The sequence below is a fragment of the Sorangium sp. So ce295 genome (assembly GCF_051527405.1).
Classification (GTDB): Bacteria; Myxococcota_A; Polyangia; order Polyangiales; family Polyangiaceae; genus Sorangium; species Sorangium cellulosum_B.
This window is the reverse complement of sequence record NZ_CP150324.1, coordinates 10,098,535-10,213,877: the sequence shown is the minus strand read 5'-3', so window position 1 is coordinate 10,213,877 and position 115,343 is coordinate 10,098,535. Positions and strand designations below refer to the sequence as shown.

Below are 115,343 nucleotides of genomic sequence, written 5' to 3'. Positions count from 1 at the left end.
GGCGTCGGCGCCTGGGCGCACCTTCGCCTTCTTGCTCGCCCGAAGGCGAACGGACTACGGTCAGCATGTCGGACCTCGCGGAATCGGGGTTCGGCCACGCGGGACGGACGCTGCCAGGCGTCGCGTCCCGCACTTCTTCCGGCCGAACCTACGCGGCGAGATCCTCAGTCGCCACGGTCATCGGGCAAAACTGACCACTCGGGGCCAAAACTGACCATTACCTGCTCGTGAGCCCATGGCCTGGTCGCGACCTGGCCACTTGTATGAAAAGATCCATTTCTTGAGATCGGGACCTGTCTCCGGGGCCGAAAAGATCCTCCGCGATAGGTCGTGACCTATCCGCGGCCTCGCAAACGAGCGCCGGCGCTGGTCGTGGCCTTTGGTACAGGTCTTTTCTCGACGTGCACGCACCAAGGGCGCCGTATCAATCGTAGAGAGCCATTGGCGCCGTCGGTGCGCTCGTGTCGGAAGGGTGGGCAGCTCGCGTCGTCTTGGAGCTCCAGCCACCGGTCCTCTGGTCGTACTGGTTCCACCCACCAGGAGTCCGGCGCGGGATCCAGCGAGAAATTTAACGCAAAGTCGCAAAGCCGCAAAGCCGCAAAAAAGAACAAACTTCATACGTCTTTGCGTCTTTGCGTTGAAATCCTCTTTGCTCGCTTCTTTCGCGCGCCAAGGACGATTTAAAAGCAAAGCTCGAATGCTACACGTAATGCCCTCTTCATGCGGGGCTGCGCTGCCGTGCCCGGCGCGCCACGGAGCTCGCCGCGCTCACGGTGCTGCGGCGCGGCCCAGGGAGCGGCCGTCGCCGTCGGCGTCGATCCAGAGCGGCGCCGTCATCGCGAACGGGAGGATCTCGCCCGGGTCTCCCGCGAGCACCGGCTCGAGCGGCCGTCGCCCCCGGACGATCGCGACGACGAAGGTGTCCTCGGCGACGGAGATCGCGCCGTGCGCGCTCTGCCCGGGCCCGCGGTCGCCGCGCGCTGCGCCGGCGCGGGCGTCGGGCCGCGGCGTTCGTCGCCCGCCGCCGGCTCCGAGGACGATGGGGATCGCGATCTCGTCGAGGAGCGCACCCGCGGGCGTCGTGCGGGCGCCTTCCAGCGGGATCGGCGCGCCGCTCGCGACGCCTCCGACGAGCACGTGGAGCTCGCGCGCGTCGACCCACGGGGCGCGCTCGACGCGGATCGAGAGCGACAGCGCCCCGCCTCGGGACCCGCGCCGCGGCGAGGCGACGCCGCCCTGGCGGGTGTCGCCGAGGCGCATCGTCACGAACGGGCCGTTCGTGAGCACGACGTCGCGACGGCGCCGCAGGCCCGCGACGAGATCGGCCACGTCGAGCCGGCCCGGATCATCGTCGGCCACGGCGACGTAGGTGCGCGGATAACCCGCCTCCGCGCCGCGCAGCCCGTGGCTGTCGCTGGTCGCCGTCGGCGTGACCGGGTGGGACGCGCGGAGCAACGCCCAGAGCTCCTCGAGCGCGCGGTCCCGCGCGGCCGCGTCGCGCCCGGTCCAGACCTCCACGGCATCGGCGCCGGCCCCGACGATCTGCGCGAGCTGGCTCGGGCCCCGATCCGGCGCGACCTGCGGCGCCCCGGATCCGTGCAGCGGTGAGCCGCCGCCGTGCTGTCGGCTCACCTGGACGACGCGCTCGCCGGGCAGCGCGCGCACCTCGCGCAGGATCTCGCTCGCCGTCTCGTCGACCCACCGCAGCGCGCCCTCACGGGGCGCGGCCGCCTCGCTGCCGAGCGGGAACACGCCGAGGCTCCCGAGCCCGGCGCCGCTCGGGCCGCCCGTGAGCTCCACGCCCGGGAGCATGCGCAGCCGCGAATCGAGCTGCAGGGCGGCGACGTCCCGCTGGAGATCCGAGGCGAGGTTGTGCTCGCTCGCCACCGCGCACTCCACGCCTTCTGCCGCGTTCCAGACGAGCCGCGCGGCCGAGGAGACGCCCGCGTCGGCGCTCCGCGCCGTGTGCTGCCGGAGGTCGCAGGCGATGTAGCCCGACGTGTCGACCACCCGCTCCAGCGTGAGATCGAGCCGCGACGTTCCGCCGTCCGCGATGTCGACCGTCGCCTCGGCGAGCGCGTACTCGGGGCCGTGCGATGCGACGACGCGGACTCGCCCAGGGGGAAGGGCGACATCGAGCTCGCCCAGGAGCGCGAGCCGGGGCGGCGAGAGGGCCTCGCCGGTCGCGGCGTCGAAGAGGCTGACCTTCGCCGGCGCGAGCGGACCGAGGGGATCGGGGTCCGCGGCGGGCGCGGAGGCGCCGCCCTCGTGCACCCCGAGGTAGAGCCGGCCGGCGCCGGAGAGCGTGAGCCGCGCGGGGGCGATCTCGCCGGCGCGGATCCGGATCCGCGCGCTCCCCAGCGCGCGGCGGCCGCTCCCTTCGAAGCCGACGAGGTAGAGGCCGGGCGGCGCCTCGGCGGCGAGCGGCGCGCTGTCGCCGGTTCGCAACCACAGATCGAGCGCGGCGGCGGGCGGCGCGGCGCCGTCCTCGGCGATCGGCGTCAGCGTCGCCTTGCCGGCGAGGGGCGGGAGCGGCGCGCCGCGGCCGTCCACGAGCTCGAGCGCGACGCCGCCGGGCGCGCCGCCGCCGAGAAAGAAGAGCTCCGTCGCGACGGCGAGCGAGTCGCCGCGCGGCGCGATCGCGAGGATCCGCTGGTACGCGGCGCGCCCGCCGGGCGGCAGCGCGGCCTGCCGAGCGAACGTCACGTCGCTGAAGCCTTCGCCGCTCCGCGCGCGGACCGCCGCGCCGTTCACCGGGGCGAGCGCGTACGCGACGCCGGTCCCGACGCCGGCCAGGTACGGCGCCTCGTGCTCGCCGCGGAGCCCCGGCGCCACGTGCTCCGCCGCGCCCCAGTGGACGACGTCGCCGAGATCGAGCGCCTCGAGCGGGCGGTCGGCGTCGTTCCGGAGCGACGTCGTGATCATGACCGCCCGGTCACGCGGTCGGAGCGTGTAGCGGGTGGTGACGGAGAGCGCGCCGACGGCGAGATCGCGGCCGCGCACCTCGCCGCGCGCCTCGATCCAGGCGGCGCCGTCCTCGCCGCTGCCCGTCGTGATGTCGCGGTAGATCACCTGCCGCGGCGGCGCGCCGAGCCGCGTGACGATCTGCCCGAGCTCGTCGCGGCGCGCCCGCGCGTCCGCCGCGTCGATGAGGTTGCCGCCGCTCTCGGCGAGGCCAGCCCCGGGGCCGGGCTGATCGACGACCACGGCGATCTCGTCGTTCTCGAGCACGTAGTCGCCGGGCCGCCCCGCCGCGAGCGGACCGGAGAGCGCGTCCGCGGGCCCCGCGATCCGCCGGACGCGCGCCGGCTGCGCGGCGCCGCCGTCCCTGGGGCAGAGATCGCCCTGCTCCGCGCCGCCGCGGCCCCACCGGCAGAGCATGCCGAGGCGCTCGACAGCGCCGGAGGACACGACGACGCTGCCGCCCTGCACGGGCGGCGCGCAGGTCGCGGAAGCGAGCGCGAGCGCGAAGAGGCGCGCCGAACGGAGGGCGTGGCGCGCCGCGCGCTCCGCGGGGCTTCCGGGGGTGCGGGGGCACTCGGGCGAGCGGGTCATCGATCCTCTTCCGACTCCGATGCGCGGCCGCGGCGCGCCTTGGGTCAGGAGCGCTCGGTGGCGAGGACGAAGAGGGCGGCGAGCCCCAGGCCGACGCCGAGCGCCCGGCGTGCGGTGAACACCTCGCCGAAGAGCAGCGGCGCGAAGAGCGCGGCGATCGTGATGCCGCCGGCGAACACGATCGGCCCCGTCGCGGTCACCGGACCGCCGATGCGGAGCGCCATGAAGGTGAGCGTCGCGACGCCGCTGATGCACAGGCCGGCGGCGCAGGCCCAGAGCACCCCCTGGGCCGACGGAGGCGTCTCCGCGCCCGGGCGGATGAGGAAGAAGATGAGGATCCCGACGGCCGCGGTGCCCTCGAGGCACAGCGCGCCAAGGACGTCTCCTATCCGCCCTGCCGCCGCGCGCAGCATCAGGTAATGACCGGCCATGCAGAGCGCAGCGAGGAGGGCAGGGACGTACCAGGCGGACATGGCGTGCGCCGCAGCCTACTCGTCGTCGACCATCTCCGGGTAGTCGCCGGGCGCGAGGTTGTCGAACCGGGTGCACGAGGCGGTGAACCGCGTGAGCACCTTGCCCGTCGGCCCGTTGCGCTGCTTGGCGACGATGATCTCGGCGATGCCTTTGTGGTTGGTCGTCTCCGGGTTGTAGTACTCGTCGCGGTAAATGAACATGATGTTGTCGGCGTCCTGCTCGATCGCGCCCGACTCGCGGAGATCCGACAGCTGAGGGCGCTTGTCCTTGGTGGTCCGGGTCTCGACGGCGCGGTTCAGCTGGGAGAGCGCGATGACCGCCACCTTGAGCTCCTTCGCGAGCTGCTTGAGCCCGCGGGAGATCTCGCTGATCTCCTGCTCGCGGCTGCTCACGCCGTCCCGCCCCTTCATGAGCTGCAGGTAGTCGATGACGATGAGCCCGATGCGCCGGCCCGAGCTGCCGTCGCTGGGCGGCCGGTCGTACTCGGCCTGGATGCGCCGCACCTTGGCGCGCAGCTCGAGCAAGGAGATGGCCGGCGTGTCGTCGATCCAGATGGGCAGGGTGGACAGGAACGAGGCGGCCTCCGTCAGGCGGCGCCAGTCGTCGGGCTGCAGGAAGCCCTGGCGGAGCTTGCCGACGTCGACGCGGCCCTCGCTGCAGACCATACGTGTCGCGAGCTGTTCGCGGGGCATCTCGAGCGAGAAGACGGCGGCGCCGAAGCCGGGGTCGTGCCGCTCGACGCCGTGCCCCGACTGGTCGGGCCCTGGGGAGCTCACGGTGCGCGGCGACGCCACGTTCACGGCGAGGTTGAGGACGAAGGACGTCTTGCCCATGCCGGGGCGGGCGGCGATGATCGAGAGGTCGCCGTCGTGCAGGCCGGCCGTCTTGGCGTCGAGCTTCTCGTACCCGGTCGAGATGCCGGTGATCCGGTCGCCGCGCTCGGCGGCGGCGGTGATCTGCTCGAACGCGGCCTTGAGCACCTGGGCGATCGGCTGGGTCGCCGTCCCCTGGGGCGTGCGCGCGAGCTGGTAGACCGCCTGCTCGGCGCCGTCGATGAACTCCTGCACCACCCCGACGTCGCCGTACCCCTCGGCCGCGACGCGCTGGCACGTGGCGATGAGCTGCCGCACGCGCCATTTCTCGTAGACGACCCGCGCGTGCGCCGCGACGTGCGCGACCGCGGGCGTCGCGTCCGCGAGCTGGGCGAGGTACGCCGCGCCGCCCACCTGGGCAAGGCGCTCCCGGTCGCGCAGCCACGACGCGACCGAGACGATGTCGATGGGCGTGCCGGCGGCCGCGAGCTCCTGCGCGGCCTCATAGACGCGGCTGTTCGCCTCGCTGTAGAAGTGGTCCGCTTTCAGGATCTCGAGCACCCGATCGAGCGCGTCGCGGTGCAGCAGGATGGCGGAGAGCACCGCCGCTTCGGCGTCGAGGTCGTGCGGCGGCACGCGTCCGGCGACGATGGGAGGCTCGATCCTCTGAGGCCGCTGGCCCCGGCGCTCCATCATTCTCATCATCCGTGCTTCTCCTCCCCACCGATTCCCCCCATCCCGCCCCGAGCTTTTCCACAGGTGCCGAAATGGGCGACGCCCCGGAGAGGAAACGTTCCTCCGGGGCGTCGGGTGCAGGGTCGATTTCCGTCTACCAGAACATGGGCAGCCCTGAGAAGGGTTTCTGTTTGCATTGCAGTGAGCGTTCGTGCGGTCGGCATCCCAATGCAGGTTCCACGTCGAGGGGGCGCTTTTCCATCGTCGGAAGCATCGTCGGAGGCAGGCTCGGCGGCTTGCTCGGACGCTTTCGCGGAGGCCTCCTCGGCGGTCGCTGCTGAGGGTCCTCGCGGCGAGGCGCTGCCGCTGGCGGCGCGGTATGGAAATTGAGCAACCCCGGTCTCATCGGCATTTCTTTTCGCGCTTGACTCAGCTGCGATGACGCTTCGCGCCTCGGCGTGAGCCATCGCGGGGAGCCGCCATTGTGGATCACAAAACACGCCATACAAGGATTGAGCCCGCCGAGGTGGTCTGCGTCGGTGAAGCGCTGTGGGATCTCTATGCGCCCGAAGGCATTCCGCTCGAGCAAGCGAAATTGCTGCGCCGTGTGCCGGGGGGCGGGGCGGTGAACACCGCGACGGCGCTCGTCCGGCTCGGGATACGCTCGGGGCTGTGCGCCGCGCTGGGCGATGACGCGATGGGGCGCGGGCTGAGGGATGAGGTCGCGGCGGCCGGCATCGACGTGGGACGGCTCTCGCTGAGCGCGGCGCGCACAGGCCTCATGCTCGTGGCGATCGAGCGCGGCGAGGCGCGCTTCGCCGGGTACAGGCAGGGCGAGAGCGAGGCGCAGGCGCTCGCTGCAGCGCTGCCGGAACGATGGCAGACCCGGGTCGTGCACTTCACCGGGATCGCGCCGGTGCGCGGGGCGAGCGGCGCGCTCGCGCGGGCAGCCGCGAGCGCTCGCCGCGAAGGGTGCGCCGTCTCGGTCGACGTCAACGCGCGCACGCGGATGTGGCCGCGCGCCGAGCGCGCCGCGTCCGTTCCCGGCGCGGAGGCCGGCGCCGCGCCGGTTTCCGGCGCAGGCGTGCGCGGCTGCTTCCGCCTGTTCGGGCAGGCGGACCTCGTGAAGTGCAGCGCCGGCGATCTCGACGTGCTGGGGACGACGGCGCGTGCGCTCCGCGAGCTCCTCCGCCCCGAGGCGACGCTGGTCGTCACCGATGGCGCGCGGCAGACGCTCCTGCTCGGCCCCGGGGGCGAGCGCGCCGTCGCGCCGCGCCCGGTGCGTCCGCACGATCCGACGGGCGCGGGCGACGCCTTCTGCGCCGGGATGCTGGCGAGCCTCGTCTGGGAGGAGCGAGCGCAGTGGGGCGACGCGGCGCTCATGCTGCGCGCGGTGGCGCGGGGGCACGACGTCGCGCGGGCGTGGGTGAGGCGGAAGCGCGGCTGAAGGGGGCCGCGGGGGCGTGCGAGTGCGGCTGAAGGGGGCCGCGGGGGCGCGGCCCAAGGGGGCGCGCGGGTGCGGCTGGAGAGGGGAGGGGAAGCGCGGGAGCGCGGGTCGAGCCGCGCTCCCTGGCGCTGCGCTACTTGGCGGCGACCGTGACCTCGACCGACGCCGTGATGGACGGGGCGAGGCGGATCACGACGGGGTGGGCGCCGAGCGACTTGATCGCGTCGGTCTCGATGCGGCGCCGGTCGACGCTGAAGCCCTGCGCGGCGAGCGCCTCTTCGATGTCGCGCGCCGTGACCGAGCCGTACAGCTTGTCGCCCTCGCCGACCGGGCGGTTGATCGTGAGCTTGACCTGGTTGAGCTTGGACGCGAGCTGCTCCGCCTCGGAGCGCGTCTTGGCGGCGCGCGACTCGGCGACCCGCTTCTCGTGCTCGATGCGGGACACGTTCTCGGCGGTGGCGCCCACCGCGAGGCCGCGCGGGATGAGGTAGTTGCGCGCGAAGCCAGGGCGAACCTTCACGAGCTCGCCGCTCTTGCCGACGTTGTGGAGGTCCTCCGTGAGGACCACATGGATGTGGGTTGCCATGATCGACCTCCTACGCCGTGACGGTGAACGGCAAGAGCGCGATGTTGCGCGCGCGCTTGATCGAGAGGGTCACCTTGCGCTGGTGGCGCGCGCAGTTTCCGCTGATGCGGCGCGGGACGACCTTGCCGCGCTCCGAGATGAAGTACTTGAGCGCCTGCGGGTCCTTGTAGTCGATGATCAGCGCCTTGTCCGCGCAGTAGCGGCAGACGCGCTTCCGGCCCGTGCGGCGGCGCCCAGGGGCGTCGGCGTTCAGGTCGGGCGTGCGCCCGAAGTCGCGATCGTCGTAGTCAGCGCCGCCGTTGCGGCCCATGTCGTTGTTGCGGCCGTTCATAGCTCAGCTCTCCTCCTCGTCGGCGGCGCCTTCCGCCTCAGCCTCTTCGGCATCGTCGAGATCGCTCGCCGGGGCTTGCTCGGAGCTCCGGTCGATGCGGCGCTCCGGCTCGATCAGGCCGAGCTGGCGCTCGCGCGAATCGTCGCGGTCGTCCTCCAGCGGCGTGAGCTCGAGGCGCTCGAACTTCACGTCCTCGTCGGCGATCGTGACGCCCTCGACCTCGACGTCGTTGCGCACGAGCACCGTCTGGTACTTCAGCACGCCGTCGGAGAGGCGCAGGTTGCGCTCGATCTCGGAGACGACCTTCCCGCCCCCGAGGTACTTCAGGTACACGTAAACGCCGCGGCGGTGCTTGGCGATGTCGTACGCGAGGCGGCGGCGCCCCCAGGTCTCGACCTTGGTCAGCCGGCCCGACTCGCGGCCGACGACCTCGGCGAGGCGCGACCCGATCCGCTCGGCGCCGTCGGCGTCGATGTCAGGTCGCAGGATGTAGATCGTTTCGTACTCTCTGGCGCGCCCGGGCGCCGTTACCTGTCGGCTCATTCAGTCTTCCCTCTCGGCCAATGGCCCCGGGGCGGCGCCCCGGAGCGAGGAAAGGAACAGCCTGTCGAGCGACGCACCGGCGAGCTCGGCAGGCTGTCCCGTAGAGGATCAGGGCTTCTGCGTCGGGGGGAGGGGACCCTTCCCTTCCTTCGCGGCGGGGGCTGGATCCGTCGACCCATCCCCCTCGCCCTTCTGCCTCTTGCCCGGCTTGGGCCGGGTGTTTCGGACATTCATCGCGGCCTCGAAGCCGCGGGCGGCGACTTCTAGCACACTTTGGACAGCTTGCTTCAAGCAGTCGGGCAGGCTCGCGCGCTCGACGGCGTCGAACCCCGACAGGACGTAATCCGCGACCTCGCCCCGGAAACCCGCCGGCGGCCGTCCTACCCCGAGGCGGACGCGCCCGAAGTTGCCCGTCCCGCCGTGCGAGATGATCGAGCGAAGCCCGTTGTGCCCCGCGTGCCCGCCGCCGACCTTGAGGCGAACCGTGCCGAACGGCAGGTCGAGCTCGTCGTGGAGCACGATCAGCTCGGAGGGCGCGACCTTGAAGAAGGCCATCGCCGGCTGCACGCTGCGCCCCGACTCGTTCATGTAGGTCATCGGCTTGAGCAGGATCGCCTGCTGTCCGGCGATCTCTGCCCGCGCGTGGACGCCCGAGAACTTCTCGCGGAACGGATCGGCCCGGACCTCGTCGGCCAGCGCGTCGATGGCCATGAAGCCGACGTTGTGCCGGTGAGCAGCGTATTCCTTGCCGGGGTTCCCCAGGCCGACCACGAGCAGCATGACGAGCTGGTTCTGCTGAGTCCCTGGAATCGGGTCGGCGAGGCAGGTGGGGCAGGCGAGGAGCGGGGCAGGGCGGGCCGCGCGCGCCTCGCGGTGCGGAGGCGCGAGGCGGCCCGCTCCCGGACTACTTCTTGTCCTTCTTGTCGCCGCCCGCGGGGGCCGCCGCGCCCTTCGCGGGAGCGGCCGCGCCGGCGGCAGGCGCAGCGGCCGCGCCAGCGGCAGGCGCGCCGGCGGCGGGCTTCGCCTCTTCCTCGGGGCCAGCCTTCTCGGGCGCGTTGACGACGGCGATCGTCTGGTCGTCCGCGAGGAGCGTCTTCACGCCCTCCGGCAGCTTCAGCCCGCTGGCCTTGTACGAGTCGCCCAGGTCGAGCTCGGTCACGTCGATCTCGAGGAACGACGGGATCTTCTCCGGCAGGCAGCGCACGGGGATCGTGCGGAAGATCTGCTGGAGCACGCCGCCGGTGACCACGCCCTTCGGCTTGCCCACGCAGCGGAAGGGGATCTGCACGTCGACAGGCTGGTCGAGCTTCACCTGGATGAAGTCGGCGTGGACGAGCTCCCGCGAGATGGGGTGGTAGTCGTAGTCGCGCACCATGACGGTGAGCGTCTGGCCGTTCTCGATGGCCAGCTCGACCACGGAGTTCTTGCCGTGATCGGAGCCGAGCACCTGAAGGAGCGCCTTCGGCGAGATGGCGACCGACTGCGGCGCGAGCTCGCGCCCGTAGGCGATGGCGGGAATCTGTCCGGCGCGGCGCAGGCGGCTCGACGCGCTCTTGCCGCTATCCTCGCGCCTCGTGGCGTTGAGCTTGATGATGTCCATGACGACGGCTCCAGAAGTGATCCGGGGGTCCGCGGTGCGCGGTTCCACCCCGGCGTAGGGTGCGGCGCTATAGCAGAACGGAGAAGAGAAAGTCGAACCTTCGTCGCCGGAGGGCGCGTTTTGTGTCTTTTGTGGGTTCTTTGGTGTGCCCTGGCGAGGGGGCGCGGGCGACCTGCGTCACCGGTGCGTCCCGCCGCCGAACGCGCGCGGCCGGTCAGACGAAGAGCGAGCTCACCGAGTCCGAGTGATGGATGCGGCGGATCGCCTCGGCGAGCAGCCGCGCCACCGAGACGACCTTGAATTTACCGGAGGCCCTCGCCTCGTCCGAGAGCGGGATCGAGTTCGTCACAACGACCTCGGTGAGGGGCGAGTCCTTGATGCGCTCGACCGCCGGCCCGGACAGGACCGGGTGCGTGGCGCAGGCGGCGACGCTCCTGGCGCCCTGCTTCATCAGGGCGTTGGCCGCGTTCACCAGGGTGCCGGCGGTGTCGATGAGGTCGTCGAGGATGAGGCAGTGCTTGCCGGCCACCTCGCCGATGATGTTCATGACCTCGCTCTCGTTCGCCCGCTCGCGGCGCTTGTCGATGATCGCGAGCGTGCCCTGGAGGCGCTTCGAGTAGGCGCGGGCCCGCTCCACGCCGCCCGCGTCCGGGGAGACGATGACAACGTCCTTGCCGTAGTGCTCGCGGAGGTGGTGCTCCAGCAGCGCCGGCATCGCGAACAGGTGGTCGAACGGGATGTTGAAGAACCCCTGGATCTGCCCGGCGTGCAGGTCGAGCGCGACGATCCGGTTCACCCCGGCGGCGACGATGAGGTCGGCGACGAGCTTCGAGGTGATCGGCGTCCGCGGCGCGACCTTCCGGTCCTGCCTGGCATAGCCGTAGTAGGGGATGACCGCCGTGATGGAGCCGGCCGAGGCGCGGCGGAGCGCGTCGACCATGATCAGGAGCTCCATCACGCTGTCGTTGACCGGCGAGCAGGTGGGCTGCACGACGTAGGTGTCGACGCCTCGGACGTTCTCCTGGATGACGCAGAACGTCTCGCCGTCCGAGAAGCGCGACACACGCGACTTCCCCATCGGTTGCTCCAGGACCTGACAGATTTCCTGGGTAAGCGGGAAATTGGCGTTGCCGGAGAAGATACTGACTCTCTTGAACACGGCGCGCCTCCAGCCCATTTCGGGGAGCGCGGCTCTATCAGTCGGACATGGGCACGTCAAGCGACTCTGTACAGCGATCGCTTGGCTGTACGTGCGTATCGTGACGGGCGGCGCTGCTCTCGCCTGCGTCCACCCGCATTTCGTTCGGCGCTGCTTCGGGTTAGGTAGCGGCCGTGGAGTCTTTTGCTGCCGCCGCTTCCGGGCAGGGCGGGCGCGCCGCGGCCGGGCCGCGGGGCAGCCTGGTGATCATCGGCAATTTCGACGGCGTTCATCTGGGGCACCAGGCGCTGCTCGCCGACGCGGCGCTGGACGCGGAGCGGCGGGGGCTCGAGCCGGTGGCGCTCACGTTCGCCCCGCACCCCGCGAGCGTCCTCGGCCGGACCCCGCCGGCGACGCTGACGGCGCTGCCGCGCAAGATCGAGCTCATCCAGCGCGTGCAGCCGGCGATCCGGGTCGACGCGGTGACGTTCGACCGCGCGTTCGCGGCCCAGACGCCGGAGGAGTTCGTGCGGCGCGTGCTGCTCGATCGGCTCGCGGCGCGCGTCGTCCTGGTCGGCGCGAACTTCCGGTTCGGCCGCGGGCGCGCCGGCGACTTCACGACGCTCGGGCGCCTCGGCGAGGATCTCGGCTTCGAGACGCGATCACACCCGCTCGTCGGCGACGCCGAGGGGGCGTGGTCGAGCACCCGCGTCCGAGCGGCCCTCGCGCGCGGGGATCTCGAGTCGGCCGAGCGGATGCTGTCGCGCCCGCACATGCTGTCCGGCGTCGTCGCGCAGGGGGCGAGGCGGGGCAGGACGATCGGCTTCCCCACCTGCAACATCGACGAGATCGACGAGGCGCTCCCGCCGTTCGGCGTGTACGCGACGCTCGTCGATCGGGTGACCTCGTCGGGCCGCGCGATCGCGCTCGCGCGCGGCGTGGCCAACCTGGGCGTCCGCCCGACGGTCGAGGCGTCGAGGCAGGCGCGCCCGAACCTCGAGGTGCACCTCTTCGACGTCGACGAGGATCTCTACGGCGCGGCGCTGCGCGTGCACCTGATCGCCCGGCTGCGCGAGGAGCGGCGGTTCTCCGGGCTGCCGGAGCTCAAGGCGCAGATCGCGCGAGACGCCGAGGCGGCGCGCGCGCGGCTCGCGTCGATCAGCGCGGATCCGGCGGCGGAGGGGGCGTTTCGCTGAGCGGTCCGGCGAAGGTGAGCGAGCGTCGGATGTGGTAGCGTCGGCGGCGATGGAGCGCCGGGAGCTCGACGGGCTGACGCGGGAGGAGCTGATAGCGCGCGCCGAGGGGCTCGGGGTGCCCCGGCCGCGCCTGCTCACGAAGGCCGAGCTCATCGACGAGATCGTGGCGCGCACCGCGCAGAGCGAGCCGGAGCGGGCCCGCCTCCGCGGCTTCCTCGGGCGGGCGCGCGATCTGCTCTCGCGCGTGGTCGAGCGTGGCCTCCACATGCCGGAGACCGCGCGCGCGCTGCGCGGCGAGGCGCCGCCGGAGCAGTGGCCGCCGCCCCCGCCTCCGCCGCCGCCGCGGTCCACCACGACGCTCGCCGAGATCTATGCGTCCCAGGGGCACACGGACCGCGCCATCGCGATGCTCGACGAGATCCTCGCGCGAGCGCCGGAGGACGAGGACGCGCGGCGGCTCCGGGAGAGGCTGATCGAGAGCGCGCCACGCGGGCAGGGGGCAGGCGTGGAAGCGCGGGATGCGGACGCGGAGGATGCGGACGCGGAGGATGCGGACGCGGAGGATGCGGACGCGGAGGATGCGGACGCAGCCGCCGAGGATGCTGGCGCGGGCGCGGAGGATGCGGACGCGGCCGCCGCGGAGGATGCGGACGCGGCCGCCGCGGAGGCTTCCCCTGCTCCGTTCAAGCGAGACGATGGCGCGACCGAGCCACGTGGGGCCGCCATCGCGAGCGAGCACCAGGGGGAGCCCGGGCCCATTGCCGGAGCGCCTGGTGACCTTCCGGTGCAGCCTCCCCGAGATCCTTCACCAGCAGGTGCCGGAGCGACGGCGTCGCCCGTCGCCGCTGGGGTGGTGCTGGGTCTTGCGGCGGCCTTGCGCGACGAGCGGGCGGAGCTCCCGGCGCGGTATGACGTCGACGAGATCGTCGGCATCGCGGTCGATCACGAGACGATCTACCTCTACTGGGAAGTGCGTCCCAGGACGCTCGCGCGAGCGCGGGCGCGTCGCCCGGAAGGGCAGCTCGCAATCCGCGTCGTCGCGGTGCTCCCGAGCTGGGAGCGGCCCGTGGTCGAGCAGCGGGATCTCGCCATCGACGCGCTCTTCGGGGACATGTTCGTGCGCGACATCCCGTCCGGCGCGAACCTCCGTATGTGCACGGGCTGGCTCGCCGGCGAGGTGTTCGAGCCTTTCGCGGTCGGCCTCGAGGTCGCTGTGCCACGCGCGTTGCCGGCTTCGCCGAGATCGTCCGCGGAGGAGCCGCCGGCTTCTGCGCCAGCGCTGACGAGCGAGACCTGGGAGGAGCCTCCAGCCTCTGCGCCAGCGCTGTCGGGCGAGATCTCGGAGGAGCCTCCAGCCTTTGCGCCGGAACTGACGAGCGAGATCCCGCCGGGCAGCCCCACTGCGGCGATGAACGTTGCGGAGCGGCACCTCGAGGGCGGCGTCAGTGATGCCGCATCCCCGGCGCTGATCGCAGCGGGGACGGCGTCACTGTCGATCCCCGATGCCAGGGGAGAGCACGGCGAGCCTGTCGTCGTGGTCGGCGCGAGCGGAGGCTCGGTGACCACGGCGCTTCCGGCGTCGAGCGCGCCGGTCGCCAGCGGTGACGCAGAGGTCGAGGCGGCTGCGGCGGCGGTCATCACGGGCAGTGACGTGGCGCCTGCTGCGCCGGCCGCGATCGGCGACGTGGCCGCCGAGGCTGTCCGAGCGGCCGCGCCTCACGGCCTCGAGGCGGTCGCGGCTGGGCGCAGCGCGACGCTCGTCGCGGAGCCGACGCTCGCGTTGCCCGACCAGGCGCCGGCGCGCTTCTCCTCGGGAACGGCGCCGACGCCGGCGGCGATCGCGCAGGCGGTCGCGGCGACCCGCGGCGGTTCGAACGAGGGGCCAGCCCGCTTCCCGTCAGGAACGGCGCCGACGCCGGAGGCGATCGCGCAGGCGGTCGCGGCGACCCGCGGCGGTTCGAGCGAGCTGCTCCGAGGCGGAGGTAGGAGCGCGGGACCTCACGCCAGCGAGGCGCTCCGGCGCGCGAGCGTGGAGCGAGGCCTCTCCCCGGGCGGCGGGCCGCGCCCTGGCGCCGATCGGGGCCGATCCCTGGGCGGTGGAGCGGAGCTCTGGCGGAGCTTCGCCACCCGGGCGCGCCCGCCTTCCCGGGGCCGCTGAGCGACCTGGTCGACCCGGCGCACGCAACTCGCGCGTCGACCCGGCGCACGCAACTCGCGACGTGCGGCGGTCGACCCACCTCGCGTGCACCCGAACCACCGATCCATCGCAAGCTCCGCTCTCTTCCTCCTCGGCGCGCTCGCCTGCGCCCTGTTCACCCGGCAGGCGCGCGCCGAGCTCCCCTTCGACGACGAGCCCACGGCGCTCGACCCGCGCGTGGACCGCCTCGACACCGCGCCGCACGAGCTCTGGGCTGCGTCCCCGGGCAGCGCTCAGCCGCTCTGGCTCGCGGTGGAGCTCGGGATCGCGCGGCTCGAAGGGGGCGAGCGCTCCCTCACCGGCATGCTGCTCGCAAGCATCCCCCTCGAGCGGCTATCCGCCCGCGCTGGCGCGCCGTCTCCACCGTCCGCCGTCGCCGAACCCGCGGCGCCTCGGCTGAAGCCTGCCCCGGCGACCCCGAGCCCGCCGCGCGCGGCGCCGGAGATCGAGCTCCCGGAGCCGCCTCCATCCGCGCAGCCAGCCGAGGCCGAGCCGCCGCTCCCGCTGCCGGTGCGGGTCACGCCGGCGATGGCCCGCGCGATCGTCGAGGCGGCGCTGCGGCGATCCCGCCTCCTCGATCCCGAGGCGCGCATCGACGCGATCGCGTCGCGCGCGCGGACGTCGTCGCTCTTCCCGGAGCTCCGGCTCCGCGTCTCTCGGCTCGTCGATGAAGCGGAGAGCCTGGCCCCCACGGAGTACGATCCGGCGCGAAGGACGGCGTCCGGCGGCACGAGCCTGTGGCTCGAGGCCCGCGCGACGTGGCGGCTCGACCGGATCGTCTTCGCCGACGAGGAGATCGCGCTGGAGCGCCTCCGCCGCGAGCGCGCCGAGCTGCAAACGAAGCTCACGGCGCGCGTCCTCGAGCTGCTCTTCGCGTGGCAGCGCGCCGTCGCGCTCGCGGCCGATCCGGGCCAGAGCCCCGAGGAGCACCGCGCCGCGACGCTCGCGGCGCTCGAAGCGGAGGCGTCCCTCGACCTGCTCACCGGCGGCTGGATGACGCGGTGGCGCGCTGCGCGCGAGTGAGCCCCGCGCGCCTCCGCCTGCGCAGGGCGCCCGCGCGCTGCAGGGTTACAGGATGGTCTGCGAGAGCGTCACCGCGCGTCTGCCGGTGCCGGCGTCTCCGTCGGGATCGGTCACCGTCACCTCGACCTCCACGACCTTCCCGAGCAGCTCCTCGATCTTCCGCTCGCCATCCAGCCGGAACCGCAGCCCGGCGAGCGTGCAGAAGCCGCCTTCGTCGGGATCCAGGGTGAAGATGACCTCGAGCGGCTCGATCGCATAGCCGAGCTCGGGCACGATGCCGTTCACCACGGTGAGCGAGCCAGAGCGGCGCAGGTTCTTGAGCCGGATGGCGACGAAGATGTGGTAGCCGCCTTGAGGTCCAGCCTCCACCTGGACCTCGTCGAGGTCATCGAGCGGGAAGTAGTCGGCCTGCCCCTCCCCGACGATGACGACCGGCTCGCCCCCGGCGGCCGGCTTGCAGACGTCCGGCTCCGCGCCCGCGTTCCACGAGGTGCTGTAGGGCTCGAGCTGCCGGGGATCCACGTCGGGGGCGCTGCAGCCGCCGGCCACGCAGGTCTGCGGCGCCGGGCAAGTGGCCGCCTCGGGCGCGACGACGCACTCCCGCTCGAGGCGCACCCGGAGCAGCAGCGTGCGGCCGCCGATCACCCGGGTCGACGCGGTGCGGGTGAGCAGCGGCCTCTCGGCGTCCTCCGCTCCGAACGCCTCCAGGGAGATCTCCACGGCCGTGCCATCCTCGAGATCGCTGAAGAAGAACTCCCGGGGGAAGAACAGCTGCCCGTTCTTCTGCGCCAGCGCGTCCTCGTGGACCACGTCTCCGCCGGCCCGCAGGACGACGCGCAGCAGGTCGACGTCGGCGCCTGCGCGGAGCTCGCTCGTCACCCCGAACACCACGGTGCCGGTGGCGGGACCCGCAGCGCCGCAGCCTGCGACGAGCAGGGCGCAGAGCGCGAGGGCGGCGAGCAGGAAGGAGCGCATGTTCGTGGCGGCCTGGCCGCGATGGGCGCGGCGCCCGTCGCTCCCTCCTCGCGGCGTTCGGTCCTCCTGAGCCATGCCGACGGCGTGTGCGGCGCGCTGCTGCCAGGCGCAGCGCGCTACTGGATGCCTTCGAGCGCGGCCAGGAACACGTCCGGGCCGACGAAGTCGTTGAAGCGCTTCCGCTCGGCCCCGGTGGAGTCGTACAGCACCACCGTGGGCAGGCCGACGACCTTGTACTTGCCCTTCACCGCGTCGATCTGCGGATCCTCGTCGTCCGTCGCGTCGACCTTCACGGCGACGAAGTGCGCCGCCTTGGCCATGACGCGGGGATCCGAGAAGGTCTCCTTCGCGAGCTGCTTGCAGGCGCCGCACCACTCCGCGGTGAAGTCCACGAGCAGCGGGCGCCCTTCCGCCTTCGCCTTGGAGACGGCCACCGGCTCTTCGTGCAGCCACGTGAGCTGCGGCGACACAACCTCGCCGGCCACGGCCGACGGGACGGGCGAGGCGAGCTTCGGCAGATCCAGGCTCGCGACGAGCAGGAAGCTGCTGGCCACCGTGAGCGCGATCCCGACCCCCTTGCGGGCCTTCACGCCGGCGCCGCCGTCGTCCCAGGAGAGGTGCACCGCGCCGAGCGCGAGGCCGACCGCGACGAGGCCCGCCATGACGGCCATGAACTGCGGCGTGGGCTGCGCGAGGGACGACAGCGCCGGGAAGGTGGTCTTCAGGAAATAGAGCGCGACGACCATCATCACGATCCCGAAGAACGACTTCACCCCCAGCATCCACTTGCCGCCCTTCGGCAGCGCGAACGCGAACGCGCCGACGAGCCAGAACGGCAGGCCGAGCCCGAGGGAGAAGGTGGCGCCGACCAGCGCGCCGAGGCCGACGTTCTGCGTCTTCCCGATCCAGAGGATGATGCCCGTGAGGACGGGCCCGGTGCACGGCGCGGCGACGAGGCCGCTCACGAGACCGAGCAGGAAGGCGCCGCCGTAGCCGATGCCCCCGACCTGCGAGAGCCGCTGCATCAGGGTGTCCGGCAGCGTCATCTCGAACGCGCCGAACATGGACAGCGAGAGCGCGATGAACACCGCCGCGATGCCGACGATGACCCACCTGTTCGAGAGCACGCCGCCGAACAGGCTGCCCGTGAGCGCCGCGGCCACGAGCATCGTCGTGAAGAGCACGACGATCCCGAGCACGAAGCTCGTCGAGAGCAGCATCGCCTCGCGCCGGGACTTCGCCTCCCGCGCCCCGAAGATGCTCACCGTGATGGCGATCATCGGGTACACGCAGGGGGTCAGGCACGTGAGCAGCCCGCCCCCGAGGGCGGCGAGCGCGGCGAAGAGCGGGCCGGCCTCCAGACCGCGGGTGAAGAGATCGCGCTCATCGCCAGCCAGCGCGATCGCCGGGGACGCGAGCGCGGAGAGCGCGGCCAGCGCCGGGAGCGCGCGTCCGAGCGCGCCGCGCGCGCCGCGTCGGACACCCGCCGGCGCGGCGCCGGCGCTTGCCTTGAAACGAGTCGAAGCGGTCATCACGAAGGTTCTATAGCAAAGCGATCGGGGTCGTGCGGCGGGCCGCCGTCCGTTCAGGCCGGCATCAGCGTTCCGCGAGGGACGCGAGCGTCCGGCGCGCCGCCTCGATCTCCGCGCCGAGCGCGATCGCGACCGCGGCCCTCCCCGAGGTGCTCCGCTGGACGAAGGCTTCCAGGTATTTCTTGGCCTCGTCCCAGCGCTGGTCGAAGTAGGCCATCTGCCCGAGCACGAACCGGCCGTAACCCTGGCCAGCCGGCACCTCCGAGAGCCGATCGATCAGCGCGCCGAGCCCCTTCACCGGCTGGCCGCTCTCGCACTGCACGACGGCGAGGTGCCCCTGGTAGAGCGGCTTGTCCCGCGTGCCCCAGCGCGCCGCGCGCGTGAGCGCGCCGATCGCCTCGTCGTACCGGCGTGCCAGGTGATACACGCTGCCCAGCGTCCACCAGTGGAACGCCCTCCGGCTCGCCGGCCCCGTGCGCGCCGCCAGCCGGAGGTGCCCGACGGCCCCCTCGATGTCCCCGAGGGCCTGCTTCGCGCGCGCCGCGTCCTGGTGGGCGACGTCGCTCAGCACGTCGAGCGCCAGGATCTGCTCCGCCACCTCGGCTGCCCGCTCGAAGCGGCGTGTCTCGAAATACGCGAGGTAGAGCTGCCGCAGCAGCATGGCCTGCGTCGTCCTGTCGAGCGGCCCCCGGAGCGACAGGCCCCGCCGCGCCCAGAGGGCGCGCGACCGCGGGGTCGCCGCGCCCAGCGCGCGCCGCAGCATCTCCTCCGCGGTCAGCGCCGCCGCGGGTGCGCGCCGTCGCGGCGCCTTGCTCGGCCGTTTCTCTCGTGGAGGATTGGGGCCAGCGTCATTCCCGCTGCCCGCAACGGACTGCGCCGTCGCTTTCGTGCGTCGCCGCGTACCCCCGGGGCCCGTACGGACGGATCGAGCGCCGCCCACGCTGTCACCGTGCTCGCTCGCCTTGCGCACAGAAAGCAATCCTAACAGACCTGCACACGCGTTCCAGCAATACGCGACGATTCCATCTTGACTCGGGCCACATGGCTGGCAGGTGGCCGGTCGTGGACGACGGCTGGGTGCCGGCTGGGGTTGGCCGTGCGCCAGTACGGGCTGTCGGCTTCGGCTGGACCTTGTTGCGCCCCATCGAGCGTGGCGCCATCGTCGCGGCCATGCGTCGCCGTCCTGGCTCAACTTCCCTTCAAAGGAGGCGGTATTCCGTCTCCACGGTCTCCGGCAACCTGGGTCGGGTCCTCAACCTGGGTCGGGTCCTCAACCTCAACCTGGGTCGGGTCCTCAACCTGGGTCGGGTCCTCAACCTGGGTCGGGTCCTCAACCTGGGTCGGGTCCTCGGGCTCGCGCCATGCTTGGCCTTGCTCGCCGGCCTGCCGCTCCTGGCCGGGTGCGGGCATCCGGCCAGCCGCGACGAGTGCGAGGCCATCTTCCGGAGGAGCGCCGAGATCGAGCTCCGGGCGCAGAACGTCGTCGACCCGAAGCTCGTCGAGGAGCGCACGGCGGCGGTGCGGGACGCCCGCGGCAAGGAGCTCATCGACAGGTGCGTCGGGCGCCGCATCACCGACGCTGCGATGGTGTGCGTCCGGCAGGCAACGACCCCGGAGCAGGTCGATACGTGTCTGGAGTGACGCGCCCCGCGACCCGCACCGACGTCCTGGCAACCCTGGCGATCGTCCTGCTGGTGCTCGGTATCCTTGTGGGGCGCGCCGCGCTCCGCCGCGTTGCTCCACGCCCGTCCGCCGAGGAGTGCGCCACGCTCCTCGATCGGTACGTCGAGCTCGTCCTGCGCGCGGCCAACCCCGAGCCCGCTGCGTCCCAGGTGGCCGAGAGGACCGCGATGGCGCGCGCGGCCGCCGGGGAGCGCGGCTTCGTCCGCTGCGAGGCCGACCTCACGCAGGCGGAGGTGGCGTGCGCCCTCCAGGCGGGAACTGCGGACGACCTGGAGCGCTGTCTGCCCTGACGCGACCCGCGCGCGGTCTGCGGAGGACCAACCCCGACATGCTCCCCTACCGCGGAGACGGTGAAGGAGCGGCGGAGGAAGGCGGAAGAGCGGCGGAGGAACGTGAAGGGACGCCGGCGCGCTGCGAATCGTTCCGGGCGCGCCGCGCTGTGATAGTCTCGGCCGTGGCGAGCGCTCCCCGCTGGCGCGATCTCCTCACCTCCCCACCCTCGGATTGCCTGTCGTGAAAGCCCCGTCGCCCTTGCTCGGCTTCAACAACAACGTCCGGCACAAGGGGCGGTTGTTCCACATACAGACTGAGGACTCGGGCATTCGCCATCCTCACATCATCACGCACCTCTTCGCCGACGGCGGGCGCATCCTCAAGACCACGAAGACCTCGTACGCGGAGCACGTCGGTCAGGCCTCGCTCGCGGAGACGGTCCGCGGCCTCATGAAGGAGCAGCACAAGGCGATGTTCATCGCCCTGCGCGACGGCCACTTCGACTACCTCTTCGACGACACCGCCGCCCCGCCCGTGTCGGCAGGCGCCGTGTCCGCAGGCCCCGCCCCCGCCCCGTCGCATCCGGAGGCGAGCAAGCCCGCGCGGGCGTCGTCGCCGTCGTCGCCCGAGGTGACGGGCGCGCCGAAGCCGCCCCCGCCGTCCCGGCCCCTCACGCCGCCCGTCATGCCTGAAGCGTCGCCGCGCCCGAAGCCGGCACCCGCGCCGACGCCGGCGCCCAGGCCCGCCGCGCAGCCCGCAAGGCCAGCGGCCGCGCCCCTCGCCACGGCGCCGCGCGCCCCGGCGGCCGAGCCGGCGCCCGCTTCGGGCAGCGGGCGCCCCCGGCTCGAGCTCGATCCCGTCGCGCTCCAGGCGCTCGGCGGCGGGCGCGCGGCCAGCCCGCTCGCCGGCAGGGCCGTACGCCCGGCGTCGCCCGCCGAGATCAAGCCCGAACAACCGTCCATCGATCTCGATCTCGACGCGCTGGAGCGCGCCGCAGCCGAGGCACAGACGCCGTTCTTTCAGCAGATCCAGGACCTCCCGCCGCCGCCTGCGTCGGTGATCGGGCGGCGGGCGGAGTCCGCGGCCTCCGGCGCCGGGGTCTACAGCAATGTCCACCCCGAGCAGCCCGTCGCGCCGCCCGCGCCCCAGGTCGCGGTCGAGCATTTCTCGGGCGGCCCGGGCTCCGGCCGCTACGCGGCCTCGCGCCCGGCCAGCATCTTCGCGACGAACCGGCCGGCGGAGGGCGCCTCGATCTTCGGTGAGGACCTGATCAGCGAGAAGTCGCTCGACGAGGTGATCCTCAGCTACCTCGCGGAAGATCTCGACAGCCCCCCGGAGAAGAAATAGCCGGGCCGCCGCCTGGCGTGGCGGACGCGTGGAGCAGGTGCGTGGGGGGCAGCGTGGAGCGGGTGGGCAGGCGGATCGGCAAGCAGGTCGACCGAGCGGCGGTCACCTGATGAGACCCGATCGGACCGCAGACGACGCCGAACGACAGCGTCGCAGGGGCGCGACCGTGGCCCGCATCTGGCTGCGGCCGATGTCCTATCTCCTAGGCGTCAGCGTCGCGACCCTCGCCGTCGTCCACCTGCTCGACGTCGCGCGACACGAGAACGCGCACCTCTCGCTCTGGGAGGTGTTCGCGCGCATGTCGCCGAGCGACGCCGAGCACATCATGGGCGGCATCGGCGAGGTCATCGCCGCCATCCTCGGCATCGTCATCACGGTCGCGTCCATCATCGTGCAGCTCGCCGCGAACCGTTACACGCCGCGGATCACCGAGATGTTCTTCCGCGACCGGACGAACATGCTCGTGATGGGCTTCTTCGTCGTCAGCGCGGTGTTCTCGCTGTGGGTCAACTTCTCGATCCGCGTCGGCGGGGGCGGCTCGACCGAGGACGCCTTCGTCCCCACGTACGGCGTCCTCGTCACGATGGGGCTGCTCACCGCGAGCCTGCTCATGATGGCGCCCTACTTCGGGTACGTGTTCGACTTCGTCGAGCCTGACAACGTGGTCCGGCGGATCAAGACGAGCGGCGTCGAGCAGGCGCTGCGCCCCGCGGGCGGAGAGGACGAGGCCGAGGTCGACGAGCGGCGGGTGACGGCGCTCTCGTCGCTGGAGCAGCTCGCCGACGTGGCGCTCAACGCGATCGACCAGAAGGACAAGGGGATCGCGTCGAAGACGATCGACTCGCTCTCGGAGCTCGTCGTCGCGTACCTGCCCCACAAGGCGACGCTCGATCCGCGCTGGTTCCAGATCCGCGATCGCCTCGCGAAGGACACCGACTTCGTGAGCATGAACGCCGAGGCGCTCGGCAAGCTGTCGACCGCGCGGACCTGGCTCGAGTACAAGGCGCTCCGCCAGTTCTTGATGGTCTATCGCGAGGCGCTCACGGCGATGCCCGACCTCATCACGCGCATCGCCATCGACACGCGCTACATCGGGCAGACCGCCATCGCCGCTGGAGACCGGGCGGCCGTCGCGGTCGTCGTGAAGTTCTTCAACACCTACATGCGCAGGTCGCTCAACGCGAAGGACATCGCCGCGGCCTACAACAACCTGAACCAGTACCGCTACCTCGCGGAGGAGCTGCTCAAGGCGGGGTGGGGGGATCAGGTCCTCGAGATCGCGCGTCATTTCAAGTACTACGCGCAGACGGCGCACGCGATGGGGCTCGCGTTCCTCACCGAGACCGTCGCGTTCGATCTCTGCGTGGTCAACGAGCGCGCGTACGACCTGCACGCACCTGCCCGGGACGAGCTGCTCCAGCTCTTCCTCGAGGTGGACAAGGAAGCGGAGCTCGATCAGCAGGAGCCGTCGCTCCGCGGCGTCCGCAAGGCGCAGGTCAAGCTCGCCACGTACTACCTGCAGAAGGGTGAGGAGGCGCTCGCGCGGAAGATCTACCGCGACATGCGCGACGAGCGGCCCGACAGGCTGCGCTCCATCCGCGCCGAGCTCCTGGCCGTGACGAGCAACGAGTTCTGGGAGATCAACGACCGGGGCGCCGTGTTCGAGTACATCGAGCCCGAGCGGCGCCAGCTCATCCACCGCTTCTTCGAGTGGTTCCCGGCGACGACCATGCGGGAGCCGATCCGCGAGGAGCACACGCAGGAGTGAGCGAGGCGTGAGCGGCGCCCTCTCGGTGAGGCGGGACCCAGTCCACGCAGGCTGTATCTGCGCCGGGCATCGACGCGGTGATTCCTGCGGCGCGCGGGCGGCGGTAGGATCGGGCATGCCTTGCTTGCACCCTCTCCACCCCGAGCAGGAGGGCTAGCCTCGACGGAGTCGAGATCGAGCGCTGCACACAACGAGATGCCCGCCTCCCGCCCGCGTCGCAAGAACGCCGAGTCCGATCCGCCGCCGGAGCTGTTCGCCGGCAAGTACAGGCTCATCCGGATGCTGGGCAAGGGCGGGATGGGGGAGGTGTGGCTCGCCGAGGAGGGGCCTCCCGACCTCCGGCGCCACGTCGCGCTGAAGCGGCTGGTCCCGAGGCCGGGGCTCGGCGAGAGCGCGAGGGAGTCGTTCTTCGCCGAGGCCCTGGTGATCGCGCGGCTCGATCACCCGAACGTCGTCCGGCTCGTCGAGTTCGGGGAGTTCGAGGGCTCGGTGTACCTCGCGCTCGACTACATCGACGGCCCTGCCCTCGATCGCGTGCTCAGGAAGGTGGGCGCGTTCTCGCCGCGCGCCGTGGCCTACATCGGCCGGGAGATGGCGAGGGCGCTCGAGGCGGTGCACGGCCTGTGCGAGGACGAAGGGCAGAGCTACGCGGTCGTCCACCGCGACGTCTCGCCGTCCAACATCCTGATCGGGCGGGACGGCCGCGTCTGCCTGACCGACTTCGGCGTCGCGCGGATACCGGGCCTCGCGGACGAGCAGTCCGAGAGCAGCGTGTTCAAGGGGAAGCTCCCGTACATGCCTCCGGAGCAGGCGCGCGGGGAGCCGTTCGACGGGCGCGCGGACGTGTTCTCCCTGGGAATCACGCTCCTGGAGGCGCTGCTCGGCAGCCGGGTGCGCAAGGCCGAGACGCAGAGGCAGCTGATCATGGGCGTCGCGTCGCTGCCGATCCCTCGCGCGCGCGAGCTCCTGCCCGACCTGGGCGCGCGGCTCTCGGCTGCGCTCGACGCGGCGACCGAGTTCTCCATCGAGAAGCGGACCGCCAGCGCGGGCAAGCTGGCCGGTGATCTGGAGCAAGTGCTCCGCGACATGGGCCACGGCGCCGAGGAAGAGGCCCGGAGCGAGCTGAAAGAGCACGTCGAGACCTGCATCGCGAGGACGGGCACGCTGAGCGGCGCCGGTTACCGCGCCTCACCGTCGCTCCCTCCCGAGAGCGCGCCGAGACAGAGCTCGCCGGGCCTCGGGCGAAAGGCGCCGGCGGTCGGGACCACGTCCGCCGACCGTAGGTCGGTCCGCCCCTCATCGCCCGATGGACGGCACAGCGTTCCTGCGGCGGGCCGCAGCGACGCCCCGCTCCCTCTCGGCGCCGCGACGGGCTCGCTCTCGGTGCAGTACCTCGATTTCGACGGCCCGGACGATGTTCCGCAGCGCCCGCGCCAGCACGCGATGTCGACCACGCCGGAGGGGGAGCTCCAGCGAGGGCTGCCCGCGGCCCAGGCTGCGAACGGCGTTGCTTCCACGGCGAGCAGGCCGCCCGCCGCGGGCAGGCCATCCGGAGCGAGCACGCCGCCCGCCGCGGGCAGGCCGTCCGGAGCGAGCACGCCCCCCGTCGCGCGCAGGCCCTCCGGAGCGAGCGCGCCGCCGGCAGGCAGCGAGCCGATCGCGGTGCCGGCGGTGCACGCCGGCGGGGGGGGGGCGCCTTGTGAGGAGTCCGCGTTGACCGGGCTCAGCGCCGAGCAGCTGAGGCGCAAGCGGACGATCTTCTATGCAGGGCTGTTCGTGCTCGGGACGCTGGCGACGATCCGCCTGATCTTCGTTTCCTCCTGCTAGCGCAGCTCGCGCGGCGCCCGCGCGCCGCGAGCGCCTGCGACGACAGGGATGCCGGCGGCGAGCAGCTCCTCGCAGAGGACCCCGACGCCGAAGCTCTTGCCCCGGCGGCGTACTTTCCTGCACATCATTCGCCTGCCCCGGCCACATCCGTATCCCACGAACCTGCACCCCGCTTCACGGAGGAACCGAAACCGTCGGATAGGCGATGTGATCAACGCCGACGTCGTCCACGGTAGTCGTCTCGAAGGTCCAGAGCCCGCCGGGCGGAATGTCGGCGGCCGCGCTGCTCGTCGCCATGCCGAGCGGCCGTCCGACTCGATTCACCGGGAAGACCGTTATCCTGGCGTCGCTCAGTGCCACATCGAGTCGGTTCTCGAGCGTGCCCGTGTAGGCGCTCCCGGCGCCCCCGCCGACGGTCTTCACCTCGCTGACGGTGACGGCATCGACAGGGACCACGTCCACGGTGAAGGCCGGAAACCTGTGCTTCAGATACCCGAGCTCCTCGATCACGAGGTCACCGGGGAGATCCGCTGAGCCGGTCATCGCGATCTCGCCCGGGGCGATGCAGGGGATCATCACGCCAGAGCCGTCGTCCAGCCGATAGAGCCGGCCGCTGAGCAAGCTGCCGCCCCAGGTTGTCACGAGCTGATCGGCCTTGTCGATGAAGTAAAACATCAGGCCGGCGTCGCAGGACGGGGTCTCCCCGTCATTTCTGACCGCGGCGTAGAGCTCGGGGCCCGTCGCCCCCTGCACCAGGGTGAAGGCAACCAGCTTGAGCCCAGCCCCGTCCTCGTCCGTGTCGGTGCTGGACAAGCCCTCCGGCACGAAATGCAGGCCCTCGCCGGGGTCCCCGCCCATGCCGCCCCCGCCCGTCTCCGAGCCGCTCGATCCAGCTCCCGCCTCGCCGCCGCCAGGGCCGCTCCCGCCGTTGCCCGCCCCATCATCGAGGGGGCTCGCCGCGCACGCGAGAGGGAGAGCAAGAGCGACAGCCCCGATGACGATCAAGGACTTCGATTGCATCGTTGTGCAGAGGGCGATGGGCAGGGGAGCTGGCCTCCGGGGCTCACGCTAGCGTCACACCGTCTCACGGGCAAGCGCCAACCTTCTGACGCTTGGAGAGCGAGTGTCCAAGTTCACACGCCCACGACTCCAGGACGACGACACCAAGTCTTCATCCGCGGTAGCCCGCGCGTTCTCAGCGGCCGCCGGGCGAATCTCCTCGACAGGCGCCTCGACCCGCCCGGTCGACACCCGCACATCATGCACCCAACGCTCGGTCGAGCGGGGCCTCGCGCCCGCTCTCGCGAAGGCCTCGGAGGAAAGGAGACGCCGCGTCCTTCTCAATCAACCGGGTCGACGACGTCGCGAGCGAACCCGGCTTTACGAGCCAGAATTGACCGCCCTGAGCGCATGACCCGATTGGCGTGATGGCCCTCACGTTGGGTGATGCGGCGCGTTGCCCACGAACGACTCGAGGCTTGGAATGCCAGGGTTGCACATTTGAGAACCTACTGGATTCGTGAGGCCCGTGCGCTCGCGCAGGAAGCGCCGGCCTCTCGCGGCCGAGCGAGCTCTCGTCGAGCGCTCTATGGCCCTGACCGCGCCGCCGCGCCGCGTCGCAATGACGCGCTTGGCGGCCCCTGCAGTGGCCCGCGCGCGTCGCTGTTCCACAGCGAACTCGGCGTCCGCGCTCCAATCGGGCAGCTTCACGAGATCGAAGAGAGCATCAGGGCGCCGCTCGTACGCCGGCGTTTCACTATCACGTCTCCAGAGGAAGCGTTCGGCAAGACGCGCGTGATCTCGCGGACGGCGACCCTCGGGCCGATCCATCACTTTTGATCCGCTCCCATGATCACTCCGGCGCGGACCGGGAATAGTGAGGTCATGCGAACGTTACGGCAACTATCGTACATTGGTACGACAACATTTTTCACCTCATTGACCTTCCTCGCCGGGTGCACCGGCGAGATAGCGCCCGGCGAAGGTGGGATCACCGGCGGGGAGACCTCCGGCAGCGGTAGCGGCAGCGGCAGCACCGGTTCGGGGGGCACGGACGAACCCGACAACGGCCCCCCCGAGAAGTGCATCCCCGGCATCCCGATCACGAGCCAGATCCCTCGGCTGCTGAACCGGCAGTACGACAACACGGTGCGGGATCTCCTTGGCGTCACCAGCGTCGACAGCAAGCTGCCGTCCGAGCAGCTCGTCGACGACTTCGACGGCCCGATGACCCCCGACGCGTGGCGGCTCTATCAAGAGGTTGCCGAGAAGATCGCCAAGGCGGTGATGGCTGGGCCGAACAAGTCCAAGTTCATCAGCTGCGACCCTGCGGCGGCCGGCTGCTTGGAGCAGACGATCAAGACCTTCGGCCGCAAGGCGTTCCGTCGCCCACTGACCGATCTGGAGGTGGCGCGATTCCAGAAGCTGGGCCAGATTACACCGGCAGGGACGCCCGCCGAGGTCGCCGAGGCAACGCTGGTCGGCTTCCTCGTGTCGCCCTCGTTCCTCATGCTCCCCGAGCTGGCGACCGACGCGGATGCGTCCGGCCAGGGCATCAAGCTGTCCAGCTACGAGGTGGCGACGAAGCTCTCTTACTTGCTCTGGGGCTCCGCTCCGGATGAGGTGCTGAGCGCGGCCGCCGACAACGGCGAGCTCCAGACCAAGGAGCAGATTCTGGCCCAGGCGCAGCGAATGATCGATGTGCGCGAGAAGACCGGGCCGCTCGTGACAGCGTTCCACCGCAACTGGGCGCAGATGAACAACGGAAACGCCCACTGGTGGAAGATGGATCACGACACCGAGACGTATCCGTTGTACTCCGACGCCGCCAAGCCCAGCTGGCAGGCAGAGCTCGACGCCTTCTTCGAAGACGTCGCGTTCGAGGGCGGTTCGTTCGACGATCTCCTCCTCAGCAATGTCGCCTTCGTCAACAAGGACAACGCGGCGATCTACGGGCTCGATCCTGCGAGCTACGGCACCGAGCTGACCAAGGTGGAGCTGGACGCCAGCGTGCGGCCGGGCTTCCTGACGCGCGTCGGGTTCTTGAGCTCCTACGCGGGCTACGACGCCACGAGCCCGATCCTGCGAGGCGCGTTCATCTCGGTGTACCTGCTCGGTGTCAATCCGGGTCCGCCCATCCCCGGCGCCACCATGCAGACCGTCACCGGCGACTTCGCAACGCAACGCGCAAGGATCGAAAAGCTGACGGAGCCGGCTAGCTGCAAAGGCTGCCACTCGGTCATCAATCCTCCGGGATTCGTGATGGAAGGCTTCGACGGCATCGGAAAATTGCAGACGACCGATCCTCTTGGTGGTGCGATCGACGCGAGCGTCACGACGAACACCATCGACTTCGGCGACGGCAACGTGAAGGAGATCTCCTCTCCGCTCGCGCTCATGCAGGAGATCGCTCAGCTTCATAAGGCCAAGCAGCTCTACGCCGAGTCGTGGGTCTCCTATGCCTTCGGGCGGGATCCGAACGGGAAAGATAAGTGCGTCGTCGATCAGATCGACATGAAGCTGTCCGAGGGTGGCTACAGCATCCTCAACCTGCTGGCCGATCTCACTCAAGCGGATTCGTTCCGCGTGCGCGTCCGCGAAACGCCGTGAAAGCTGAGGAAACTTGACCATGAGCAAGCAACTGAACCGCAGAATCTTCCTTCGTGGCCTGGGCGGAGCCGCCCTGGCTGCGCCGTTCCTCAGCTCCGTGTGGGAGCGCGACGCAAAGGCCCAGTCCGCTTCGGGTGGTGGGAAAGCGCTCATCGTGATGTTCACCCACTATGGGTGCGTCACGAACAAGTGGTTCCCCACGAAGACCCAGGGTGAGCTCACGGCTGCTGACCTCCAGTCGACGAGCCTCGCGTCCCTCGCTCCCTACGCGAAGAAGCTCCTCATGCCGCGCGGCATCCGCTCGATGAACGAGTGGACCTCCAACATGAAGCGTGGACAAGGGAACGACTCCCACACGCAGATCGTGGGGTCGTTCTTCACCTGCCAGCCGGTCACCCCGAACAGCAACGACCCGTTCAGCTTCAACCAGGCGACGAAGTTCAACGCGAAGCCTGTCGGTCCTTCGCTGGATCACGTCATGGCCCAGCAGCTCAGCCCGCAGGGCACGCCGTTGCTCATCGCCACGGCTGGCCAGAACGACAACTCTCAGTCGGCGATCTCCTACTCCGCCGCCGAGACCATCTTCAGGGGCCTCAACGCGTCGCAGGCCTTCAGCAGCCTCACGGGCCTCTTCCAGGCGGGGCAGCCGATGAATCCGGACACCTACGCGGCGCTCCGCGGCAAGAGCATCCTCGACCTCGTGAAGGATGATCTGCAGACGCTCGAGCGGTTCGACATGAGCCAGGCCGACAAGCGCAAGCTCGCTGCCTGGAAGGAGCTCCTCAACCAGACAGGGACCGTGGTGGCCTCCGCGCAGTGCAGCGAGGAGCTCGGCGTGATGCTCGGCGCGACCTCCGCGAACGCCTCGAAGGCGTCGTCGGGCGGCCTGGGCGTCGACGTCCTCACGACCAAGGTCTCCGGCGATCTGGATGGAGCGGACATCAGCTCGGCCATCGCGGCGCTCGCGGCGGCCTGCAACGCGAACCCCGTCATTTTCCTGAAGTACCCGGGAAATTACAATTTCAAGGGGCTCGGCATCACGATGGAGTCGCACTCCCTCTCGCACCGCCTCGACAACGCCGGCATGACCGGCAGCTGCCTGCCCAACGCGCTCGAGTGGCTCGTCAAGGTGGACACCTATTACGCGCAGAAGTTCGCGAAGCTCGTCGGAATGCTCGACAGCATCCCTCAGGGGAACGGGCAGACGGTCCTCGACACCAGCGTCGCTATCTGGTTCAACGAGATGTCGGACGGCAACGCGCACAACCTCAACAACGCTCCGATCATCCAGGCCGGCAGCGGCGGCGGCTACTTCAAGACCGGTCAGATCATCAACGTCGACCCCGCGTCGACGCCGACGAACGGCAACAGCGAGTCGCAGTGCGCCAACGGCAGCGGCCAGGTCAACGGTATCAACCAGGGCACCGGGACCGATCCGAAGGTCGGCAACGCGCCGATCAACAAGTACTTCTGCAACATCATGAACGCCATGGGCGTGAAGGCGGGCGCGGACGGCTTCCCTGCGAAGGGTGGCTCCGCGGAGGTGACCAAGTTCGGCTATTCCGACAAGACGGAAGAGTTCATCGGCGGCAAGGGCGCAGTCGCCGGCGCCTCGATCAAGAATCCGGGCGGGTTCACGGAGCTCAAGGCCTGACCTCTCCCGGAGCCAGGTCCTGAACACCCCGACGAGCGCGGGTCCAAAGACCCCTTCCTACCGAAGGGGTCTTTGCGTTTGTGCGCCGCCGGCGATCGCGGGCATCGCGAAATTGCTTTTCTCCCTGATGTGCCTCACGTCGCGACTCCGTGCTGTCCAACGATGGCGGGCAGCGATAGGCTGGGCATCTCTTCTCATGTTCATGCTGGCGAAGCGCCTCCTCCTCCCTGCTGCCGTGCTCCTCCCGCTGGCCTGCTCGAGCGAGGCGAGCGACGGTGCCGGGGTGGGCGGGGACGCTGGTGACGACGCGATCATCGTCCCCGAAGACCTCACCATCATGGCGCTCCCCGGCGGGAACGGCGTGCTCAACGTGATCGCGCTGACTCTCCGCAAAGGACCGACCAACACCGAGCTCTACGCCGCCTTGAGGAACGACGGGGATACCCCGGCATGCAGCGCGGCCCTCTCCGTCGAGCTCTACAACAAGGCTCAGCAGTCCGTGGCATCCGGGATCAACGGGTTGTTGACCCAGCATTTCTATCGCGTCACGGATGGCTCGGACGCGATCGCTGCGTGTGTGGGTCCAGGTGACGTGACCATGACCGCGGTGACGGATCTGCCATCGGACATCGCGATCGACGATGTGGGGTACGTCGTCTACCGGTGCCCCTACTTTGCTCTCGACGTCGTTCCCATCGATGGCCTCACCGCCAGCGACGTGAAGGCCGTGACGGCCGGCGCCGGCACGGTGTACACGGGCACGCTCTCCAACGGGCTCGACGTGGCGGTGAGCGACCCCTCTGTCACGGTCTTCTCGGTCAATCGCGTCGGGCGTCCGCTCGGCGTCGCGATCGCCACCGGCACAGTCCAGATTCCGCCGGGTGGCAGCTGGGCCTTCGAGACGAACACCGTGGACATGCCCGGCGCTGATCAAGCCGCATATCCGGCAGGCGCGATGGCAAAGAAGTAAACCATCCGACGGGTCGCTCGGCTATCCCCTGACACGATGCGCCCGTGGGGCGCCGCGACCCGTCGGCGGCTACTCGCGAAGCCCGGCTACTCCTGCGCGCCGTCGGCGATCCACTGCGTGAGTGCTTCGATGTAGGCGGGGGGGATGCACTTGGCATCGTCATCGTTGACGCACTCAAGGGGCATTCGCGGAGTTTCGCCGCACGGCCCCTTCAAGATCTTGATGAGCGCGCTCTCTTCCGGATTTTCGGTATTGATGAGATCGCCGCAATGCTCGGTTACGTGGGAGCTCACCCTCATGTGAAGCTCTTTGTCGACCATCAGGTTCAGGGGGTTCATATCGTCGTTGTGGCAACCCGCCCCGAAACAAGCGTTTTGTATGACGAACTGCAACGTCTCGAACGTCGGCGCTTCCCCGCTGCCGCTGCCGGTCGAGCCGCCGTCGCCACCGGTGCTCGCGCTGGTCGAGCCAGCCCCGCCCGAGCCGCCGGACCCGACCGCGCTCGAGGTAGACACGCTGGCGCTCGTGCTTCCGGCATCCGTGCCGCCGGCGCCTCCAGCGCCGGTATCGTCAGGGTCGTCGGAGCAGCCTGAAAGCGGTGACAGGACGGCGACGAATGCTGCCGCGATGAAGCTTGAGAATCGAAATTTCATGGTTCACGACGAGGATGGTGAGAGAGAAGGTTTAGCTCTCGTTCCCGTGGATCGAAGCAAAGGGCTTCGAGCTTCGGATTGCAGAGGCGACGTGCGATCCACGTCGCCCGTAGGCAAGAGCTGCGCGAGATGAACAACGTCCTCTTGTGTGGGTAGAATGAGCAAACGCCACCCGAAAATCAAGCGCTTCGTGGAGGGCATTCTGGGGTACAGCCATGCTGTACGCGTCGATTGACACTCGTGCCTTGTGCGCTCAAGCCGGTCTCACGTGCCCAAGAGCGCCTCTCGAAACCTCCCGTCACCAGGCAGACGGACGGCCGCGTCGCGTCGTTGCTCCTCGTCGCACCATGTCAGCAGGGCTCTTCGCCGCGCCAGGCGTCGCGCCCGAGCTCGGTTGCCTGGGTTGGTCCGGCACGATCAACGTCGGGAGGGGCGAGGAGCTCGAGGCGCGATCCGAAAGTCAAGCTCCTCGAAGTGGCCATCCCGAAGTGGCCCTTCCATCGTACAGCCATGCTGGATGCGCCGGTCGACAAGAAAACCGGCTTGCGCTCAGCGCCCGGGCGCAGCCATCCTGCTCGGCGCGATCCCGCGCTCTTCCGACAAGGAACTCCCCGTGACCGCCGCTTCGCTCTTCGAATTGGCAGTGCAGTTTCATCGGGCCGGGCAGGTCGATCGCGCAGAGCTCCTCTATCGCGGCGCGCTCGAGCAAGCGCCCGGGCATGGCGACGCGCTGCTTCTTCTCAGCGTGATCACCGTCCAATCCGGTCGGCTCACGGAGGCCGCCGCGCTCCTCGAGCGAGCCGTCCGCGTCGCCCCGAACAACGCCCTCTACCTGTCGCATCTCGGCGACGTGTATCGCTGCCTCGGCCGGAGACCCCAGGCGGTCGCCGTGCTGCTCATGGCCGTCGCTCGGAAGCCCGACTTCGCCGAATCGGTGTTCAACCTCGCTCTCACGTTCGAGGAGCAAGGGGACCTGGACGCGGCGGCGGCGTGCTACGAGCGCGCCCGCGATCTCGAACCTGGGTTATTGCAGGCTGGCGAGCGCCTCGCGAGCCTGAGAGACCAGCGGGGGGCATCCGCCGCCGGGGTCGGTCCGGCGGCGACGCGCAGCCCCGAGTCGAGCTTGAGCGCCTCCGATGCCCTGGCGGCCCTCGGCGAGACACTGCGCCTCGGCGGCCGGTCGGACGACGCCGCGGCCTGGTACCGCGTGGCGCTGAAGCTCAATCCGCGGATGGCCAACGCGTACACTGCGCTCGGCGCGATTCACGCGGACGCGGGCCGTTTCGACGAAGCGATCGACGATCTGCGTCGAGCGCTCGAGATCGACCGAAATTTCCATGTCGCTCGGGATTATCTCGCCGCCGCGCTCGGCGAGTCGGGGCTCCTCGACGAGTCCCAGGCGATGTACCGCGAAGCGGTCGCCCTGTGTCCCGACGACGCCGCCGCGCACAGCGCTCTTCTCTTCAACATGCCGTTCTGGCCGAACGTCACCGAGAGCGACATCCTCGCCGAGGCGCGCGCGTGGAATGCCCGGCATGCCCGCCCCCTCGCCGCGCAGGCTCCCCCTCACACGACCGATCGCTCGTCCGACCGGCGGCTCCGCATCGGTTACGTGTCACCCGACTTCCGAACCCACGTCCAGTCTCTCTTCACGATCCCGCTGTTCCAGAACCATGACCACCGGCAGTTCGAGATCTTCTTCTACTCGAGCACGGACAAGCCGGATAGCCTGACGGATCGCATTCGCGGTCATGCCGATGTTTTTCGCGAGGTCGCGGCGCTGGACGACGCTGCCCTGGCCGAGGTCATTCGACGGGATCAGATCGATATCCTGGTCGACCTCACCATGCATATGACCGACCGCCGCGTCCTGGCCTTTGCCCGCCGGCCCGCTCCCCTTCAGGTGTGCTGGCTGGCGTACCCCGGGACGACGGGCCTCGAATCGATGGACTATCGCCTGTCCGATCCCTTCCTCGATCCCCCCGGCGCAAGCACGGACGTCTACACGGAGGAGACCCTTCGGCTCCCCGACTCCTTCTGGTGCTACGACCCGCTCACCGACGTGCCCGACGTGAGCGCTCTCCCCGCTCTTGCGGAGGGGAGGGTCAACTTCGGCTGCCTGAACCACTTCAGGAAGGTGAATGAAGGGGTGCTTCATGTCTGGACGAGGGTGCTGGCCGCGGTGCCCAGGTCGCGGCTCACGCTCATGGCGCCTCAGGGAAGGGCGCGGGACCGGGTGCGCTCGATCTTCGAGGAGGGGGGCGTCCAGCTCGATCGGATCGAGTTCGTCGATCGGTGCGGGCGGCTCGACTATCTGCGAAGGTACCGCGAGATCGACATCTGTCTCGATACGTTCCCTTCCAACGGCCACACCACGAGCCTCGACGCGCTGTGGATGGGCGTCCCGGTGGTGACCCTCGCAGGTGAAACCGTGGTCGGCCGCGCCGGCGTCTGCCAGGCGATGAACCTGGGTCTGCCGGAGCTCATCGCGACGACGCCGGGTGACTACGTTCGGGTCGCCAGCTCGCTCGCCGAGAACCTCGAGCTCCTGGGCGAGCTTCGCCGAACGCTGCGCGATCGCATGAAGCAGTCGCCGCTCATGGACGGCCCGCGCTTCGCCCGCCATCTCGAGTCGATCTACCGCGACATCTGGCGCCGTTTCTGCGCTCAAGCGTGAGGCGAGGGCCGCTCGACGAGCGCGGCTGGCCGGGCGAAAACCAAATACGTTCGCGTGCCTGCGGGCATTGTAGGGGTGATGGAGACGCGGCAAGCGCGAGCATTCGGAGGGCGTTCCGAGGGCAGCCGGCCGTTTGCCTTCACTGAGGCAGGAAAGATACGACCATGGCAAAGCGCGTGAACCGAAGAATCTTCCTCCGGGGGCTGGGCGGGGCTTGCGTCGCGGCGCCGTTCCTCGGCTCGCTCGCCGATCGCACCGTGATGGCGCAGCCGGTCACGCCGCCGAAGCGGCTGATCGTGATGTACACGCACTATGGCTGCATCACGACGCGGTGGTTCCCGAAGAAGTCGCACGGCCCGCTCACCGCCGCGGACCTCCAGTCGACGACGCTCAAGCACCTGGCGCCGTACGTCGACAAGCTCCTCATGCCCCGAGGCATCCGCGCGATGAACGAGTGGACGGTGAGGATGGAGCGGGGGCAGGGGAACGATCGCCACTTGCAGGTGAACGGGTCGTACTTCACTTGCCACCCGGTCACTCCCAACAGCAACGACCCGTTCAGCTTCGATCAAGCGACGAAGTTCAACGCCAAACCGACCGGTCCCTCGCTGGACCACGTCATCGCGCGGCAGCTCAGCCCGCAAGGCACTCCGTTTCTCTTGAATACGGCGGGTCAGAATGACGGCGCTTTCTCGGCGATCTCCTACTCCGCCGCCGAGACCTCCTTCAAGGGCCTCAACGTGTCGCAGGCCTTCAGCAGCCTCACGGGCCTCTTCGAGGCGGGGAAGCCGACGTCTCCGGACACCTACGCGGCGATGCGCGGCAAGAGCGTCCTCGACATCGTGAAGGATGATCTGCAGAGGCTCGAGCGGCTCGACATGAGCCGTGCCGACAAGCAGAAGCTCGCAGCCTGGAAGGAGCTCCTCCACGCGACAGGAAATGTAGTGGTTCCTTCGCAGTGCAACACGTCCCTCGCCATGGCGCTCGGCGCGACGCAAGAGAACGTCAACCTGGCGAACACGACCCCGAGCGTCGACGACCGGCTGACGCGGCGAATCTCGGATGGTCTGGACGGAGCGGACCTCTGTTCCAACCTCGCCGTCCTCGCGGCGGCGTGCAACGCGAACCCCGTCATCTTCCTGAAGTACCCTGGGAACTTCCTTTTCCGGGGGCTCGGCCTGGAGTACGAGAGCGCCAGTATCTCGGGTCGCCTGGACAGCGCGAACATCACGGGGACCTGCGTCCCGGGGGTGATCGACATGCTGCTCAAGATCGACGACTACTATGCGAGGAAGTTCGCCCACCTCGTCGGGCAGCTGAACGGTATCGACGAGGGCGACGGGACGCTCCTCGACAACTGCGCGGCCGTCTGGTTCCAGGACGTGTCGGACGGCTGCGCCCGCAACCTCAACAACCTGCCGATCCTCCAGGCCGGCGGCGCCGGCGGCTATTTCAAGACCGGTTGGGCCGTGAACGTCGAGGACGGCTCGCCCGATCTCACGACAGGGAACAGCGAGATCACGTGTGCCGACGGCACGTCGGACCAGGTCGACGGGGGCTCCCAGGAAACGGGGACCGATCCGTCGCTCGCCAACGCGCCGATCAACAAGTACTTCTGCAACTTGATGAACGCCCTCGGCGTCAAGGCAGGCACGGATGGTTTCCCGGCAAAGGGCGGTTCGGATCCGGTGACCCACTTCGGCAGGTACGACCGGACGGAAGACTTCATCGGTGGCGGGACCAATCCTCCCACCATCCACGATCCAGGGGAGTTCGCCGCGCTCAGGGCGAACGCCTGAGCGGTCTCGTTCCCGAGCCTGTCGCGCCCTCTGGTGATGAATGCGCCGCGTGCGCCCGGTGCTCCGCGCCCGTGACACGTTCTCGTCAAGCTATGGGCGAAGATTCCGCCGCACGGGCGGCCTTTGCAGCGCTTGCGGGCGCCGGCTCCCCGAGTCGGGGGCTCGCCGGTTGGGCCCGCGTTGGAATCATGCGCAGGGGGATCAGCTCGACGCAGGGCGGGGATAGTCACATTATGCGAACGCTGCGGCAACTAGCGTACATCGGTACGGCAACATTTTTGACGTCATCACCTTTTCTCGCTGGTTGCACTGGCGAGATTGCGCCCGGTGAACCTGGGGTCTCCTCCGGTGGTGGGGAGACCTCTGGCACCGGTACGGGGGGCGGGCCGGTGGAGCCGGACCCCGGCGACCCGGATGTCTGCACTCCCGGCATCTGGGCGACGTCCCAGGTCCCGCGGCTCTTGAACCGGGAGTACGACGCGGTGGTGAGGGATCTGCTCGGCGTGACGAACGTGCCAAACGCTCCCACGGGCAACCCGTCCTCGCTCCTCGTGTCCGACTTCGAGGGCAGCATGACGGACATCGCCTGGAACTCCTACCTCGTGGCCGCCGAGAGCATCGCGGCCGAGGTGATGGCGGGGGCGAACAAGTCCAGGTTTATCGCCTGCGATCCTGCGGCGGCCGGGTGCCTCGAGTCGACGATCCGCGATTTCGGCCGCAAGGCCTTCCGCCGCCCTGTGACGGACGAAGAGGTGCAGCGCTACATGCGGTTCAACGCGCTGGAGCCCAAGGGCACGCCCGCGGAGGTCGCCGAGGCCATCCTCTTTGCCATGCTCGCTTCGCCCTCGTTCATCACGGTCCCCGAGCTGACGGACGACACGGAGAACGGCGCCATCAAGCTCTCCAGCCACGAGGTGGCGACGAGGCTCGCGTTCCTGCTCTGGGGCTCCATTCCGGATGACGCCTTGAACACCGCCGCAGACGCGGGTCAGCTCACCACCAGGGAGCAGATCCTCGCGCAGGCGGAGCGGATGGTCCAGGACCGCACCAAGACGGCGCCGATCGTGGCGCTGTTCCATCGTGCTTATGCGGACATTCGTGAGGGTTCGCACTGGGGACAGGTCGAGCACGACACGACCAAGTTCCCCGACTACTCCCCGGACATCGTCGCTCCGATGCTGGCCGAGGTCGACGCCTTCTTCGAGGAGGTGGCGTTCGAGGGGGGGTCGTTCAAGGACATCTTCCTCAGCAACGTCGCTTACGTGAACAAGGACACCGCTCCGATCTACGGGCTCAACGCGGCCGACTATGGTGCGGAGCTGACGCGGGTGGAGCTCGACCCGAACGTGCGGCCGGGGTTCTTGACCCGCGTCGGGTTCCTGAGCTCCTACTCGTCCTTCGGCGCCACGAGCCCGATCCTCCGGGGCGCGTTCGTCGCCAACAGGCTGCTCGGGCTCACCCTGAAGCCGACGCCCGGCGCGGACCAGACGCCGCGGCCTCCGGGCCCGTTCTCCACGGAGCGTGAGGCCATCGAGGCGCTGACCTCGCCTGCGGGGTGCGTCGACTGCCACAGCAAGCTGGTCAACCCGCCGGGCTTCGTGCTCGAGAGGTTCGACTCGGTCGGCAAGGTGCAGACGAAGGATCCGCTCGGCGGCGACATCGACGCGACGGACGACGTCTACTTCAGCGAGACCAACACCAAGACGATCACGTCGCCCCTCGAGATGATGACCGAGCTCGGCGCTGGTGCGATCGCCAAGCGTCACTATGCCGAGCAGTGGGTCTCCTGGGCCCGCCGGAGGGTGCCGAACACGAACGACGCCTGCACCGTCAACGAGCTCAGCGACAAGCTGTCGAGCGACGGCTATACCATCATCAATTTGCTTACCGATCTTACCCAGGCCGATTCGTTCCGCCTGCGCACCGTCCTCGGGGATTGAGAAGGAATACGACCATGATGAAGAACCTCAATCGAAGAGTATTCCTCCGAGGCCTGGGTGGAGCCGTCGTCGCTGCACCTTTCTTGGGCTCTGTCGCCGAGCGTGACGCCGAGGCGCAGTCGGCCGGCGGTGGCGCTCCGAAGCGGCTGATCGTGCTCTTCACGCACTATGGCTGCCTGACGAACCGGTGGTTCCCGAAGAAGTCCCATGGCGAATTGACCGCCGCCGATTACCAGGCGACGACGCTCAAGCACCTCGCGCCCTTCGCAAAGAAGCTCCTGATGCCCCGTGGCATCCGGGGGATGAACGAGTGGAGCTTCGGGCGGACCCACGGCCAGAACAACGACCCCCACGGTCAGGTCATGGGGTCGTATTTCACCTGCTACCCGGTGACGCCCGAGAGCGACAAGTTCAACGCGAAGTCGACAGGGCGGTCGCTCGATCACATCGCCGCGGAGCAGGTCAACCCCAACGGCGCCGCCCCCCTCGTGATGCAGATCGGCGGGGTGCGGCAGGACGCGTTCTCCAATTTCTCGTACGACAAGCCCAAGCAGATCTTCCCCGGCATCGGGTCTCCGACGACGATCTACAACAACCTCACGGGCCTCTTCGGTCAGGGCCCCGTGTCGCAGGATACGTACAAGGTGGTCCGCGGCAAGAGCGTGATCGACGTCGTGCGGGAGGACCTGGAGACCCTCGAGCGGGTCAGGATGAGCCAGGCGGACAAGCAGCGGCTCTCCGACTGGAAGGACCTCCTCCACCAGACCACGAACACGGTCAGGGCCCAGTGCAGCGCCGCCCAGGCAGAGGCGCTCGGTTTGACGGCCCAGTCCGTGCAGGCGGCCTCGCAGGGGGGTGGCCTCGGCATCGACCTGTCGAAGTCGACGAACGTCATGATGGACCTCGCGGTGCTTTCGGCCATCTGCGACCAGAACCGCGTCATCTTCATGAAGTTCCCCGGCACCCTCACGTTCAAGTGGGACGGCATCAATCACTCGAAGGACTCCCATGGCATCTCCCACCGCGTCGGCGACGCCAACATGGGTGGTGATTGCGTTCCTGGGGTCATCGAGATGATCCAGCAGATCGACGACTGGTACGCGAAGAAGTTCGCTTACCTCGTCGGTCGGCTCGACAGCATCGATGAGGGCGAGGGGAAGCTCCTCGACAACACCGCGACCGTCTGGTTCCAGGAGGACTCCGACGGCAACAGCCACAACCTCAACAACCTGCCGATCCTCCAGGCAGGGAGCTGCGGCGGCTACTTCAAGACGGGTCAGGCCGTGAACGTCGAAGGTGGCAAGGCTGACCTGGCCGTCGGTAACAGCGAGGCTGCCTGCGGGCCGGGCCAGACGAAGCTCGAGTTCGGCGAGATCGACGGCACGGGGACTCCGCCGGACGTCGCCACGCAGCCGATCAACAAGTACTTCTGCAACCTGCTGAACGCCACCGGGGTGAAGGCCGGCGCGGACGGCTTCCCGGCGATCGGCGGCTCGGCGGAGGTGACTCACTTCGGCAAGCACGACGACACGAAGCTCTTCGCCAGCGAGACCAATCCAGTGTCCATCAAGGACGCTGGTGAGTTCAAGGCGCTTCGCGCGAACGGCTGATCGTCGCTCGCGCCGGGGCTGCCGGCTCGGGCGAAATGAAGACCAGGCCCCTCCCCTCAGGAGGGGCCTTTTGCTCGGCGCTGGGTCGCAGCGACCGCGATGACCTCGTGTCCTCAGCGCAACGACGCGGAGCTCCGGGGCGGAGCCCGCGTCGTCGTCATCGGCCGCTCACTGCTGCTGCTGCGCGCCGTCGGCGACCCACTGCTCGATCGCGTCGATGTATGCCTGGGGCAGGCACGTGTATTCCGGGCCGGGCTCGCTGACGCATCCATTGGGCATGCGGGCGATATCCCCGCAGGGGCCTTTGAGGATCTTGACGAGGGCGCTCTGCTCTGGCTCGCCGGGGGTGACGAGCGGAATGTCTCCGCACGCCTCGGAGATGTGCGTCGTCAGGGTCGCGTAGAGGGTCTCGTCGTCGAGCAGCCTCGGCTCCGCCTCGCCGTTGTGGCAGCTCGCATCGGAGCAGCCAACATTCGCGACGACCGCTCTGACCGTTTCAAAGGTCGGGTCGACCGCCGAGCCGCCACCGCCGGTTCCAGCGGACGTCGAGCTCGAGGCCGTGGCGCCTCCGGCGCCATCCCCGCCCGAGCCCTGCCCGCCAGACCCGGACGCATTTGAGGTAGTGGTCGTGCCGGCTTCCGAGCTGCCGGTGCTTCCATCATCGGAGCAGCCTGAAAGAGCTGACAGGAGGGTGAGGATCGCTGCGGCGGCGAAGTTTGAGAGTCGAAGTTTCATGGATCGTAATTAAAGTGGTTAGAGAGCAAAGTACAGCCCTCTTGCCGATTGAAACAAAGGGAAAGGCTTCGATCCGTCGGACCTTCAAGACGAGGCGTGATCAATGAATGGCTCTGGTGAACTTTTGTGAGCACGTCGCTCGCGGCGCCGGCGGCTCTCGCTCGGTGAAGCGCTGAGCGAGGCCAGGGGCGTCTTCCGGGATGGGAGGTGCTGCGGGGCGGGTAGGCGAGCCAATGCGTTTGAAGATCAAGCGGTTTGTGGCGGCTACCCTCGCAACCAGGCGTGCTGCACGCGTCGATTGACGTTCATGTCTGATGCCCTCACGCCCCATTTCAGCTGTCAAAAGTGCTTGCAAATGCCGTCGCTTTCGGCGCTCCGTCGAGCGCGGGAGTCGCGTCCGGCGGCGCAGCGCCATCGGGCACAGCCGAGCACGTCGGGGATGGCGAGGATGCGATGTGGCCCGGCGCGAGCAGGGTGGGTACCCTTCGCCCATGCGCGATCCCTTCCTCGTGCCACCCGGTCCGCTCGTCGATGTCGCCTGGCTCGCAGCGCACGCGGGCGATCCCCGCGTCCGCGTCGTCGATTGCCGCTGGTACCTCGGCGGTCGCCGCGGCGCCGACGAGTACGCCCGCGGGCACATCCCGGGCGCCGTCCACCTCGACGTCGACGCCGATCTCTCCAGCCCGGCGCTCGGCGGACCAGGCCGCCACCCGCTGCCCGACGCGGCGGCGTTCGCGCGCGTCCTCGCCCGCATCGGGGTCGTCCCAGGCTCGCTGGTCGTCGGCTACGACGACGCCGGTGGCGCCATCGCCGCCCGTCTCTGGTGGCTGCTGCGCTACTTCGGCCATCCAGGCGGGCGCGTGCTCGACGGGGGACTCCAGGCGTGGACCGCCGCGGGATACCCCCTCTCGACCGCGGCACCCACGATCGCTGAAGCGCCCGCCATGGATCTCGCCCCCGGCGGCGCTCCGGTCGCGGACAAGGCCGCTGTCGACAGGCTGCGCCGCGATTCCGCGGCGGTGATCCTCGATGCGCGCGCGCGCGAGCGCTACGAGGGGCAGACCGAGCCCGTCGACGCCCGCCCGGGCCACATCCCCGGCGCCCGCTCCGCCCCCTTCGTCGAGAACCTCAGCGCCCCCGGGGGCGCCTTCCGCGAGCGCGCGGAGCTCGAGCGGCGCTACCGCGACCTCGGCGCGCTCGATGCAGCCACCGTGGTCTGCTACTGCGGCTCCGGCGTCACCGCCTGCCACGACCTGCTCGCCCTGACGACGCTCGGCCGCGAGGACGCGATCCTCTACGAGGGGTCCTGGAGCGATTGGGCCCGCGACGCCGCCCTGCCCGCGGCCAGCGGCCCCGAGCCCTGAGCGGCGTCAGGCGAGCGCGCGGCCGACGGTGGCCTCGATCGTCTCGCGCAGGTAACGCGCGGCGAGCGCGACCGTGCGCGCCGCGCTCTCCGGCGTCGGCTGAAGCGCGGGCGCGACCTCCATGACGTCGCCGCCGATCAGGCCGACCTCGCGCCCGAGCCGGCGGATGAGCGCCACGACGAACTCGGGCGACAGGCCGTCCGGCTCCGGCGTCCCCGTGGCGTCGGCGTACGCGGCGTCCGTGCCGTCGATGTCGTTCGAGAAATACACGCCCTCGACGCCGGTGCTCTTCACGTGGGCCACGATGGCGTCGAGCGCCGCCGCCGGATCGGCGCGGCACTCGGCCGCCCAGAACTGCCGCACGCCGTAGCGGCTCTCCCAGTGCTCGCGCGGCTTCTGCGACGCGCGGACCCCCACCTGCGTCAGCCGGCCGCCCCGCCCGACCAGCTCGTTCGCGTGGTACGACCACGTGGCGAAGCAGTATGCGACCCCGAGCCGCTCCTCGAGGAGATCGGTGTGCGCGTCGGGCTGGACGATGCCCCACGGCCGCTTCCGCGCGCGGGCGAGCGCGCGCGCGACCGGCAAGGCCGTGGAGTGATCGCCGCCGAGCACGATGGGGGCGACGCCCGGGTTGATCGAGAAGACGAGATCGAGCGCGCGCTCCGCGATGGAGAGCGGCGAGACCGGCAGCCGCGACGCCACGGGCTCGGGCGCGCCAGGGTAGAGCGCGCGGCGCGACGCGGCCTTCTGCGCCTCCGAGAGCATGTCGTCGTGCAGGAGCTGCGGCACGACGAACACGTCGCCGATGTCGACGAGCCCGACCTCGCGCGCCCGCTCGGGGAAGTCCGGGGAGGCGTCGAGGAGCGCTGTCCGGATGGCCTGCGGGCCCATGTTGGAGCCACGGAGGAACCCCGCGCCGACGTCGGAGGGCACGCCGAGCAGGACGGCGCGCGCGCCGGCGATGCGGTCGAGCGACGCGCGGAACCGCGCGAGGACCTCCTCCTCGGTCGCGGCGCCGTAGAGCCGCCGCTGGACCTCGAGCTGCTGCGCGCGGCCGGTCGAGACGAGGTAGAGACCTCCGGCCGCCGGGCGCAGCAGGAGCGCGAGCTCTTCTTGCGGGGTCATGCCCGACGAGGGTACGCGCCCCTCAAAGGTCCGCCAGCGAAAGGGCGGACGCAGGCAGAGGGAAGCGCTCGGCCGTGAGGTGAGGGACCGGCGCGCTCATCGCCGCAAGCCAGCTGGCGCCGCGCGCGACGACCCGGAGCGCGCGCAGCACCCCGGCGTGCGCGACAAGGAGCGGCGGGCGCGCGCGGGACGCGACGTCCACGCCGTCCACGCCGTCCACGCCGCGCGGGGCGCCGATCTCGCGCCAGAACGACCGCACCCTGGACTCGACGTCGAGCGCCGACTCGCCCCCGGGCGGCCCGACGCGCTCCCAGCCGTCGAGCCACGCGGCGTACGCGGCCGGATCGTCGCGCTCGATGTCCGCAAATGCGCGCCCCTCCCACGCGCCGTAGGAGATCTCGAGCAGGCGATCGTCGATCGCGCGCGGCACCCCGAGGCGCGCCGCGAGCTCGGCGGCCGGGAGCGCGCAGCGGGAGAGCGGCGACGAAAAGACCACGCCGGGGCGGACGCAGAGCTCGTGGAGCGCGCGCTCGATCGCGGCCGCTGCAGCCTCGGGGGGGAGCGCCGCGGCGACGTCGAGGCGGCCGTAGCAGACGCCGGAGAGCGCGACGGGGGCGTGGCGGAAGGCGATGAGGCCGTGGGCGAGGGGATCCACGCGCGCGCCCGCGGCTCAGCCGCCCCGCACGAGCGCGAGGGCGAGCAGCGCGGCGCACTCGGCGATCTGCTGCGCAGCGCCCAGGAAGTCGCCCGTGAGCCCGCCGGCGCGGGCGTGGAAGCGGAGGCCGCAGATCGCCGCGGCGGCGGCGGACGCGACGAGCATGCCCGCCGCCTCGGCCGCCGTGAGGGCCCCGGCGGCGTGCGCCGCGGCGAGCGCGAGCGCCGGCCAGAGCGAGCCGAGCAGCGCCTGCGGGAGCGCCGCCTGCGCCACCGGGCGGCTGCGCGAGCCGCTCTGGGTCACGTAGGGCAGCGCGACCATCAGCCAGATCGGCGGGGTGCGCGAGAGGCACTGCGTCAGCACGAGGGCGACGGGCGCCGCGGCGTCGAGCCGCGCGAGCAGGGCGACGCGCAGCACGAGGACAACGATGAGCGCGGCCGCGCCGAACGCGCCGATGCGGCTGTCCTTGAGGATCTCGAAGATCCGAGCGCGATCGAGCGCGCCGCCGAGCGCGTCGGCCGTGTCCGCGAGGCCGTCCTCGTGGAACGCCCCGGTCAGCAGCAGCCCGAGGGCCACGGTGACGCTCGCCGCGACGAGCGCGCCGCTCCGATCGACGAGCAGCCACACCGCGGCCTGGACGGCGCCGAGCGCGGCGCCCACGAACGGGAACCAGGCAGAGGCCCAGCGCCAGTCCGCCTCGGCGTAGGGGAAGCCGCCGACCGGGACGCGCGTGAGGAAGGTCGCCGCTGCGCGGGCGCCGCGCAGCACCGGCGGCGTCGTCATGGAGTCCCGGGCCGCGCGCGATCCGGCACGCTCGCGCTCGCGAACGTCGCCATGCCGGCGTGGAGGGCGCAGGCCGCGTCGAGGAGGGGCAGCGCGGCCAGCGCCGCGCTCGCCTCGCCAAGGCGCATCCCGAGGTCCAGCAAGGGGCGCGCGTCGAGCGCCGCGAGGACGTGGGCGTGGCCGCGCTCGGCCGAGCGGTGGGCGAAGATCAGGCCCGACCGCGCCTCGGCGCACATCCGGACGAGCGCGAGCGCCGCCGTCGAGACGATGAAGCCGTCGACGAGCACCGCCATGCGCCGCTCGATCGCCCGCGCCATGGCGCCCACCAGCGCGGCGATCTCCTTCCCGCCGACCGCCTGCACGACGCGGTGCGGGTCGGTGCGCTGGACGCCCGAGACCTCCCGCGCGCGTCGCGTCGCGTCGCGCACGACCTCGATCTTGCGCGACAGCGCGTCGCCGGAGACGCCGGTCCCCGCCCCGACGACGTCCTCCGGCGCGATCCCGAGGAGCAGCGCCGTGATGGCCGCCGCCGCGGTCGTGTTGCCGATGCCCATGTCGCCGAGCAGGACGACGCGCGTGTCGCCCCCGAGCGCGTCGATCTCCGCGGCGCCCGCGCGGAGCGCGCGCTCGTAGACGGCCTCCGAGAGCGCGTCCTCGATCCGCAGGTCACCGATGGGATCGTCGGCGACCGGATCGCGCCGCAGCCGCGCGCCATCGCCGCCGCCCACGCCCTCGTACGGGTGGGCGACCCCGACGTCCACGACCCGCAGATCGACACCGAGGTTCCGGCAGAGGACGCTGGCGGCGGCGCCGCCGCGCACGAAGTTCGCCACCATCGCCGCCGTGACCTCTGGCGGGTACGCCGACACGCCGTGCCGGGCGACGGGGTGATCGGCGGCGAAGAGCACCGCCGCCGCGGGCCGGCTCGCGGGCGCCCCGCCCTGGATGCCGGCGAGCGCCACGGCGAGATCCTCCAGCACGCCGAGGCTGCCGCGCGGCTTGGTCAGCGTGTCTTGCCGCGCCCGCGCCGCGCTCACCGCGCTCGCGTCGAGCTCCGGGAAGACCCAGTGAGGCGAGAGAGCCATGTCCGGGTTCTCTACTCCGACACGCCGGCGAGCGGGCACGGCGATGCGGACTCCTTCACAGGAACAGGAGTCCTTCGGTCCTATCGGTGGAGCTGAGGGGGATCGAACCCCTGACCTCATGACTGCCAGTCATGCGCTCTCCCAGCTGAGCTACAGCCCCGGTCGTTGGGAGCGGGATATCTACAGCCTCTCGCGCCGCTTGTCTCTACTTTTTTTCGACCGGCGCGCTTTTGTGTCCGAGGGCCTCGGTTCGCGGCGATGCGGCCGCCGGGCCGCGGGGGCGCTCAGAAGTTCATCAGCTTTGCCAGATAGTACTTCATCGTCTCGGTCGTCCCGCCGCCGATGCGGAGGAGCCGCTGATCACGCCACGCGCGCGCGATCGGGAAGTCCTCGATGTAGCCCCAGCCTCCGTGGAACTGCAGGCAGGTGTCCACGACGTCGTTCGCCACGTCGCCGGCCAAAATCTTCGCCATCGAGATGAGCTTCACCGTGTCGAAGCTGATCGGCACCTTCCGCACGTACCGCTCGTCGTTGTAGTGGTCGACGCACTTGTAGGCGAACGCGCGCGCCGCCTCGCAGCGCGTGTACAGGTCCACGAGCTTGTGCTGCCACGACTCGCGCTTGATGATCGGCTTGCCGAACGCCACCCGCTCGCGCCCGTACTCGACCGTGCCGTCGAGCGTCATGAACGAGCTCGCGATCGCGCTCACCGCAGCGACCAGCCGCTCGGTCTGGAAGTTCTGCATCAGGTACGCGAAGCCCTGATCGGGCTCGCCGAGCAGGTAGCGCCCCGGCACCCGCACGTCCTCCAGGAAGAGCTCCGCGGTGTCCGAGGATTTGTTGCCGATCTTCTTCAGCTTCTTCGCGACGTTGAAGCCGCGGAGCGCCGTCGGCACGAGGAAGAACGAGCAGCCGTGGGCGCCCCTGTCCGGCGACGTCTTGGCGAGCAGCGTCACGAAATCGGCGCGTGTCCCGTTCGTGATGAACGTCTTCTGCCCGTTCAGCACGTAATCCTCGCCGTCCTTGCGCGCGATCGTCCGGATCCCGGCCACGTCGCTGCCGGCCGCCGGCTCGGAGACGCCCAGCGCGGCGATCTTGTCGCCCGCGAGCGCCGGCTTGAGGAACTCCTCGATCTGCTCCTTCGTGCCGATGTCGCTGATCACCGGGGTCGCCATGTCGCTCTGCACGAGCAGGCCCATCGAGACCCCCGCCATCGTGCAGCGCACGAGCTCCTCGGCCTTGGCCGCCGAGAACCAGTAGTCGAGCCCGGCGCCGCCGTGCTCCTCCGGGAAGTGCGCGCCCAGGATCCCGAGCTCGCCGGCGCGCTTGAACACCCAGCTGGGGAAGCACTCCGACGACTCCCACTCCTCCACATGAGGAGCGAGCTCCTTCTCTGCGAAGGCCCGCACCGTCTTCCTGAACTGCTGATGTTCTTCCGTGAACGGCTGCCACATCGCGAACCCCTCCTCGCCGGCACGACCGAGATGATTCGTACACGAAACATTTTCCAGCGCAAGCGCTGCACCTCCGCGCTTCTGCCGCGCCTGGTCCGCCGAACGGGCCGCGCGGAGCCCCATGGAAAACGAGGGCCGATGGCGCGGCGCGCGACCGTGCGGGCGCGGTGTGAGCGGCGCGAGCGTCAGAAGAACCGCCGAAGAGCGAAAAATGAATCGGCACGCGCATCCATCCACGCAGTCTGCCGGCTCTGCTAGCCTCCGGGCCACATGCGACTCCTCGTCCTGTCCCGCAACGCGTCCCTCTATTCGACGAGCCGGATCGTGCTCGCGGGGCGCGCGCGTGGTCACGACGTCAGCGTCATCGATCCGCTCGATTTCCAGATCGTCGTGTCGCGCGGCCGCCCGTCGTTGCTCGTCGGTGGTTCGGCGGTGCCCCGCTTCGACATCGTGATCCCGCGCATCGGCGCCAGCATCACCAACTACGGCCTCGCCGTCGTCCGTCAGTTCGATCTCATGGGCGTCCCCGTCCTGAACGGCGCCGTCTCGATCGCGAGGAGCCGCGACAAGCTGCGCGCGCTCCAGCTGCTCACGCGCCGCAAGCTCAACGTGCCGATCACCGTGTGCGCCCGGAGCCCGGCCGGCGTCGAGGCGGCGCTCTCGCTCGTCGGCGGCTGCCCCGCGATCGTGAAGCTCCAGCAGGGGACCCAGGGCATCGGCACCATGCTCGCCGAGACGCCCCACGCCGTGCACGCCCTGCTCGAGACGTTCTGGGCCATGGGCCAGGACATCGTGCTCCAGGAGTACGTGCGCGAGTCGAAGGGGCGCGACATCCGGGTCATCGTCGTCGGCGGCCGCGTGGTCGCCTCGATGCGCCGCGTCGCCAAGCCGGGGGAGTTCCGCTCGAACCTCCACCGCGGCGGCAAGGGCGATCGGGTGAAGCTGCCGCGCGCCTACCGGAGCGTCGCGATGCGCGCCGCGAAGGCGATGGGCCTCGAGGTCGCCGGCGTCGACATGCTCGAGGCGCGCTCCGGGCCCAAGATCCTCGAGATCAACAGCTCGCCCGGCCTGGAGGGGATCGAGCGCGCGAGCGGCGTCGACGTCGCGGGCGCGATTATCAGCTACGCCGAGCGGTACGCGGCGGAGCAGCGGGGCCTCAGCCGCCGCACGCTCGAGGCGCGGATCGCCGAGGTGATCCACGACGAGCGCATGCCTGCGCCGCGGCGGCTGAGCCGCGCGGCGGCGGAGAACGGGGCGGGCGCGAGCCGCGGGAAGGCCGCGGCGCTCACCGGCGGGAGGGGCGCGCGGAGGGCCCTCTCGTGACCCTGCGGGTCGAGGCGGCCGGCGATGCGGTCGTCCTGACCATCGATCGTCCCGAGCGCAGGAACGCCATCGACAGCGACTTCGCGGGCCGCCTCGGCGAGGCGATCCGCCGCGCCAGCGCCGACCCGCGCGTGCGCGGCGTCGTGCTCACCGCGACGAGCAGCGACGTCTTCGTGGCGGGCGGCGACATCCGCGAGCTCCACGCGCTCGCCGCCGGCGGCGCGGAGGGGGGCGAGGTCCTCCGGCTGTTCGAGGGCCTCGCGGCCTTCGAGGAGAGCGAGGTGCCGATCGTCGCCGCCGTGCAGGGCGACGCGCTGGGCGGCGGCTGCGAGCTCCTGCTGCTCTGCGATTTCGTCGTCGTCGAGGAGCACGCCGCGCTCTCGTTCCGGCACGTCAAGATGGGCCTGTCCCCGGCCTGGGGCGGGCTGACGCGGCTCTGCGAGCGGGTGGGGCCGCTCGCGGCGGCGCGGCTGCTCCTGACGGCGGAGAGGATCGACGCCGCCGAGGCGCTCCGCGTCGGCCTCGTGAGCGAGGTCGTCCCCACCGGCGCGGCGCGGAGCCGGGCGATCGCGCAGGTCGGCCGCATCGCCGGGGGGCCGCGCGCGTCGGTCGCGGCCATGAAGCGGTCCCTGCACAAGGTGCGCGAGGCGCTGCGCGCCTCCGCCGCCGAGGTCGAGCGACGGGCGTTCGCCGAGCAGTGGAACGGCCCGGAGCACCGGCGTGCGATGGATACGTTCCTGAGCAAGAAGTGACGGTGACGCGGCGTGGAGGGCGCGGAGCGGCAGTACCCTGAGGGCGCCGAGCCCCCGCCGGAGGGCGCGGAGCCCGCGCCGGGGAGCGCCGAGTTCGCGCCTGCGATCGCCGAGGCCGCGCCTGCGAGCGCGCTGCTTCCGCCCGCGCCGCCGACGATCGAGCACTTCATCGGCCGCCGCACGCACCTGCGCGCGCTCCAGCGCGCCGCCGAGGTCCTCGTGCTGGAGCGGCCCGTCGCCGTGCTCGTTCACGGCGCCGCGGGCATGGGCAAGAGCGCGCTCATCCACCACTTCTTGATGGGGCTCCGCCGCGACAAGGGGCCGGTCATCCTGCGGGGGCGCTGCGCGCTCGCGGCGGCCGAGTCCTACAAGGCGTTCGGGGGCGTGATGGAGGCGCTGAGCCGCTTCCTCCGGCGGGTCTCGCGCGATGATGTGGAGCGCCTCCTGCCGCGCGACGTCCGCGCGCTCGCCCGGGTGTTCCCGGTGCTCTCGAGCGTGCCGGCCGTCGCGTCGGCGCCGCGCGCGTGCGAGTCGCCCGACGCGCAGGAGCTGCGGCAGCGCAGCTTCGCCGCGCTCCGCCAGCTGCTCTGGCGCATCGCCGAGCGCAGCCCGCTCGTCGTGGCGATCGAGGACCTGCAGTGGAGCGACATCGACAGCGTGGCGCTCCTGCTCGAGCTCACGCGGCCCCCCGACGCGCCCGCGATGATGTTCCTCGGCAGCTTCCGGGACGAGGACGTCGCCACGAGCGCGCCGCTCCGCGCGCTGCTCGACGGGATGGGCCTCGAGCGCCGGGACGCCGAGGCCGAGGCCGCCGGCGCGCGGGGGCGGATCGCGTCGGCGCGCCGGGACGGCGAGCTGCGCGAGATCGCGGTCGGCCCGCTCTCGCCGCTCGAGGCCGAGGAGCTCTCGCTCGCGCTCCTCTTCGCGCGCGACGACGTGACCCGCGCGCGGGCGGACGCCATCGCCCGCGCCTCGCGGGGCAACCCGCGGCTGCTCGGCGAGCTCGCCCGCGACGCGCAGGAGCTCTCGGTCGAGGACGGCGCCCGGGGCGACGCCGCGTGGGGCAGGGCGCTCGACGCGCGGCTCCGCCGCCTGCCGGAGCACGCGCTCCGGCTGCTGGAGGTGATCGCGGTCGCCGGGGAGCCGATCGACGCGGCGGTCGTGGCGCGGGCGGCGAAGCTCCGCGACGACGAGCTTGCCCCGGCGATGACGCTGCTGCTCATGGAGGACCTGATCGCCGCGCGGCGCGCCGGCGAGGGCGAGCTCGTCGAGGCGTCGCACGACAGGGTGCGCGCGGCCGTGGTCGGTCGGCTCGGCCCGGAGCAGCTCGCGGCGCGGCACCGGAGGCTGGGGCGGGCGCTCGAGGCGCTGGGGACGGCGGACGCGGAGGCGCTCTCGCGGCACTGGCTGGGCGCTGGCGACGCGGCGCGGGCGGGGCGGCTCGCCGAGCGCGCGGCCGAGGAGGCGGCGGAGGCGCTCGCGTTCGAGCGCGCGGCGCGGCTCTACGAGCTCGCGCTCGACCTGCGCTCGCGCGAGGCGGACGTCCCCGAGGCCGAGCGGCGCGCGCTCGGCGTGCGGTGCGCCGACGCCCTGGTCAACGCCGGCAAGAGCGCCGAGGCGGCGAGGATCTACGCGGCGGCGGCGGAGGGGGCGGACGGCGCGCTCTCGCTCGAGCTCCGCCGGCGGGCCGCGGAGCAGTACCTGCGGAGCGGGCACATCGATGAGGGGATCGATCTCGTCCGCGCCGTCCTCCGGGCCGTCGGCCTGTCGTTCCCGGAGACGCCGCGGCGCGCGCTGGTGGCGCTGCTCCTGCACCGGGCGGAGCTGCGCCTCAGGGGCCTCCGGTTCCGCGAGCGGTCCGAGGCGGAGGTGCGGCCGGAGGACCTCGCGCGCATCGACGCTTGCTGGACGGTGACGGTGGGGCTGTCCGGCGTCGACATGGTCCGCTCCGCCGAGTTCTCGGCGCGCGCCCTGCTGCTCGCGCTGCGGGCCGGCGAGCCGTACCGCGTCGGCCGCGCGCTCGCGTTCGAGGCCTCGTCCGCGTGCATGATGGGGGCGCCGGGCCGGGCGCGCGCGGAGGAGCTCGTCGCGGCGGTGCGGGCGCTCTCGGAGCGGCTCGACAGCCCGCACCTGCTCGGCCTGTCGATGATGGTGTCGGGCATGCTCGAGGCGTTCACGGCCGGGCGCTGGAAGGCGGCGTCCGCGTGGTACGAGGTCGCCGACGAGCTCCTGCGCGACCGCTGCGCCGGCGTGTCCTGGGAGCTCGCCACGACGCAGCTGATGGCGTCGTGGGCGCGGTACTACCGCGGGCAGATCGACGCGCTCGCGCGGACGACGCCGGCGGTGCTCCGCGCCGCCGAGCAGCGGGGGGATCTCTACGCGGCGGCGATCTTCAGCGTGCAGGCGACGTGGGTGGCGCTCGCGTCGGACGACGTGGCGGGGGCGCGCGGCGCGATCGCGGGGGCGCTGTCGAGGTGGACGACGTCGGGGTTCCACCTCGAGCATTTCGTCGGGCTGCTCGGCGAGACCTACGTCGACCGGTACGCGGGCCGCGCCGGCGCCGCGATGAAGCGCCTCACGGACGCCTGGCCGAGGCTCGAGGGCTCGATGCTGCTGATGATGCAGAACAGCCGGGTGATGGCCCACGTCGAGCGCGCGTGCACGGCGCTCGCCGTGGCCGAGGCGGCGCCCGAGCCGGAGCCGCTGATCCAGGCGGCGCTCCGGGACGCCGCGGCGCTCGCCCGGGAGAAGACGGCGTGGTCGGACCCGTTCGTGCCGCTGATCCGCGCGGGCGCGGCCGAGCTGCGCGGCGACAGGGAGGGGGCGATCGCGCGGCTGGAGGCGGCGGCGGCCGGGTTCGACGCGGCGGACATGCCGCTCTATGCGGCGGCGGCGCGGCGCCAGGCGGGCGAGCTGCTCGGCGGTGAGAAGGGGCTCCAGCGGCTCCTCGTGGCGGACGCGGTGATGGCGCGGGAGCGGATCAAGAGCCCGGCGCGGTGGGCGGCGATGCTGGCGCCGGGCTTCGGGCGGGGCGAGCGGGTCGGCTGGGGCTGAACCTGGCGTCGGCGGCCCGGTGGCCGCTAGCTCGAGCCGCCGCCGGGCAGCGGACCGAACTGCTTCTCGTACGCCGCGAGCCGGGCTGCGAGCTGCTTCGCCTCATCGCTGGCGGCGCGCGCCTGCTCTTCGGCGGCGCGAGCCTGCTTCTCGGCGGCGCGAGCCTGCTCTTCGGCGGCGCGCGCCTGCTCTTCGGCGGCGCGCGCCTGCTCTTCGGCGGCGCGAGCCTGCTCTTCGGCGGCGCGCGCCTGCTCTTCGGCGGCGCGCGCCTGCTCTTCGGCGGCGCGAGCCTGCTCTTCGCCGGTCTGCAGCACGCGCCCATGGGCATCGATCCAGCGCAGCCAGTCGACGGCGAGGCCGCGGTACGTGCCGTGGCGCACCCCGAGGCGCAGGCCGAGGCACGCGCTAACGACGTCGCCGTTCGTCTCGGGCGGCATCGGCAGGTAGGACCGCGTGGCTCGATCGAGCACATACGCCTCGAGCACGCCCGAGAACGGATCGAACAGGTAGTACTCCGGCACGTGCAGGAGCTTCGCGTAGATCCGCATCTTGTCGCCGCGATCGACGGCCTGGGTGCTCTCGGAGAGCAGCTCGATCACCACGTCGGGCGTCCTCCCGTCCTCCTGCCAGACGACCCAGGACTTGCGCTCGCGCCTGTTGGTGTCGAGCACCACGAACACGTCGGGGCCTCGGAAGTCGTTCTTCTTCGCCTGCAACTCGCTGAAATAGATGGCCATGTTGCCGGCGACGTAGACGTCGTCGCGGTCGCGCCAGAGCAGCTTCAGCACCTCGATGAGCAGGTCCATCTGCGCGCGGTGGCGCTCGGATTCCATCGGCTCTCCATCGTCGTACGGGAGCTCGTCCTCGCCGGGCGGGGGAATCGGGATGAAAGAATTCTCGCTCTGGAAGGGCATACGTCGCTCCAGGCGCAGCGTACCCCATGCCGCGTGCGGGCGCAGCCGGGCGGCTCGTGCCGCTCCATCCGGCGGCTCCGGCAGAGGGCAGGCGACGTCAGGCGTCAGCGCACCGCCAGCACCACCTCGTGGGCCTCGGTCTTCGCCGGGATTTCCCAGCGCTCGATCATCCGGCGGATCACGGCCTCGGGCACCGCCGCCTCCCGCGCCCGGTTCTGCGCGAACAGCGTCGATGCAGGCACCTCCACGTAGACGACGCGGATCCTCGCCCCGTAGTCGGCCGCCATCTGCAGCAGCGGGCCGCGCCGCTGCCGCGAGAGGTTCGTCGCGTTCCACACGAACCGCTCGCCGCGCCGCAGGTATTCCTTCGCCCGCTCGCGCGCGGCCTGGACCACCTGTCCCTGCGTGTCCGCCGGATCGATCTCCAGCTCGCTCCGCAGCGCGTCCAAGGAGACGACCGGCCAGTCGGCGAGGTGGTGGCGAACATAGGTATCCTTCCCGGCGCCCGGGAGCCCGCTCATCACCACGACCTCGGAGCGCGTGTCGTCGTAGACCTCGACGTCCGGGTGGCGCCCGCCGGCGGGATCGGAGCGGAAGTACACGAAGCGCGTGTGCGTCGAGGCGAAGGACCGCGGCGCGGTGTAACACCCCTCCTCGCGACAGAACTCGCGGAAGAGCTCGATGTTGTCGACGACGCGCCCCATGTCCGCGCAGACGCGCCCTCGGATGTCGGCCTCGGCCACGAGCGCGAGCAGGTCGCAGCGCGCGTGGAGGCTGATCTCGGCGGCGACGCGCCGCGCGTCGTCGCGCTCGATGAGATAGAACGGGATCTGGTGATAGCGCACCAGCGCGCACACCTGCTCGCGCAGCGCGAACGGCGCGCCGAGCTCCCAGAGCAGGCGGCGCGCGAGGAGCTCCCCCGCGCGAGAGTGGCCCTTCGCCGTGATCCGTCCGTCCTCCTCGCGGGTGGTCGCCGGCTTCGCCACGTCGTGGAGGAGGCACGCGAGGTACACGACGCGCTGCTCCTCGGCCGGCAGCGCCTGCCACTCGGGCAGCCCGAGGAGCGTCTCCAGCACCATCCGGGTGTGGATCCAGACGTTGCCCTCGGCGTGGTGGATCGGGTCCTGCGGGCACGCCTCGAGCGCGCGGACCCAGTCGAAGACCTGGAGCTCGTTCCAGGGGACACGCCCCGGATCGGGCGTGAGCAGGTCGAGGAGCGAGGACGCGGAGGACATGACGGAGGACCCCTGGCGAGCGCGCGATCGGCTCCGCGTTCGGCGCCGCGCGACGCGCAGCGCGCGTGAGGGCCGTAGCATGTCCGCGAAAGGACGCCGGTGCTACCCTGGCACCGCCATGTCCGCCAAATACCCTCGCTCGTTCCACCTGCCGTGGTCCCCCGGCGGAACGTCCGACGACAAGAGGATGGCAGACGTGTCGGGGTTGCTGGGCGTCGAGATCGTCATCACCGAGAAGTGCGACGGGAGCAACCTCACGTACACGCGGGCGAGCGTCTTCTCCCGATCGCACTCGGGCCCTCCGTCCCACCCGAGCTTCGACCTCGCGAAGGCCACGCACGCGAGCATCGCGCACCTGCTCTCGGAGGGCATGTCGCTCTTCTGCGAGTATTGCTATGCGATCCACTCCATCGAGTACGAGGCGCTCCCGGGGTATTCGCTGGTCTTCGGCGTGCGGGACGACGTGCGGGGCCTCTTCTGGGAGTGGGACATGGTCGTGGCCCAGGCGAACGATCTGGGGCTCCCCACGGTGCCTGTCCTGTTCCGGGGCACCGTCGAGGGCGAGCGCGAGCTCGAGGCGCTGACGACCGCGCTCGCGCGGGAGCCCTCCGCGTTCGGCGGCCCGCGCGAGGGCGTGGTGGTGCGGGCCGCCGGCGAGTTCCCGGACGCGGCGTTCCAGCGGCGGCTCGCCAAGTGGGTGCGGCGCGGGCACGTGCAGACGGACGAGCACTGGATGCACCAGGAGATCCGGCCCCAGCGCCTCGCCCCGGGCCCGGCCCCGGCGCCGGCCTCCGCGTCACCGCCGTGAGGCGAGCGCCGCGAGCCGATCGCAGAGGCCCTCGCGGATCGGGCCGTAGGCCTTGCGGTACTCCTCCCAGTCGAGGCGCTCGTCCGCGACGATCTCGCGCCAGTACGGGTTCGCGGCGCCGTAATCGTGGAGGACGCCGGACTCGGCGATCTGCACGGCGAAGAGCGGCACCCGGAGGGCGTGGAAGAGCTTCTTCTTCGAGGCCTCCGGCTCGTCGTCGAAGCGGGCGCCGGCCTTCTTGAAGTCGGACGCGGAGCGGCTCGCGGCCGACGCGGCGAGCTTCTTCCTGTCGAGCTTGAACGGGAAGGGCGGCCTCCCTTCCTTGAGCCGGTGCTCGGGCGGCAGGAACAGGCACTCGAGCGCGAAGACGCTGTGCTCGGCGATGGCGTCGCGGAAGGTGTCGAGGCCGTGGACGACGACGTTGACGCCCGGCGCAAAGGCGAGGTCCTGCCGCGCGTCGCGCCGCGCGAGGACGGCGACGAAATCCTCGTCCGACGTCGCGGACGCGGTGCCGTACACGCGCGAACCGGCGCGGAACACGCTGTGGACCTCGCCGTCTTTGCGGCCGAGGACGCGGAGCACGGTGGAGAGGCTCATGGCAGCGGCCTCGCTCGAGGGACGGCGAGCATCGCGCCGTTCCCATCCCCGCGCAACGGGCGGCGCGTCCTCGACCACCGCACCACCGCACCACCGCGACGCCCGCCCGCCCGCTCGCGAGCGCGCGCCGGCCGGAGCGCCGCCGAGGCGCGCGCGGCGCTCCTCTCCGCAGCTTCCACGGCTCGTGGCGAGCGCGACCTTTCGGAGACCGTGACTCTCCTGTGAACCTGGTGTTTCCTCGAACGCGGTAGGTCCCGTGCGCGCCGCCGCCTCGCCGGCGGCGCCTCCGCGCTTCCAGGAGGGTTCATGGCCGTCGCTGACTCGCGCTCCGCTCGTCCCCAGAAGACCGATCACCTGCCCGAGGCCGTCGAACGGCGGGTGGCGGACGCCCTCGCCGCGCTGTCGCTCGAGCAGAAGGTCCGCCTGCTCACGGGCGCCGACTTCTGGAGCACGCACCCCGAGCCCGCGATCGGCCTGCGCCGCATGGTCGTCTCGGATGGCCCGGTCGGCGTGCGCGGCGAGCGCTGGGACGAGCGCGACCCCTCGGTGTGCCTCCCTTCCTCGACCGCCCTCGCGGCCACATGGGACGAGGCCTTGCTCGAGCGCGTCGGCGCCGCGCTGGCGTCGGAGGCGCGGCGCAAGGGCGTCGACGTCGTCCTGGGGCCGACCGTCAACCTGCACCGCAGCCCGCTCGGCGGCAGGCACTTCGAGTGCTTCTCGGAAGATCCCCTGCTGACCGGCCGGATCGGCGCCGCCTACGTCCGAGGGCTGCAGGCCCACGGCGTCGGCGCCACGCCCAAGCACTACGTCGCCAACGACTCGGAGACCGAGCGGTTCACGGTCGACGTCCGGGTCGATGAGCGCACGCTGCGCGAGCTCTACCTCGCGCCCTTCGAGCGGATGATCACCGGCGCGGGCGCGTGGCTCGTGATGGCCTCGTACAACGCCGTCAACGGGGTGACCCTGACCGAGAGCCCGCTGCTCGCGTCGCCGCTCGAGGACGAGTGGGGCTTCGACGGCGTCGTGATCTCCGACTGGACCGCGACCCGCTCCACCGAGGCCGCGGCGCGCGCGGCGCTGGACCTCGCCATGCCGGGCCCGGGAGGGCCCTGGGGCGAGGCGCTCGTCGCCGCCGTCCGCCGCGGCGCGGTGCCCGAGAAGGCCATCGACGACAAGGTCCGCCGCCTGCTGCGCCTCGCCGCCCGGGTCGGCGCCCTCGAGGGCGTCGCGCCGGCCGCGCCCGCCCCGGCCCCGCTCTCCAGCGCCGAGGCCGGGACGCTCGCCCGCGAGGCCGCCGCGGCCGGCATGGTGCTCGTGCGCAACCAGGGCGACGCGCTCCCGCTCGACGCGGCCAGCCTGCGGCGCGTCGCCGTGATCGGCCCGAGCGCCGCGGCGGGGCGGATCCAGGGCGGCGGCAGCGCCAGCGTCCACCCGCACTACGCGGTCTCGCCGCTGGAAGGGCTGCGCGCCGCGCTCGGCCGGCGCGCCGAGGTGCTCCACGCCGTCGGCACCCGCATCCACGAGGGGCTCGTGCCGGTGGCCGGGGACCAGGTCGTCGACCCCGTGAGCGGCCAGCACGGCGTCCACGTGCGGCTCCTCGACGCGAAGGGCGGCGTCCTGCACGAGGAGCACCGCGACGTCGGGCGCCTCACGTTCATCGGGGATCAGCGCGCGAACGAGGCCGCGACGATCGAGGTGACGGCGCGGTTCCGCGCCGCCGAGGCCGGGCTCTACCGGATCGGCGTGGCCGGCGTGGGCGTCTACCGCCTCACCGCCGGCGGGCAGGTCCTCTTCGACGAGGCGGTCTTGCCGGACAAGGACGACATGGCCGCGGCCCTGCTCGCCCCGCCGCAGCGGGCGGCCGAGCTGTCCCTGATCGCTGGCCAGGAGATCGATCTCGCCCTGACGCACACCGTCCCCGTGGGCACGCTCGCGGTGGCGTTCTCCCTGGGGGCCGAGGTTCCGGCGCTGTCCGACGAGGAGGAGCTGGCGCGCGCCGTGGAGCTCGCGCGCTCCGCCGACGTCGCGATCGTGGTCGTCGGCACCACCGAGGCGATCGAGAGCGAGGGCTTCGACCGGACCACGCTCGGGCTCCCCGGCCGCCAGGACGAGCTGATCCGCGCCGTCGCGGCCGTGAGCCCCCGGACGATCGTGCTTGTGAACTCCGGCGGGCCGGTGACGACGCCGTGGCGCGACGAGGTGGCCGCGGTGCTCCTCACGTGGTTCCCGGGCCAGGAGTTCGGCGCCGCCGTCGCCGACGTGCTGCTCGGCGCCGTGGAGCCCGGCGGCCGCCTGCCCACGACCTGGCCCGCGCGCGCGGAGGACGTGCCCGTGCTCTCGACGAAGCCCGAGAGCGGCAAGCTGGTCTATGCCGAGGGCCTGCACATCGGGTACCGGGCCTGGGCGCGCGCCGGCGTCACCCCGGCCTACCCGTTCGGGCACGGCCTGGGCTACACGCGGTGGGAGATCCTCGACGTGGAAGCGCCGAGCGTCGCCGCCGGCGCGGCGGTCGAGGCGCGGGTGCGCGTGCGCAACGTCGGGACGCGCCGCGGGCGCCACGTGGTCCAGCTCTACCTGTCGCGGCCGGACTCCGGGGTCGAGCGCCCCGCGCTCTGGCTGGCCGGCTTCGCGTCCGTCGAGGCCGAGCCCGATCAGACGGTCGACGTCGCCGTCACCGTCGAGCCGCGGGCCTTCGCGCACTGGGCGGCAGGCCGATGGCAGGTGGAGCCCGGCGTGTACACGCTGCATGCGGGACACTCGGCCGCCGTCCTGACGAGACAGACCGCGGTGCGCCTGCACGAGTGAGAGCGCTGCTGCGCAGCCCCTGGCGCTATGCGCGCTCGCTGGGGTCGATCCGACGATCCCCGGATCGAATCGATGAGGCCGGGGGCGAGGCTTTGCCGAGCATCATGGCGGGCGCCTCGCTCCTCCGCACACTGCCTTGGTGCAAATTGCCCCAGCGTGACCGATGCGCGCGGCCGATTCCCGGCCGGAAAGGGGGCTCCGTGCTCGTCTTGTCGTCTCGCCCCGAGGGCGCGCGGGTGAGCGTCGAGCTCGCCGGACGCTGCGCGCGCGGCGGGACGTGGGCTGGGGGGTCGCGCAGGCGCCGGCGGAGGTGAGGAGACGGCTCCTGGTTCGCCGCTTGCTTTCCAGGAGGGCGACCCATGATGGACGAGCACCATGTCCCCGGCCAGAGCGGATGGCTCGCGCTCGCCGGGAGAGGCGATGAGAGCACGGGCGGCGTCTCGTCGAGCGTCCGTGGATCGCCGCAGAGGGAGCGCGCCGTGGGCGAGGTCCTCGCGGGCAAGTACCAGATCGTGGGCCGGCTGGGCGCTGGGGGCATGGGCACGGTGTGGCGTGCGCGCAGCCTTTGGCTCGACGTCGACGTGGCAATCAAGGTGCTCCACGAGGAGCAGCTCGACGGCCACGCCGCCGAGCGGTTGCTCCGGGAGGCGCGCGCGACGGCGAAGCTCGGCCATCCGGCGATCGTGCGCGTGTTCGATTTCGGCGAGACCGACGCGGGCGAGCCGTTCCTGGTGATGGAGCTGCTCGAGGGCACGCCGCTCTCGAGCTGGCTGGAGGCGAGGGGCCGGGTGCCGGCGGAGCAGGCGGTCCAGATGCTCTTGCCGGTCGCGTGTGCGCTCGCGACGGCCCACGCGCAGCGCATCGTCCATCGCGACATCAAGCCTGCCAACATCCTCATCGTGCCCGACGGCGCGGGCGGCCACGTCCCCAAGGTCGTCGACTTCGGCATCGCCAAGCTCGCCAACGCGGCGAGCCCTGCGATCACGCAGCGAGGGATGATCGTCGGCAGCCCGGAGTACATGTCGCCGGAGCAGGCCGACGGCCAGCTGGACGTCGGGGAGCAGACCGACGTCTGGGCGTTCAGCGTGGTGATGTACGAGATGATCACCGGGCGGCGGCCGTTCAGCGGGGAGACGCTGAGCGCGGTGATCGTGGCGATCTTCAGCAAGGAGCCCGTGCCGACGACAGAGCTCGGCGCCGGCGACGAGGCGCTGTGGGCGATCCTCCAGCGCGGGCTGGCCAAGTCGCCGGCCGATCGATGGCCCAGCATGCGCGCGCTCGGCCGCGCGCTTGCCGCCTGGGCGGTCGAGCGCGGGGTGACGGCGGATGTGGCGGGCACGTCGCTCGCACACCAGTGGCTCGCGCGAGGGGCCGAGCCGCCGCTCGCGGCGGAGAATGCGGCTACGATCGCCGCGCCTGCGGGCGCGGCCTCCGGGGCGGAGGTGGCGGCGCAGCTCTCGGCCGGCGCGCGGGAGGCGCCGGGCGCGCTGCCGACGCCGGCGGCCGCGCCCGTCGCGCGCCGGGGCGGCACCATCAAGATGGCCGAGGCATGGCGCGGAGCTCGGCTCGGGCTCACGGCCTCGCCGTGGCTCCAGAAGGCGATCGTGGCCGGGGTCCTCGCCTTCGCCGCGCCTCTGGTGGTCGTCCTGGGGCTGGGCGCGCGGGGTGGGAGCGCGAGCGCGGGCACCGCTCGGCCGGCGGTCATGGCGGCTGCTCCTGCCGTCGCCTTGGGCACGTCGGAAGCGCTGCGGGGGACGGCGTCCGCTGCGCCCTCCATCGGCGCCGCGCCCCCCGACGCCGGCGCGCGGCGCGCGGCTGCTTCCGAGACGGCCGTGAGGGGTGCGGCGGCGGACAGCGCGCCTGCCGAGCGGGACGAGCCGAGCGAGCCGTGGGAGGAGCCGAGCGATCCATGGGATGAGCTCTTGCCGGCGCCTGCGGAGCCGCGCGCTCCGGTGGCCGAGCCGGCCGGCCAACGGACCGCGCCGCGCGCCCAGGTGGCCGAGCCGCGCGCTCAGCGAGCTGCGTCGCCGCGTCCGCGGCCTGTCTCCACGTCCATGCCGCTGCCGGCGGCGCCCGACTTCTGAGGTGGTCATGCGCACTCCCGGGGTGAAGCACCGCTCCCTTCGTGGTTCTGGCGATCTGATGCTCCTCCTGGTCACGCTCGCTGCAGCGGGGCTCGGGCCGGGAGGCTGCTCCGCTCTGATCAGCGAGGAGCTGTCCGACAAGGCCGACGAAACAGAGGGCGCTGGAGGGCTCGAGGACCAGGTCGGCGACGGGCACGGCGGGGGCGACCTCATCGGGAGCAGCGGCGCGAGCACGAGCAGGACCACCGTGGGCAGCGGTGGCGACGAGAGCGCGACAAGCAGCGGAGGCAGCGGGAGCGCGAGCAGCGGGAGCGGTGCTGGAGCGAGCAGCGGGAGCGGCGCTGGAGCGAGCAGCGGGAGCGGCGCTGGAGCGAGCAGCGGGAGCGGCGCCGGCGCGAGCGGCGCTGGAGCGAGCAGCGGGAGCGGCGCTGGAGCGAGCAGCGGGAGCGGCGCTGGAGCGAGCAGCGGGAGCGGCGCTGGAGCGAGCAGCGGGAGCGGCGCTGGGGCGAGCAGCGGGAGCGGTGCTGGAGCGAGCAGCGGGAGCGGCGCTGGGGCGAGCAGCGGGAGCGGCGCTGGGGCGAGCAGCGGGAGCGGCGCTGGCCCGAGCAGCGGGAGCGGCGCTGGCCCGAGCAGCGGGAGCGGCCCTGACCCGAGCAATGGGAGCGGCCCGGGCGCGAGTAGCAGTGCAGGAGAGGGCAGCGGAAGCGGCGCTGGTGCGAGCGATGGGAGCGGCGCTGGCGCCAGCGGCGGTAGCGGTCCTGGCGCGAGCGTCGGCGGGGGCGACGGCAGCGGAAGCGGCGCTGGTGGGAGCGGCGCGGGAGGTGACGGCAGCGGAAGCGGCGCCGGCGGGAGCGGCGCGGGAGGCGACGGCAGCGGAGGCGGCGCTGGTGGGAGCGGCGCGGGAGGCGAGGGCGCGAGCAGCTGGAGCGGCGCGGGAGGCGCTGCAGCGAGCAGCGGCGCAGGCACCGAGACGACCTGCAATGGCCATTACGCCGATTGCGACGGGGACGCGGCGCATCATTGCGAGACCAACCTGTGGAACAACGACGCTCATTGCGGCGCGTGTGGCAACCGATGCCCCGCCCGTACGAAGTGCCGGCGAGGAGAGTGCTCATGAGCGCGCGCCCCGCAGCGCGATCCACACGCCTCGGCGTCGCGCTCGCCGCGGCCTTGCTCATGGCCGCGGTCCCGCTCACCGCGTCGGCGCAGGGCGCGGGCGATGTGGAGTCCGCGCGCGTGCTGTTCGTCCAGGGGGCCAAGCTGGCGAAGCAGGGACGCTGGGAGGAGGCGCGCGCGCTGTACGCCCGATCGCTCCAGATCAAGGCGGCTCCCCTCACGCGCTACAGCCTCGGCGTCGCGCAGAAGGAGACCGGGCACCTCGTCGAAGCGCTCGCCAGCTTTCGCGCATTCCTGGCCGAGCCGCCGACGCCGACGACCTCTCCCTACGTCGTGCCGGCGCGCGAGGCGGTCGCGGCGCTCGAAGGGCGCATCGGCCGAGCGACGATCGCCGTCAGGCCCGCCCAGATCGGCGAGCTGACGCTGACCATGGACGGGAGGCCGCTGAGCGCGGCCCCTGGTCAGGTCATCGAGCTGGATCCGGGCGCTCACGAGATCGCGGCGAGCGCTCCGGGGTTCCGCGCCGCGGTCGCCCGGTTCAGCGTCGGCGCGGGCAGCTCGGTCGAGGTCCCGATCACCCTGGCGCGAGCCACGATCGAGACGAGGCAGGCCTCGGCTGCCGGGGGCGCTCTGCCTCCCGTGGCCGGCGCTGCCGATGCATCCTCGAGCCGGACGCTCCCGCTCGTCGTCCTGGGCGCGGGCGGCGCGCTCTTCGCCGGCGGAGCCATCCTCGGGCTCTCGGGCCTGAAACAGGCAGGTGATGCGCGCTCGAGCACGGGCGCGGACGCGGGCGCCGCGCGGGCCAAGGGGATCGCCGGCGACGTCCTCGGCGTCGCCGGCGTCGCGACCGTGGGCGTCGGGCTCTACCTGCTGCTGAAGGATCCCGCGCCGAGCACGACCAAGGCGGGCTCCGTGACGCCGTGGCTGAGCGCGTCCGGCGCCGGCATCGAGGTGCGGCTCTGACGCCGCGCGGCCCGCGCTGAACCCACCGCAGGCGGCGAGCGCTCGACGCCAGGTCGCGGGGCAAAGACGCAAAAGAGAGGCGGCGAGGGGTATTCCCGGCAGAAGCGCGGACATGGTACTGCGCGCCCATGCGCTCGCTCGTGACGGTGCTGTCCCTGGCCGCGCTCCTGGCCGCGGGCGCATCTGCCTCGGCCAACGGCGACGGGACCAGCGCGCCGCACCCTGCGGCCGCGCCCGCGGCGAGCGCTCCTTCCGCAGCAGCACCCACGGCGAGCGCGCCCCCTGCGGCCGCGCCCGTGGCGAGCGCGGCCGCGTCCCCGCCGGACCCGGCGGCGGCCCGCTGGTGTGCGCCCGAGCTCGCGTCGCTGCCCGGTGAGGTGTGCGCCTTCCTGCCGGCCAGGCCGGCGCCTGGCCCGCGGGTGCTCGTGATCTTCCTGCACGGCGTCGTCCAGCCCGATTCCGGGTGGCAGTGGGCGCAGCAGCGGGGCGCGGCGCGGGCCGGCGCCCGGCACGGGGCCGCCGTGATGATGCCGCGCGGCCGGCGCGGTATCGGCCCGAAGGCGATGCCAAAATCGATGAAATCGATGGAAGACTGGTGGTGCTGGCCCACCGCCTCCGCCGCGCAGACGGCCCACGAGGACGCCCTGCTCGCCGAGTGGGACGCGGCGCGCGCGGAGCTCGAGCGGCGCGCGGGCGCGCGCTTCGAGCGGGTGCTCGTGTTCGGCTTCTCGAACGGCGCGTACTACGCGACGTCGCTGGCGATGCGCGGGCGGCTGCCGGTCGACGGCTACGCGGCGTTCGCAGGCGGCTCGGGCGCGCGCTACCTGCAGCGGGCGGGCGCGCAGACGAAGCTGCGCGCGCCGGTGTTCGTCGGCTGGGGCGGGAAGGACCCGGCGCACAAGGACCAGGTGGCGCTCGCGAAGATGCTCCGCACGCTGAAGTGGCCATCGAGGTCGCTCGGCAAGCCGCGCGCCGGGCACGCGATGACCGACGAGCAGGTCGACGAGGCGTTCGCGTTCCTGAGCGGCAGGCGCGGCGGCGACAAGGCGCCCGGCAGAGGGCGAGGAGCGCGGGCGCGATGATGAAGGACGCGCTGACGACCGCGCTCTCCCCCGATTTCCTCGAGCGCGAGGCGGCCCGCCTGGGCGCGCTGCTCGCGGATCACGTGCGCAGGGCGCAGCGCCGGGAAGGGCCGGTGCTCGTGCAGCGATCGATCGAGGAGATCCTCGCCGCGCTCGACTTCGATCGCACCATCGCGCACGGCGGCGCGGATCTCGCCGCCCTCGTCGCCACCGTCCTCGACAACAGCAACCGGCTGCACCACCCCCGCTACTTCGGTCACCAGGTGGCCGTGCCGATGCTGTCGTCGTCGCTCGCCGACCTCGTGCACGGCGTCCTGAACAACGGCATGGCCGTCTATGAAATGGGGCCGGCCGGGACCGCGATCGAGCGCGGGCTCCTCCGCTGGATGCGGGGCAAGATCGGCTGGGGCGCCGAGGGCGACGGCGTCATCACCCACGGCGGGAGCCTGGGCAACCTGAGCGCGCTGCTCGCGTGCAGGGAGCGCGTCGCCCCGGGGAGCTTCAAGGCGGGCGTCCCGCCCGGCCTCGTCCTGCTCGCCTCGGAGGCGGCGCATTATTCGGTCGCGCGCGCCGCCGCCATCATGGGCCTCGGCGTCGATGCCGTCGTGAAGGTCGCCGTGGACGACGCGCTGCGGATCGTCCCGCGGGCGCTCTCGCGGGCGTACGAGGAGGTGAAGCGGGCCGGCAAGCGGGTGCTCGCCGTGGTGGCCAACGCGGGCGCGACGCCGAACGGGGCCTTCGACCCGCTGCGGGAGATCGGCGCCTTCTGCCGGCGGGAGGGGCTCTGGCTCCACGTCGACGGCGCCCACGGCGCGGCGGCGCGCTTCACCGAGCGCTACCGGGGCCTCCTCGACGGCGTCGAGCTCGCCGACTCGCTGGTCTGCGACATGCACAAGATGCTCGGCACATCGACGCTGGCCTGCGCTGTCCTCGTCAGGGATCCCGCCGCGCTCGCCGGCACCTACGAGCAGTACGCGCCGTACCTGCACGGCGACGACGAGCGGCAGGGCGTCGATCTCTCCAAGCTCACGTTCGAGTGCACGAAGGCGCAGCTGTCGCTCAAGCTGTTCTTCAACCTCGCCCTCGTCGGCGAGGCCGGCCTGTCCGCGCACGTCGAGCGCCTCTTCGACGCCGCCCGGCGCTTCCACGGCCTCCTCGCGCGCCGGCCGGCGTTCGAGTGCTTCGGCGCCCCGCAGGCCAACATCCTCTGCTTCCGGATCGGCCGCGACTCGGCGACGCAGGACCGCGTCCGGCGGCAGATCGTGGAGGAGGGGAGCTTCTACATCACGCGAACCACGCTGCGCGGCGAGTCGTGGCTGCGCCTCGTCATCATGAACCCGCAGACGACGGACGGGGACATCGAGGCGCTCGCGGCGCGCATCGAGGCGCTCGTCGTCGAGCGCGCGCCGCCGCCCTGACGAACACGCGCCGGGCCGAGGCCGCGGGCGGACGCGAGGCGGTCAGCCGCCGCCTCTCGGCCTGGTCGCCGCGGCCGACGGGGGCGCCGGAGCGTCGCCGGCCGGCACCTGGAGCATCGCATAGTTGATCGTGGTCTCGTTGCGGAGCACGGTGAGCACCACCATGTCGCCGGGCACGCGGGCGCGCAGGTAGCCCTCGAGGCCCGCCAGCGAGTGGACCGGCTGCCCGTCGACCGCGAGGATGACGTCGCCCGGCTCCAGGAGCGGGGACGTGAAGCTGCGGATATCCATGCTCGCGATCCTCGCGCCCTCCCCCGTGGTCGGCTGGATGGTGAGCAGCCAGGGCGCCGGGACGGAGGTGGCTGTCGGCGCGCGGCTCGACCGGTTGTCGCGTTTCTCTGACCTTGCGGTGGCCGCCGGGCTCGCCGGCGCGCCGGCGCGTTGCTGCGTGTCCTCGGCGCGCTGCTGCGAGGCCTCGACGCGCTGCTGCGAGGCCTCGACGCGCGGGCAGTCGCCGCGGCACGCGCTGACCGCCAGCGGGACGAGCGGCGTGAGCACCCCTGAGAGGCGTCGAGCCCACCCGTACGCGCCGCGCGCACGGAGGGGCTGATCCCGCTGTTGACTGCCATGCATGGCCCCGGCGTCCTCCGCGCGTTCGCCACGCGTCCGCACGCGTGCTCACATCGCTCACGTCAGCTCATGTCGCTCACGTCGAGAGCTGCAAGATCCCAACCACCGATTCCCCGCCGCTGTCCGGGCCGTTGTTCGGCGCGCCGCGAAGACCGGGGCGAGGCGGGCGCGGAGAGCGTTCTTCTCGCTCTCGCTGCGCCCTCGCGGTTCCGTCTCTCGCGAGCCCGAGCGGCGCCCTCGCGCCTTGGACTCACCGGAAAGCAGGGAGGGTGTCCGTCCCCCGGGGCGCCGTGCTCACGGGCTGGCGGGCCGTGGCGCCGCGCCGAAGTGCGCGGGGAACACCCGCTCGAGGAACTCGTTGCGCAGGAGCCCGTCGGGATCGACGAGCCGCTTCAGGCGGACGAACTCCGGGAGCGCGTGCGCGTACATCGCCTGGAGGTGCTCCGCTGTCGCGTGGACGTTCTTCACCAGGTAGACGCGGCCGCCGAGCTCGAGCGCGCGCGCGCTGAGCTCGCTGAGGCGGAGGCCGATCCGGTGGGCGCTCTCGTCCTCCGAGGCCTCGAACGCGAGCGTCACCGCGAATCCATCGGTCCCGTGGTTCGCCGAGAGGAGGAACTGGTCGCCCTGGATGTGGAGCACGTCGAGGAGGAGCGGCGGTATGCCGTCTCGGGCAGCGATCTCATCCACCTTGCCCAGGAAGTCGACGAGCCGGCGCAGGCTGTCCTCCCGGGCGCCTGGGTCGTAGGGGATCATGAACGCTTGCTGCACCGTGAGCATGGGCATCCCGAAGGTCTGCGCGATGCGCTTCGCGCGGACGTTACCGTCCATGAAGAACAGGTAGCCCATCAGCTCATCGACGTACGGGCGTGAGACATCGAAGAGGAAGCGGTCGATGAGCGTCCAGAGGCCCCGGCTCACCACGGAGGCGCGCATCAGCCACTCGATCGGGACGCGGAGCGCGTGCCGGGGGCGATGGATCAGCAGTGGGCGGAGCTCGTGCGAGGTCCCCGGGACGTACCGCGACCGGAGGACCATGCCCCTGCTCCCCTCCAGGGTGTGGAAGGCGATAGAGAAGAGCGCCTCCGGGATCCACCCGTCCTCGTCCGCGGTGCCTCCTTCGGACTGCAGGAGCTGCTCCGCGCGTGGGAGGAGGGCCGTCGCGAGCTCCGCGAGCGAGGCGCAGCGCGTCGCCTGGGTGACGACCCGGATCGGCGTCCCTTCCGGGGCGACGCGCGCGATGCGGTAGGTGACATCGATCACCGCGCCGAGGTAGCCGAGCCCGCCGATCACCGCGTGGAACAGCGCGCTCGTGGCCTCATCGCGGCTGAGGGAGAGCAGCTGTCCGTCGAGGGAGAGGAGGGAGAGCCGCTCGACGTAGTGTCCCTCTTTGCTGGCGATGCCCGAGAAGCGCGAAAGGCAGTCCCCCGAGACCGTGCCTCCCGCGGTGGCGTGGCTCGTCGAGACGACCGTGTAGGGCACGAAGCCGCGGGCGGCGAGCGCGCGGGCGATGGCTCCCCAGGTCGCGCCGGCGCCCACGGTCATCCGCGCTCCTTGCGTGTCGATCTCGATGGATCGGAAGTGGTGCATCGAGATCACGATGTCGTCGTTCAGCGCCTGGCTGTCGAACGACTGCCCTCCGGCGCGGAACGTGATCCTGCGCCCTGTCCGCTTCGCCATGCGGAACAGCACCCTCAGCTCCTCGAGCGACGCCGGGAAGTACACGTCTCCGCACGATCGGTGCAGCCCGCTGTAGCCCTGGAGCGAGTAGAGCGGTCTCCGTCGAATCTCGTCGAGCCGTGGCGTAAGAATCTCGCCCGTCGTCCTGGCCCGATCGAGAGCAGCGCGCATCCCACCAGCTTCGCTCGAGGCGGCTCGGCGGGCCAAATTGGCCGCTGTTTTCGCGTGCCCCCGGGGAGGGGGCTCGTCGCGCGGGGCGGGGATGGGTAGGTGTCTGAGCGTCGCTTAGAAGCCGCGGAGCTCGACGTGGATGTTGCGTCGATGCGCGGACTGCTGGAAGCGCCGGATCAGCTCCGCGACGTCGTGGTCGATGTACGAGACCCCCTGGGCGTCCACGACCACGTGGGTGTCGCTCGGCAGCCGCTCGAGCAGCGCGACGAGGTTGCCCTGGGTGAAGAAGTACGCCGCCTTGTTGAACCGTATGGTCACGCGAGCCCCCTCGTGGATCACGTCGAAGACGCGGGACATATGGGTCCTCAGCACGAAGAGGACGCCGACCGCGAGCCCGATGGCGATGCCCTTCAGGAGATCGGTCAGCACGATGGCCACGATCGTCACCACGAACGGGATGAAGTGGTTCCAGCCGAGCTGGCGCATCTCGGCGAAGATCTTGGGCTTGGCCAGCTTGTAGCCGGTCGCGAGCAGGATCGTCGCGAGGCACGCGAGCGGGATGCGCGAGAGCAGCCCCGCGGCGAAGACCACCGCGAGCAGCAGGAGCGCGCCGTGCGCGAAGGCGGAGACCCGCGTCCGCGCGCCGGCGTTCGTGTTGGCGCTGCTGCGGACGATGACCGACGTGACCGGGAGACCGCCGGCGAACCCGGAGAGCATGTTGGCGAGGCCCTGCGCGACGAGCTCCCGGTTCGGCGGCGACTTGCGGTGCCACGGATCGATCCGATCCACGGCCTCCAGGTTGAGCAGCGTCTCGAGGCTGGCCACGATCGCGAGCGTCACGCCCAGCACCCACACCTCGGGCCGCAGGATCGCGGACCAGTCGGGGAGCTGGAGCGCGCTGACCAGGTCGCCCGTGGGCAGCGTCACGAGGTGCTTCTGCTCGAGGGCGAGCGACGGGATCGCCGTCTTGAACAGCTCGTTGCCGAGCGTCGCGACGACCACGGCGACGAGGGGCGCGGGGAGCCAGGAGATCTTCGCGAGGCGCGACTTCTCCCACCCGACCAGGATGGCGAGGCAGATGGCGCTGAGGAGGAACGCGCCCCACTCGATGGCCTGCGCCGCCTGGCCGAGCATCGTGAACGTGTTGCCGCCCTCGGCCTTGAACGACTCGGAGGCGAAGTTGTCCTTGTCGAAGCCGACGGCGTGGGGGAGCTGCTTCAGGATGAGCAGGACGCCGATGGCCGCGAGCATCCCCTTGATGACCGAGGAGGGGAAGAAATGGCTGATCGCGCCGGCCCTCAGCACGCCGAGCCCGAGCTGAAGGACGCCGCCGATCACCACGGCCATCGCGAAGGCCTGGAAGCTCTGCAGGCTGGTGATGCCCGCGAGCACGATGGCGGCGAGCCCCGCCGCCGGGCCGCTCACGCTGAGCTGAGCGCGGCTCACGAGCGGGATGACGAGCCCGCCCACGATGCCGGCCACGATGCCGGAGAGGAGCGGGGCCCCCGACGCGAGCGCGATGCCCAGGCAGAGCGGCAGGGCGACGAGGAAGACGACGAGGCCGGCGGGGATGTCGTACTTGAGGTTCGCGGTGAGGCGCGGGTCGAGCGGCGGCGCGCTCTCCGCCGGCGGCGATTCCCGGCTCGCACCCGGGCTCTCGGAACTAAGCGCCACGGCGCCGGCGGGATTCACCCCCGCGCCTGCATGGATAGGATTCGGAAGCTGCATCGGACGGGCCCTCTCGATTCGAGTTAAGACGTGGATCGGCGACGAACAGGCGCTCAGATGGCCCGCCGGTAGACCGTCGACTCCGGCAGCGCCGAGGGGGGCACCGTGTCACCGATCGGCCCGAACTGGCCGGTCGAAGCCTCGAATTGAAAGACCTGTCCGGTCTCGATCTTGAAGACCCAGGCGTAGAGAGAGAGATCGCCGCGCGCGAGCCGCGCGCGGATCGTCGGGTGCGTCCGGAGGTTCTCGATCTGGGCGAGCACGTTCTCCTCCACCGTGATCGTCAGCCGATCCTCCCCCTCGATGTGCGGGTAGTTCTCCTGCACCAGGCGGCGCGTCAGCTCCGCGTGCTGGAGCCACGCTTTGACCGCCGGCAGCTCGTCGAGGCCCGCGCAATCGAGCAGCCCGCGCATCGCGCCGCAGTGCGTGTGGCCGCAGACGATGATGTGCTTGATCCCGAGGTGCGCGACCGCGAACTCGATCGCGGCGGACTCGCTGCCGTTGCTGGCGCCGTACGGCGGCACGATGTTGCCGACGTTGCGCACGATGAAGATGTCGCCCGGCTGGGTCTGCGTGATGAGGTTCGGGTTGATGCGGCTGTCCGAGCACGTGATGAACAGCGCCTCGGGCCGCTGACCCCTCGCCAGGCTGCGAAAGAGGTCCTGATGTGTACCGCACACCTCGGCATGGAACTTGTGCAACCCTTCAGCGAGCTTCTGCATGGAATAAACCCTCTCGTTGACCGCGCCCATCGGGCGCGGCGATCGTCATGAACACCTCCGATTCCAGCGACTCCGAGCCGGACCGCGAGCGGCCTCAGCCACGGAGCTAGCCTGTCAGTTCAGGAAGCGTGGTGGAGGACGACGGAGGGGAGGGTGGGGGACGGGGGACGGGACGCGGACAGGCCGGAGATCGGCGACGAGAACGCCGCGCGGCCGCGCCGCGCCGGCGCGCGGCGCCGGTCGCGATGCGACCGAACGATGGGCCCCGTCGCGGTGGGGCGGCTGCAAGGCCTCGAGGCCCCCCGCGTCGTTCTCGCTGGCCCCGGTACGAAACGATCCCGAAACATCGGAGTTGCCGGCTTCGATGATGCTGATATTCGCCCGTCCCAGCGCAGCGGGGGCGAGGATCAGCATGAAGAGAAGCGCGATCCGAGGGAAAAATGACCGGAGAGCCAGCATCGTTCGAGGAGTGAGAGGCTGTCGGCCCCGGGAACCAGGGAAGCGCCCTGTCTATTCCCTAACCTGGCAGCGGTCTCGGTTCATCGCAAGACACAACGAGGTGCAGACCGTGTGTGGCAGAATGTCCCGATCTGGGACGGACGTCTCGCGCCTGAGCCAGCACGGCGCCACGTCCAAATACCCGTACCAGCGACAGAATTCAACCCGCAGCCAATGCCGTCACGATGGCGTCGCGAAGGCCGCACATCTCGTGCTCACCCGCATATTTATAACGAGGCCAGAAGAAGCCCTTGAGACCGTCCCTCCGACGACGCGGGACCACGTGGATGTGCACGTGGGGGACGCTCTGACTGACGCGGTTGTTGATGGCGACGAAGGAGCCCTCAGCCGAGCACGCGGACTCGATGGCGCGCGCGAGGCGCTGCGCGGTCGCGAAGAGCGGACCGACGAGCGACGCCGGAACGTCGGTGAGCACCTCGTGATGGGCGCGCGGGATGAGCAGGCAGTGGCCGGGGAAGAGCGGGCGGTGATCCAGGAACGCCATGACCTCCGGCTCGTCGAGCACGACGTGGGCCGGCGTTTCGCCCTGGGCGATGCTGCAGAACACGCAGGGGCGGGGCGGCATGGCGGGCCTCGCGCTCTTCGATGCCGCGCCACCTGCCTGGCGTCAATGCCGGGGGCGCGGGCAGCGGAGCGCGTCCGCGGTCACGCTGGGAGCGCGCGACCGTGGCCACACAGGGCGGGCGCGGCTGCGCAGGGGGCGCGCGATCAGTGGCTCGCAAGGATGTCGTCGATCGACCCGTAGGTGGCAGGCTCGCGCGTCCAGTAATCGAGGAGAAGGCCGCCGGCCGTCATCCACGCTCGGTCGAAGCGGCCGTCCTGCGACGCGACGCGCACGACGTGGTCGCCGCCGTGGAAGGCCCAGTGGCGGCCCGTGTGGTCGAAGTGGTCGATGAGCGCGCCCTGCCGCGTCTTGACGTGGAGCGCGTCGGAGGGATCGTCCCACGAGGTGTCGATGATGAGCTCGTAGACCTGCCAGATGTTGCCGGACGGGAGCACGCCCCAGTCCACCTGGACCCCGGAGTCGTTCGGGAGCCCGAAGACGAAGCAGCGGGGCATGCGCCGCGCCGCGTGCCAGAGATCGCCGTTGCGGCTCGGCTCGTGGTGGAGCGTGACCAGCGTGTCGCGCGCGAGGCCGAACGCGTCGTTGTCGCCGGGGCTGTCCCACACCCGGCGGAAGAGGTGCTGGCAGAGCTGGTCGGCCCCGGCGGAGAACCCGACGGTGAGCAGGCCCCGCTGCCGGCGCTCGTGCAGGAGGCGCCCGAACTTGCCGGGCTCTCCGTCGAACATCGCGCCGAGCTGCTTGTAGCGCCAGAGCCCCGTCGTGCTGTAGCCGCCGCCCAGGATCACCACCTCGGACGACGCGAGGTAGTGCCAGAGGACGTCGACGTCCTCCCTGCGCAGGTCGCTGCTCCAGTAGAACGGCACGTGCTCGAGGCCGAAGCGCTCGTAGAACCGGAAGAACCAGCTGAAGTTGCCGTACGCGAACTCCTGCCGCTCGCGCTCGTTGCCGTCGCGGGGCGCCTCGGACATCGGCAGGAACAGGATGCGCTTGTTGTCCCGCCCCGAGAGCGCCCGCTGCGCGATGTAGTGGTCGTGGATGAAGTTGCAGCGGTTATGGGAGCTGTAGAGCAGCGCGGTTCCTCTCATGAGGGCGCGCATCTGAGCCGCTCGCCGCGCCGCGCGTCAAGGGGCCGCTCTCGGCGGGCGGGCTCGGCGCGCCGGCGGCGAGGCGCAACGCTGGTCGGCCTCGGCCGCTCGTTGGTCGACCACGCACCGCGCGCCGCGCGCCACGCGTCAGCCGCGCCGCATCTGCTGCATCTTGCGAGGGATGGCGCCCGAGCGCATCAGCATCTCGAACGCCTCCTTTTCGAGCATCGGGTGGACGCCGCGCGGCGGGACGCCCATGGGGCTCTTCTTCTTCGTGACGAAGCCGCTCAGGTACTGCGGGTTGAGCGCGCTCAGGCTCCGCAGCGTGGTCTTCATCTGCTTCGTGTTGTTCGCCCACGCATAGGCGAACGCGCGCGAGCGGAGCAGCTGCGGCTTGAGCTCGGCGAACGCCTCGTCGTTCGGATCGAAGGTCTCGAGCAGCTCGACCGCCTTCCCGGCCTGGCCGGTCCGCGCCCACGCCTCGCCGACGATGGCGGCCATCATGGCGCGGATCCTCGGCTCCTTGTGGCGGGTCATGTCGATCTTGTCGACGAGCGCCCGCGCCTCGTCCGTCTCGCTCAGGATGAGGTGGATCATGCCGCGCTGGGCGCGCGCCTCGTCGGCCATCGGGGCCATCACCTTGTCGAGGTTGATGGTCTCCAGCGTCCGGAGCGCGGCCCGCGGGTCCTCCTGCATCTGGAGCTGCGCCTTCGCGAACGTCGCGGCCGTGTCGTCCTTCTTGAAATCCGTGTCGAGCTTGGCGATCGCGTCCTTGCGCGCCTCGGCCGAGTCGGCGGTCTGCACGATCTTCGCGACGGCGCGCGTCCGGGTCGCGAAGCGCAGCGCCCACACGATGACGCCGCCCACGATGACCGTCAGGACGCCGGCGACCGCCTTCGGCCAGATCCCCGGGATGGCCAGGGCGATGGCCCAGACGATGAGCGCCGGGATGCCGACGCGGATGGCGAGCGAGCGCGGGTTCAGCTGGGAGAGCGGGTCGGCGGGGGGCTTTCCGCCGCTGCGGAGGGCGGCGATGGCCTGCTCGCGCTGCTGCTTGGGGCTCTGCTTCTTCGGGGTGGGTTTGCCGGGGGTCTTCATCGAGGTCGTGGAGCTGATTTCCTGCGCGGGGCGCGGGGTCTCATAGCCGGCTTGCGGGGGAGCGGCCAGCGGAGGCGGACGGACGAGCCGATCGGCCCCGGGAGGGGGCTCGGGCGGTGGGGCGGCCGCGAAGCGGACGCGGGGTTCGGGGCGGAGCCCCGAGGAAAACTAGCTCGCGGCCCTGTCGGGGTCGCTGCTGCGGGCGCTGGGCTCGCCTTCGGGCTCGGGGGCGGGGACGGGCGTGGAGGCCGGGCGGGCGGTCTCGAAGCCGCGCAGCGGCGGGAGCGGCTCGATCGCGGGGGCGATGATCGGGACGCCGCGCAGCGGCGGGATCGTGGCCGTCGGATCGGCGAGGCCCAGCGTCGACTCGCGGAAGTGGAGGAAGATCGTCTGCGCGAGCGAGAGGCAGGGCACCGCGAAGAGCGCGCCGGTGATCTGGAAGAAGTGCTCGCCGACGAGCAGCGCGAGCACCACGAGGACCGGGTGGATCTTCGCCGCGTCGCCGATGATCTTCGGGTTCAGGAAGTTCGCCTCGAGCTGGTGGATGCCCACGATCCACGCGAGCACGCCGACCGCCGTGCCGAACGACTGCGTGAGGCCGATGAGGACCGCGGGGATCGAGCTCAGGATCGAGCCGAAGATCGGGATCAGCGACATCACCGCCGCGAGGACGGAGAGGATCGGCCAGTACTTGAGGTCGAAGAGCCAGAAGCCGATCGCGGAGAGGACGCCGTTGACGAGGCAGATGAGGAGCTGCCCGCGGACGACGCCGGAGAGCCCGCGGTCGAGCCGGCGCAGGAACCGATCGAACGAGTCGCGCGAGGTCGGGTGCCAGAGCTCGCGGAAGAAGCGCAGGATCTTCTCGTGCGTCAGGATGATGTAGCCGGCGAGCATCAACGTCATGAAGAGGTTGAAGATGCCGCGCGAGATGGCCGTCGCGATGGCCTGCCCGACCCGGAGGACCGCGAGCGAGTTCTCCTTCAGGTAGGTGGCCCCCTTCTCGTAGCCCTCCTGGAGCATGTTCGCGCTGGAGAGCCCGCGGTGCCTCGGGCGCGCCTGCGCGATCTGCCAGACGCCGTCGCGCGTCTCGCGGACCTCGACGTCGTCGGCGATCTGCACGTCGAACGAGCCGTCCGGCCCGGGCAAGATGCGGATCGGCGGGCGCTCGGCGCCTTCCTCTCCTCCAGCAGGGGCCGCGCTGGCGTCGTGCGGCCGCGCGGCCTGATCGGGCTCCTGTGCGGGCGCGATCGCCGGCGGCGCCGCCGCGGGCTCGCGGCCCGACCAGCGGTTGAGCCGCGCGTCGAGCGCGGGCAGGTACTCCTCGCGCAGGCGCGCGGCGAGGCGCGGGGCCTCGGTGGTGAGCGCCTTCCCCTCGGCGATGAGGCGCGGGACGCTGAGGGCGAAGAAGCCCGCGATCCCGGAGAGCACGAGCGCGTAGACGACGAGGATCGCCGCCCACCGCGGGACGCGCGCGCGCTCGAGCCGGAGGACCGCCGGCGTGAGCACGTAGGCGACCACGAGCGCGAGCACGAACGGGAGCAGCACCGCGTGGGAGACGATGAGCAGCGCCGCCGTGAGGACGGCGCTGACCGTCAGGAACACGGTGCGCTGCGAGGGGCCTTCGCTCACAGCGCCTCGCCGCGCGCGGCCCGGCCGTGGGCGCCCTCGTCGACGAGCGACGCAGGGAGGTCGGCGAAGAAGCCGAGCAGGTGGTCCCGCGTCGCCTCGAGCGCCTGCGGGACGACGCGGACGTCGGCGAGCACCGGCATGAAGTTGGTGTCGCCTGGCCAGCGCGGGACGATGTGGACGTGCAGGTGCTCGGCGATGCCGGCGCCCGCCGCGGTGCCAAGGTTGATCCCAACGTTCATGCCCTCGCACTTGAGCGCGGCGCGCAGGCGGGTCGTCGACTCGCGCACGAGGCGGAAGAGGGCCTCGTGATCGGCCGGCTCGAGCGCGTCGAGCGAGGCGACGTGCGCGTGCGGGACGATGAGGAGGTGGCCCGAGGCGAACGGGTAGCGGTTGAGCATGACGAACGCGCGGCGGGTCGTCGCCACGACCAGCCGGTCGCGCTGTTCTTGCTCGGATGCGCGGGGGATGCCGCAGAAGATGCAGTCGGCCTGGCCCTTCGGCGCAAGGATGTACTCGATGCGCCAGGGCGCCCACAGGGGGTTACCCATGTCGCGGAGACGCTAGCACGGCGGCAACGCGCGCGGGACCACCGCTCGCTCGTCGCCGCGCCGCCCTCGCATTCGCCTCGCAGCTGCCGCGCCTGCGCGCCGCAGCGCCGTCGATGCGGGCTCAGAAATGGATCGGCGTGGCGGCGAGATCGAACCAGAGCGAGAGGCCAAGCCCGGCGGAGGTGCCGAGCGCATCCCAGACGACGTCGCGGACCGAGGGGGTGCCGTGCCCGGCGGCGTCGAAGGCCTCCTTCGCCAGGCCAGCGCCGAGCGCGAGCGCGGCGCCCAGCGCGAGCCGCTGCCGGACGTCGTTCGTCGCGAGCGAACCGAGCGCGTACCCGCCGCCGGCAAGGGCCATCGACGCGCAGAAATGGCGCGCCTTGTCATCGCCGAACCACGGGTCGGCGGCCGCGGCGCGGGGGCCGTCGGCGCGGGCAGGGAGCGCGCTGAGCGCCAGGGCAGCGAGGATGGGCGCCCCGAGGGCGGAGCGCGCGAGGAGGCCTGTCATCGCGGCATCGTCCGCGGCCTCGCGGAAAAAGCAAGAGGCGAGGCCCTGGGGAGGGCCTCGCCTCTCGTCGACATCGGGTCCACACGGCGAGCCGGGGGCACCGCGGCGCCCTCGGCCCGCCGCACCTGTGACGTGCGGCGGGTGAGCGCCTGGCGCGCGGCCGCCTCAGCGACGCCGCGCGCCGATCCGCGTCACTTCAGGTCCAGCTTGGCGCCGAACTTCTCCTTGATGAGATCACCGATCGTCCCGGCCACCGGCTTGTCGTCGTCGTCCTTGCGCTTCTGCTGCTGCTGCCGGACCGGGGCGGGGCGCTCCATGCCGATGTTCTTCATCGTCAGGAAGAGCCTGCGGTCGACCGTGTCGAGCGAGGAGATCTCGGCCTTCACCTTGTCGGCGACCTTCAGCTTGCCTTCCTCGGGCTCCTGCACGTCGCTCTGCGAGATGAGGCCCTCGACGCCCTCGCGCAGCCGCACGAACACGCCGTAGTCGACGATGCTCACCACCTGGGCGTCGTCGAGGACGCGGCCGGGCGGGTACTCCGTCAGCATGCTCGGCCACGGGTCGTCCCAGAGCTGCTTGATGCCGAGGGAGACCTTCTTCTCGTCGTGGTTGATCGAGAGGATGATCGCCTCGACGTCATCGCCCTTGTGGTAGAGGTCGCTCGGGTTGTTGACGCGCACCGACCACGAGAGATCGCTCTTGTGGACCATGCCGTCGACGCCCTCCTCGATCCCGACGAAGACGCCGTAGTCGGTGAGCGACCGGACCTTGCCCGCGATCTTGTCGCCGGGGTGGTACTTGTCCGTGAACAGCATCCACGGATCGGGCTCCAGCTGCTTGAGACCGAGGCTGATGCGCTTCGCGCGCGCGTCCACCTCGAGCACCTGGCACTCGAGCTCCTGGCCCACCTCGAGCAGCTTCGACGGGTGCTTGACCTTCTTGGTCCAGCTCATCTCGCTGACGTGGATGAGGCCCTCGACGCCCGGCTCCAGCTCGACGAACGCGCCGTAGTCGGTGATCGACATGACCTTGCCGCGGACCTTCTTGCCCGCCGGATACGCCTCCTCGGCGTGGTTCCAGGGGTCCTCCTGGGTCTGCTTGAGGCCCAGGGAGACGCGCTCGGTGTCGGCGTTGTACTTGAGGACCTTCACGAGGACCTCGTCGCCGACCTGGAACACCTCGCTCGGGTGGTTCACGCGGCCCCACGACATGTCCGTGATGTGCAGGAGGCCATCGATCCCGCCGAGGTCGACGAACGCGCCGTACTCGGTGATGTTCTTGATGGTCCCCTTGACGGTCATCCCTTCCGTCAACGTCTCGAGCGTCTTGGCCTTCATCTCGTCGCGCTCGCGCTCCAGGAGCACGCGCCGCGAGAGCACGATGTTGCCGCGCTTCTTGTTGAACTTGATGACCTTGAACTTGTAGGTCTGGCCGATCAGCTTGTCCAAGTTGCGGATCGGGCGGAGATCGACCTGAGAGCCCGGGAGGAAGGCCTTCACGCCGCCGCGGATGGTGACCGAGAGGCCGCCCTTCACGCGCTGGCTGATGGTGCCCTCGATGAGCTCGTCCGCCTCGCAGGCGTTCGAGATCTCATCCCAGACCTTCATCTTGTCGGCCTTCTCCTTCGACAAGGTCACGAGGCCGTCGTCGTTCTCGCGGCTCTCGATGTAGACGTCGACCTTGTCGCCCGCCTTGACGGCGCTCTGGCCCGCGGCGTCCGCGAACTCGCGGAGCGCGATCACGCCCTCGCTCTTGCCGCCGATGTCGACCACGACGGAGTCGCGGTTCACTGCGACCACGGTGCCGGAGATGATCTCTCCTTCACGCGCGAAATCGCCCCCCTCCACGCTCTGTTCGAAGAGCGCGGCAAAGCTCTCCATGCTCGCCCCGGACGAGCCAGCCTCCATATGGATGTTACTAGTCATGTTGTTCGTTCTTGTTTCCTTTCCTTCCCTGGGATTCGCCGCGCGGGCGCAGGCGTGGACCCTAGGTGCCACGCACGAGCGGCGGAGGGGCAGGCACACGCGTACCGATGCACCCGGGCCCCTCGGGAGAGGCGAGCCTGTAGTCTGAGGAGGGGCCTCTGTCAATGCAACGACCGAGCCACTGGAGGTTTTTGTAGGTCCGGTCCGTTTTGCTGGGAAGGATGTGCCCGCCCGCCCAAAGCAGCGTGATCTCAGGGCGCGGCGCCCGGCGCTGCGGCGTCGCGCGCGGCTCGGGCGCGGTGTGCGAGCTCTGCGCAGGCGCGATCGAGGCCCTCGTGGGGCCACTTCGTCCGGATCTCGACGCGCTCTCCCTGCGCGAGGGCCTGGGCTCCCTCGAGCGCGGCGCGTGCGCCGGCGATGTCGGGGAGCAGCGCGAGCGCGAGCTTGAGGCTGCCGAGGAACGCCTGGGTGTCCGGGGCGAGCGCCGCGGCGGCCTCACCCGCAGCGGGCGCGAGGCGCATCGAGAGCTCGGGCTCCGCGCCGAGGGCGAGGGCGCCCGAGGCGTGGTCGATGCGGCGGAACAGCGCTCCGGCCCGCGGCAGCACGCCGGAGACCGCGGTGGCGGCGCCGGACCACGCGGCGCTGGTGAGCGCGAAGGTGACGGCGCCCTGCTCGGGCAGATCGAGGCGCCGCCACTCGTCTGCGTCGGGCGACGCGGGCAGCGCGGCCTTCACGATCTCGATGTCCGTGCCGAGGACGAGCGTGCCGTCGTCGGCCTGGCCGAGCACGGCGCGCGGCCCGACGAGCAGGAACTCGCCCTCGCGGCGGACGCCGGTCCAGCCCTCGTCGCGGGCGACCTTCTCCATGCCGGCGACGAAGCGGCCCTTCGGGATGCGCCCGCCCGCGAGCGCGACCCAGCTCGCGGCGTCGGTCGACGCGACGACGATCTCGCGCAGATCCGACGGGAGATCGAGGCCGGTGGCCGCCTCGATGCGCGCCTTGCGCGACGCGGTCTGGGGCGCGTCGTCGAGCAGCGGGAGGAAGTGCTGGCGCACGGGGCCGAAGAGCGCGAGGTCGGCGGTCTCGAGGCGGACCACGATGTTCGCGTCGCCCGGGATGTGCTGCCGGGCCGTCGGCACATAGCGCCAGAACAAGAGGTAGACGCCGAGCGCCGCGCCGGCGAGCAACGCGGCGAGCGCGATCGCGACCACGAGGCACGCGGCCCCGCGGGGGCGGCCCGGGCGCTGCGGGGCGGCGGGGGCGCCCTCGCCGGGCGGCGCGGGGCGCGCGTCTGCGGGGTCGCCCTCGGGCGCGGGCGCGGGGTCGCCCTCGGGCGCGGGCGCGGCGAGGTCGTCGGTCACGGTCGGTCGGATCGGTTCTTCGATCAGGGTGTCAGGCATCGGCTTAGCCCGGCGAGCGCCCGGACAGCAGGGCGAGCACGAGGGGCGCAGGGAAGAGCCAGCGGAGCCGCACGGTGCTCTCCACCTGCTCGATCGAGAGCTCCTTCATGAGATCTGCGTAACGTACATCCTCGACGTTGTCGCGGAACACCTCGAGGAACCGGCGGGCGCGCGCCGCGCCGGCCGCGTCGACGCCGACGAGCTCCACGTCGAGGCGCACCCCTTCGTCGTGGAGGGACGCCACGCCGCGGACCCGCGCGACGCCCGCGACGAGCGCGCCGATCGACGGGAAGCGCCGCGCGAGGTAGGGGGGGAGCCGGCGCGCGCGCAGGTCGAGGCTCACGAGCCCCTCGGCGGCCGGGTCGCCGCGGCGCGCGTCGGGGCCGTCACGGAGGAGGCGCGCGACGCTGCTCACCTCGACCGCCGACACGAGCGCGACCGCGCGATCGCCGAGCGCGATGATCCGCGCCGTGTCGGCGCGCGATCCCGCGACGCCGCCGCGGCGGTCGAAGACGGCGACGCCGTCCCGCGCCGCCGGCGCCGGCTCCCAGCGGCCGGGATCGGGCGTGAGCCCGGCCATCCGGCCCTCGAGGACGACTACGCGATCGCCCTCCTCGAGATCGGCGAGCCGCAGGCCGAGCCAGACGACGTCGGCGCGCTGGAGGGCGCTCTCCAGCGCCTCGTCGGGGACCTCGTCGAGCGCGCGGCGGGCGAGCTCGTCCGATGCCGCCTGGCCCAGCCCGTCGCGCATGCGGGCGACGTCGACGCGCACGACGAGATCGAGATCGGCCGGGAGCAGATCGGCCGGCTCGATGCGCCGGACGACGCGCGGGCCGGCCGGGCTCGCCGCGTCGCGCGCGGGGGGGCCGCCGCCCGCGTCCCCGCAGGCCGGGAGCCCGAGCGCCATCAGGGCGGCGGCGGCGACGGCGGCGGCGCGGACCTCAGCCGCCGCGCGCACGGAGCTCCACGAGGGTCGCCATCTCGTCGATGATCTCCTGCGGGCTCCGGTGCCCGGAGTCGACGAGGATCGCGTCCTCGGCCTTGCGGAGCGGCGCGACGGCGCGCTCGCTGTCGGCCTTGTCGCGGCGGAGCACGTCGGAGAGCGTCGCCTCGAAGCTGACGGGCATGCCGCGCGCGACGAGCTCGTCGTACCGCCGCTTCGCGCGGATCTCGGCCGGCGCCGTCAGGAAGAACTTCACCTCGGCGTCCGGGAACACCACGGTGCCGATGTCGCGCCCCTCGAGCACCACGCCGCCGCCCGCGCCGGCCTGCCGCTGCATCGCGAGCAGCGCCTGGCGCACGGCGGGGATGGCCGAGACCCGGCTCGCGCCGAGGCTGATCTCGGGCGCGCGGATCGCGCTGGAGACGTCCTCGCCGTCGAGCAGCACGCGCATGCCGCTGCCGCCAAGGCCCGACTGGGCCGGGGCGTTCGCGGGCGGGGGGGCGGAGGAGTCGGGCGGCATGCCGTGCGGGCTCCGCTCCAGCGCGATGCGCCCGCCGCGCGCGAGATCCTCGGCGAGCGCGCCGATCTCGCCCTCCTCTTCCCACGTGAGGCTCGCGCGGCGGGCCGCGAGCGCGACGGCGCGGTAGATCGCGCCGGTGTCGACGAGCAGGTAGCCGAGCCGCTCGGCGAGCCCACGCGCCACCGTGCCCTTGCCGGCGCCGGCCGGTCCGTCGATCGCGACGCGCAGCCGCCGGGGCTCGCCCCGGGCCGGGAGGTGGTGCGCGTCGTCCTGTCGTTGTCGTTCGGTCACCTGCGCTCCTCCTCCTCTCTCGCTCACCATCGCGCGCTCACGCGGCGCGGGCGCCCTCGACCTCGATGCGCGCGCCCAGGGCGCGCAGCGTCCCGACGAAGAGGGGAAAGCTGGTCGCGATGCAGCCCGCGTCGCGGACGCGCGTGGGACCGCCGGCGGCGAGCCCGAGCACGGCGGCCGTCATCGCGATGCGGTGATCGCCGCGGCTGTCGACGTCGGCCGCGTCGAGCGGCCGGTCGGGCCTGCCCTCGACGAGGAGCCCGTCGGTGCGCTCCTCGCAGCGCAGGCCGAAGGCGCCGAGCACGGACGCCATCGCCGCGATGCGATCGGTCTCCTGCGCGCGCAGCTCCCGCGCGTCGAACACCTCGGTGAGGCCGCGCGCCCGCGCGCCGAGGCCGAGCAGGATCGGCAGCTCGTCGATGGCGCGCGACGCGAGCTCGCCGCCCGCGCGCCCGGCGCGGAGGCCGGCGCCGGAGGAGGCGGGCGCGACGTGGACGTCGCCGGTGGGCTCGCCGAGGGCCTCTCCCTTGATCTCGACGGCGACGCCGCCATCCATGTCGCGCAGCACCTCGAGCAGCCCGGTGCGCGTCGGGTTGAGGCCCACGCGCCGCGCGGTCACGCGGCTCCCCGGCACGATCTGCGCGGCGGCGACGAGGAACGCGGCCGCGGAGAGGTCGCCGGGCACGTCGAGCTCGAACGCAGGGAGCGCGCCGGAGAAGCGGGCCGCGTCGAGGCAGACCATCGCGCCGACCGAGTCGATCGGCACGCCGAGCGCGGTGAGCATGCGCTCGGTGTGATCGCGCGAGACGATCGGCTCGCGCACGAACGTCGGGCCGTCGGCGTAGAGGCCGGAGAGGAGGAGGGCGCTCTTCACCTGGTCGCACGGGACGGGGATCTCGTGCTCAATCGACGAGAGCACGTGCGGCTCGGGGAGCGGCCCGACGTCGAGCGGCGCCGTGATCTCGCCGATCTTGCGCGGATCGAGCTGCCCCTCGATGCGCCCGCCGCGGAGCCGGAGCGGCTTCGCGACGCGCTCCATGGGGCGGCGCGAGAGCGACGGGTCGCCGACGAGCCGCGCGGCGAAGCGCTGGGCGACGAGGATGCCCGCGAGGAGGCGCATCGTGGTGCCGGAGTTGCCGCAGTCGATGGGGCCGTCGGGGGCGCGGAGGCCGGAGAGCCCGGCGCCGTGGACGACGAGGTCGCCCGGCGACGGCTCCTCGACGCGGACGCCCATGGCGCGCAGCGCGCCCACGGTCGAGAGGACGTCGCCGCCGAGCGTCCCGCCCCGGATGCGGCTCTGCCCGGTGGCGAGCGCGGCGAGGAGGAGCGCTCGGTGGGCGATGCTCTTGTCCGCAGGGACCGGCACGCTCCCGATGAGCGGCCGCTCCGCCGGGTGGACGATGAGGTCGGGCACGGGTTGCCGTGTAGCAGAACGGCGGGCGCAGGCACAGCGGGCGAGGCGCCGAGGGCGCAGCGCGTGCGGCGGGACGGCGCGGGCGCAGCGCGTGCGGCGGGACGGCGCGGGCGCCTCGATGGTAGGGTCGCCGCGTCGCAGCGGGGATCAACAGGAGGCGGAGGCGGCATGGACGGGGCAGTGGACGTGGCGGCGCGCGTGGCGGTTCGGCTCGGCGCGATCCCGGGCGTGGTGGCGGTCGTGCTGGGCGGATCGCGCGCTCGTGGCGCGGGCCACCCGGACTCGGACGTCGATCTGGGCATCTATTACGAGCCCGAGAGCCCGCCCGACCTCGCGGCGCTGCGCGCGCTCGCGCGGGAGCTCTGCGCGGGCGGGGCCGAGGGCGAGGTGGCGCCGCTCGCGCGGGAGCTCCACGGGAGCGCCGCCGAGGACGTCGTCACGCCGCCCGGCGCCTGGGGGCCCTGGATCAACGGCGGCGCGTGGCTGGAGATCGAGGGGCACCGGGTCGACTGGCTCTACCGGGATCTCGCGCGGGTGCGGCGCGTGATCGCGGAGTGCCGGGCGGGGCAGGTGACGTGCGACTACCAGCCCGGTCACCCGCACGGCTTCCTCAGCGCCAACTACCTGGCCGATATCCACGACTGCCGGCCGCTCTACGATCCGGAGGGCGCGCTGGCCCCGCTGAAGGCGCTCGTGACGCCGTATCCGCCGGCCTTGCGGAGGACGCTCCTCGAGAGGTTCCTGTGGGAGGCCGGCTTCGCCATCGACACCGCGAAGAAGGCCGGGCGGCGCGGCGACGTGTTCTACGTGAGCGGCTGCCTGTTCCGCGCCGCGGCCTGCCTGGTGCAGGCGCTGTTCGCGCTGAACGAGCGCTACCTCTCGAACGAGAAGGGAGCCGTGCCGAGGACGCGGTCGCTCTCGCGGTGCCCCCAGGGCTTCGCCGACAGGGTGGAGGCGGCGCTCGCCGCGCCCGGCGAGGGCGCGGAGGCGCTGCTCGCGAGCCTCGGGCGCATGGAGGCGATCGCGCGCGAGGTGCGCGACCTGTGCCGAGGGGACGAGCCGAGCTGGTAGCATCCGCCGCGACGATCGCGGAGGGCGCCGCGGGGGCGGGCCCGGCGGCGCGCCGAGCGAGGACGAGGAGCCATGGAGTCGATCAAGCTGGAGCACGGTCCGTCGGAGGAGCAGCTGGCGAAGCTCGGGGCGCGCGGCTGGCCCATCTGGACGAAGGAGGTGTCGACCTTCTCGTGGCACTACGACGAGCGGGAGATCTGCTACCTGCTCGAGGGCGACGTGGTCGTGACGCCCGCGGAGGGCGGCGGCGCGCCGGTGCGGATCCAGGCGGGGGATCTGGTGACGTTCCCCGCGGGGCTGAGCTGCACCTGGGAGGTGCGCTCGCCGGTGCGGAAGCACTACCGGTTCGGCTGAGCGGCGGTTTCGCGGCGCCGGGCGCCACGCGAGCGCCTGCTGCAGGCACGGCCGAAGGGCCTGGGATGGGCTGCGGGCGGTGAGCTCAGATCGACACCGCTTCCGCGCAAGCGGACAGTCGCGCACCCGGTAGCGGGCGGCGAAAAAAGACGGTTTCCCACTGTGGGGTGGAGGGTGGCCGAGCGGGTAGGGTGTCTTGTTTCGCGCGCCCTGGTGCGGGGGTTTGAGGGGAGCGCGGAGGCTCCGAGCGCCAGGCTCCGGTGCCGTCGAGGGAATGGTCGTTTGTTGTCGCCGGCGGAGCGGCGCCATGTCGTTTGCCGGCGCCGGCTCGCGCCGCGCGGTCGGCGGCGCGCCTGCGACCGCGCTGGTCGGCTCGGACCCGACTTGCGGGGGGCGAGCGAAGGGCCTGAGGTGCTCACCATCGCCTGGCAGTGAAATCGCGATAGGGCATGAGAATTTTGGGTCGCGATCTGCAATGCACACAAATCGCGATAGGGCATGAGAATTTCTGTCCGTGATCTGTAATGCGCGCGCACGCGGAAATTCGGTCCATTGAGGATTCAAAGCGCAAGGAGATCCATGGTAGTCAACCTCTGCGCGAGGCATAGATGCCGCCCGGCCGAGGCTGGGCGGGAAAAGTGATGCTGTGCCGGACTAGGCCAGCGCGGCATCCAGGCCCCCGCGTTGGGCCGAGGTGAACCTTGCTGCGTTCTGCGCTGGTCGTCTGTTGGTCGCATGTGGCCGCCGTAGCGATGTTCCTCCTCGGGCTCCAGTCGGCGTTTGCCGCGTCGCCGCCGCCACGGTCGCCGCGCGTGACAGCTTTGATCAAGGAGGCAGAGGGCGCCCTGGACCGGCTCGACATCGCGCGCGCTCGCGACCTGTGGGCGCAGATCTACGATATCGAGCGTTCCACGGTGGGGATTTGCCAGCTCGGGCAGCTCGACCGCCGACTCAGGCGCTGGGTGGACGCCGTGATGGAGCTCACGCAGTGTGTGCAGGAGATGCGCCCGCCGGCCACGCCCAGGGAGCGGCGGCTCCACGACACGCGGCATGCGGACCTGGCGGCGGCGCGGCTCGAGGTGGCGCAGCTCCACGTGTTCGCGCCCGCCGGGGCGGCGCCCGTGATCGTGGACGGGCGCCTCGTGGACGAGAGCGGTCAGATCTACGTGGCGCCTGGGCAGCATGAGGTCATGGCGATGTTGCCGGATGGCCGCAAGGTACGCTCCACGGTGCACGTCACCGCGAGAGAATCGCGCGTCGTCCTCCTGAGCGCCGAACCGGCGAGCGTGCGCTCGGTCGCTCCGTTGAAGGCGACGCCGGCGGGCGCGCTCACACGACCAGCAGGTCCCCCAGCACCGTGGCTTCTTTATACAGGCTCCGCTGCGTCTGGCGCGCTCCTGGTGTCTGGGATTGTGCTGCACATCGTGGCATCGACTGAGAACAGCGCTCTGAGGGCCGAGATGTGCAGGCTCGAGTGGGAGGAGAACAGCGAGACGCGAAGCGCGATGCGCGCGATCGATGTAGAGCAGCACCTCAGCACGGCAGCCCTCGTCGCTGGTAGCGTGCTCGGGGCCGCGACGCTCGCGATCGCGGTGCTGCCGAGCGGCCCCCAGGTCCGCGCAAGCGCGGGCGGCGCGGAGGTGCGGTTCTCGTGGTAGAGCCTGGTACCATCTGGGAAGGGCACCGGATCCTCAGCGAGGTTCACAATGGCATGGTCCGCACGTTCCTCGCCCAACAGGTGGGCGGTGAGGGCGCCGCCGTCTGGCTGCACTTGCGCGAGGGCCAGACGATCGACCGGACGGCCTTCGCTTCGGAGCTCCAGCGCTTGCAGGAAGTCGGACGAGCGGTCCCGCAGGTCGAGCCTGTGCTCTACGGAGATGCGGGCGGCGTCTCTGCCTGGGTCGCGTGCAAGCGAAGTCATGGGATCAGCATCAGAGATGCCACGCGCGGTGCCGATCTCGGATCCACCGCGCTGCACATGGTGATCGAGATTGCTCTGGCGATCCAGCGGTGTCACGCGCTGGGCTGGTGCCATGGGGCGTTTGGTCCAGACCGCGTGTTCATCACGTCGAATCGAGATTACAGCATCAGCCAGTTCGGCCTCGTCCGGCTGTTCCGGATCGAGCCGCACGAGGCCGCGCTGGAGCCGCTCGTGGCGCCTCCTGAGCTCCTTCGCGGCGACCGGGTGGGGCCCCGGGCTGACGTCTACGGCCTCGGGACCCTGCTGTACGAGCTCGTCTGTCGTCGCCCGCTCGACGTCGGCCACCCAGGTGTGCTGGGGGCACAACGGGACAAGCCTGCGATCCCCATCGACATTCCGCGTGCCGTGGCTGCCGCCATCGAGATGGCTCTGGAAGAGGAGCCGCGCAGTAGGTACAGGAGCGTCGACCACTTCATCACGGTGCTCGAGGGCCTCGCGGAGTCATGGCCCACGCTGGACCGGGCACCGTGCCGGAGCGAAGAGCACGCCCCCGTCACCGGCGCGGCGCCGTCGACCTTGCGCAGCTCCCATCTGGAGAGTCCGTGTGCGCCAGCGCCCGTGACTGAAGCGTCGGGCACCCGGCCGTCCGAGAGAGGGCCGTTGGCGGCGCCATCGAATGAGGATGAGCTTCTGCTGTTGCAGGTCCCTCCGCTCGACGTGCCATCGCCGACGGCGCCCGCATCGAAGGAGCCCGTCCTGCCGCCGCTCTCACTCGGCCGAGAGCCTGGGCGAGAGCTCATGATGGCCGGGAGCGGCCCTGGCGGTACGTCGCCCCGGAAGCTCGCGAGCCGCGTCGCCGTCTCGCTTGCTGCGACGGCCACGCTATGCGCAGGCGCTCTCTGGCTTGCGGGCCTGACGACGACGGCGCTCCGCGCGGAGAAGCTGGAGACGGTGCTGGTGGAGCGGTCGTCGCCGCTGCGTGAGCCGCAGCGTTTGCCGTCGCCGGAAGGTTCAGCGAGGGCCGCCCCGACGGAAGCGGATAGCCGCTCGCGTGTTGCGCTCTCGCAGCGAGCAGGCGCGACGCTGAAGGCCGAACGGCGCCGGCCGTACTGCGAGGACGGCGATTTCAGCTGTGGTCCTGCGTTGTATTAGGAGGGCTTCTGTCGATGCGATGCGTTCTTCTGTTCATCGCCGTGAGCGCTGGGGTAGGTTGCGCCCCGGATCGCGACTGCCCCGGCCGAGGTCCCCGCGAGGGATACCCAGCCGTATGGCTCTGGAAGGGTGCGCAGAACGAGGCGCACGACTGCGTGGAAGATACGGATGTCCTCTGGAACGGATGGCAGAAAGATACCTCTACCGCGCCGGCGTCGCCGACGTTCGCACGTGCTTGTGCCGGCGTTGTTCGAAGCGATATTCCGGAGGGCTATACCCTCTGTGTGATCCCCAGCCTGGTGGACGATGTCTGCTGGGAGGGATATGAGGACAGAACAACGTATGTTGAAGAGGATGGAGAAGAACACGAGATGTGCTGCACCCCCACGGGGATGCCGCCGACGGTGACCGCTCAAAGCTACGACGGATGCACGACATGAGCGACGGGGGCGCTGGTGTCCTCAGGCGTGCTTGCCGGCTCCTGTTCTGGGCTGCCGTCAGCGCCTCGAGCAGCGGGTGTATCCCTGATCCCGAGGTTGCGGGGAAGGTCACCGTCTCGCGGGGCGGCGAAGCGCTGGTGATCGACACCGGCGACGACGGTACGAGGGCCGTGGACGCAAGCGACGATGTTTCAGGGTGGTGCATCGTGCGCGATCAAGGTGAGCTGAGCGTGGCGGTCGCGAAGGATGGCGCCTCGCTTTCCTTCTTCGACGTGATGGACGAGCCCGGCTCCCCTCACACATCCGCGAAGATCGACGGAGAACTGTACCAGGGGGCTTGCGAGATCATCATCGAGGGTCTGCAAGATGACCCGTACGAGGCCGACGTGTCGGCGGGGCCGTGCGACCTGATCCGGCTCTTCGACGGTGTAAAGGCGCGCCTGGAGACGGCGGTATTTCACGTCTCGGACTGCAGCGGGGCCGATTAGGCGGACGGGCTCTCCCAGGGCTATTGTGCCAGCGGTGGCGTCCGTTGGCGGCGGTTGACTACCAGAAGATTCGACCCGCTGCCGCCGGCTCCACGCTGACGCCGGACCACGCGAGCGTCCTGACGAAGCGGACACCGCACGTCGCCACGATTGCCACATGCTGCGTCGATAGATAGGCCGCGCCGGCCTCCATGGCCGGGAAGAATCCAAGATAACGCAGGCACAACCCCCATGCGTTGCACACAGGGATGCGCCCGAAGTCGAGCCGCGCCGCGAACTCGAAGGACACCGGCGCACGGAACGGCCTGCCCCGGACGGCCGCCGTGGGGCCGGTCAGCACGCCGAGCCAGTGCGCGTCGCCGCCCAGACCGAAGAGGCCCACGTCGGCGCCGATGCCGATGTCCACGGCGTTGCGGACGGGCCATCGGCGCAAGCCGGTGACCGATGGCATGATGCCGCCCGTCGCGCGCGTGGCACGCGACCCCAGCACGACGTAGGTCGCCTTGACGTCGATCTCCCAGCGCGGCGGCGCGCTCTCTTCCGCCCGCGCGACCGCGGGCAGGAGCGACAGCGCGACGAGCCCGGCGCGCGACCCCGTCCGAGCGCTACCTGCCCATCGCCGGCGGACCATCGTCGGCCTGCGCCTTCCTTCGAGCGGCGCGGACCGCCGCAAGCCAGTGCGCCCGGTCGGGGTCGCTGTCCCACGGTGGGGCGTCCCGGTAGAGCGCATCCCAGTATTCCCATACTGCTGCCTCGGCCGTCGCCGGCTCGCTCTCGCCCTCGGGCGCGTCCTCGACACGGTCCACGAGAGAATACCAGGGTTCCTTGGCGAAGGCGTCCACGCTACGCCACGGTCCAGCAGGCCCGCTGCCGAAGCGTCCATCGCTGCTCTGGAGATAGCCTTCATAGGCGCTCTGCGCCAGGGCATTTCTCCGGCATTGATTCACCCACAGCATGCACGTTTCACGGTACAGCGCTGCCCAGAGGCGGTCCTCCTCCGGCACGTCATCTCGCCATGCGATCGCATACAGCGCTCGCAGCTCCTGCTCGCGTGCCGCAAGCTCCTTCGGATCGTCCGGAACCGGCAGCGCCCTGATGGCCCGCTCGCGCGCGGCGCTCGGACCGGGAAGCGCGGGCGCCGCAATATCCCAGATCGCGGGAGGCTCCAGCATCGGGTGGATGAGCCTCGTCAGCGTCCTCGGTCTTCCACGGCGGCCGATCCGAAATCCCCTCCGAAAGGCGCGGAGCGCCTCGGCTCGGATCTCCGCGGCCGTATCGTCGGACGTCAGCGTTCGCCAGAAATAGGTCCTGTGGAGGCGCGGCATGGGATCCTCCGCCGCACGCTCGCTCGCGCCGGGGCGCATCTGTTTGGCGGTCTCGATCATCGCAAAACAAGCGCTTTTGACGGCCTCCAGCAGCATGGGCCAGGGTGGCGCGGGCTCTCCGCCGAAGCGGCCATGGCGGTTCTGGAGATCCGCTGCATTCGCCTTGTGGCCGATGTCAGCGTGTCCGGGAACGTCAAGCCATCTGCTGAATTTCTTGCGATACGGCTCCGCCCATGCGTGGTCTTCCTCGGGCAGGCCATCGTCCCACGCCTCTGCGCACAGCTGGCCGAGATTCTCGAGGTGCCATTTCCAGAGATCGGGGCTCTTGGTCGTGAACAGGCCGTATCCGTAGCCTGCCTCCTGCACTGCGAGCATTCCAGGGTGCTTCGCCAGCCACCTCATGGCCGATCTCCAGGCTGTCCTCCCGTCGGGTCCGTGGGCTGTCCGCCGGTCGGGTCCGTGGGCGTGGGCGGGCATCCCCAGCCTGGCCCCGCGCCGAGCGGGCAGAGGAGAGGGACGAGCCGAGGAAAGGCCCATCCAGGAGGCGGCGCGGGTAGCGCGATCAGGGTATTGATGATGTCGTCCATGTCGACCGCGTCGGGGTCGGTGAGCTCGGCCGGTACCTTGTCCGGTTCGTAGCGGAAGTCCCATACGAACCGGCACTCGACGGTCGCTCCGCCCGGGATCGGCAGGCTGTTCATGAGATCAGTTTTTCTGATTTGACGCTGCAGCGCTTCCCATTCGTCCTTGCACATCAGGTAGGTCACCATGAAAGGTTCCTCGATGAGACAGACGCGCATGTCTGCGACAATATAGGACGGCTCCTGGTCGGCCCACTCGGTCCACTGACCGCCAGCTTGGTAGCGGCACTGGAGTTTGCCCATTTGATCTCCCGGTGGCCTGCCCTGAAGCCAGTCGAGGGCCGCGGCGTTCATGCCTAGCCTCTTGAGCCTCGATATTTCTTGGAGTGGCATTGACGCGAGCTGGTGTCTCAGCTCGTCGCGATCGCTGGGATCCACGATGGAGCAGCCGCAGGCAAACACGACGAGCAGAACGCCGCGCCGATGATTCATCGGTTTCCCCTCCCTGATTCACCGATCCACGTACCCGCAGACGGTGGCCGACCCTACCAGTGGTCGCCGCCGCCGGTCAAGCCGCGACGGACCATCTGGAGGACGCTGACCGGCGCCCAAGCGCCGCCACTGGCCAGGGTCTCGCGTTTGAAGAAGTGCAGTGACGGTGCCGAACAGTCGGCCCAACATCGCCGGGTCGAGGAAGCCCGCCCGACCCGCCCTTCATCAGCAGCGCAGAGTTGCGCCGTTCTTTCGAGCGCGGCTCGGCGAACGCTCGCGCCGCTCGACCCAGGTTGAGAGAGCACGAACTCGGGGCCGTCCACCGCGGAACTCCGGATCCATCGCCCCGGGTCTCGACTAAAATATGACCCCATGGGCATTTTTATCGCTCCGGTCTCTGGTGATATCGTCCCAGGCGTAAGCGTCGGGTTTGGGGCGGTGGCGCCACTCTGGCACGGGGGTGTAGCGTGGTCCTCTCGCGCCCGTGTGAGCTCGCTCAGGAACAGCGGCGCCCGCAGGTACGCATCGGGAAGGCGCGGCGCGGGGATGGCTTGATGCTCACCGCCTGTCCATGGAATCCTGCGCGCATGAAGCTGCCTCTGAAAGCCATGGCGGCCATTGCGGTCACCGTGATCGCCCTTGGCTGCTCGATCGTGGACCCCGACGATCGCGACGAACTCAGACGACGGATCGCGGCGCTGCCGGCCGATGTGCTATCGGACTTGCAAAAAAGGAAATTGAACACCAATGCGCTGAAGTGGCTGCTGACCTACAAGACGGACCACAACGATCAGGTGGGCAAGCTCCAGTGCCGGCTGAAGGCCGGCGGCACCTGGAGCGGCTGGAACGACCAGGAGCCGACGTACACCGTCGAGGACTTGATCCAGTGTCTCCTTGGAGGAGGAAATATCGCCGTGACCTACATGATGTGTGCCGACGAATTTCAAGGGCGGGGCAATGCGGCCATGAATCTCAAGATCCTGCACGAGGAGCAGGTGCCGGGCGTGACGCAGGTCGAGTGCAGGTTCGTGTGGGATTTTCGTTACGAGCCGGAGAAGGTGCCGTCCGACCTGACGAACCCCAGATCGATCACAGTCGATGAGCTGATCGACTGGCTTATCTCGCTCCCGGCGCCACCTCCGGGATTTGCTGCCCCTCAGCTCGTCCCGCTCCTCTGCCCGCTCGGCGCTGGACCAGGCTGGGGGTGCCCACCTCGGCCGACAGACGTTCCGGGCGAGCAACCCACCGACCCGACGGGCGGTGAGCCAGGGGATCATCCATGAAGCTCAAAACGTCGCGCATGTGTTTCCTCATGCGGCGCATCGATGTCGAGGCGGGCACGGCGAGTTGCCTATTTTCGCCCCAGGAACTTTGGGGTCGGAACATGGACCTTGAGTTTCTGGGCAGGCTGTGCGCCGAAGCATGGCACGACGACCTGCCCGAGGCGGACCGAGCATGGGCCGAAGCGCATCGCGAGAAATTCGGGAGGTGGGTCGACGATTCGCGGCCCGAGGCCATCCGCCCGACGGTGGACGCGGGCTCTCCCGAGAGCCTCACGGGCAGGTTCGACAAGGAGCCCGCTCCGCCATGGCCGATGCTGCTCGAAGCCGTCAAGAGCGCGTTTTTTGCGTTCGTCGTCGACTTCGGGCAGACGGTCGCGGGTGAGGGCGAGGGCGCGACGGGCGATCCGACAGCGCGTCTCCACCGGACGTCCGTCTGGCGGGCGCTGGCGGTCGACGACGCCCCCGAGGTGGACCGGCCCTCGGCGCTCCGCGCCTTTCAGAGGGGGTTTCGGCGCGGGCGCCGCGGGCTCCCGAGATCCATGACGAGGCCCATCCGCCCGGTGGTGGATGTTGCGCGGTCCTGGACGTTTAGGGCGCATCCTCTCCCCGGACCGAGCGCGGCGCGCAACCGAGCCCTCGCGGACGCGTTGCGTCACACGACGGTTCTCAAGGAGTCGGCTGTGCTCCTGCAGGAACTGCGCGATCTCTATGCGAGCGCCTGGCGAGACGACGTGCCGGAGGAGGACCGCGAATGGGCCGAGTCCTACCGGCACTCCTGCGTGGACGAGGTCAACCGTCGCCGGCGAGACGCCGTGGCCCAGAGCGCGTACGAGGGCTTTCTCCAGAGCAGCGACGGGCTCTTCGATGGACAACCCGCAAGGCCGTGGCCGAACCTGAGAGGCTACGACTCGGACCCATGGCGCGCTCTCGTGGATGCCGTCGAGGACGCGCCCGAAGGCGAGAGCGAGCTCGCGACCGCCGAGGCGGCAGCGCGCGAATTCTGGGACTCGCTCTACCGGGAGGCCCCGCCGTGGGACAGCGACCCGGCCAAGGTGCACTGGCTCGCGGCGGTCCGCGCCGCGCGACGAAAGGGGCTGTCCGGCGATGTTCCGGCGGACGGGGGGGCGTAGCGCTCACGATGTTCCGCCGGACGGGGGGGCGTAGCGCTCCCGGACTCCCATTTGCTTTTGGCACGGAACTGCCGCTCCCTCCGCCCCGGGTCTCGACTAAAATAAGACCCCATGCGCCGTTTTCATCGCTCCGGTGGGATCGTTTTCTCCATGAAGAGCGCTCGCGCGCTCGCGCGCGCCGCCGGGGTGCTCGGCGCCGTGCTCTGCGCGGCGTGCGCTGCAGACCCCGAAGGCCCGCCGCCCGAGATCTCGGTCGGCACGGTCGACGGCACGGACGCCGTGCTCGCCCTCGTGCGCGGCGAGGGCGCGGTGACGCTCTACGTCTGCGGGGGCGTGAGCAGCTACGCGACCATGACCCGGTGGTTCGAGGGACCGGAGGACCCGAGCGGCGCGTTCTCGCTCGAGAGCGACGGGTGGACGGCGACCGCCGATCCGGGCGGCGAATCCGGGCGGCTGCGCACGCCGGAGGGCGCGGAGCTCGCCTTTCGCGCGCGTCCCGCGGCGCTCGACCGCATCGAGGGCCTCTACGCGGCGGTCGACGGCGGCTGCCGCACCGGCGCCGTCGTCTTCACGCCCGACGACACCGAGGCGCCCGCGCTCCAGGGCACCTGGTGCGGCGCCGGCGATCTCTATGCCCAGGTGACGCCGATCCGCCCGCTGTCGGTGCTCGACCGGCGCGGGATCGAGGTGCAGGTCGAGCTCAGCGGCGCACGGAAGAAGCTGCTCGTGACCCCGCTCGTGCGACCCTGAGCCCCGCCGCATCTCCGCCGTCCCGCCGCGTCTCTGCCGTCGTCCCACCGCGCCCGTCCCGCCGCATCCCTGCCGTCCGCCCGCTCCGGCGTTGAATCCAGGCCCCGTCCGATCGAAGGTCGGCGCATGGCGGACGCAGCTCGGCCGCGGAGGCGGCACCTTGCCCTGCCCGCGTCGCGCTTCATCGGCCGGGAGGGCGAGCTCGTCGCGATCGCCGAGCTGCTCCGGCGCGGCGAACGGCTCGTCACCCTCTGGGGCCCGGCCGGCATGGGCAAGACGCGGCTCGCCCTGGAGCTCGCCAGCCGCTGGGCCGAGGCGCACGCCGGCGAGGCCGTGTGGCTCTGCGAGCTCACCGCCTGCCGCGACCTGCGCGCCGTCTGCGGCGCGGTCGCGCGCGCGATCGGGGCGCAGGTCGCGGCAGGACGCCGGGAAGCGACGCTCGTCGAGCGGATCGGCCGCGCCCTCGCGACCGAGGGGCCGGCGCTGCTCGTGCTCGACAACCTGGAGCAGGTGCTCGAGCAGGCCGCGCCGGCCCTCGACGCGTGGGTGCGCGCGGCGCCCGAGCTCCGCTTCCTCGCGACGTCGCGCGAGCGCACCCGCCTGACAGGGGAGATCAGCTACGAGCTCGGCCCCCTCGGCCTCCCCGCGGAGGGCTCGACCGAGCGCAGCGCGGCCGTGGCGCTCTTCCTCGATCGCGCCGCGGCCCACCGCGCTTCCGCGCCGCCGCCGCCGCCCGGCGACGAGCACCTCGCCGACGTCGCCGCGCTGGTGCGGCGGCTCGAGGGCATTCCGCTCGCTATCGAGCTCGCCGCGGCGCGCGAGGGCGTGCTCGGCGTGCGCGGCCTGCTCGCGCGGCTCGGGAGCCGGCTCGACCTGCTCGCGGGCGCGGCGCGCGGCAGGGAGGCGCGGCAGGCGACGCTGCGCAGCGCGATCGAGTGGTCGTGGGATCTCCTCGAGGACCGCGAGCGACGGGCGCTCGCCTGCTGCTCCGCCTTCCACGGGCCGTTCACGCTCGCGGCGGCCGCCGCCGTCCTCGCGGAGCCCGACGCCGCCGCGATCGATCGGATCGAGGCGCTGCGCGACAAGTCGCTGCTCCGCGCGGCGCCCCCGAGGAGCGACGGGGCGACGCGCTTCGCGCTCTACGAGGTGGTGCGAGAGCTCGCCGCCGAGAAGCTCGCCGAGCGCGGGGAGCGCGAGGCCGCGATCGAGCGGCACGCGGCGTTCTACCTGGCCGCCGGCGAGGCGGCGGCCGCGGACTTCGAGCGGCGCGGCGCGCTCGACGCGCTCAACCGCATCGCCGGCGATCTGGAGGAGCTGCTCGCCGTCGCCGAGGGCGCGCTCGCCCTGGCGACGGCCCCTCGCGCCGGCTCCGAGGCGGCGGCCGAGCGCGCGCTGCGGGCGCTCTGCGCCATCGAGCCCGTGCTCAGCACCCGCGGCCCGTTCGGGGCGCAGCTCGAGCTGCTCGACCGGGCGCTCGCGGCGGCCGAGGCGCTCGCGGCCGATCCGCGCGTCGTGGCCCGCGCGCTCGCGGCGCGGGGGCGCGCGCGGCGGCTCCGAGGGCAGGCGGAGGCCGCGCTAGAGGACCTCGAGCGCGCCCGGGCGCAGGCGGCGGCGCTCGGCGCAGGGGCGCTCCTCTCGGGGATCCTCGCGGACCTCGGCGTGCTCCACCACGGCCGGCGCGACATGGAGCGCGCGCGCGACCACTACGCGCAGGCGCTCGCGCTCCACCGCGCCCTCGGCGACCGCCGCGCCGAGGGGCGGGTGCTCGGCAACCTCGGCGCGCTCCACCACGACGAGCGCCGCGAGGGCGAGGCCGCCGCCTACTACGAGCAGGCGATCGCGATCGCGGCGGAGATCGGCGACGGCCGGATGGAGGGCATCTTCTCGACGAACGCCGGCCTGCTCGAGCAGGAGCGCGGGGCGCCCGCGCAGGCGCGGCGGCGCTACGAGCGCGCGGCCGCGATCCTCGGCGAGGTGGGTGATCTCCGGCTGCTCGCGATCACGCTCGGCAACCTCGGCGCGCTCCACCACGAGGAGGGGCGCCTCGCCGATGCGCGCGCGTGCCACGGCCGCGCGGTGGGGCTGCTCCGCGAGGTCGGGGACCGCCGCTCCGAGGGGATCGCCCTCTGCCGCCTCGGGGCGGCGCTCGCGTCGGTCGGCGAGGTGGAGGAGGCGCGGCGCGCGATCGAGCCCGCGGAGCGGCTGCTCGCGCAGCTCGGGGACGAGCCTGACGTGGAGCTCGCGCGGGTGGCGTCCGGCTTCGTCGACCTCGCGCTCGCCCAGGCGGCGCGCCGCGCCGGGCGGGGGGAGGAGGCGGCGGCGCACGCGGGCGAGGCGCGACGCAGGATCGCGCGCGCCCGGGAGGGATCGCCGTCGAGCGCGAGCCGATCCGACGACGTGCGGCTGCTGCTCCGGATCCTGGAGCGCAGCCTTGCGGCGCTGGGCGGCCCGCCCGAGGCGCGGGCGGAGGGCGAGCTCCTCCTGACGGAGGGGGCGCGCTTCGTCCGCCCGCCGGGCGGCGGCTGGCACGACCTGCGCGAGCGCCACGCGGCGCGGCGCCTGCTGCACGCGCTGGCCGAGCAGCAGCGGTCTGCGCCCGGCCGAGGGCTCTCCCTGGCCGCGCTGAAGGAGGCGGGGTGGCCCGGCGAGCGGATCTTGCCGGAGGCGGCGGCGAACCGGATCTACGTGGCGATGAACCAGCTGCGGAAGCTCGGGATGAAGCCGTGGCTCCGGAGAGACGCAGACGGGTACTCGCTGGATCCGGCGCTGCCGGTCCACTACGTGGCGGTGGAGCCGGCCGCGGGGGGAGGGGGCGAGTCGCGCGGGGGGGAGACGGGCGAGGGCGGGGGGGAGCGGCGGTAGGGGGCCTGCAGAATGGATGGGAGAGCAAGGGCGGGGGAGCCGCGGGAGGGCGCGCGAGTCGGTTTAAGGGGGGATTAAGGGGTGGTCCTGCGGCGGGGACGTAGCCTGTTCGGCGGAGGTCGCGCCATGCGTATCATCGCTTCTGCTCTGCTGCTCTTTGCCCCTGCCATCACCCTCGCCGCGTGCGGTGAGATCCGTGTGCTCGATCCGGAGGTCAATTCGAGCAGCGCCCCAGGCGCGGGATCGGGAGGATCCAGCGGCGATGGCATGGGGGCCGCAGGCGCGGGTGGCGGCGGAGGCGCGGGTGGCGGCGGAGGCGCGGGTGGCGGCGGAGGCGCGGGTGGCGGCGGAGGCGCGGGTGGCGGAGGCGCGGGTGGCGGCGGAGGCGCGGGTGGCGGCGGAGGCGCGGGTGGCGGCGGGGGATCGCCGCTAGCGGAGGCCTGGTACCAGCAGATTTCGGGACCCGGGACGGAGCAGGCCACCGCCCTCGCGATCGATAGCGAGGCAAACGTCGTCCTGGCCGGCTGGTCGGGGGGAGCAGCCGATTTCGGCGCCGGCGCCACGCCGCTCGTCGGCGACGCGGACATCTTCGTCGCCACGTATGCAGACGACGGCGCCTTGCGCTGGGTCCGGCGCTTCGGCGGCGGCAGTAGCGTGATGGCCACGGGGGTCGCGGTCGACGGAAACGACGGCATCGCCGTCATCGGCCACTACGCGAACGGTCCGCTCCAGGCCGGCGACCTCGTCCTGGAAGAGCTGGAACGAGACGACCCGAGGACCTCCTCGAGCGACATCTTCGTGCTCGCGCTCGATCGGGACGGCGCCCCGCGCTGGATGCACCGCCTGGGCGGCGGCGGCTTCGACTTCGGAGGCCGCGTGGCCGTCGGTCCCGGAAACAACGTCAGTGTCGCCGCTCAAGCCGGGGGCCGCCTTACCCTCGCCAGGTTCGCCGCCGACGGGACGACCCGCTTCGCGACGGACGTGGGAAACCTGAGCGGATCCATCACGTACGCGATCAGCGGGATGGCCGTGGATCTCCACGGCGACATCCTCGTCGCAGGGACCTTCTCTGGTGACGCCGACCTCGGCGGGGGCTCCACCACCGGGCTGAGAGGCGCTCAGGCCTGGGTGGCGAAGTACTCGGGGGAGGACGGCGCCCACCTCTGGTCGAGGCACTTCGGCGCCCCCCAAGACAGTAGTGAAATCAGCGGCGACGTGGCGAAGGCGCTGATCGTGGACGAGCACGGCGACGTGCTGATCGCCGGTCAGTTCGCGCGGGGCGCCGACCTCGGGGAGGGGCGAATCGACGGTATACACGGCAATTTCCTCATGAAGCTCGCCGGCGAGGACGGCGCGATCCGATGGGTGAACGCGCTCCCGGGCGCACAGTACTTCGGCTCGACCAGCCTCTCGTTCGCGCCCGACGGCAGGGTCGCGCTCATCATCTCGCTCGCGCCACCCTTCGACTTCTTCGACCTCGGCGGCGGCTCGGTGAACACGCCGGGAACCTACATCGCCACCTACGAGCCAGGCACCGGGGCGTTCGTCGCGCAGCGGCGGATCGTCGAGCTCGGCGAGGAGGTCGGGAACATCAGCCTTGCCGCCTCCGTGCTCGACGCGAAAGGACACCTGTCGTTCGTGACGAGCTTCAGGTTCTCCGTGCAGACCGGCTTCGGCGTCCTTGAGAGCGAGGGCTGGGCGAACGACATCCTCCTCGCACACGTGCCGCTCTGAGACGACATGTCCTGCTGCGCGGCACTGGCGCTCTGCTGCGCGGTTCAGGCGCCGCTGCGGCCCGGCACTGGCGCTCTGCTGCGCGGGCCCGGCGTTCTGCTGCGCGGCCTCAGCATCTCTCCTGCGCGCCCTCTTGTGTGTACTGCGTCACATCCGTGCGGGTCCTGCGCGGCCCCGCCGCCCCTCCTGCCCCGACAAGGAGGCAACATTTCCGAACGCGACGGAGACATCGGCCCATCCCGCCACCCCGCCCCGCGAACACCCTCTCCGCGAGCCTGCGGAATGGATGGGAGAGCAAGGGCGATGGCGCCGCGGGAAGGAGCGCGCGAATCGCTTTAAGGTGGGATTAAGGGGCGATCCTCGGGCGGGGACGTAGCCTGTTGCGCGGAGGTTACGCCATGCGCATTATCGCTTCTCTTCTGTTGAGCCTTGCCCCTGCCATCATCCTCGCCGGATGCGGTGAGAGCCGTGAGCCCGATCCGGCCGTCAATTCGAGCGGCGCTCATGGCGCTGGATCGGGAGGATCCGGCGGTGACGGCGTGGGGGGCTGGGGCGGCGGCCCGGGGCAGGGCGGCGGCCCGGGGCAGGGCGGTGGTCCGGGGCAGGGCGGTGGTCCGGGGCAGGGCGGCGGTCCGGGTGAGGGCGGTGGTCCGGGGCAGGGCGGTGGTGGAGGAGAGCCGTCCGGCGAGCCGGTGGATTGCGTGAACCTACCCCACTTCGCGGCCGGCAAGCATCCGGTGATGTTCCTCCACGTGGCTCCCGGCGGGACGGACGCCGCGGGGTGCGGGACGGAGGAGGCACCGTGCTCGACCCTCGCCGCGGCCGTGGGCACGGCGACTCCGGGGACAGCGGTGCGGATCCACGCCGGAACGTACGAGCCCGAGCAGATCAGCGACGTCGCCGGCACTGCCGAGGCGCCGATCTGGATCGGCGGTGCACCGGGGGAGGATCGGCCGGTATTCGTCGGCGGGAGCCCGATCCTGCACTTCTCGAGGCTGCGCCACGTAGTGATGCACGACCTCGAGATCGCCCATACCTTGCCTTCGCAGGATACCCCCGCGCTCATCGTCGATGATGGCGAGGCGTACGCCGACCCGACGGTGACGCAATTCGTCGCCGTCGAGCGCGTTTCCGTGCGCGACGTCGACACGTATGCCGCCTCGGCTGTGCGCTTGGCCGGAGTCAACGACTTCTGGCTGCTGGACAGCGAGTTGGTCGACATGGACGCGTATAATGGGCTCGAAATCATCGGCTCGCATCGCGGCGTGGTCGCCCGCAACGCGGTCAACGGGGCGAGGGTCGCCGGCGTCGTGATCGGGGGCGGCAGCTCGGACGTCGAGATCCGCAACAATCGCATCTTCGATGTCATCGGGGGCTACGGGGTCCGGCTCGGCACGATCGTGTCGCCCGAGGCGTTTCGCCCGCCGGTCGCGCCGGGGGCCGACATCATCGAGGTGCAGGACGTCCGCGTGCTCGGAAATCTGATCGTGGCGCCCGGCGCGGCGGTCTCTTTCAACGGCTGTGTGGGGTGCCTGGTCGCCAACAACACCATCGTGTTCCCGAACCACAGCCTGCTGTCGTTCTTTCCCGGGTCGGGAGGCGTGGGCGAAAACCCCAGGGTTCAGGCGACAGCGGACAATCGCTTCGTCAACAACATCACGTACTATCGCCGCAGCGACGTCGGGGCGAAGGAGTATTATCCGCCGTCGTTCCCGACGCTGGCGACGAATTCATTGCACACGAACCTGTGGTACGCGGCCGACGATCCGGAGGCGTCGAGTCCGGTCGGGTTGCCGCTCACGGACTACGGCTCGATGGCGGGGATCGATCCGGGGTTCGTCGACGTCGCCGGCGGGGATTATCACCTCAAGCCGGACAGCCCCGCCGTGAGCAGCGGGACGCCGCTCGCGGCGCTGTCGACGGATCTCGACGGAGCTTGCTTCGACGACCCGCCCTCGCGCGGCGCGCTGCAATAGCAGCAAGGGCGGACGGCTCGCCCCGAGCGTCATCCGTCCCCCTCCGCCTCCTCTCCTCCTCCCGCCGCCTGCCCTTTCTCGGCCGCATCGCGCGCGAGCGCTCCCGCATGGATCGCCCGCACCTCGTCCATCGTGCTGATCTCGTCTGCACCCTTGTCAGGCCGGTATCTCCTCACCCGCGCAGACCGCAGCGCGACCCCCCCGGGGAACCGCGGACTCGCCTGCACGCCGTCGAAGGCGACCTCGACGACGATCTCCGGCCGCACGTACACCGTGTCTGCGTCGCGGCCGATCTCGAGCTCCAGCAGCCGCTGCGTCTGCGACGCGATCACCTCGTCGTTCATGCCCTTGAACGTCTTGCCGAGCAGGACGAAGCCCCCGGCCGCGGGATCGCGCGCCCCGAGGTGCAGGTTGCTGAGCAGCCCCCGGCGCCGGCCCGTCCCCCAGTCGGCTGCCAGCACCACCAGGTCGAGGGTGCGCGCCCGCTTCACCTTGAGCCACGAGCCGCGGCGCCGCCCCGCCTCGTAGGGCGCGGCGAGCGACTTGGCGATCACGCCCTCATGGCCGCGGGCGAGCGCGTCGGCGAAGAACGCCTCGGCCTCGGCCGCCGTCGGCAGCTCGATGCGCGGGACCCTCAGCGACCGGTCGAGCACCTGCCGGAGCGCGGCCGTGCGCTCGCTGCCGGGCCGGTCGAGCAGATCCTCGCCGTCGAGGTGCAGCACGTCGAAGAACAGGGCGCGCAGCGGCAGCTCGGCGCGCAGCGCGGCCGCGTCGTGCGCGCGGCCGAAGCGGCGCATCGTGACCTGGAACGGGTGCGGCGCGCCGTCCGCGCGAAAGGTGAGCGCCTCGCCGTCGAGCACGACCGAGCGGACCGGGAGCGCCCGGACGACCTCGACAATCTCGGGGACCGCCTTCGTGACCGGGCCGAGGCCGCGGCTGAAGACGCGCACCTCGTCGCCGGCCTTGTGCGCCTGCACGCGCACGCCGTCGAGCTTCCACTCCAGCGCCATCGCGCGGAGCTCGCTCAGCGCCGTCGCGACGTCGTCGGCCGACTGCGCCAGCATCGGCTGCACGGGGCGGAGCAGCTGCAGCGAGAAGCGCTGGAGGCCGAGCGCCCCCTCGAGGAGCGCGGCCTTGGCCACCTCCGCCGCGTCGCCGGCCAGCATCACCGCGCGCCGCAGCGAGGCCGGCGGCACCCGCGCCGCGCGCGCCACCGCGTCGACCATGACCGGCTCGAGCCTCTCCTGGCGGAGCTCGCCGGCGAGGAGCCGCGCGAAGAAGTCCCGCTCGAGATCGGTGGCGCGCGCGAACAGCCCCGCCAGCGCCGCGCGGCGCTCCCCCCCGGCCCCCGGCCCCGAGGCGCGCGCGATCTCCGTGAAGACCGCGTCGGCGTCCCCCAGGGTGAGCGCAGGCTGGGCGACGGAAGGAGAGGCCCGGCGGGCCTCGGCGAACACCGAAGGCCCGAGGCCGAGCCGCCCCTGGCGCAGCCGACCGGTGAGCCAGTCGACGCCGATCTGCACCTCCGCGGGCGAGAGGCGGCGCAGGAGCGCGGCGAGCGCGCCGATCTTCTCGACACGGCGAGAGAGCGCGGCGACACGCTCGGAGGTGGCGACAAGGTCGGAAACGAGCACGCGGGCAACCCTACCCTGGCACCTCGAGAGCTCACGCTCGACGGGTCTTTTTGACGAGGCCGCTGCAGGGTGTCCCCCGCAACCGAGCCGGGGAACTCCGCAGGATCGAACCTGGCCCATGGGCGCCAAGTGTTCTCCGCATGGGCCGAGAGAGCCTACCAAAGGGTGTAAGGCGCCGGAGCAGAAAAGCGCTCTCCCGCGCCGGAATGATGGCTACTCGCGATTGCAACCACTTGCGGGGGCGAGCGAAGAATTATCATGTCATCCGCAGTCGAGTGCCTCGCTCGGTCGCCGCCAGCGCCGCCAGCGCCGCCAGCGCCGCCAGCGCCGCGGGCAGGCGAGAGCGCTGTCGCTTTTCAAAATGATCTCGTGTGCCGCTCGTATAGATTCCCCAGGTGCGAAGCGCCCGACGCGCCTGCGCCGCCGCGCGGGGGGGAGAGCGCGCGCGGAGCTGCCCCGCCGTGGCCGCAGACTCCCGGACACGCCGCGAGATGGCCCCAGCCGCGCCCGTCTCCCTCGACGGCGCGATCGCTCCGTTTAGTTGACCTCCGCCGCGGGCCTTGATACCGGGTTGGCGGTCGGCACGCCGTGGGCAGGTGAACACGGCGGGCGGGCGCGGTTTTCCTCAACCACAGCTCAGGAATAGCGCCCTCCGCTGACAAGGCCGCCGATTTTGGCCTTGGGAGCAGCTGGCTTGGTTTTTGCGCAGCACCTCTCCGGCAGCTGGACTGTACTGGAAGGAGCTGACGTGGTGTTGGTGTCCGCACGGGAAGGCGACGGAGGTTCTTCGATGGTGGAGCGGCAAGTCCGGAAGCGGGTGGGCGTCGTGATGGGCGGCTCGTCGGGTGAGCGCGACGTGTCCCTGCGCTCGGGCGCGGCCGTCGCCGAGGCGCTCGAGGCCCGCGGGTACGATGTCGTGCGGATCACGCTCGGGGACAGGTTCGGCGCGGAGCTCTGCGCGACGCTGCAGCGCGCGCGGCTCGACGCGGCCTTCCTGGCACTGCACGGACGTCTCGGTGAGGACGGGTGCGTGCAAGGCGTCCTGGAGCTCGCCCAGATCCCGTACACGGGGTCGAGCGTGCTCGGGAGCGCCCTTGCGATGGACAAGCTGAAGGCCAAGGAGATGTTCCGGCTGCACAACGTGCCGACGCCTCCCTACTACACTGTGGGTGCGAATCAGGACCTCGAGGAGCTCGATGCCGTCCATGGCTCGTTCGGGTTCCCCGTCATCGTCAAGCCGCGCGGCGAGGGGTCGAGCCTCGGCGTGACCAAGGTCGGGTCGCTCGAGGAGCTGAAGTCGGCGCTCGCGCTGGCGTTCGAGTTCGACGACGCCGCCATCGTGGAGCGGTTCGTGGCGGGGACCGAGGTCAACGTGGGCATCCTGGACGGGAAGGTCCTTGGCGCGATCGAGATCGTCCCGAAGAAGGGGCTCTATGACTACGAGGCCAAGTACACGCCGGGCATGACCGAGTACCACATGCCGGCGCGCCTCCCGCCGACCCGCTACCGCGGCGTCCTGAACCTGGCGGAGCGGGCGGCCCAGGCGCTCGGGTGCACGGGCGCGGTGCGGGTGGATCTGCTCGTGACCGGCGGAGAGAACGAGTACGTGCTCGAGGTGAACACCCTGCCGGGCATGACCCAGACAAGCCTCCTGCCGAAGATCGCGGAGGCCGCAGGCTACGAGTTCGGCGACCTGTGCGAGGCCATCCTGGCGAGCGCCAGGCTGCACCAGCCGGTGCGGCGCCGCGCGCCCGCCGCCTCGGAGCTGCGGCTCAGCGAGCGGGGACAGGCCGAGAAGCGGCTGCGCCTCGTGAAGTCGGCGATCTGAAGCGAAGGCGAGCGCGGCTCCGGGGCCCCCTGCCGGAGCCGGGCGCGGCCAGCGAATCCAAGCGTACCCCGGACAGCCAAGCGCTCAAGGCACCCGCTTCATGGTGATGAAGTCGGTCGCCATGCCCTCGACGATGGGCTTGAGCTTGAACACGTCGCCTTCACAGCGGTACTCGAAGAGGGTCCCTGGGCGGTCCATGCCAGAGAAGGCGTTGGTCGCGGGCACGGGCATGTCGCGGCCGCCGAGCGTGGCCTTGGTCTCGACGCGCAGCCCGCTCATGTCGGCGCGCGTCGTCTTCCAGCGGCCAGGGCCCGCGGGCTCGTAGTCTGCGCTGGAGCGGCCGTTCATCTTGAGCGTGATCCTCATGGCCATCCCCGCCGTGGGCGCCTCGAATACGTTCTCGACGCCGCCCTCGCTCGTCTCGCACACGTAGCTGCCACGCTCGTTGCCGTTGAACGTGCAGATGTACTTCCCGCGCTCGCTGACGACGCGCGCGCCCGACGAGTTGCGCGCCAGCGTCTCGAGGAACATATCGGCATAGTCGTATTCCCACTTGCCTGTCGGGCAGCTCGCCGCCGGCGCCACGGCGGACGCGCCGCTCGGGGCAGGCGCAGCCGGCGCGGCCGCGGCGGTCGCGCCCGCGGCGGTCGCGCCCGCGGACGCAGGCGCGCTCGCGGACTCGGAGCGGTCACAGGCTGCAAGCGCAGCAATCGACACCACGGTGAACGGGAGCAGGTGCGGACGTGCCATGCACCGAGAGTACGCGCCCAGGCGCGCAGTTGCACGCATCAAGGCGCGGAAGCGACGATGCGCCCATCACTGTTTCGGCACCCAGCACCCGAGATGCAGGAGCTCCACCCCTCTCTCGCTCTTGTGCGTGTGGACCGTAACGAACGCTCCCCTAATTGCGTGCCCCGCGCTGGGCGCGGCCTGCACCAGCGGCAGCTCCGTATCCATATCCTTCCGTAGCTTGGCGAGCTTCTGGTACATTCCCTCTCCCTTGAAGAAATCCAAACAAAAAGCTCGCTGCTCACGACCGGTGCAGTACCCGAGCACCTGCTCGCACCCGTCGATGTGGTACTTGTAGCCGTCGTGGATTTTGCACTCACCCAGATATTTCCATCGTCCACCGAACGCATGCTCGATCACAACGTCGACATGCCCGTTGACGAACCGCTCGGCGGTCGCCTGATAACCGGATTTGTTCAGGAAATCAGCCAGCAGCAACGACAGCCCGCGCTCGTCGAGCTTGGAGTACAGCTTGGCGCCGCTCTCGATGGTGCGTAGCGCGCTGTCAATGGCCCCTTCGGTCGCCTCGATGAACTCGCCCTCCGTCGTCGCGCGCAGGAGAGCTAGGAGGTTTGAGTTGTGCGCCTCGAGCAGACCGAAGAGGCGTTCCAGGGAGTCGTCGAAGGCAACCGGCGGGCTCATGCCGCACCTCCCTCGCGCAGGGCATCTTGCTCGGCAGCGGCCCAAATCACCTCGATTTGCGAGGCCCACGCGATGCGGGCGGCCCTGTTTTCGCTGAGAGCCAAGTACAGGTGCCGCACTTCGTCGGGCGGTACCAGGCGTGGCTGCGATCGGGATCGGTCGACGTAGAAGCGGCGGAGCCCCGCGGACTGCGGGCGGGCCAGGCGCTCGACGGCGGCGACGCCGTCCGCTTCGGTCAGCCCGCGTGCGACAGCCGTCCGGAGCGTGTCGGCCAGGCTGATGCGCCCTTCTCGGTCCAGCACGTCCAGGAGCTCGGCTCCCAGCCGATCGCAGGCGTCGGCGGACAACGCCAGGCGCTCTGAGAGCTGCCTGCGCGCCCCTCCAGCCCCGCGAGGTCGCGGCGACTTCAGCGGCGTGTCGTCTGACAGGTCCGACGTCAACCGGTAGACCAAATCCGTCACGAAGCGCTTGAAGGACGGGTTCTGGACGAACTGCTTGTAGACTTCCGTATCGTCCTTGAGCAGGCCGAGCATCACCCTGGCGAGCACCTTGTCGAACTCGAGCAGCGCGGTCTCCGGCGTGTTCCGCTTGGCGTTCTGGTACGCGGCATCGGCCGCCACCTTCGGCGCGACGTCGTCGACGAAGCGCTGGAAGATGCGATCGGCGTCGCCGAACGTGGAGCCGAACTGCTCGTTGAAGCCCTTGAGGATGTTCGACAGCCGATCCATCTGCGCCTCGGGCCGGTGGCCCCCGCCGGCCACGGGCACGGGACCGACGACCCCCTCCTCGTCGGGCAAGGCGAGCTCCTGCGCGGCCCGCTTCTCCACGCGATAGCTGTCCATGTCGATGGATTCGAGGATCCCGCGAGACAGGTCCTCCTCCTTCGGCGCCGGCAGCTTCGGGATGAGAAAGTTCAGGAGAATGGAGAGCTTCTCCCATGCCGCGTTCGAGTAGGGCAGCACGGAGGCGAGGAACTCGTACGTCCGGACGAACGCCTTCGCCTTGCCTTTGAAGTCGACCTGCCCGTCCTCGTCGAGGCGTTCGAGGTAGCCCGCCACGCAGGCGTCGAGGATGGGATCGAGCCTGTCCCGCTCCGCGCCGCTCAGGAAGAGCGTGACCACCTCCTCGACCTGCTCCGGCGCGTAGACCTGCCAGCCGTCGAGCGCCGCCTTCAGATCGTGGAGCTTGTTGGGGTCCGTCTCCTCGCTCAGGACCGTGGTCTGGTAGTAGTCGGCGAAGGCCTTGGTGATGGTCTCGGCGTCGTTCTGGAAGTCGAGGACGAAGACGTCGTGCTTGTCGGGGTGCGCGCGGTTGAGGCGCGAGAGCGTCTGGACGGCCTTGATGCCCGACAGCGGCTTGTCCACGTACATGGTGTGGAGGAGGGGCTCGTCGTAGCCGGTCTGGAACTTGTCGGCGCAGACCAAGAAGCGATACGGGTCCTCCTGGATCCGGTTGACGATCTCCGAGCTGGGAAAGCCGTTCAGCGCCGTCTCGGTGACCTTGCCGTCCCCGAAGTCGTGCTCGCCGGAGAACGCCACGATGGCGCGGTAGGGGCTCTCGCGCTCGGCGAGGTAGGCCTTTAGCGCGTGGAAGTACTGCACGGCCCGCTCGATGCCGCTGGTGACCACCATGGCCCGCGCCTCGCCCTTGATCTTGCGGAGCGCGATCACCTGCTCGTGGAAGTGGTCGGCCATGATCTCGGCCTTGAGGCGGATCGCGGTGTCGTGGCCCTCCACGTAGCGGCGCAGCTTCTTCCGGGCCTTCTTGACGTCGAACTCGGGGTCGCCCTCGGTGGTCTTGACCAGCTTGTAGTAGCTGCTCACCGGCGTGTAGCTCGCGAGGACGTCGAGGATGAAGCCCTCGGCCACGGCCTGCTTCATCGTGTAGCTGTGGAAGGGCTGGTGCCGGATCTTGCCCTCGGCGTCGGGCGGGAGCGCCTCGCCGAACATCTCCAGGGTCTTGTTCTTGGGCGTCGCCGTGAACGCGAAGTAGCTCGCGTTATTGAGCAGCTTGCGTGCGTCCATGCGCCGCTCCAGCTCGTCGTTGACCACGTCCTCCGGGTCCTCGTCGGCTTCGGCCAGCGCCTCGCTCATCGCCGTGGTCGCCTTGCCTCCCTGGCTCGAATGGGCCTCGTCGATGATGATCGCGAACCGGCCGCTGCGGTGGGCGTCGTCGATCTCCTTCAGCAAGAAGGGGAAGGTCTGGACGGTGGTGATGATGATCTTCTTGCCGGAGGCCAGGAACCTCGAGAGCTGCTGCGTCTTCGAGCCCCCCGCGCCGGTGACGGCGCCGACGACGGCGCTCACCTGGGCGAACTGCTTGATGTTCTGCTGGATCTGCTCGTCGAGGATGCGGCGGTCCGTGACCACGATGATGGAGTCGAAGGCGTCCTTGTCGTCCCTCTTCACCGCGATGAGCTGGTGGGCGAGCCACGCGATCGAGTTGGACTTGCCGCTGCCCGCCGAGTGCTGGACCAGGTAGCGCCTGCCGACCCCGTGCTCGCGCACGTCGGCGAGCAGCTTCCGCACGACGTCGAGCTGATGATAGCGAGGGAAGATCTGCCTGCGCCTCTTCTTGCCGGTGCGCCGGTCCGGATCCTCGACGATCTGCGCGTAGTTCTCCAGGATGTCCGTGAGCCCTGCGGGGGTGAGCACGCGCTCCCAGAGGTAAGCTGTCTTTAAGCCGTCCGGGTTGGGCGGGTTCCCGGCCCCCCCGTTGGTTCCCTGATTGAAGGGCAAGAACCATGATCCCTTGCCCTTGAGCTCGGTGCAGAACCGCACCTCAGCGTCGTCGACGGCGAAGTGGGCGACGCAGCGGCCGAAGGCGAACAGCGGCTCTCTGGGGTTGCGATCATTGCAATACTGCTGGACCGCATCGGCTACCGTCTGCTTGGTGAGGCTGTTCTTAAGCTCGAAGGTGGCGACGGGCAGTCCGTTGACGAACAGGGCGAGATCGAGCGCGCGGCGCGTCTCGTCGCTGCTGTACGCGAGCTGGCGCGTGACGTTGAAGCGGTTACGGGCAAAGCGCTCCTCGGCCTTTTGATTGCCCGGGGACGGAGTGCCGTAGAAAAGCTCGATATGATGCGCGCCGTGGTCGATGCCCTTGCGCAGCACGTCGACGACGCCGCGCTTGCCAATCTCCTTCTCCAGGCGCCCGAGGAACTGGCGACGCGTTGGCGTGTCCGAACCGAGCGAGAGGGCCGCGTCGAGCTTCGGCTGGGTGGCGAGGAGGAAGCCGCGGAGCTGGACGAGGTCAACGCAGGCACCGCGGTCGTAGTGCTTCGAATCGCCGAGGAGCCAGCCGGTCCCGCCCGCGACGGGCGTGGAGGACTCGGCGGCAATGTAGGGTGGCGAGAGGAGGTCGATCCGCCCGGTCATGGCGCGGACGATGAGGGATTCGAGGCCCTTCTCGCTGGTGTCGGTGGTCATGCGGTCTCCTCCTCGGCTCAGGTCGAAGGTTCACCCCCGCTCGTGATCGGCCGCGGTGCGGCGCCGATCTGCGCGCGCGCGTGGGCAATGGCCTCCAGGAGCTTCTTCTCGAGGAGCGCGCGCGGGGGCAGCTCCGTCAGGTAGCTCGCCACGCGGATCGATCCCTCGCTGAGCTGGAGCAGCTCGATCTGCTCCTCGTTCTTGTCGGCGCAGAGGATGAGGCCGAGCGGCGGGTTCTCGTGGGGCTGGCGCTCATGCTTGTCGAGCCAGCGGAGGTAGAGCTCCATCTGCCCCTTGTCGCGGGCGTCGAAGCGGCCGAGCTTGAGCTCGACGGCCACGATGGCCCGCAGCGGACGGTGGAAGAAGAGCAGGTCGAGGTAGAAATCCTCGGCGCCGATGCTCATCCGCTTCTGCCGCGCGATGAAGCTGAAGCCCTGTCCCAGCTCCAGGAGGAAACCCTCCAGCTCCCGCAGGATGGCGGCCTCCAGCTCGCGCTCGCCGAAAGAGGCGGGCAGGCCGAGGAAGTCGAGGACGTACGGGTCGGGGAAGACGAGGTCGGGCGTCATCCGGCCGCCCTCGCCGAGCGCGGACAGCGCTTCTTGAACGACAGCTTCCGGGCGCTTCGCGATGGCGGTGCGCTCGAAGAGCATGCCGGCGATCTTCTCCTGGAGGGTCCGGGTGCTCCAGCCTTCAAGGCGGCAGAGCTCGACGTAGAAGCGGCGCTGGAGGGGGTCGTCGAGGGCGATGATCTCTCGAAGATGAGTCCAGCTCAACTGTGCACGCAGCGCGTGCACAATCTCCGGATCCGGGAAAACCTCGGCGAAGCGGAGCATGTGATGGAGGTTGCGCTTGCTGAAGCCGCGGCCGTACTCAGCCGACAGGGAGGCGGCCACGTCGGCGACGACCTGCTCGCCGTACGCGGCCCGGCCCTCGCCGACGACGTGCTCGCGAAGGCGGCGGCCGATCTGCCAGTAGAGCCAGACGAGCTCGCTGTTGATGGATCGGGCGGCGGCGGCCCGGCTCTGGTCGATGAGGCGGCGCAGCTCGTCGACGAGGGTGGCAGGAAGGGGGACGAGCGGGGCGGTCATTCGGGCTCGCCTTCGTCGAGGTCGTCGTCGGTGGCGTCGTCGTCGAGGTCGGCGGGGGTGGGTTCGTCGGGGTCGGAGGCGGGGAGGCGGGCGGCGGTGGCGCGGACGTCGAGCTGGCCGGTGACGACGTCGGCGATGAGGCGGGTGCGGTATTCCCGGATGAGGGAGATCTCGCGCTCGACACGCGTGATCGAATCCTCAACGCCTCGGCACTGAAGCTCAATGGCGGTCACAATGCGAGCCTGTTCGTCTTTCGGCGGGCAAAGAATAGACAGGCAGCGAACGTCGTCGAGTGTAAGGCCCACCTTTGTGCCCCCGTTGGTCAGGAGCCGGCATTGTGCCTTACCAAAAGGCGAAAGCAGCACGTAGCCGACCCAACGGGATAACGCAGTCCCTTTGCGAAGTCGAATTAGCGCAGTATGTTGATTGACGTAAGAAGACTCAAATTCCCTGGGAACAACGCCGACCGCCCCAATCTGAGCTGTGATCGATAGAAGTAGATCGTTGGCGATTGTCCGAGTTCGCTCTCTCTCAGAATCCGCGGGTGGTTGGACATGAACAAGACGACGCGTGCGAAGATCGATAGACGATGTTGAGATGTTTCCGATTCGCAGAAAAACGGAGCCGGTATCTGAGTAGTATCGTGCCCAGCCGCGTGAGCCACTCGTGACGAACGTCGACAGGGTCTTCAGTCGTCGTAAGTTCCAATGTGCCGGAATCTCTCCAAGCCATTCCACCCCCGAGTTCTTCCTTGGTACGCTCGGATCAATCCCGCAAGTGACGGCGCGGTGGATGATGGCCTGTTTCTGCTCATTCAGGAGTGCGATGAGTCTCCGCTTCGCCTGAATGAAGCGATCTGTGCGGCGGTTGGCGTGGTAGAGGAAGCGGCCGATGATCGTCTGCTCGGCGAGTGGCGGCAGCGGCAGATCGATGCTGGCAAAGTTGCTGAAATTTAGATCTTGACCATCCCGAATAAAGTCGGCCGTAGATTGTAGTGCACGGATATAACCGTGGGACTTGAATAGGTGAGTAAAGTAGCCGACGTCGACACCCGCCTGTGCCTTCAAGACAACATAAGAAGAACGGATGGCCCCAGATGCCCACGCGCGCTCCAGTCCGCCCTGAAAGCTTCTCATACTAATGACGAAGTCGTCCTTCTCGACGTGCCGGCGCTTCTCCAGATGCATGGAGATCCTCACGACGCGACGACCGACCCTCGCCTCGAAGTCCGACTGCGGGATCACTCCATACGCTTGCGTCGCCGAAAGCTGCACATCTCCTGGAAAGGCAAGTTCTTTGCGAGCGGAAAACAATCTCTTGCTGCGCGAGATGTCCCAATGGGCGGGAATCTGCCGGAGCCACGGCACACCGATCGCCTTGTATTCAGGGTACGGTCTGAGCTTCTCGATCATGCCGCCCCCCGCTTGACCAGCCCATTGAGCAGCCCCTCCGCCTCCTTCTCGACCGCCACGATGTCCAGCGCAATCTCTTCCAGCGACCGCAGCCGCTGCGGCTTATAAAAGTGCCTCGTGAAGCTCACCTCATACCCGATTTGCGTCTTGCTCTCGTCGAGCCACGCATCCGGCGCATAAGGCAACACCTCCCGCCGCAAGAACGCCTCGATGCCGCCCTTCTCCAGGAGTGGCACCTGCTCCGTGTCACGGAGGTCGGTGTCCGGCTCGTACTCGACGACGCACTTGTTGCCCTCGACCGTCTCCTGATAGAGCCCTCGCAGCGGGTCCGCCGCCGCCTTACCTGGCTTATGCACCTTGGCAATCACGGGCGGCGCCGTCTCCACTCTCCAGCTCACGGCACGCAGCAGCAGCTTCAGATCGGACGCGCCGACCCTCCTGTCCAGCTTGTCGAGCGCTGCAATTACCTGCCGCCGGAACTCGTTATGATCCTCGAACACCCCGCCCCCGAGCGTCTTCCGTAGCGCCGTCGCTGTCTCCACCAGCCGCCCGTCGCGCTCCCACGTCTTCGGATCGAGCAGCTTCTTCTTCTTCTTCTCCGGAAGACCTTTCTTCGGTGCGTCCTCCTCACCCTCGTCCTCGCTCTCCCCGTCGCCCCAGGCCGCCAGCCGCTTCTCGAGCGCCGCCTTCGCCTTACCGAAGTTCTCGAAGAGCGCATCCCCGAGCTCGTCATACAAGACGCTCCGGATGTCCTCGTCCCCCGATGCGAATCGCAGCCCCTCGATCGCCTTGGTCGTCAACTGGCTGTGGAGCCGCAACGGCCGCTCCACCGTCACCTTCCAGTACCCGAACGCCTCGTTGTCGAACACCCGCGACTGCTCGCTCTCGGTGAACGCTTCGTAGGCCGCCAGCGCCCGCGCGATGTCCTCCTCGGACAGCTCGCAGTTCTTCTTTCCCAGGTTTTTCCGCAGCGGCTTGAACCACCCGCTCGCGTCGATGAGCTGCACCTTGCCCTTCCGCCGGGGCTCTTTCCGGTTGCTCAACACCCACACGTAGGTCGCGATCCCGGTGTTGTAGAACATGTTGAGCGGCAGCGCGACGATGGCCTCGACCCAGTCGTTCTCGAACAGCCAGCGCCGGATGTTGCTCTCGCCCTGCCCAGCGTCGCCGGTGAACAGCGACGAGCCGTTGTGGACCTCGGCGATGCGGCTGCCCAGCACCGATTTGTGGTTCATCTTCGAGGCCATGTTGGCGAGGAAGAGGAGCTGCCCGTCGCTCGAGCGGGTGACCAGGGACAGTTCCTCGCCCTTGTGCATCACCCTGAAGCGCGGGTCGCGCATCCCGTCCTTGCCGCCCATCAGGTCGAGGTCCTTCTTCCAGCTCTTCCCGTAGGGCGGGTTGGCGAGCATGAAGTCGAACACCTCGGCCGGGAAGGCGTCGTGCGAGAGCGTCGAGTGCTCGGCGCCGCCGATGATGTGCTCGGCCTGATCGCCCTCGCCCTTCATGAGCAGGTCGGCCTTGCAGATCGCGTAGGTCTCGGGGTTGATCTCCTGGCCGTAGAGGTGCGTCTTCACCGACTGGCGGTGCTCGGCGGCGATGCGCTGGAGCGTCTCCTCGGCGACGGTGAGCATCCCCCCCGTGCCGCAGGCACAGTCGTAGAGCTTGTAGGAGCCGGACTTCACCCGGCCGGCGATGGGGCGGAACATGAGCGTGGTCATGAGCCGCACCGCGTCCCGGGGCGTCCAGTGCTCTCCGGCCTCCTCGTTGTTCTCCTCGTTGAACTTGCGGATCAGTTCCTCAAAGACGGTACCCATGGAGTGGTTGTCCATGGCCGGGAGCCGCACCGTGCCGTCGGCGTTCAGCACCGGTAACGGGCTGAGGTTCGTATCGGGATCGAAGAACTTCTCTATCAGGGTGCCGAGCGCATCGTTCTTCGACAAACGAGCGAGGACGTTGCGAAACTCGAAATTGACCAGGATCTCCTGCACGTTCTGCGAGAAGCCGTCGAGATAGTCCTCGAAGTCGGCCTTGAGCTGCTGTGGGTTGCCGCGGCCTTTCAGATCGCGCAGGCTGAACCGGGAGGTGTTGTAAAAGGCCTGGCCGGATGCGGCCGTAAGCGCGGCGCTTTGTTCGGTGATACGTGCCTTGTCCAGCAGCGCCTTGGTCTCCCAGACCTGCTTGCGGGTCGGCTCCAGCACCGCGTCGAGGCGGCGCAGGACGCACATGGGGAGGATGACGTCGCGATACTTTCCGCGGACGAAGAGGTCGCGGAGCACGTCGTCGGCGATACCCCAGATGAAGGAGATGATGCGGTTGTGCGTGGCCTGGTCCATGTTCGACAGCGTTCCGCGCGGGAGTGGGCGGGGAGAAGATGAGACCGCGGCGCCCGGGGATGACGGCGCCCAGGGGAGCGCCTGCTGCGATGACCCGGCGAGGCGGGTGATCAGGGGCGCCTTGGCGCGCCCCCCGCCGTCGAGGCCGAACTGGCGGCAGAGCTCGGCGAGTCGGTCTCGGGAGAGACCGACGAGCAGGTCGGGCATGGGCGGCCCCGTCATCTCGATCCGGTCGGCGATGTGTGCCTTCACCCGCCGGTCGCCGATGCTCAGACGGTGCGCATCGGCGAGGGCGAGCAGCTCGTTGCGGGAGAGGAGGTCGAGGACCTGGCGCGGAGTCGGCATGCGCGGAGCTAGACGGTAGGTCGGGGCGGCGAGGGATCGCAACGGAAAGATCGTGGCCGGTCCTTCACAGCATATCACGCGCCTCGACGGGTCCGGGGGCAGGAGCGGGCGGCCTACCGGAGGCGCACAACCAGGGAGAACTCGGCGAGCGGCGGTGGATCAGGCTGCCTTGCAGAAACCCCTGGACCGCGCGGCGAGCAGCGCGGCGAGGAGAAGCCAGGGGACAGCCGCGCCGTCCAGGCCAGGGCCAGCGTTGCGCGCCAGGGCGCAGCCGTTGCCGTGTGCGCGCGGCGGGCCGCTCCCCTCCGGAGCAGGCGCCGGAGGCGCGCCGCCGGAGTCCCCGGACCCGCCGGAGCCATTCGCGGCGGCGTCGCCGCTGTGGCCTCCGCCGCCCTGGCCGCCGCCGCCCTGGCCGCCGCCGCCCTGGTCCCCACCGCCCTGGCCGCCGCCTCCCTGACCCTCGCCCCCAGCGCCGCCCCCGGAGCCGCTGGCGGCCTCCGCGAGCAAGCAGCCCCCGGCGATGCACTCGCCGCCTGGACAGGGCGCCCCGTCGAGCTTGTAGCGCCTCTGGCAGGCGCCGGTGGCCGGCGCGCAGACGGCGCGCCTGCAGGTGGAGGTGTCGGGCTGCGGGCACACGAAAGGATCGCTGCCGACGCAGGCGCCGTTCTGGCAGGTATCGGTCTGCGTGCAGGCGTTGCCGTCGTCGCAGGGGCTGCCGTCGGGCTTGCGCGGGTTGTCGCAATCGCAGGCGTCGCCGACTCCATCGCGGTTGACGTCGGCCTGGTCGGGGTTCGCGACGAGGGGGCAGTTGTCCACCGTATCGCCGTCGCCGTCGGCGTCGTCGTCGTCATCGCAGGCGTCGCCGAGGAGATCGCCCGAAGGCAGGCCAGCATCGGTGTTGGCCTGGAGCGTGTTCGGGACCGCAGGGCAGTTGTCCTCGCTGTCGGGGATGCCGTCCTCGTCGGTGTCGAGCGCGCACTCTCCGGCCCTGCACTGCCCGCTGAGGCACTCCTTCGGGAGCGAGCACGGGGCGCCGACGGGCTTTTTCGGCAGGCAGTCGCCGCCGGTCGCCGCGCAGTAGGCCGAGTCGGCGCACTGGGTGTCGAAGGTGCAGCCCGTGAGGCAGGCGCCCGTGACGCAGCGGTACTCTGCGCAAGATCGCGTGTCGCCCTCGGTGCAGACCCCGCGGCCGTCGCAGAGGGGGGCCTCGACGAGCTCGGAGGCGTCCTTGCACGAGGCGGCGCCGCAGGGGGCGCCCTGCGCCCGCAGCTGGCAGTTGCCGCGGCCGTCGCAGAGGCCGGTGGTGCCGCAGGAGAGGGCAGGCTCCGCGGCGCAGTCGTCGTCCGGATCGGCGCCGGCCTGGATGGGGCCGCACGCGCCGTCGGGGCCGGCGCCCTTCTTCGCGGCGGAGCAGGCCATGCACGCGCCCGCGCAAGGGACGTCGCAGCAGACGCCGTCGACGCAGGAAACGCCGGCGCAGTCCGCGTCGGTGTCGCAAGGATCGCCGGGGAGGGCAGGGATGAAGAGCTCACCGTCGGCGAGGATGCCGCCGGGCCCGTCGCCGCCGGTGACCAGGACCTTGCCATCGCTCAGCAGCGTCGCCGCGTGGTTGGATCGCTGGGAGTACATCGTCTCTCCCGGAGACCAGCTGTCGGTGGTCTGGTCGTAC

91 protein-coding genes and 1 tRNA gene (2 of these 92 only partly in view) are annotated in these 115,343 nt (G+C 71.0%); 40 read left to right on the top strand and 52 right to left on the bottom strand.

What is annotated here, in order from left to right; all coding sequences use genetic code 11:
* The 4 genes from WMF11_RS38725 to dnaB all read right to left on the bottom strand — a co-directional run.
* On the bottom strand, positions 1 to 67 hold the beginning of the coding sequence (locus tag WMF11_RS38725) for a transcriptional regulator (RefSeq protein WP_437974360.1). The gene continues 275 nt to the left of window position 1, outside the view; 67 of the gene's 342 nt are visible here — the first part of the coding sequence; its start codon is at positions 65 to 67; its stop codon lies beyond the left edge, outside the window.
* A 701-nt stretch (positions 68 to 768) separates the two neighbouring features.
* Positions 769 to 3,555: a CehA/McbA family metallohydrolase gene (locus WMF11_RS38720; protein WP_437974359.1), complete on the bottom strand. Its 2,787-nt coding sequence runs from the start codon at positions 3,553 to 3,555 to the stop codon at positions 769 to 771.
* A gap of 44 nt (positions 3,556 to 3,599) precedes the next feature.
* On the bottom strand, positions 3,600 to 4,028 hold the full coding sequence (locus WMF11_RS38715) for a hypothetical protein (protein WP_437544737.1): 429 nt from the start codon (positions 4,026 to 4,028) through the stop codon (positions 3,600 to 3,602).
* A gap of 15 nt (positions 4,029 to 4,043) precedes the next feature.
* Complete coding sequence (gene dnaB, locus WMF11_RS38710; RefSeq protein WP_437904165.1) at positions 4,044 to 5,546, bottom strand: replicative DNA helicase; 1,503 nt, start codon at positions 5,544 to 5,546, stop codon at positions 4,044 to 4,046.
* A 496-nt stretch (positions 5,547 to 6,042) separates the two neighbouring features.
* On the opposite strand from dnaB, the gene WMF11_RS38705 reads away from it, so the two are divergent.
* Positions 6,043 to 6,963: a PfkB family carbohydrate kinase gene (locus WMF11_RS38705; RefSeq protein WP_437974358.1), complete on the top strand. Its 921-nt coding sequence runs from the start codon at positions 6,043 to 6,045 to the stop codon at positions 6,961 to 6,963.
* 133 nt (positions 6,964 to 7,096) lie between these two features.
* On the opposite strand, the gene rplI is transcribed toward WMF11_RS38705, so the two are convergent.
* From rplI to WMF11_RS38675, 6 genes are all read right to left on the bottom strand, one after another.
* On the bottom strand, positions 7,097 to 7,549 hold the full coding sequence (gene rplI, locus WMF11_RS38700) for a 50S ribosomal protein L9 (protein WP_437544731.1): 453 nt from the start codon (positions 7,547 to 7,549) through the stop codon (positions 7,097 to 7,099).
* Between the two features lie 10 nt (positions 7,550 to 7,559).
* The gene (gene rpsR, locus WMF11_RS38695) at positions 7,560 to 7,880 is read right to left on the bottom strand and encodes a 30S ribosomal protein S18 (RefSeq protein WP_437777239.1); all 321 of its coding nucleotides are present in this window, start codon (positions 7,878 to 7,880) and stop codon (positions 7,560 to 7,562) included.
* A 3-nt stretch (positions 7,881 to 7,883) separates the two neighbouring features.
* Positions 7,884 to 8,423, bottom strand: coding sequence for a 30S ribosomal protein S6 (gene rpsF / locus WMF11_RS38690; RefSeq protein WP_437974357.1), 540 nt, complete (start codon positions 8,421 to 8,423; stop codon positions 7,884 to 7,886).
* A 108-nt stretch (positions 8,424 to 8,531) separates the two neighbouring features.
* A complete protein-coding gene (gene pth, locus WMF11_RS38685) occupies positions 8,532 to 9,203 on the bottom strand; it encodes an aminoacyl-tRNA hydrolase (protein WP_012239544.1) in 672 nt (223 codons plus the stop codon).
* 124 nt (positions 9,204 to 9,327) lie between these two features.
* Positions 9,328 to 10,023: a 50S ribosomal protein L25/general stress protein Ctc gene (locus WMF11_RS38680; RefSeq protein ID WP_437544727.1), complete on the bottom strand. Its 696-nt coding sequence runs from the start codon at positions 10,021 to 10,023 to the stop codon at positions 9,328 to 9,330.
* Between the two features lie 214 nt (positions 10,024 to 10,237).
* Positions 10,238 to 11,182: a ribose-phosphate pyrophosphokinase gene (locus WMF11_RS38675; RefSeq protein WP_272104378.1), complete on the bottom strand. Its 945-nt coding sequence runs from the start codon at positions 11,180 to 11,182 to the stop codon at positions 10,238 to 10,240.
* Positions 11,183 to 11,355: 173 nt separating this feature from the next.
* Here WMF11_RS38675 and ribF point away from each other — a divergent pair, with 173 nt between their 5' ends.
* The 3 genes from ribF to WMF11_RS38660 all read left to right on the top strand — a co-directional run bounded on the left by ribF (position 11,356) and on the right by WMF11_RS38660 (position 15,577).
* Positions 11,356 to 12,357 carry a riboflavin biosynthesis protein RibF gene (gene ribF, locus WMF11_RS38670; protein WP_044966560.1) on the top strand — a complete coding sequence of 334 codons (1,002 nt, stop codon included), beginning with the start codon at positions 11,356 to 11,358 and terminating at the stop codon, positions 12,355 to 12,357.
* A gap of 49 nt (positions 12,358 to 12,406) precedes the next feature.
* The gene (locus WMF11_RS38665; RefSeq protein ID WP_437974356.1) at positions 12,407 to 14,515 is read left to right on the top strand and encodes a hypothetical protein; all 2,109 of its coding nucleotides are present in this window, start codon (positions 12,407 to 12,409) and stop codon (positions 14,513 to 14,515) included.
* Positions 14,516 to 14,599: 84 nt separating this feature from the next.
* Positions 14,600 to 15,577: a hypothetical protein gene (locus WMF11_RS38660; protein ID WP_437974355.1), complete on the top strand. Its 978-nt coding sequence runs from the start codon at positions 14,600 to 14,602 to the stop codon at positions 15,575 to 15,577.
* 45 nt (positions 15,578 to 15,622) lie between these two features.
* On the opposite strand, the gene WMF11_RS38655 is transcribed toward WMF11_RS38660, so the two are convergent.
* The 3 genes from WMF11_RS38655 to WMF11_RS38645 form a co-directional block, all read right to left on the bottom strand.
* Positions 15,623 to 16,552: a hypothetical protein gene (locus tag WMF11_RS38655; protein ID WP_437974354.1), complete on the bottom strand. Its 930-nt coding sequence runs from the start codon at positions 16,550 to 16,552 to the stop codon at positions 15,623 to 15,625.
* A 116-nt stretch (positions 16,553 to 16,668) separates the two neighbouring features.
* On the bottom strand, positions 16,669 to 18,084 hold the full coding sequence (locus WMF11_RS38650; RefSeq protein WP_437974353.1) for a protein-disulfide reductase DsbD family protein: 1,416 nt from the start codon (positions 18,082 to 18,084) through the stop codon (positions 16,669 to 16,671).
* Between the two features lie 64 nt (positions 18,085 to 18,148).
* Positions 18,149 to 18,847 (bottom strand): tetratricopeptide repeat protein, encoded by a 699-nt coding sequence (locus WMF11_RS38645; protein WP_437974352.1) that lies wholly within the window; start codon positions 18,845 to 18,847, stop codon positions 18,149 to 18,151.
* Positions 18,848 to 19,254: 407 nt separating this feature from the next.
* On the opposite strand from WMF11_RS38645, the gene WMF11_RS38640 reads away from it, so the two are divergent.
* From WMF11_RS38640 to WMF11_RS38620, 5 genes are all read left to right on the top strand, one after another.
* Positions 19,255 to 19,725: a hypothetical protein gene (locus tag WMF11_RS38640; protein ID WP_437974351.1), complete on the top strand. Its 471-nt coding sequence runs from the start codon at positions 19,255 to 19,257 to the stop codon at positions 19,723 to 19,725.
* Positions 19,722 to 20,057 carry a hypothetical protein gene (locus tag WMF11_RS38635; protein WP_437904155.1) on the top strand — a complete coding sequence of 112 codons (336 nt, stop codon included), beginning with the start codon at positions 19,722 to 19,724 and terminating at the stop codon, positions 20,055 to 20,057. Before WMF11_RS38640 ends, WMF11_RS38635 begins: the two co-directional genes overlap by 4 nt.
* Before the next feature lie 223 nt (positions 20,058 to 20,280).
* Complete coding sequence (locus WMF11_RS38630; RefSeq protein WP_437974350.1) at positions 20,281 to 21,387, top strand: hypothetical protein; 1,107 nt, start codon at positions 20,281 to 20,283, stop codon at positions 21,385 to 21,387.
* Between the two features lie 109 nt (positions 21,388 to 21,496).
* Positions 21,497 to 23,155, top strand: a complete 1,659-nt coding sequence (locus tag WMF11_RS38625; protein ID WP_437974349.1) for a DUF2254 family protein — start codon at positions 21,497 to 21,499, stop codon at positions 23,153 to 23,155.
* Positions 23,156 to 23,350: 195 nt separating this feature from the next.
* Entirely contained in the window at positions 23,351 to 24,982 is a 1,632-nt protein-coding gene (locus WMF11_RS38620; protein WP_437904152.1) for a serine/threonine protein kinase, read from the top strand.
* Here WMF11_RS38620 and WMF11_RS38615 read toward each other — a convergent pair.
* Both WMF11_RS38615 and WMF11_RS38610 read right to left on the bottom strand, forming a co-directional pair.
* Positions 24,979 to 25,110: a hypothetical protein gene (locus WMF11_RS38615; protein ID WP_437904151.1), complete on the bottom strand. Its 132-nt coding sequence runs from the start codon at positions 25,108 to 25,110 to the stop codon at positions 24,979 to 24,981. The two genes, WMF11_RS38620 and WMF11_RS38615, sit on opposite strands and share 4 nt — an antisense overlap.
* Before the next feature lie 46 nt (positions 25,111 to 25,156).
* Positions 25,157 to 26,002 (bottom strand): FxLYD domain-containing protein, encoded by an 846-nt coding sequence (locus WMF11_RS38610; protein WP_437974348.1) that lies wholly within the window; start codon positions 26,000 to 26,002, stop codon positions 25,157 to 25,159.
* 918 nt (positions 26,003 to 26,920) lie between these two features.
* Here WMF11_RS38610 and WMF11_RS38605 point away from each other — a divergent pair.
* From WMF11_RS38605 to WMF11_RS38595, 3 genes are all read left to right on the top strand, one after another.
* Entirely contained in the window at positions 26,921 to 28,591 is a 1,671-nt protein-coding gene (locus tag WMF11_RS38605; RefSeq protein ID WP_437974347.1) for a DUF1592 domain-containing protein, read from the top strand.
* Between the two features lie 19 nt (positions 28,592 to 28,610).
* Positions 28,611 to 30,245, top strand: a complete 1,635-nt coding sequence (locus WMF11_RS38600; RefSeq protein WP_437904149.1) for a DUF1552 domain-containing protein — start codon at positions 28,611 to 28,613, stop codon at positions 30,243 to 30,245.
* Positions 30,246 to 30,441: 196 nt separating this feature from the next.
* Entirely contained in the window at positions 30,442 to 31,215 is a 774-nt protein-coding gene (locus WMF11_RS38595) for an FxLYD domain-containing protein (protein ID WP_437974346.1), read from the top strand.
* 86 nt (positions 31,216 to 31,301) lie between these two features.
* On the opposite strand, the gene WMF11_RS38590 is transcribed toward WMF11_RS38595, so the two are convergent.
* Positions 31,302 to 31,868, bottom strand: coding sequence for a hypothetical protein (locus WMF11_RS38590; RefSeq protein WP_437974345.1), 567 nt, complete (start codon positions 31,866 to 31,868; stop codon positions 31,302 to 31,304).
* A 613-nt stretch (positions 31,869 to 32,481) separates the two neighbouring features.
* Here WMF11_RS38590 and WMF11_RS38585 point away from each other — a divergent pair.
* The 4 genes from WMF11_RS38585 to WMF11_RS38570 all read left to right on the top strand — a co-directional run bounded on the left by WMF11_RS38585 (position 32,482) and on the right by WMF11_RS38570 (position 39,894).
* On the top strand, positions 32,482 to 34,545 hold the full coding sequence (locus WMF11_RS38585; RefSeq protein WP_437974344.1) for an O-linked N-acetylglucosamine transferase family protein: 2,064 nt from the start codon (positions 32,482 to 32,484) through the stop codon (positions 34,543 to 34,545).
* A gap of 176 nt (positions 34,546 to 34,721) precedes the next feature.
* Positions 34,722 to 36,344, top strand: a complete 1,623-nt coding sequence (locus WMF11_RS38580) for a DUF1552 domain-containing protein (protein ID WP_437974343.1) — start codon at positions 34,722 to 34,724, stop codon at positions 36,342 to 36,344.
* 389 nt (positions 36,345 to 36,733) lie between these two features.
* Complete coding sequence (locus WMF11_RS38575) at positions 36,734 to 38,284, top strand: DUF1592 domain-containing protein (RefSeq protein WP_437974342.1); 1,551 nt, start codon at positions 36,734 to 36,736, stop codon at positions 38,282 to 38,284.
* A gap of 14 nt (positions 38,285 to 38,298) precedes the next feature.
* Positions 38,299 to 39,894 carry a DUF1552 domain-containing protein gene (locus WMF11_RS38570; RefSeq protein WP_437974341.1) on the top strand — a complete coding sequence of 532 codons (1,596 nt, stop codon included), beginning with the start codon at positions 38,299 to 38,301 and terminating at the stop codon, positions 39,892 to 39,894.
* Positions 39,895 to 40,062: 168 nt separating this feature from the next.
* On the opposite strand, the gene WMF11_RS38565 is transcribed toward WMF11_RS38570, so the two are convergent.
* Entirely contained in the window at positions 40,063 to 40,629 is a 567-nt protein-coding gene (locus WMF11_RS38565) for a hypothetical protein (RefSeq protein ID WP_437974340.1), read from the bottom strand.
* A 491-nt stretch (positions 40,630 to 41,120) separates the two neighbouring features.
* Between WMF11_RS38565 and WMF11_RS38560 the strand changes: the two genes are divergently transcribed.
* Positions 41,121 to 41,993 carry a sulfurtransferase gene (locus WMF11_RS38560; protein WP_437974339.1) on the top strand — a complete coding sequence of 291 codons (873 nt, stop codon included), beginning with the start codon at positions 41,121 to 41,123 and terminating at the stop codon, positions 41,991 to 41,993.
* A 6-nt stretch (positions 41,994 to 41,999) separates the two neighbouring features.
* Here WMF11_RS38560 and WMF11_RS38555 read toward each other — a convergent pair whose 3' ends face one another.
* From WMF11_RS38555 to WMF11_RS38530, 6 genes are all read right to left on the bottom strand, one after another.
* Complete coding sequence (locus WMF11_RS38555; RefSeq protein WP_437974338.1) at positions 42,000 to 43,118, bottom strand: arginase family protein; 1,119 nt, start codon at positions 43,116 to 43,118, stop codon at positions 42,000 to 42,002.
* A 22-nt stretch (positions 43,119 to 43,140) separates the two neighbouring features.
* The gene (locus WMF11_RS38550; RefSeq protein ID WP_437974337.1) at positions 43,141 to 43,773 is read right to left on the bottom strand and encodes a histidine phosphatase family protein; all 633 of its coding nucleotides are present in this window, start codon (positions 43,771 to 43,773) and stop codon (positions 43,141 to 43,143) included.
* 15 nt (positions 43,774 to 43,788) lie between these two features.
* On the bottom strand, positions 43,789 to 44,556 hold the full coding sequence (locus WMF11_RS38545) for an adenosylcobinamide-GDP ribazoletransferase (RefSeq protein ID WP_437904139.1): 768 nt from the start codon (positions 44,554 to 44,556) through the stop codon (positions 43,789 to 43,791).
* Complete coding sequence (gene cobT, locus WMF11_RS38540; RefSeq protein WP_437974336.1) at positions 44,553 to 45,641, bottom strand: nicotinate-nucleotide--dimethylbenzimidazole phosphoribosyltransferase; 1,089 nt, start codon at positions 45,639 to 45,641, stop codon at positions 44,553 to 44,555. Before cobT ends, WMF11_RS38545 begins: the two co-directional genes overlap by 4 nt.
* A gap of 87 nt (positions 45,642 to 45,728) precedes the next feature.
* Positions 45,729 to 45,801, bottom strand: a tRNA-Ala gene (locus WMF11_RS38535).
* A gap of 124 nt (positions 45,802 to 45,925) precedes the next feature.
* On the bottom strand, positions 45,926 to 47,095 hold the full coding sequence (locus WMF11_RS38530; protein WP_437544674.1) for an acyl-CoA dehydrogenase family protein: 1,170 nt from the start codon (positions 47,093 to 47,095) through the stop codon (positions 45,926 to 45,928).
* Positions 47,096 to 47,365: 270 nt separating this feature from the next.
* On the opposite strand from WMF11_RS38530, the gene WMF11_RS38525 reads away from it, so the two are divergent.
* Genes WMF11_RS38525 through WMF11_RS38515 form a run of 3 tightly spaced genes read left to right on the top strand, consistent with a single transcriptional unit; the run spans position 47,366 to position 52,224 of the window.
* A complete protein-coding gene (locus WMF11_RS38525; RefSeq protein WP_437710729.1) occupies positions 47,366 to 48,418 on the top strand; it encodes a RimK family alpha-L-glutamate ligase in 1,053 nt (350 codons plus the stop codon).
* Positions 48,415 to 49,170: an enoyl-CoA hydratase/isomerase family protein gene (locus WMF11_RS38520; RefSeq protein ID WP_437974335.1), complete on the top strand. Its 756-nt coding sequence runs from the start codon at positions 48,415 to 48,417 to the stop codon at positions 49,168 to 49,170. The genes WMF11_RS38525 and WMF11_RS38520 overlap by 4 nt, the downstream gene beginning before the upstream one ends.
* A gap of 12 nt (positions 49,171 to 49,182) precedes the next feature.
* On the top strand, positions 49,183 to 52,224 hold the full coding sequence (locus tag WMF11_RS38515) for an ATP-binding protein (protein ID WP_437974334.1): 3,042 nt from the start codon (positions 49,183 to 49,185) through the stop codon (positions 52,222 to 52,224).
* A gap of 26 nt (positions 52,225 to 52,250) precedes the next feature.
* Here WMF11_RS38515 and WMF11_RS38510 read toward each other — a convergent pair whose 3' ends face one another.
* Together WMF11_RS38510 and WMF11_RS38505 are read right to left on the bottom strand one after the other, a co-directional pair.
* Positions 52,251 to 53,138 carry a Uma2 family endonuclease gene (locus tag WMF11_RS38510; protein WP_437974333.1) on the bottom strand — a complete coding sequence of 296 codons (888 nt, stop codon included), beginning with the start codon at positions 53,136 to 53,138 and terminating at the stop codon, positions 52,251 to 52,253.
* Between the two features lie 104 nt (positions 53,139 to 53,242).
* Entirely contained in the window at positions 53,243 to 54,373 is a 1,131-nt protein-coding gene (locus WMF11_RS38505; RefSeq protein WP_437904135.1) for an AAA family ATPase, read from the bottom strand.
* Between the two features lie 118 nt (positions 54,374 to 54,491).
* Here WMF11_RS38505 and WMF11_RS38500 point away from each other — a divergent pair, with 118 nt between their 5' ends.
* Positions 54,492 to 55,181, top strand: a complete 690-nt coding sequence (locus WMF11_RS38500) for an RNA ligase family protein (RefSeq protein ID WP_437974332.1) — start codon at positions 54,492 to 54,494, stop codon at positions 55,179 to 55,181.
* Here WMF11_RS38500 and WMF11_RS38495 read toward each other — a convergent pair.
* Positions 55,170 to 55,778, bottom strand: coding sequence for a hypothetical protein (locus WMF11_RS38495; protein WP_437904133.1), 609 nt, complete (start codon positions 55,776 to 55,778; stop codon positions 55,170 to 55,172). The two genes, WMF11_RS38500 and WMF11_RS38495, sit on opposite strands and share 12 nt — an antisense overlap.
* A 306-nt stretch (positions 55,779 to 56,084) precedes the next feature.
* Between WMF11_RS38495 and WMF11_RS38490 the strand changes: the two genes are divergently transcribed.
* From WMF11_RS38490 to WMF11_RS38465, 6 genes are all read left to right on the top strand, one after another.
* A complete protein-coding gene (locus WMF11_RS38490) occupies positions 56,085 to 58,583 on the top strand; it encodes a beta-glucosidase H (RefSeq protein ID WP_437974331.1) in 2,499 nt (832 codons plus the stop codon).
* A 359-nt stretch (positions 58,584 to 58,942) separates the two neighbouring features.
* Positions 58,943 to 60,667, top strand: a complete 1,725-nt coding sequence (locus WMF11_RS38485) for a protein kinase domain-containing protein (protein ID WP_437974330.1) — start codon at positions 58,943 to 58,945, stop codon at positions 60,665 to 60,667.
* Between the two features lie 7 nt (positions 60,668 to 60,674).
* Positions 60,675 to 61,784 (top strand): hypothetical protein, encoded by a 1,110-nt coding sequence (locus WMF11_RS38480; protein WP_437974329.1) that lies wholly within the window; start codon positions 60,675 to 60,677, stop codon positions 61,782 to 61,784.
* Positions 61,781 to 62,746: a PEGA domain-containing protein gene (locus WMF11_RS38475; protein ID WP_437904129.1), complete on the top strand. Its 966-nt coding sequence runs from the start codon at positions 61,781 to 61,783 to the stop codon at positions 62,744 to 62,746. The genes WMF11_RS38480 and WMF11_RS38475 overlap by 4 nt, the downstream gene beginning before the upstream one ends.
* A gap of 128 nt (positions 62,747 to 62,874) precedes the next feature.
* Positions 62,875 to 63,828 (top strand): alpha/beta hydrolase, encoded by a 954-nt coding sequence (locus WMF11_RS38470; protein WP_437974328.1) that lies wholly within the window; start codon positions 62,875 to 62,877, stop codon positions 63,826 to 63,828.
* Complete coding sequence (locus WMF11_RS38465) at positions 63,825 to 65,246, top strand: pyridoxal phosphate-dependent decarboxylase family protein (protein WP_437974327.1); 1,422 nt, start codon at positions 63,825 to 63,827, stop codon at positions 65,244 to 65,246. Before WMF11_RS38470 ends, WMF11_RS38465 begins: the two co-directional genes overlap by 4 nt.
* A gap of 42 nt (positions 65,247 to 65,288) precedes the next feature.
* Here the strand turns inward: WMF11_RS38465 and WMF11_RS38460 are convergent, their stop codons facing one another.
* From WMF11_RS38460 to aroA, 15 genes are all read right to left on the bottom strand, one after another.
* Positions 65,289 to 65,804, bottom strand: coding sequence for a PDZ domain-containing protein (locus WMF11_RS38460; protein WP_437974326.1), 516 nt, complete (start codon positions 65,802 to 65,804; stop codon positions 65,289 to 65,291).
* Between the two features lie 366 nt (positions 65,805 to 66,170).
* The gene (locus tag WMF11_RS38455; protein ID WP_437974325.1) at positions 66,171 to 67,724 is read right to left on the bottom strand and encodes an FAD-binding oxidoreductase; all 1,554 of its coding nucleotides are present in this window, start codon (positions 67,722 to 67,724) and stop codon (positions 66,171 to 66,173) included.
* 114 nt (positions 67,725 to 67,838) lie between these two features.
* Positions 67,839 to 69,398 (bottom strand): SulP family inorganic anion transporter, encoded by a 1,560-nt coding sequence (locus tag WMF11_RS38450; protein ID WP_437544642.1) that lies wholly within the window; start codon positions 69,396 to 69,398, stop codon positions 67,839 to 67,841.
* A 107-nt stretch (positions 69,399 to 69,505) separates the two neighbouring features.
* Positions 69,506 to 70,174 carry a carbonic anhydrase gene (locus WMF11_RS38445; RefSeq protein ID WP_437974324.1) on the bottom strand — a complete coding sequence of 223 codons (669 nt, stop codon included), beginning with the start codon at positions 70,172 to 70,174 and terminating at the stop codon, positions 69,506 to 69,508.
* Between the two features lie 658 nt (positions 70,175 to 70,832).
* A complete protein-coding gene (locus WMF11_RS38440; protein WP_437974323.1) occupies positions 70,833 to 71,258 on the bottom strand; it encodes an HIT family protein in 426 nt (141 codons plus the stop codon).
* Positions 71,259 to 71,401: 143 nt separating this feature from the next.
* A complete protein-coding gene (locus tag WMF11_RS38435; RefSeq protein WP_437544636.1) occupies positions 71,402 to 72,343 on the bottom strand; it encodes a hypothetical protein in 942 nt (313 codons plus the stop codon).
* Between the two features lie 147 nt (positions 72,344 to 72,490).
* The gene (locus tag WMF11_RS38430) at positions 72,491 to 73,441 is read right to left on the bottom strand and encodes a hypothetical protein (RefSeq protein ID WP_437544634.1); all 951 of its coding nucleotides are present in this window, start codon (positions 73,439 to 73,441) and stop codon (positions 72,491 to 72,493) included.
* A gap of 168 nt (positions 73,442 to 73,609) precedes the next feature.
* Positions 73,610 to 75,070, bottom strand: a complete 1,461-nt coding sequence (locus tag WMF11_RS38425) for an AI-2E family transporter (protein WP_437974322.1) — start codon at positions 75,068 to 75,070, stop codon at positions 73,610 to 73,612.
* Positions 75,067 to 75,618: an HIT family protein gene (locus tag WMF11_RS38420; protein ID WP_437974321.1), complete on the bottom strand. Its 552-nt coding sequence runs from the start codon at positions 75,616 to 75,618 to the stop codon at positions 75,067 to 75,069. Before WMF11_RS38420 ends, WMF11_RS38425 begins: the two co-directional genes overlap by 4 nt.
* Positions 75,619 to 75,739: 121 nt before the next feature.
* Positions 75,740 to 76,126 (bottom strand): hypothetical protein, encoded by a 387-nt coding sequence (locus WMF11_RS38415; RefSeq protein ID WP_437904120.1) that lies wholly within the window; start codon positions 76,124 to 76,126, stop codon positions 75,740 to 75,742.
* A gap of 191 nt (positions 76,127 to 76,317) precedes the next feature.
* The gene (locus WMF11_RS38410) at positions 76,318 to 78,123 is read right to left on the bottom strand and encodes a 30S ribosomal protein S1 (RefSeq protein WP_437904119.1); all 1,806 of its coding nucleotides are present in this window, start codon (positions 78,121 to 78,123) and stop codon (positions 76,318 to 76,320) included.
* A 179-nt stretch (positions 78,124 to 78,302) separates the two neighbouring features.
* The gene (locus tag WMF11_RS38405) at positions 78,303 to 79,451 is read right to left on the bottom strand and encodes a hypothetical protein (protein WP_437974320.1); all 1,149 of its coding nucleotides are present in this window, start codon (positions 79,449 to 79,451) and stop codon (positions 78,303 to 78,305) included.
* A gap of 4 nt (positions 79,452 to 79,455) precedes the next feature.
* Positions 79,456 to 80,409: a hypothetical protein gene (locus WMF11_RS38400; protein WP_437904116.1), complete on the bottom strand. Its 954-nt coding sequence runs from the start codon at positions 80,407 to 80,409 to the stop codon at positions 79,456 to 79,458.
* Entirely contained in the window at positions 80,393 to 81,205 is an 813-nt protein-coding gene (gene cmk, locus WMF11_RS38395; RefSeq protein ID WP_437904115.1) for a (d)CMP kinase, read from the bottom strand. Before cmk ends, WMF11_RS38400 begins: the two co-directional genes overlap by 17 nt.
* A gap of 37 nt (positions 81,206 to 81,242) precedes the next feature.
* Positions 81,243 to 82,619, bottom strand: coding sequence for a 3-phosphoshikimate 1-carboxyvinyltransferase (gene aroA, locus WMF11_RS38390; RefSeq protein ID WP_437904114.1), 1,377 nt, complete (start codon positions 82,617 to 82,619; stop codon positions 81,243 to 81,245).
* A 168-nt stretch (positions 82,620 to 82,787) separates the two neighbouring features.
* On the opposite strand from aroA, the gene WMF11_RS38385 reads away from it, so the two are divergent.
* From WMF11_RS38385 to WMF11_RS38360, 6 genes are all read left to right on the top strand, one after another.
* On the top strand, positions 82,788 to 83,690 hold the full coding sequence (locus WMF11_RS38385; RefSeq protein WP_437974319.1) for a nucleotidyltransferase domain-containing protein: 903 nt from the start codon (positions 82,788 to 82,790) through the stop codon (positions 83,688 to 83,690).
* A gap of 72 nt (positions 83,691 to 83,762) precedes the next feature.
* Positions 83,763 to 84,044, top strand: a complete 282-nt coding sequence (locus WMF11_RS38380) for a cupin domain-containing protein (RefSeq protein WP_437525076.1) — start codon at positions 83,763 to 83,765, stop codon at positions 84,042 to 84,044.
* An 812-nt stretch (positions 84,045 to 84,856) separates the two neighbouring features.
* The gene (locus tag WMF11_RS38375) at positions 84,857 to 85,702 is read left to right on the top strand and encodes a hypothetical protein (protein WP_437974318.1); all 846 of its coding nucleotides are present in this window, start codon (positions 84,857 to 84,859) and stop codon (positions 85,700 to 85,702) included.
* The gene (locus tag WMF11_RS38370; RefSeq protein WP_437974317.1) at positions 85,696 to 87,117 is read left to right on the top strand and encodes a serine/threonine protein kinase; all 1,422 of its coding nucleotides are present in this window, start codon (positions 85,696 to 85,698) and stop codon (positions 87,115 to 87,117) included. Before WMF11_RS38375 ends, WMF11_RS38370 begins: the two co-directional genes overlap by 7 nt.
* Before the next feature lie 155 nt (positions 87,118 to 87,272).
* Positions 87,273 to 87,557 (top strand): hypothetical protein, encoded by a 285-nt coding sequence (locus WMF11_RS38365; RefSeq protein ID WP_437974316.1) that lies wholly within the window; start codon positions 87,273 to 87,275, stop codon positions 87,555 to 87,557.
* Complete coding sequence (locus WMF11_RS38360; protein ID WP_437974315.1) at positions 87,554 to 88,045, top strand: hypothetical protein; 492 nt, start codon at positions 87,554 to 87,556, stop codon at positions 88,043 to 88,045. The genes WMF11_RS38365 and WMF11_RS38360 overlap by 4 nt, the downstream gene beginning before the upstream one ends.
* A gap of 58 nt (positions 88,046 to 88,103) precedes the next feature.
* Here WMF11_RS38360 and WMF11_RS38355 read toward each other — a convergent pair whose 3' ends face one another.
* From WMF11_RS38355 to WMF11_RS38345, 3 genes are read right to left on the bottom strand one after another with little or no spacing between them, the layout of a single operon-like run.
* On the bottom strand, positions 88,104 to 88,676 hold the full coding sequence (locus WMF11_RS38355; protein WP_437974314.1) for a hypothetical protein: 573 nt from the start codon (positions 88,674 to 88,676) through the stop codon (positions 88,104 to 88,106).
* Positions 88,651 to 89,745 carry a hypothetical protein gene (locus WMF11_RS38350; RefSeq protein ID WP_437979378.1) on the bottom strand — a complete coding sequence of 365 codons (1,095 nt, stop codon included), beginning with the start codon at positions 89,743 to 89,745 and terminating at the stop codon, positions 88,651 to 88,653. The genes WMF11_RS38355 and WMF11_RS38350 overlap by 26 nt, the downstream gene beginning before the upstream one ends.
* 23 nt (positions 89,746 to 89,768) lie before the next feature.
* Positions 89,769 to 90,443: a hypothetical protein gene (locus WMF11_RS38345; RefSeq protein ID WP_437974313.1), complete on the bottom strand. Its 675-nt coding sequence runs from the start codon at positions 90,441 to 90,443 to the stop codon at positions 89,769 to 89,771.
* Positions 90,444 to 91,030: 587 nt separating this feature from the next.
* Between WMF11_RS38345 and WMF11_RS38340 the strand changes: the two genes are divergently transcribed.
* From WMF11_RS38340 to WMF11_RS38315, 6 genes are all read left to right on the top strand, one after another.
* Positions 91,031 to 91,726, top strand: coding sequence for a hypothetical protein (locus WMF11_RS38340; protein WP_437974312.1), 696 nt, complete (start codon positions 91,031 to 91,033; stop codon positions 91,724 to 91,726).
* Positions 91,723 to 92,856 (top strand): hypothetical protein, encoded by a 1,134-nt coding sequence (locus tag WMF11_RS38335; RefSeq protein ID WP_437974311.1) that lies wholly within the window; start codon positions 91,723 to 91,725, stop codon positions 92,854 to 92,856. Before WMF11_RS38340 ends, WMF11_RS38335 begins: the two co-directional genes overlap by 4 nt.
* A gap of 150 nt (positions 92,857 to 93,006) precedes the next feature.
* Positions 93,007 to 93,606 (top strand): hypothetical protein, encoded by a 600-nt coding sequence (locus WMF11_RS38330; RefSeq protein ID WP_437974310.1) that lies wholly within the window; start codon positions 93,007 to 93,009, stop codon positions 93,604 to 93,606.
* 126 nt (positions 93,607 to 93,732) lie between these two features.
* Positions 93,733 to 96,468 carry an ATP-binding protein gene (locus tag WMF11_RS38325; protein WP_437974309.1) on the top strand — a complete coding sequence of 912 codons (2,736 nt, stop codon included), beginning with the start codon at positions 93,733 to 93,735 and terminating at the stop codon, positions 96,466 to 96,468.
* A 126-nt stretch (positions 96,469 to 96,594) separates the two neighbouring features.
* A complete protein-coding gene (locus WMF11_RS38320) occupies positions 96,595 to 98,202 on the top strand; it encodes a hypothetical protein (protein ID WP_437974308.1) in 1,608 nt (535 codons plus the stop codon).
* Positions 98,203 to 98,600: 398 nt separating this feature from the next.
* Entirely contained in the window at positions 98,601 to 100,178 is a 1,578-nt protein-coding gene (locus WMF11_RS38315) for a hypothetical protein (RefSeq protein WP_437974307.1), read from the top strand.
* Positions 100,179 to 100,207: 29 nt separating this feature from the next.
* Here WMF11_RS38315 and WMF11_RS38310 read toward each other — a convergent pair whose 3' ends face one another.
* The gene (locus WMF11_RS38310; protein WP_437974306.1) at positions 100,208 to 101,809 is read right to left on the bottom strand and encodes an ATP-dependent DNA ligase; all 1,602 of its coding nucleotides are present in this window, start codon (positions 101,807 to 101,809) and stop codon (positions 100,208 to 100,210) included.
* Between the two features lie 790 nt (positions 101,810 to 102,599).
* Between WMF11_RS38310 and WMF11_RS38305 the strand changes: the two genes are divergently transcribed.
* Positions 102,600 to 103,637 carry a D-alanine--D-alanine ligase gene (locus tag WMF11_RS38305; RefSeq protein WP_437710644.1) on the top strand — a complete coding sequence of 346 codons (1,038 nt, stop codon included), beginning with the start codon at positions 102,600 to 102,602 and terminating at the stop codon, positions 103,635 to 103,637.
* A gap of 84 nt (positions 103,638 to 103,721) precedes the next feature.
* On the opposite strand, the gene WMF11_RS38300 is transcribed toward WMF11_RS38305, so the two are convergent.
* From WMF11_RS38300 to WMF11_RS38270, 7 genes are all read right to left on the bottom strand, one after another.
* On the bottom strand, positions 103,722 to 104,387 hold the full coding sequence (locus WMF11_RS38300; protein ID WP_437974305.1) for a hypothetical protein: 666 nt from the start codon (positions 104,385 to 104,387) through the stop codon (positions 103,722 to 103,724).
* Between the two features lie 66 nt (positions 104,388 to 104,453).
* Complete coding sequence (locus WMF11_RS38295) at positions 104,454 to 105,068, bottom strand: hypothetical protein (RefSeq protein ID WP_437974304.1); 615 nt, start codon at positions 105,066 to 105,068, stop codon at positions 104,454 to 104,456.
* Entirely contained in the window at positions 105,065 to 108,496 is a 3,432-nt protein-coding gene (locus WMF11_RS38290; RefSeq protein WP_437974303.1) for a type I restriction endonuclease subunit R, read from the bottom strand. Before WMF11_RS38290 ends, WMF11_RS38295 begins: the two co-directional genes overlap by 4 nt.
* A gap of 17 nt (positions 108,497 to 108,513) precedes the next feature.
* Complete coding sequence (locus tag WMF11_RS38285) at positions 108,514 to 109,584, bottom strand: PDDEXK nuclease domain-containing protein (RefSeq protein WP_437974302.1); 1,071 nt, start codon at positions 109,582 to 109,584, stop codon at positions 108,514 to 108,516.
* Positions 109,581 to 110,996 (bottom strand): restriction endonuclease subunit S, encoded by a 1,416-nt coding sequence (locus tag WMF11_RS38280; RefSeq protein WP_437974301.1) that lies wholly within the window; start codon positions 110,994 to 110,996, stop codon positions 109,581 to 109,583. Before WMF11_RS38280 ends, WMF11_RS38285 begins: the two co-directional genes overlap by 4 nt.
* Positions 110,993 to 113,329, bottom strand: coding sequence for a type I restriction-modification system subunit M (locus WMF11_RS38275; RefSeq protein ID WP_437979377.1), 2,337 nt, complete (start codon positions 113,327 to 113,329; stop codon positions 110,993 to 110,995). The genes WMF11_RS38280 and WMF11_RS38275 overlap by 4 nt, the downstream gene beginning before the upstream one ends.
* Positions 113,330 to 113,833: 504 nt before the next feature.
* On the bottom strand, positions 113,834 to 115,343 hold the 3' end of the coding sequence (locus WMF11_RS38270) for a kelch repeat-containing protein (RefSeq protein ID WP_437974300.1). Its footprint extends 2,606 nt past the window's final position; 1,510 of the gene's 4,116 nt are visible here — the last part of the coding sequence; its start codon lies off the right edge, out of view; it ends in the stop codon at positions 113,834 to 113,836.

What these genes read in the sequence shown, in the direction of transcription:
- WMF11_RS38720 (WP_437974359.1), bottom strand. Translation starts at nt 3,555, where the DNA reads ATGACCCGCTCGCCCGAGTGCCCCCGCACCCCCGGAAGCCCCGCGGAG.
- WMF11_RS38715 (WP_437544737.1), bottom strand. Translation starts at nt 4,028, where the DNA reads ATGTCCGCCTGGTACGTCCCTGCCCTCCTCGCTGCGCTCTGCATGGCC.
- dnaB (WP_437904165.1), bottom strand. Translation starts at nt 5,546, where the DNA reads ATGATGAGAATGATGGAGCGCCGGGGCCAGCGGCCTCAGAGGATCGAG.
- rplI (WP_437544731.1), bottom strand. Translation starts at nt 7,549, where the DNA reads ATGGCAACCCACATCCATGTGGTCCTCACGGAGGACCTCCACAACGTC.
- rpsR (WP_437777239.1), bottom strand. Translation starts at nt 7,880, where the DNA reads ATGAACGGCCGCAACAACGACATGGGCCGCAACGGCGGCGCTGACTAC.
- rpsF (WP_437974357.1), bottom strand. Translation starts at nt 8,423, where the DNA reads ATGAGCCGACAGGTAACGGCGCCCGGGCGCGCCAGAGAGTACGAAACG.
- pth (WP_012239544.1), bottom strand. Translation starts at nt 9,203, where the DNA reads ATGCTGCTCGTGGTCGGCCTGGGGAACCCCGGCAAGGAATACGCTGCT.
- WMF11_RS38680 (WP_437544727.1), bottom strand. Translation starts at nt 10,023, where the DNA reads ATGGACATCATCAAGCTCAACGCCACGAGGCGCGAGGATAGCGGCAAG.
- WMF11_RS38665 (WP_437974356.1), top strand. Translation starts at nt 12,407, where the DNA reads ATGGAGCGCCGGGAGCTCGACGGGCTGACGCGGGAGGAGCTGATAGCG.
- WMF11_RS38655 (WP_437974354.1), bottom strand. Translation starts at nt 16,552, where the DNA reads ATGCGCTCCTTCCTGCTCGCCGCCCTCGCGCTCTGCGCCCTGCTCGTC.
- WMF11_RS38650 (WP_437974353.1), bottom strand. Translation starts at nt 18,084, where the DNA reads ATGACCGCTTCGACTCGTTTCAAGGCAAGCGCCGGCGCCGCGCCGGCG.
- WMF11_RS38645 (WP_437974352.1), bottom strand. Translation starts at nt 18,847, where the DNA reads ATGCTGCGGCGCGCGCTGGGCGCGGCGACCCCGCGGTCGCGCGCCCTC.
- WMF11_RS38640 (WP_437974351.1), top strand. Translation starts at nt 19,255, where the DNA reads ATGCGTCGCCGTCCTGGCTCAACTTCCCTTCAAAGGAGGCGGTATTCC.
- WMF11_RS38625 (WP_437974349.1), top strand. Translation starts at nt 21,497, where the DNA reads ATGAGACCCGATCGGACCGCAGACGACGCCGAACGACAGCGTCGCAGG.
- WMF11_RS38620 (WP_437904152.1), top strand. Translation starts at nt 23,351, where the DNA reads ATGCCCGCCTCCCGCCCGCGTCGCAAGAACGCCGAGTCCGATCCGCCG.
- WMF11_RS38615 (WP_437904151.1), bottom strand. Translation starts at nt 25,110, where the DNA reads ATGATGTGCAGGAAAGTACGCCGCCGGGGCAAGAGCTTCGGCGTCGGG.
- WMF11_RS38610 (WP_437974348.1), bottom strand. Translation starts at nt 26,002, where the DNA reads ATGCAATCGAAGTCCTTGATCGTCATCGGGGCTGTCGCTCTTGCTCTC.
- WMF11_RS38600 (WP_437904149.1), top strand. Translation starts at nt 28,611, where the DNA reads ATGAGCAAGCAACTGAACCGCAGAATCTTCCTTCGTGGCCTGGGCGGA.
- WMF11_RS38595 (WP_437974346.1), top strand. Translation starts at nt 30,442, where the DNA reads ATGTTCATGCTGGCGAAGCGCCTCCTCCTCCCTGCTGCCGTGCTCCTC.
- WMF11_RS38590 (WP_437974345.1), bottom strand. Translation starts at nt 31,868, where the DNA reads ATGAAATTTCGATTCTCAAGCTTCATCGCGGCAGCATTCGTCGCCGTC.
- WMF11_RS38570 (WP_437974341.1), top strand. Translation starts at nt 38,299, where the DNA reads ATGATGAAGAACCTCAATCGAAGAGTATTCCTCCGAGGCCTGGGTGGA.
- WMF11_RS38565 (WP_437974340.1), bottom strand. Translation starts at nt 40,629, where the DNA reads ATGAAACTTCGACTCTCAAACTTCGCCGCCGCAGCGATCCTCACCCTC.
- WMF11_RS38560 (WP_437974339.1), top strand. Translation starts at nt 41,121, where the DNA reads ATGCGCGATCCCTTCCTCGTGCCACCCGGTCCGCTCGTCGATGTCGCC.
- WMF11_RS38555 (WP_437974338.1), bottom strand. Translation starts at nt 43,118, where the DNA reads ATGACCCCGCAAGAAGAGCTCGCGCTCCTGCTGCGCCCGGCGGCCGGA.
- WMF11_RS38545 (WP_437904139.1), bottom strand. Translation starts at nt 44,556, where the DNA reads ATGACGACGCCGCCGGTGCTGCGCGGCGCCCGCGCAGCGGCGACCTTC.
- cobT (WP_437974336.1), bottom strand. Translation starts at nt 45,641, where the DNA reads ATGGCTCTCTCGCCTCACTGGGTCTTCCCGGAGCTCGACGCGAGCGCG.
- WMF11_RS38530 (WP_437544674.1), bottom strand. Translation starts at nt 47,095, where the DNA reads ATGTGGCAGCCGTTCACGGAAGAACATCAGCAGTTCAGGAAGACGGTG.
- WMF11_RS38525 (WP_437710729.1), top strand. Translation starts at nt 47,366, where the DNA reads ATGCGACTCCTCGTCCTGTCCCGCAACGCGTCCCTCTATTCGACGAGC.
- WMF11_RS38510 (WP_437974333.1), bottom strand. Translation starts at nt 53,138, where the DNA reads ATGCCCTTCCAGAGCGAGAATTCTTTCATCCCGATTCCCCCGCCCGGC.
- WMF11_RS38505 (WP_437904135.1), bottom strand. Translation starts at nt 54,373, where the DNA reads ATGTCCTCCGCGTCCTCGCTCCTCGACCTGCTCACGCCCGATCCGGGG.
- WMF11_RS38500 (WP_437974332.1), top strand. Translation starts at nt 54,492, where the DNA reads ATGTCCGCCAAATACCCTCGCTCGTTCCACCTGCCGTGGTCCCCCGGC.
- WMF11_RS38495 (WP_437904133.1), bottom strand. Translation starts at nt 55,778, where the DNA reads ATGAGCCTCTCCACCGTGCTCCGCGTCCTCGGCCGCAAAGACGGCGAG.
- WMF11_RS38490 (WP_437974331.1), top strand. Translation starts at nt 56,085, where the DNA reads ATGGCCGTCGCTGACTCGCGCTCCGCTCGTCCCCAGAAGACCGATCAC.
- WMF11_RS38485 (WP_437974330.1), top strand. Translation starts at nt 58,943, where the DNA reads ATGATGGACGAGCACCATGTCCCCGGCCAGAGCGGATGGCTCGCGCTC.
- WMF11_RS38480 (WP_437974329.1), top strand. Translation starts at nt 60,675, where the DNA reads ATGCGCACTCCCGGGGTGAAGCACCGCTCCCTTCGTGGTTCTGGCGAT.
- WMF11_RS38475 (WP_437904129.1), top strand. Translation starts at nt 61,781, where the DNA reads ATGAGCGCGCGCCCCGCAGCGCGATCCACACGCCTCGGCGTCGCGCTC.
- WMF11_RS38470 (WP_437974328.1), top strand. Translation starts at nt 62,875, where the DNA reads ATGCGCTCGCTCGTGACGGTGCTGTCCCTGGCCGCGCTCCTGGCCGCG.
- WMF11_RS38465 (WP_437974327.1), top strand. Translation starts at nt 63,825, where the DNA reads ATGATGAAGGACGCGCTGACGACCGCGCTCTCCCCCGATTTCCTCGAG.
- WMF11_RS38455 (WP_437974325.1), bottom strand. Translation starts at nt 67,724, where the DNA reads ATGCGCGCTGCTCTCGATCGGGCCAGGACGACGGGCGAGATTCTTACG.
- WMF11_RS38445 (WP_437974324.1), bottom strand. Translation starts at nt 70,174, where the DNA reads ATGCAGAAGCTCGCTGAAGGGTTGCACAAGTTCCATGCCGAGGTGTGC.
- WMF11_RS38440 (WP_437974323.1), bottom strand. Translation starts at nt 71,258, where the DNA reads ATGCCGCCCCGCCCCTGCGTGTTCTGCAGCATCGCCCAGGGCGAAACG.
- WMF11_RS38435 (WP_437544636.1), bottom strand. Translation starts at nt 72,343, where the DNA reads ATGAGAGGAACCGCGCTGCTCTACAGCTCCCATAACCGCTGCAACTTC.
- WMF11_RS38430 (WP_437544634.1), bottom strand. Translation starts at nt 73,441, where the DNA reads ATGAAGACCCCCGGCAAACCCACCCCGAAGAAGCAGAGCCCCAAGCAG.
- WMF11_RS38420 (WP_437974321.1), bottom strand. Translation starts at nt 75,618, where the DNA reads ATGGGTAACCCCCTGTGGGCGCCCTGGCGCATCGAGTACATCCTTGCG.
- WMF11_RS38415 (WP_437904120.1), bottom strand. Translation starts at nt 76,126, where the DNA reads ATGACAGGCCTCCTCGCGCGCTCCGCCCTCGGGGCGCCCATCCTCGCT.
- WMF11_RS38405 (WP_437974320.1), bottom strand. Translation starts at nt 79,451, where the DNA reads ATGCCTGACACCCTGATCGAAGAACCGATCCGACCGACCGTGACCGAC.
- WMF11_RS38385 (WP_437974319.1), top strand. Translation starts at nt 82,788, where the DNA reads ATGGACGGGGCAGTGGACGTGGCGGCGCGCGTGGCGGTTCGGCTCGGC.
- WMF11_RS38380 (WP_437525076.1), top strand. Translation starts at nt 83,763, where the DNA reads ATGGAGTCGATCAAGCTGGAGCACGGTCCGTCGGAGGAGCAGCTGGCG.
- WMF11_RS38360 (WP_437974315.1), top strand. Translation starts at nt 87,554, where the DNA reads ATGAGCGACGGGGGCGCTGGTGTCCTCAGGCGTGCTTGCCGGCTCCTG.
- WMF11_RS38355 (WP_437974314.1), bottom strand. Translation starts at nt 88,676, where the DNA reads ATGGTCCGCCGGCGATGGGCAGGTAGCGCTCGGACGGGGTCGCGCGCC.
- WMF11_RS38350 (WP_437979378.1), bottom strand. Translation starts at nt 89,745, where the DNA reads ATGCTCGCAGTGCAGGAGGCAGGCTACGGATACGGCCTGTTCACGACC.
- WMF11_RS38345 (WP_437974313.1), bottom strand. Translation starts at nt 90,443, where the DNA reads ATGAATCATCGGCGCGGCGTTCTGCTCGTCGTGTTTGCCTGCGGCTGC.
- WMF11_RS38340 (WP_437974312.1), top strand. Translation starts at nt 91,031, where the DNA reads ATGAAGCTGCCTCTGAAAGCCATGGCGGCCATTGCGGTCACCGTGATC.
- WMF11_RS38335 (WP_437974311.1), top strand. Translation starts at nt 91,723, where the DNA reads ATGAAGCTCAAAACGTCGCGCATGTGTTTCCTCATGCGGCGCATCGAT.
- WMF11_RS38330 (WP_437974310.1), top strand. Translation starts at nt 93,007, where the DNA reads ATGAAGAGCGCTCGCGCGCTCGCGCGCGCCGCCGGGGTGCTCGGCGCC.
- WMF11_RS38325 (WP_437974309.1), top strand. Translation starts at nt 93,733, where the DNA reads ATGGCGGACGCAGCTCGGCCGCGGAGGCGGCACCTTGCCCTGCCCGCG.
- WMF11_RS38320 (WP_437974308.1), top strand. Translation starts at nt 96,595, where the DNA reads ATGCGTATCATCGCTTCTGCTCTGCTGCTCTTTGCCCCTGCCATCACC.
- WMF11_RS38315 (WP_437974307.1), top strand. Translation starts at nt 98,601, where the DNA reads ATGCGCATTATCGCTTCTCTTCTGTTGAGCCTTGCCCCTGCCATCATC.
- WMF11_RS38305 (WP_437710644.1), top strand. Translation starts at nt 102,600, where the DNA reads ATGGTGGAGCGGCAAGTCCGGAAGCGGGTGGGCGTCGTGATGGGCGGC.
- WMF11_RS38300 (WP_437974305.1), bottom strand. Translation starts at nt 104,387, where the DNA reads ATGGCACGTCCGCACCTGCTCCCGTTCACCGTGGTGTCGATTGCTGCG.
- WMF11_RS38295 (WP_437974304.1), bottom strand. Translation starts at nt 105,068, where the DNA reads ATGAGCCCGCCGGTTGCCTTCGACGACTCCCTGGAACGCCTCTTCGGT.
- WMF11_RS38290 (WP_437974303.1), bottom strand. Translation starts at nt 108,496, where the DNA reads ATGACCACCGACACCAGCGAGAAGGGCCTCGAATCCCTCATCGTCCGC.
- WMF11_RS38285 (WP_437974302.1), bottom strand. Translation starts at nt 109,584, where the DNA reads ATGACCGCCCCGCTCGTCCCCCTTCCTGCCACCCTCGTCGACGAGCTG.
- WMF11_RS38280 (WP_437974301.1), bottom strand. Translation starts at nt 110,996, where the DNA reads ATGATCGAGAAGCTCAGACCGTACCCTGAATACAAGGCGATCGGTGTG.
- WMF11_RS38275 (WP_437979377.1), bottom strand. Translation starts at nt 113,329, where the DNA reads ATGGACCAGGCCACGCACAACCGCATCATCTCCTTCATCTGGGGTATC.